Below are 115,343 nucleotides of genomic sequence, written 5' to 3'. Positions count from 1 at the left end.
TACAGCGAACAATCGCATCGTGGTCGATGCGTTGATGCAGTCCGATCTCGGCGTCGCCAATCCGGCGACGGCGCCGAATCGGATCATGATCGATTTCTCCGCGCGCTACGTGACGACGCCCGTTGCGGTGACGAACACGGCCTTGGCTTGCTGGGATGCGCACAACAGCACGACGAACGTCACGGCCTGCCAGCAGACGGTGCAGGGCAGTGCGCAGTACACGCCGTCGGCGCCGCCAACGCCGCCCGTACCGGCGCCGATGGACTCGCGCTGGATGCTCTGGCTGATGATGGTCATGCTCGCGTATCCGGCAATACGCGGGCTGCGGCGGAAGTAAGGAGACAAGTCGTCGGAGATAAGTGAAGCATCGACGGGGCGAACTACCGAACGGACAGTTCGCATTCGATTTCCGGCACGGCACAGAAAGATTTCTGCGCCGTGTTGCGATTCGTCGATCCGACTCGAACGGCCATTACGGAAAGGAATGCCGATTCCGACGCGGAGTTCGCGACGTTCATCCGGTCGCGTGGTTTACGCCGCTTAGTTGTTTACCTTCGAAGTCCTCGATTGACGCCGTTTGTGGACGCAGTGTTTTCGCCTAGGCTTGCCACAAGGCTCGCGCTTCGGCAGCGATCAGATCGGGATTCTCTTCCGGGAAGAAAAGCTGCGCGTCATCGACGAAGCGAATGCCGCGCGAGCCCGGAAACGTCTGGTCGAGCCAATGCGCCCAGCGGTCCGGGAACAGTTCGTTGTTGCGCGCCCAGACAATGCGTACCGGCTTGCCGAACTGGCGCAGGCGCGGTTCGATCGCCGGCAGCGGATTGGGCAGCATCGCCAGGCCGTACTGCTGTCCCTGTTGCCGGCGCTTCGGCGAACTCACCAGCGGCCGGAAATAGTTTTCGATAATGTCATGGGTCAGCGCGCGTTCGGGCGCGTGGTAGGCGTTGCCGATGCCATCGCGCGAGCGGGCGAAGTCGTTGTCGGTCAGATGCTGCTCGAACCAGGCCTGCGCTTCGTTACGCCGGCACTTTTCGAGGAACGGCGCCAAGGTTTCGGGCGGACTGTTCGTGTGCACGTCGCCGTTCGTCGCGAGCAAGCTGCGCACACGCTCGGGATGCTCGGCGATGATCAGTTGGGCAATGCCGGTCGAGCTGTCGTTCGCAACGAAGTCCGCCTGTCCGATGCCGAGTTTGTCCATAAAGGCGAGCACCATGGCCATCTGAGCGCGTGGGGAGAGATCGGCGTCGCCGGGCGCATCGGTGTAGCCGAGGCCGAGAAGGTCGGGAGCGACGCAGCGGCGCAACGTCGCCAGCCGAGCCATGATGCCGCGCCACTGAAAGCCGTTGAGCGGATAGCCGTGCAAAAAAAGCGCGGTATCGCCGGCGCCTTGTTCGACGTAGGCGACCTTGCTTGCGCCGATTTGAACGAAGCGCCGCGCGGCATGAAAATCGGCGACGCTGAATTCTTTCGTGTGTAGATGGTCGCTGCTCGCGGCCGCGAATGCGCGCAGCGGTTGAAGCGTGGCGGCAATCGACAGCAGGGTGGATTGAAGCAGAAAATCGCGTCTCGACATACGTTTCTCCTGGGGACGAATTGGGCGTCCGCAGCGTACGAGGTAGGAAATGCGGGCATCAATGACGTGCGAGGTCATATGCTGTGGTCGAGACAGCGGTGATCCGAAGCGGAGTTTCCCATGCTGAAAAACGCAGCGTCGTCGATAAGCGAGCTTTCCCAGCCTGCCGTCGGAGGATTGCTGCGCGAGTGGCGCGCCGCGCGCAGGATGAGCCAGCTCGACCTCGCGCTCGAAGCGGGGATATCCGCGCGGCATCTGAGCTACATCGAAACGGGAAAGTCCGGACCGAGCCGGGAAACCGTGCATCGCCTCGCAAATGCCTTGCGCATGCCGCTGCGCGAGCGCAACCGGCTCATGCGCGCGGCGGGTTTCGTTCCGGAATTTTCCGAGAGCCCGTTGCCGACGCCGGCGCTGGAGCGAATGCGCGAAGCGATCGAGCTGATCCTGCGGCACCAAGAGCCGTATCCCGCCTTCGTCGTCAACCGTCACTGGGAAATCGTCCTGGCGAACGAGGCGGCGAAGCGGATGAATGCGTTTCTTATGGGCGGCAAGGCGCTGCGTCACGCCAATATGCTGCATCAGGTATTTGACCCGGACGATTTCCGTCCCGTGATCGTCAACTGGAGCGACGTTGCCGGGCGTTTCGTCCGTCTGCTGCACGAGGAGATCGCGGCTGCGCCGTCCGACGCCGTTTCGCGTCGGTTGTTGGACGAGATCCTCACGTATCCGGATGTACCCGGCGGCTGGCGCTATCGCGACGTCGAAGAGGAAGTGCCGCCGATCCTCAACCTGGTGTTCCGCAGTCCGATCGGGGAAATCCGTTTCTTCGAGACGATAACCACGTTTGCCGGCGCGCAGGACGTGACGCTCGACGAACTGAGGATTGAATGCTCGTTCCCCGGTGACGAAAAAACCGCGGCGCTCTGCGCACGTCTTCGTGATGAGGACGCCGCGAGCGGTATCCATTCATCCGTCGCGGTTTAGTCATCCCTTCGATAAGAAGCTGGCCGATTCGCTTCCGGGCCCGATTTGGCGTCCGCGAAAAGAAAAACCCCGCTTGCGGCGGGGTCTTTGAAGTCTTCAAGTTGTCTTGAAACTTAGGTATTTGGTGGAGTGGAGGAGGATCGAACTCCCGACCTTCGCATTGCGAACGCGACGCTCTCCCAGCTGAGCTACCACCCCAAATTTTCTTGAGCGTAGGGCCTGATGCAGAGCGCATTACAGAGCCTACCGTACAGCGAGCCGCGCATTTTACAGGGTCGTCGCGTTTATCGTCAAACGCCGCGAAGCACCGCCCTGAACGCGGCGTAGTCGTTGGCGAGCGGGTCGGCGTGGGCGGGCCGTTCGAGCAGGGCGGCAAGGCTGGCCGGCACAGGCACCGGCGCGCCGATCAAGGGTTCGACAACGCTGTCGAACTTGGCCGGGTGTGCGGTGGCGGCCACGGCCCAGTGTCCGCCGACGCCCTGCGTGCGCAGGCCTTCGAGCAGATGCACGGCGGTCGCGGTGTGCGGGCAGAACACTTCGCCGTATTGCCGGTGGCGTGCGCGGATCGTCGCGCGGATGGTGTCGTCATCGATCGAGGCTGAGGCGAATTCGCGGCGCAGCGCGGCGGCATCGGGATACAGCCAAGTCAGGCGCTCGAAGTTGCTCGGGGCGCCGACGTCCATCGCGTTGGCGATGGTCGCCACGCTCGGCTGCGCCGCGTAGTCGGCACCGGCGAAAAAATCGGGCAGCACTTTATTCGCGTTAGTGGCGAGCGCGATGCGGCCGATCGGCAGACCGCACGCACGCGCGAGCGCGCAGGCGACGGCGTTGCCGAGGTTGCCGGTCGGCACGACGAAATTCAGCGGTACTCCGGTCGCGCGATAGCTGCGCAAAGACGAATCGGCGTAATAGGCCATCTGCGGCAGCAGGCGGCCAAGGCTGATGCTGTTGGCCGAGCTGAGTGGCGCGGCTTGGCGCAATTCGTTGTCGCTGAGCGCCTGCTTGGCCATGCGCTGACAGTCGTCGAACGCGCCGTCGACGCGAAGTGCACGCACGTTGCCGCCGAAGCAGCCGAGCTGGTGTGCCTGACGCGGCGAGACGCGGCCGTCGGGATAGAGAATAGCGACCTTGAAGCCGGGCAGCCCGGCGAATGCCGCACCGACCGCGGCTCCGGTGTCGCCCGACGTGGCGACGACGATGGTCAGGTCGTGATTCGATTCGTGCGGAAGCCGCTGCATGCACGCGGCGAGGAAGCGCGCGCCGAAGTCCTTGAACGCCGCGGTCGGGCCGTGGAACAGTTCGAGGACGTGATCGTCCGGCGTTGCGAGCGCGTGCAGCGGTGCCGCGAAGGTAAAGGCCTGGCGGCAGATCGCCGGCAGTTCCGCGGCGAGTGCGTCGTCGGCGAAGAACGGCGCGAGCAGGCGTGCGGCGACACTTGGCAGATCTTCGCAGCCGTCGAAATCGGAGATGGCGAACGTCGGTAGCAATTGCGGCACGTACAGGCCGCCGTCCGGTGCGAGGCCAGCGGCGATCGCAGCGGACAGGTTCAGCGCGGGAGCGTTTCCGCGGGTGCTGGCGTATTTCATGCGAGGACTCGCGCTGCGGGCCCGTTGACGGGCGAAATAAAGGCTTCACTGGCGATGCCGGCTGCGGCAAAGCCGGACTGCATCGCCGGCGCGGCGGCCTCGGCCTCCGCGCGCGATTCGAACCAGGCGAAGACGGAAGGTCCGGCGCCGGAAATGCTTGCGCCCATGGCGCGATGGTCGAGCGCGGCCTGTTTGACCCGATCGAAACCCGCGATCAGCGGGGCGCGGCGCGGTTCGACGAGTACGTCGCTGAGGCCCGCGCGCACCAGACTCGCATCGCCGCGCTGGCAGCCGGCCAGGACCAGGGAGAGGTTCGCGCTTTGCGCGACGAAATCGCCGATCGCATAGGCACCCTTGAGCGCCTCGCGTGCGCGCCGCGTTTCGAGTACGGCGTCGGGATGCACGAGCACGCTGTGCCACGCGTCCGGCACGGCAATCTTGACCAGATGCTGCAGTGTGGCGAGCACGACGCCGCCGAGCAGCATCGGGCCGACGTTGTCGCCGTGGAGGCCGCCGCTCGCGACGGCTTCGCCGGCGAGTGCGTACGGGTACAACTGGTCCGCATCGAGCGGCGCGTCGAGCAGCGCGTTGGCCGCAACCAGGGCGGCGACGCACGATGCGGCCGAGCCGCCCATGCCCGAGCCGAACGGGATGCCTTTGTCGAGTTCGATCTCGAAACCGAACGGCAGGCCGAGACCTTCGCGCAGCGCGATCAGCGCGGCGCCCGCGGTGTTTTTCTCCGCATCGAGCGGCAGCGCGACCGGGGCGTTGCGGATCGCTGCGATCTGTACTTTGCCGCTTTGTATACGCCGCACGGTGGCGCGGTCGCCCGCGCCCTCGAAGCTCTGGCCGAGGATGTCGAAGCCGATACCGAGATTGCCGATGCTGGCGGGCGAAAAGGCGCTGGCTTCCATCCTCATACGCGCGCACCGAGCGAGGCGGAGACGCGCAGCAAGTCGGCGAAGACGCCGGCCGCGGTGACTTCCGGCCCCGCGCCGGGGCCCTGGATGACCATCGGATTGCTGTTGTAGCGCTTGGTCGAGAACTGCACGACGTTGTCGGTCAACTGCAGGTTGGCGAAGGTGTGCGAACTTGGCAGCTCGACGAGCCCGACGCTGGCTTTGCCGTCTTTTCCGAGTTGGGCGACGTAGCGCAGCACGCAGTTCTTCGCCTTCGCGTCGGCGTAGCGCTGTGCGATCGGCGCGTCGAGTTCCGCGAGACGCGACATGAATTCTTCGCGCCCCGCGCCCTGTAGCGATGCAGGCACAAGATTCTCGACCGCGACGTCGGCCAGCGACAGTTCGCGTCCCGCTTCGCGCGCGAGGATCACGAGCTTGCGCGCGACGTCGATGCCGGAAAGATCGTCACGCGGGTCCGGTTCGGTATAGCCGAGCTGATGCGCTTCGCGGATCAGTTCCGAGAAGGCGATGCTGCCGTCGTAACGGTTGAACAGCCACGCCAGCGTGCCGGAGAAGATGCCGGCGACCGCGGTGAGTTCGTCGCCCGTGTCGATCAGGTCGCGCAGGGTCTGGATCACCGGCAGGCCGGCGCCGACTGTGGCTTCGTAGCGGAAGCGGCCGCCGCCCTGCGCCGCGGCTGCGCGGATTGCGCGGTAGCGCTCCAGCGGTCCCGCGCCGGCCTGTTTGTTCGGCGTGATGACGTGGATGCCCGTGGCGAGCCACTGCGCATATTTCGCCGCGACCTCGTTGCTGCCGGAGCAGTCGAGGATCACCGTATGCGGCAGATGCGCCGCGATCAGATGGCGCATGAAGCCGTCGATGTCATTGCTGACGAAGTCGGCGTCGCGGTCGCGCCAGTTTGCACCGAGATCGCGCTCGTCGGCGAGCAGGTACTTGGTCGAGAGGATTGCGCGCAGGCGCAGGTCGAGGCCGGATTCGCGGCGCAGGCGCGGTGCCGCGGCGGAAATCTGGTCGAGCAGGGCGGCACCGACCTTGCCCGGTCCGATCAGGCCGACCGAGATCGTCTGCGGCGACAGCCAGAACGCGGCATGCGCGGCGCGCAGCGCGAGCGTGGCCTGGTCGTTGGCGATGGCGACGGAGATGTTGCGCTCGGATGCGCCCTGGGCGATCGCGCGGATGTTGACCCGCGAACGCGCGAGCGCGTCGAACAGGCGCGCAGCGACGCCGGGCACGCCGGCCATGCGGTCGCCGACCACGGCGAGCACGCTGATGTCGCGCGCGACTTGCACGCCGCTGATCTGGCCGCCGTGCAGCTCGCGCGCGAACGCGCCTTCGATCGCGGCGCGCGCGGTGTCGGCTTCGACGAGCTTGACCACGCAGCAGATCGAATGCTCGCTCGAACCCTGCGAAATCATCACGACCGACACGCGCGCGGCGCGCAGCGCGGCGAAGACTCTTTCCGCCGTGCCCGGCACGCCGATCATGCCGGTACCTTCGACGTTGAGCAGGGCGAGCCCGTGGGCGAGGGTCAGCCCTTTGACCGGGCCGTTTTCGTCGCCGAGCGCGTCGATGCGCGTGCCGGGCACGTCGGGCCGGAAGGTGTTGCGGATCAGGATCGGCAGGCCGCGTGCGATGGCCGGCGCCATGGTCTGCGGATGAATGACTTTGGCGCCGAAATAGGCGAGCTCGCAGGCTTCGTTGTAGCTCATCGCCGACAGAGTCACCGCTTCGGGTTCGATGCGCGGATCGGCGCTGAGCACGCCGTCGACGTCGGTCCAGATATGCAGTTCCTCCGAACCGTACAGCGCGGCGAAAATCGCGCCGGAATAGTCGCTGCCGTTGCGTCCGAGCACGGTGTCGCGGCCTTCTTCGTCGCGCGCCACGTAGCCGGTGACGATCAGGCGCGTCGACGGATGCGTCTCGCGCCATGGTGCGAGCTTGGCCTCGGTGGCTTCCCAGTTCACCGCGACGCCGAGTTCCTCGTGGCGCACGACGAGCACCTCGCGCGCATCGCACCAGGCATAGTCCGCGCCGGTCGATTGCAACAGGGCGTGCAGCAGCCACGAGGACCAGACCTCGCCGTTGCCGCTGATCGCTTCGGCCACGCCCTGGCCGGCGCCGCGCAGCACTGCGATCGCATCGAGCACCTTGGCTAGTTCGTCGAAACGCGCATTGAGCCAGTCGTGTGTCGGCGCGGGCTTCGCCGGAAACAGCTCCGCCGCGGTATCGAGATGGCGCTTGCGCAGCGCCTCGAATTTTTCGCGCCAGGGCTGGTTGGTCGCGGCGGTCTGCACGAGCGAGAGCAGGGCGTCGGTCACGCCGGACATGGCCGAGACGACGACGATCTGCGTGGTTTCCGGCCGCGCGCGCATCAGCTCGGCGACGTGGCGGATGCGTGCCGCGTCGGCCATCGAGGTGCCGCCGAACTTGTGCGCGACGTTGGTCAACGTATTAATGCGTTGTGACGCCGAAGAAACTGCGGCGGCAGGGAGAGGCGGATTTGCGAGCGTACTCATGGAACCTCCGGGGAGGGCCGGGCATTCTACCGGAGGAAGCGGCGCGATCCGCATCCTCTTCGAGGTGCGGGGCCGTTTGCTTTGGGAAACCTATCTGCGCACGACGTACCGCACCACGTGGGTAGTGGTAGTGGTCGTCATAATAATCGTCGTGGCGAACTGCATGGCCGTAGTGGAACCGATACGGCAGCGCCTGTCAACAACGCGGCGGCGGAAGGCCCAAACCATGCCCGGCGCGGGGTTATCGATCTTCGCCGGTCCGCGCAATTGCCGCCCTCCGCGGCTGCAGCGCCCGGCCGGTTCGAGTATTCTCTGCGCGCCTTCCGGGATAGAGCGAAAATGCTGAGCGAGGCGCCGCGCGACGAATTGATTCCGGCAGATTTGCCGAGCTTCGTGTCGCCTGCGATATATGCGGAGCTGAAAGTCCTGGCGCGTCTGCGCATCCGCGATTCGGGCTCGGCCCGGCTCATCGACACGACGGCCCTGGTGCACGAGTCCTGGCTCAAGCTGTCCGCGGTCGAGCACCTCAGCATGGATCATCGCGGTCAGTTCTTTGCTTATGTCGGCAAAGTGATGCGCTCGGTCATCGTCGATATCGCCAAGGCGCGCGGCCGGCAGAAGCGCGGTGGCGGTGCGGGCGACGTGACGCTCGAGCTTTCAACCGGCCCCGATGCGGCGCTGGCGACGAGCGAGCCGGTGCGCCTGGACGAAGCCTTGCGTGAACTCGAAGCCCGCGTGCCACGCCTCGGCCAAGTGGTCGAAATGCGTTACTTCGCCGGGCTGAGCGAGAACGAGATCGCCGAAGCGCTCGGCGTCAACGAACGCACGGTACGCCGCGACTGGGACAAGGCGCGCCTGCTGCTGCGCGAAATTCTGTCGGAATAACCGATCGCCGCCAGACTGGCGGTCGCGTTCCTGCGTTCGAGGCGGAATCTGGCCGTATGGCCGTCTTTCCGTCCGTTTGTCGTTTGGAGTTTTGACCCGAATAAGCGAAACGTACGACGATGACCTCTGCTTCCTGCCCGCCCGAGCTGTTGCCGGAATTGTCGCGCCTCCTCGACGAGGCGCTCGACCTCGCGCCGGCCGCGCGCGCCGCCTGGATCGGGAATCTGCCGGTCGAGTACGCCGCCGCGGTGCCATGGCTGCGGCGCATGCTGATCGAACGCGAGTCGCTCGATGACAGGTTCCTCGACGCGCCCCGCGTCGCCGCACAGGCGGACGGCGATAGCGCGACGGGGACGGTCGTCGGCCCGTACCGGCTTCTGCACCCACTCGGCCGCGGCGGCATGGGCGAAGTCTATTGCGCGGAGCGCATCGGCGGCGTCACCGGGCATAAGGTGGCGCTGAAGATCGTCAAGCGCGGCATGGATACCGACGAGATCCTGCGCCGCTTCGGCCGCGAGCGCGAGATTCTCGCCCAACTGCGGCATCCGCATATCACGCGGCTGATCGACGGCGGCGCGACCGAATCGGGCCGCGCCTGGCTGGCCATGGAAATCGTCGATGGCGTGCCGATCACCGAGTGGTGCGATGCGCGGCGGGCCACGCTGGCCCAGCGCATCGAGCTGTTCGTGACGGTATGCGGTGCCGTACAGCACGCGCATCGCAACCTCGTCGTGCATCGGGACTTGAAGCCGTCCAACATCCTCGTCGACGCGGAGGGGCAGGTGAAGCTGCTCGACTTCGGCATTGCCAAGCTGCTCGGCGACGGCGCCGAAGCGAAGACGCAGTCGCAACTCAAGTTCTTCACTCCCGATTACGCTGCGCCGGAACAGCGCGATGGCGGCCCGGTCACGACCGCTACCGACGTCTATCAGCTCGGTGCCGTGCTCTACGAATTGCTATGCGGGCAGCGTGCGAGACCGGCGCAGAATCATCACACGCTGCGCTTCGACGTCGATCCGGCGGCGTCGGCGATAGCCGCGGCGCGCCAATCGACGCCAGGTTCGCTGCGCCGCGCGCTGCGCGGCGATCTGGAGAAGATCACCCAGCAGGCGCTGGCCGCGGAGGCGTCGCGCCGCTACGAGAGCGCCGGCGCGCTGGCCGACGATCTCGTGCGCTATCTGCACGGCAGGCCGGTGCGCGCGGTCGGCGAATCGCCGCGTTATCGGATCGGCAAATTTCTGCGCCGGCATGCGCTGGCCGTCACCCTCGCCGCGGTCTGCATAGTCGGCCTCTGCGCAGCCACCGCTTTCGCCCTCATCGCGATGCGCCACGAGCGCGCGTTGCGCGTACAGGCAGAAGCGACCAAGAATTTTCTGATCGGACTGTTCAAGGCGAGCGATCCACGCGCCAATGCGGACCGCTCGCACGGCCAGATCACGGCGCGTGATTTGCTGAATCGCGCGAGCGGGGAAATCGAAAGCCGGTTCCCCGACCATCCCGAGATCAGGATTGAACTGCTCGGCATCGTTTCCGACATTTATCTGCAACTCGGCGAGACCGCATTGTTCGCGGACATGAACCGGCGCGTCGTCGAAACCGCGGAGCGTACTTTGGGGCCGTACAGCGTCGCCGCCGCCGAAGGCGCGCTGAAGACCGCCTCGCTCGCATGCCGCAGACGCGACGTGCCGGCCTGCGAAGCCGCGCTCACACGAACGCAGGATCTGTTCGATCACCTCGGCTCGAAACCGGGTTTGTTGGTGGCGGTCGAGAAGCTTCTGCAAGAGCGCCTGCTCGGCGCGCGCTTTGCCGAAGAAAAATCGAGGCGTGAACTGCTGCGGTCCGCGCTGGAACATGTGCGCGGCGCGGATCGCGACGAGCGTGGGCTTTCTCTGCTGGTCGGCGAGCTGACGTCCTACTCGAGCGATCTGCTGCTTCTCGCCGATGCGGATATCTACGCCGAAGCTGTGCGCCTGGTCCAGGACAAACCCGATCGCTATGCGGAAGAATTGCAGACGCTCTACGAACGATTGGCGGTGGCGCAGCAGTTGAGCGGAGATGCGGTGGCGTCGGAGTCGGCCTTCGAAAAATCCGACGAGGTGTCCAGGCGCTGGGGCGCCGGCAATGCCGGCGCCGGCTCGATGCGCGCCAATAACGCGGGGCTCATCTTCGATATGGGCGCGCGTGCGCAGGCCATCGATTTGTTCGAGCGCGCGATGAAGCGGCTGCCGCCCGGCGACGCCGACGAAACGACGGTGTCCGCACGCGAACTCTACGGCAAATCCTTGGCCGCGGAAGGACGTCCGGACCTGGCTTTGGCCTGGATCGAGCCGGCCGTCGCCTACTGGGAGAAGAAACCCGAGCACAAGGCCGACTTGCGCCGCGCGCAAGCGCGCCTCGCCGACGCGTACGACCGGCTCGGCCGGTTCGAGCAGGCGCGAACCTTGTTTCAAACCGCGCTTGCGGAAAGCACCGAGACGACGCCGAGCGAAATGATGATGATGCTGACCGCGCGCGAGCGCTATGCGCGCTTTCTGCTCGATCGCGGCGACGCGGCCGAGGCGGAAATTCAACTCGCCAAGGTCCTGCAGTTCTACAAGAGTCCGGGACACGGCGGCTCCGAGCGCAACGCCGCCGCACACGGAGGCATGGCGCGTCTCGCTCTGATGCATAGAGATGTGCCGGCGGCACTGAGCGAAAGCGCCAGCGCGCTCGATCTGTGGAAGGGACGCACGGCTTTTTTCGACATCCGCCGCGAGCCTTATCTGCAGAGAATCCGTGCCGATGCGCTCGCCGCCGCAGGCGACTTCGACGAGGCGCAGCAGTGGGAGGATCGCGCGTGGCAGGCGAGCACGGTCTACGATGCGGAGGGAAGCCCCTCGCGTGAGCACCGCGATATGCGCCGGAGTCAGACGGCGCTGCGCTAGCAAGCCGGATCGTTCATCGCGCGGGCAGGCCCGTGAGCCTGCCCGCGTGACGATCTGCTACACACCGCGTGGACGGCGCTTTCTCGCCGCCTGCCAGGCCGTGCCGACGAGGCCGCCGAGCAACAGCAGGCGACCGAGCAGGCCGAGGCCTGGCGCGGGAATCGGCCCACCTTGGCTGACGGCGAGGAACCAGTTGATGAGATTGCCGCCGTCCACCGAGGAATACGACGCGGGCGAGCCCGGCGCAATCGACGCCGCGGTTGCCGCATTGTCGCGCGCCGCGACATAGGCGATGGTCTGCGCCGCGCCCGTAGCGACGGCGAGATTCGCGCGCTGGCCCGGCGCCGTGCTCTGCACCTGCAGCAGATTGCCCGCGCTGCCGGTGAGGCTCAGCGCGCCGGCCACGCTCTGTGTCGTGTTCGCCGGCAGTTGCAGCTGTTTTCCGGTACTGGTGCTGGCCGCGAAGCGAAAGAAATTCGTCGCTCCAGAAAGTTGACTGGTGCCGCTGCCGCACGCATCGACGATGCCGACTGCGCCGCCGCCGGCATTGAATGCGCCGCCGTTGACGAAGTTGCCGCCGAGGGTGATCTGACCGTTGCCCGCGCTGAAACCGCCACCCGGCGCGACGCTGAAATTGCGCAGGCCGGTCAGCGAGCCTGCCGCAGCGCCGGCTTGCCCGGCGATGGACAGGTCCGAGCAGCCGAAGTTGATCGTGGCGTCGCCGAACTGCACGGCCGAGCCCGCGCCGATACTGATCTGGGCGAAGGCGGGCACCGCAAGCGAGCAGGCGAGGAGGGCGGAACCGCGGAGAAGGCTGCGCATGGCGGTTCTCAGTGTGCCCAGACCAGCATCTGGATGCTGCCGTCGGCGGCGTCGAAGTTCTCCAGCGCCTTGCCGATCACCGCGCCGGTGCGCTCGAAATCGCCGCCGCGCATGGCGTGTCCGGGTGTCGACGAAGCGACGAGCAGGTCGCCGATATGGATGGCGCCGTTGGCATTGGTCACCTTGACCGGCACGCGCCCTGCGAGTGCGAGCGCCGGGCCGTGGCCCGCGGCAACGGCGCCGGTCTTCGCATTCATGGTCACGCCCGGGTCGGTCGAGATCACGCCGGCGACGAGCGCCGAATGCGCTGCGCTGGAAAGACGGAAACTATTGGAGTGGTCCGGGTCGATTTCGACGACGTCGCCGGGCTGCGGCTCGGTGCCTTCGACGGGAATGAACTCGGCGAGGTCGGCGCCTCCGGTCTGTGTGCCGCCGTTGAAGAAACCGCGGCCGGTGCGGTCGATGCGCGCCTTGTTGAAACCGCCGGTCTGGAAGATGGCCAAATCGCCCGAGGTGCCTTCGTGATCCACGACCATGACGGTGCCCAGATCGTTGCTGATGGCCTGCAAGGTGATGCCGAAGCCGGTCTTGTCGGTGTGCTCGAAATAGCCGGCGTAGCCGCCGGTGCCCGAAGCGACTCCGTACACGCCGGCGGCGCCGTTGTTGCCGAAGATCGTGTTGACTTCGCCGCGCACGCCGGCGCCCACGCTGGTGGTGTTGTTGACGAAGAAATTGCCGGCATTGCCCTGGCTGTGGTCGGCGATGACGCCCGGCCCGCTGGTGACCACGTTGACGATATTCGAGGTATTGGCATTGTTGGTGGCGTAGACGTTCAAACCGGTTCCCGTGCCGGCCTGGGCGATCTCGACGGTGGACTGCGCGTTGGCGGTGGCGGTGGTCTCGAAATGGGCTGTCACGCCGAGGCCTGCGTTGGTGGTGAACAGCGCGAGTCCGAAACCCGATGCATTGCTGTGCTCGAAATAGCCGCCGTAGCCGCCGGTGCCGGACGCGGTACCGTAGACGCCGGCCGTGCCGTTGTTGCCGAAAATGCTGTTGACCTCGCCGCGCACGCCGGCACCGACCCCGTTGGTGTTGTTGACGAAGAAATTGCCCGCATTGCCCTGGGTGTGGTCGGCGATAACGCCGGGGCCGTTCGTGGTGACTTGCAGCGTATTGGCGGTGTTTGCGTTGTTCGTATTGGTCAGTTGCGCCACGCTGCCGAGGCCGGCGGTCACCGCGTAGATCGTGGCCTGGGCATTCGTGGGCAGCACGGTCTCGAAGCGTGCTGCCATGCCGAGACCGGCTTGCAGCACTTCGAGCGCGAGTCCGAAACCCGATGCATTGCTGTGCTCGAAGTAGCCGCCGTAACCGCCGGTGCCGGAAGCGACGCCGTAGACGCCGGCCGTGCCGTTGTTGCCGAAGATGCTGTTGACCTCTCCGCGTACGCCCGCACCGACACCATTGGTATTGTTGACGAAGAAATTACCGGCGTTGCCCTGGGTGTGATCGGCGATGACGCCGGGCCCGTTGGTCACGACCTCCAAAGTATTCGACGTGTTGGAGGCATTGATGTTTTCGAAGCGTCCCGCGCGCCCGGTGCTCGAAGCCGCGCCGACCTGGCCGAATACGGCGATGCCGTTGCCGCTCGTGTCGGTGTCGACGAGGCCCTGCACGCCGTAGCCGGGCCCGGTATTGCGCCCGATCACGCCGGCCGTATTCGCCAGCGCAGCGATGCCGCGCACGCCGAAGGCGCCGCTGCTCGATCCGACGATGGCGTCTCCGCTGCCGGAGTTGGTCAGGGAGAACAAGGCGCCGGCCGCCGATTGCACGGCGGAATACGGCAGGGTGAAGGAGCCGCCGCCGCCCGGCGGGCCGGCAGGGCCGGTCGGACCGGTGGCGCCGGCCGGGCCAGCGGGGCCGGTTGCGCCTGCGGGACCGGCGGGGCCGGTAGGACCGACGCCCATAGCACCGGGCGCGCACGGGCCGATCACACCGCCGGCTCCCGAGCAAACCGGCGTGTTCTGCTGCGGGCCGCCGGCGAGCACCGGAATCCAGACTTGACCGCTCTCGCTGACGCGCACGCGGTCGAGGGTATTGCTCGAATCCTTGACGACGAAGGCACTGCCGCTGCTCGGCGTGACCACGACGTCGGCGGCAAAGACAGAAGATCCCGCCGTGGCTGCGGCGAGCGGCACGAAGACGCGCAAGGCCGCGGGAAAAAGCGCCGCGGCGATAGCGGAGCGGGTCGGTTTTGCAATCGAACTACGAAGGCACGAAACGCGCACAAATCTCTCCTGTCTGGAAAATCTGTGCAGGCCAACGACATTGCACGGCGAAAACGGACATGCCGTTTTCGCGTGCCGCAATGGAAGTTTTGATCAAACTCGCCGCGGTACGCCGGGCGGTAAAAAGCGTTCTAAGGACACAGAGCCTGCAGCCGCTCGAATAGCAGCGGCTTGCGCCAGCCTTCGAGCGCTGCGGGCCACGCGCGATCGGTGATGAAGGCTTCGAGATGGCGGCGAGGGCAGAGCAGGCCTTCGGGCAGGTCGAGTTCCTGCGCGACCGCAGCGACCGCGTCTTTCATCGCGGCGACTGCGCGCTTCTCGTTGCTGTTCATCGGCGGCGGCACGGCCACGGTCGCATCGTCGTCCGCATCGGCCGGCGCCTGCAGGCGTTCGAGCACTTCCGTGCGCTGCGCGCTGCGCAACGCACGCAGGCCCTTGGTGCGCTCGAACAGCGCGTTGGCGTCGAGCGGCGGGCGCTGGGCGAGGTCGAGCGCGTGCGCGTCATCGAGCAGCCACGAACGCGGCTTGTCGTAGCGGCGCGCGGCGGATTCGCGCCAGCGCAGCAGGCGGCGCAGCAGGATCTGGTTTTCGCGCGGCCATTCGGCGGCGCTGCGAAACGCGCGCTGCGGCTGCGAGTCGGGTGCGGCGGTGCGCACGCGTTCGATCATGCGCCGGCAGTCTTCGGCGAGCCACGCGCTGCGACCGAGCGATTCGAGCGTGTCGGCAAGACGCGCGTGGATCTGCGGCAGCCAGACGACGTCCTGCGCGGCGTAGTCGAGCTGCGCGGCGCTCAGCGGGCGCTGCAGCCAGTCCGAACGCGTTTCCGATTTCGGCAACTCGACGCCGAACAGATGGGCGACGAGCTTCTGGTAAGACAGGCCGAAACCGAGGCCGGCCATCGCCGCGGCGATTTGGGTGTCGAACAGCACGGCGGGGCCTGCGGGCACGATGCCGGCCAGGGCTTCGAGATCTTCGCTTGCGCTGTGCATCACGCAAACATGCGACGGATCGGCGAGGCTCGCGGCGAGCGCGGCATGCTCGCCGAGCTGCGGCGAATCGAGCAGCGCGACCTCGTCGCCGATCTTCACCTGCACCAGGGCGAGGATCGGCGCGAACGTGCTCACGCGCATGAATTCAGTGTCGAGCGCGACCACGGTGGCGGCCGCGTGCTTGCCCATCCATGCGCCGAGTGCGGCGGTACTGTCGATCCACTGGTGCATGGGGAAACCTTGTTTTTGAGGGCGCGAGCCGAACCGGGGCGTGAATGGGCTTGTACCGCGGGTACTTGCCCGGTTGCGGTCGAAGGGCGCATAGCCTAAGGTTCGGACGCAAGAATGTCAGCCGATTTTTCCAGTCGAACCCGCAATGCCCGGTAGTGACGTCGTCAATAAGCAGACCACGCTCGGCGGTGCCGCGGGAATCGCCTTGCTGTTGTTCGCGCTGCTCTACCGCTTCTTTCCGGGCCTGCCGCAGTCGGGATCGCCGCTGTCGCCGAGCGTAGACGACTACAAGGCCGGCCTGCCAAATTTGACCGCGCAGGCGCAGAAAGGCGGCGAAAGCGCCAAGGTCGCGCCGTCCGCGCGCGAAGAAGCGGTGCAGTGGGGGCCGCCGGTCAGCCTTGCGCCGCCACCGCCGCCGCCGCCGAAAGCGATCGCCGCGCTGTTGAAGAAGGCCGACGACGCGCTGGCCAAGGGCCGGCTGCTCGAGCCGAAGGACGGCGCGCTGGCCTTCTATCGCCAGGTGCTCGATACCGACAAGCGCAGCGCGGCGGCGAAGGCCGGCGTCGAGAAAGTGCGCGATGCGATCCTGCAGCGCACCGATGAGGCGCTCGATCGCGGCGATGAAGACGAATCCGCGCGCCTGATCGCCGTGCTCAGCGACCAGGCGCTCGACGACGAGCATATCGATGAGTTGCAGTCGCGGCTGAAAAAATTGCGCCAGACCACGCCGCTGTTGACGCGTGCCGCGGAGACCTTGCATCGCGAGGCCAAGGACGATGCCGAGGCAGCGAAGAATCGCAACGAGGCGCTTGCCGTGTACCGGCAGGTCATGAAGATCGATGCGGACAACAAGCTCGCCGACCAGGGTCTCGCCCAGATCGAGCGCACTTATCTCGACCGTGCGCTCGCCGCCTCCGCCCAGGACGACTACGCGGGCGCCGAGGAGGCATTGCGCGGCGCCTCTTCGATCCGGCCGGGCTCGCAGCAGTTGCTCGACACGCGCAGCCAGATCCAGGGCATCCGCGAGCAGCGTGCGACGGCGGTCATGGCCCAGGCCAATTCCGCGCTCGACGCGGGCAATGCCGATCTCGCTCAGTTGCTCGCCCAGCGCGCGCTCGGCCTCAGTCCCGACGTCGGCGGCGTCGATGCGTTCAACGAGCGCCTGCGCAATGCGCGGCTGTACGCGAGCTACAAGCCGGGGCAGGTGATTGCCGACGCATTCGTCGACCGCAACGGCAAAGCGCCGCAGCTCGTGATCATGCCGATTGGCAGTTTCACGATGGGCTCGCCGGCGCAGGAAACCGGCCATCGCAGCACCGAGGAGCCGCAGCACGAAGTGAAGATCGCGCTCGGCTTCGCCCTCGGCCAGGACGAAGTCAGCGTCGCCGAGTTCCGCGCCTTCGTCGACGACACGAAGTATCAGACCGATGCGGAGAAGCTCGGCTCGTCGACGGTCTACGACGAAGACTCCGGACGCACCATCGACCGCCGCGGCATCACCTGGCGCAACGACTACAGCGGCGCCGGCGCGGCCGACAATCTGCCGGTCATCCACGTTTCCTGGAACGACGCAAAGGCCTATGCGCAGTGGCTGTCGGCGCGCACCGGCAAGCGCTACCGCCTGCCGAGCGAGGCCGAGTACGAGTACGCGCTGCGTGCCGGCACGACGACGCGCTACTGGTGGGGCGACGGAAATCCGACGTCGAAGATCGCGAACCTGACCGGCGACGGCGACAAGTCGCCGACGCAGCGGCGTTGGACGAACGCGTTTCCGAAGTACAGCGACGGCTACTGGGGACCGGCGCCGATCGGCAAGTTTCCGCCGAACCCGTTCGGCCTGCGCGACATCGACGGCAACGTCGCCGACTGGGTCGAGGACTGCTGGCACGACAACTATCTGCGCGCGCCCGCCGACGGCCGCGCCTGGGTCAATCCGGGTTGCGAACGGCGCGTCGTGCGCGGCGCTTCCTGGGGCAGTGCGCCGGATCAGGCGCGCTCGGCGTTCCGTACCAGTCTCGCCGCCGACGCGCGCAACGCGCAGGTTGGCATCCGCGTCGCGCGCGATCTGTAGCGTTTTTGCGACGTCGTATACATTTTGCTTTTTGCAATACCGCGGAATGCCGCCCAGCGTATGATGCAAGTGCATCGCTAGGTGCATCCACCTTGTAGCGCTGCCGGTCGTCTCCGTCAGCGACGAGGATTTTTTGCGTTGGCATCGATTTGCCGGCGCCTGCTCGGTGAGAAATTCGGAGTCGCCCGCCGGGCTGTCCATTTCTGATTCCGAGGAGAAGTTTATGAATATTCGTTTTGAGCGTTCCGGCCCGATCGATCGGTTGAGCAGCTATCCGTCGTGGGCGCAGGACATGGTCGGCGCATGCGAAGGCGCCAAGCGCGAGGTCGTGCGTCACGAGTTGTTTGCGATGATGCGCGAGACGCGGCTCAGCATTGAGTCCACCACGAACTTCATGGTGGGCATCTGGCCGGTGATCGAGCGCTTCCCGGGCTACATGGCGGCGAGCCTGATGAAGACCCGCTACGGGCGCAGCGAAGGGGACAACATGGCCCGGCGCTGGCTCGTGCGCAATATCCGCGTCGAGCAGAACCACGCGGAATATTGGCTCGACTGGGCCGAGGGTGCCGGCGTGGCACGCGAAAAGGTGCTCAACGACTGGGTGCCGGCCGATGCGATGGCGCTGGCCAACTGGTGCGAGGAGGTCAGCACGCACGACACGCTGGCCGCCGGCATCGCCGCGACGAACTACGCGGTCGAAGGCGCGACGGGAGAGTGGTCGCAGCTCGTCTACGACAGCGAAACCTATCGGCGCAGTATGCCGAACACGCCGAGCCTGCGCTGGCTCAAGCTGCACGCGGCCTACGACGATGAGCATCCGTGGGAAGCGCTGGAAATCGTCTGCACCCTGATCGGCACCAACCCGGTGACGCATCAGGTAGGGCATCTGCGGGAGTGCATCCGCAGGAGCTATGCGGGCATGCGCATCCTCGCCGACCGCTGCATCGCGGCCTCGCGGTTCGTCGTCGACGTTCCGAGCGAAGCTGCGGCATAGCAGACATTTCTCTGCATAGTATCGGCGTATTATGCCGGCCATGCAGGGTAGACGGGTGGCATCCGAGCGAGCGTTGACCCAGAGACTCATGCCGTTGGCGTGGGGGCTGGTCGGGCTCGTCGGTCTGCTGCTGGTTCTGATGTGGGGGGCGCTGCAAGTGCAACTTGCGCTTGCGGCGTTTCTCAACGGCGAGAGCATCTGGTCGAAGGCGCAGAAGCAGATCGTCGTCGATCTGCAGGCCTACGCCGTCCACGGCGATGCCGATTCCCTGGCGAACTTCGACCGCAATTTCGCCTTGCTCGGCTACGATCGTTTCGCCCGCGACGAGTCGGTCAAACCGGACTACGACCGCGCGGCGGTCGTGGAAGCGCTGCATCACGACAACGCCATGCGCGAGGCGATACCGGTCGTCATCTTCATTTTTCGCTATCTGCCGAATGCGCCGTTCGTCAGCGGCGCGCTGGCGGCCTGGCGTTCGACCGACGAGGCGATCGGCGAACTCGGTGCGATCGCCGCAGAATTGCGCCGCGACCGCCATTCGCCGTCGTGGAACGACGCGCGTCTCGCGCGCGAGATCGGGCGCATTTCGGTGCTCAACGGGTATATCCAGCCGCGCGCCGAGCTGTTCTCGAGCACGATCGCCGACGGCACCATCTGGATCGCGCGTCTGCTGTTCTGCGGCGTGTTCGCGGTGGCGAGCATTGCCTCGCTGATCTGGCTGCGTACCGCGCGGCGCACCGTGGCCAAGATCCGCGGCACGGAGGAGCGCTATCGCGTTCTGTTCGACAGCGCGCCCGACGCGATCGTCATGGTCGATGAGAACAGCGGCCTCGTTCTCGATGCGAACCTCACCGCGGCGACCTGGGTCGGAGAGGACTCGGAGACGCTCGTCGGTCGGCGCTATTCCGATCTGGTCGAGGGCGTGGAGTCGCGCGAAGCCGGCGCCACCGACGAGCTGCGTACGGCGGACGGTTCGATGCGGCCTGTCGAGACTCAGTGGAGCGTGGCGGACTGGGGTGAAAAGCGCGTGCGCCAAGCGATCATCCGCGATATTTCCGAACGCGTGGCGCTGGAACAGGAGCGCCGCATTGCCGCCGAAGCGCTCGGCGCGGTCGCCGAAGGCGTGATCATTGCCGACTCGAACCGACGCGTGATCGCGGTCAATTCCGCGCATACCGCGCTGACCGGCTTCACCGCCGGGGAACTTACCGGGCGGCGCATCGACGATATGCGCGTGCTGCCGCACGGCGGCCTGCTGCCGCCGTCGATCTGGGTGCAGATCGCGGCGACGGGCACCTGGCTGGGCGAGGTACGCGCGCGGCGTCGTGACGGCAGCATGTACGACGAGCGTCTCAGCGTTAGCGTGATCCGCGATGCGCACGGGCGCGTACAGCGCTACGTCGCGGTGATCGCCGACATCACCGCGTCGAAGTCCGACCGGCTGCAGCTCGAATACCTGGCGCGGCACGATCCGCTGACCGGCCTGGCCAACCGCGTGCAGTTCGAGGAGCACTGCACGCGCGCGATTGCCGCAGCCGAGCAGGCACGCGAGGCGGTGGCGATGCTGTTCATCGACCTCGATGCGTTCAAGATCGTCAACGACAGTTTCAGCCACGCGGTCGGCGACCGCCTGCTCGCGGTGGCCGCGGCGCGCATCGCCAAGCAGCTTTCTCCGCTCGATGTCGCCGGGCGCATCGGCGGCGACGAATTCACCGTGCTGATGACCGGCCTCGGCCTGCGCGAAGACGCGATGGGTCTGGCCAATCGTCTGCTCGCGGCGTTGTCCGAGCCCTACCGCATCGACGATCACGAGATCGCGATCAGCGCGAGCATCGGCATCGCCGGTTATCCGCTCGATGCGGTCGACGCGCCGACCATGATCGCCAACGCGGACGCGGCGATGTACGCGGCGAAGGTCGAAGAACGCAACTGTGTGCGCTTCTACACACCGATCATGCACGCGAAGGCGCGCTCGCGCCTGCAAATGGCTGCGGAACTGCGCCAAGCGCTCGCACGCGACGAACTGCGCATCTACTTCCAGCCGAGCGTGGAACTGCGCAGCGGGCGCATCGTCGCGGTCGAGGCGCTGCTGCGCTGGCAGCATCCGCTGCGCGGCATGATCGCGCCGTCCGAGTTCGTGCCGATCGCGGAGAATCTCGGCGTGGTGCGCCAGATCGACCAGTGGGTCATGCATACGGTGCTGAACAAACTGGTCGAATGGGAACGCATGGGCATGCCGCCGATCCGCGTGGCCTTGAACGTGTCGGCCAACTGGTTCGGCCATCAGGCCTTCGTCGAGTCGCTGAGCCGCGCGCTGACGGAAACGGGCGTGGCGCCGTCGCGCATCGTGCTCGAAATCACCGAGAGTTCGGTTCTGCGTCTCGGCGAGGATACCGACCGGATCATGCACCGCCTGCACGAAATCGGCGTCAGCGTCGCCATCGACGATTTCGGCACGGGCTATTCCTCACTGGTCTATCTCAAACTGCCCGCGATCACCTGGCTCAAGATCGACCGCCTCTTCGTCACCGGTCTGCCGAGCAACGCGAACGACGCGGCGATCATCCAGGCGATGCTCGCGATCGGCAAGAGTCTCGGCCTGCGCACGATCGCCGAAGGTATCGAGACCGAAGCACAGCACGATTTCCTGCTGCGCGCGGGTTGTATGGAAGGGCAGGGATTCCTCTACGCGCAGCCGCTCGAGGCGACCGAGATCGAGCGGTTGCTGATGCCGAACGCCGCGAAGCGGATCAAGACGCGGTTGCAGCTGGTGTCGCCGGACCGCTCCTGAAACGCGGCGTTCGCGCGTGCACGCCAGCGGCGCGCACGGCTCCCGATTTAAAGAGGATTTCCGCCGCCAGCCGAGGCAAGCGGCGAAGGATGCCTTAGGCCGCAGCCTTGGGCGCAGCCGGTGGGTCGCGCAGTTCGCGGCGCAGGATCTTGCCGACGTTGGTCTTCGGCAGCGACTCGCGGAATTCGATCACCTTCGGCAGCTTGTAGCCGGTCAAATTGTGCCGGCAGTATTCCTTGACGATTTCCGCAGTGAGGTTCGGGTCTTTCTTGACGATGACGACCTTGACCGCCTCGCCCGACTTCTCGTCGGGAATGCCGATCGCCGCGCATTCGAGCACGCCGGGGCAGGCGGCGACGACGTCTTCGATCTCGTTCGGATACACATTGAAGCCCGAGACGAGGATCATGTCCTTCTTGCGGTCGACAATGTAGAAGTAGCCGTTCGCATCCATCTTGGCGATGTCGCCGGTGTGCAGCCAGCCGTCGGGCGTGATCACCTTTGCGGTCTCTTCCGGACGCTGCCAGTAGCCGCGCATGACCTGCGGGCCCTTGATGCAGAGTTCGCCGACTTCGCCGACGCCGAGCAGCTTGCCGTCGTCGTTCTGGATGCACGCCTGCGTCGACGGAATCGGCATGCCGATCGAGCCGTTGTACTCGGCGAGATCGAGCGGATTGATGCAGGCCGCCGGCGCGGTTTCAGTCAGGCCATAGGCCTCGACCAGGGTGCACTGGGTCGCCTTCTTCCAGCGGTCGGCGACGGTGCGCTGCACGGCCATGCCGCCACCGAGGGTCAGGCGCATGTTGGAGAAATCGAGGCGGTCGAATCCCGGCGTATTGAGCAGGCCGTTGAACAGCGTGTTGACGCCGGTGATCACGCTGAACTTGACCTTGGAGAGTTCCTTGACGAAGCCGGGCATGTCGCGCGGATTGGTGATCAGCACGCTGACGCCGCCGATCAGGGTGAAAACCAGGCAGTTCGCGGTCAGGGCGAAGATGTGGTACAGCGGAATCGCGGTGATGACGACTTCCTGGGCTTCGCGCAGATTGGTGCCGAGCCAGGAGGACGCCTGCAGCATGTTGGCGACCATGTTCTTGTGGGTCAGCATCGCGCCCTTGGCGACGCCCGTCGTACCGCCGGTGTACTGCAGGAAGGCGATGTCTTCGTGGCCGACCTCGATCTTCGGCAGCGTGCCCATGCCGCCGAGCGTGAGTGCGTCGTTGAAGCGCACTTCGTGGTCGATGCGGTACTTCGGCACCATCTTCTTGACGTGGCGCACGACGAGATTGGTGATCAGCGATTTCGGGAAGCCGAGCATGTCGCCGATCGCGGTGGTGACGACGTGCTTGAGCGAAGGCGCCTGCGGCAGCACTTCGGCCAGGGTCGCGGCGAAATTGTCGAGCACGACGATGGCGCTCGCGCCCGAGTCGTTCAACTGGTGCTTCAGCTCGCGCGCGGTATAGAGCGGATTGACGTTCACCACGGTAAGGCCGGCGCGCAGGATGCCGAATGCGGCGATCGGATACTGCAGCACGTTCGGCAGCATGATGGCGACGCGCTCGCCTTTCTTGAGCTTGAGGTCGTTGACCAGGTAGGACGCGAACTGCAGGCTCAGCTTGTCGACTTCGTCGTAGCTCAGCGCCTTGCCCATATTCATATAGGCCGGCTTGTGGCGGTATTTCTCGCAGGAGGCTTCGAGCACTTCGGGGATCGACTGATACTTGTTCACGTCGATCTGCGCGGGGATTCCGGCCGGATAGTGCGCCAGCCAAGGACTGTCGTTGCTCGTCGTCATTTTCCCTCCTGCTTCTAGTGGCTGTGTGTCCGCGTACCCCACGCAAACACTCGTTTGAGCCGATTTGAGCATGCTGCGGCGAGGTCGGCAAGCGGCGGCGCAGCGGATGTGCATGAGGTGCACCGATCGCACAGAAAGTATCGATTTGGCAGCGAGCCCGGGTGACCGCGGCGGTGGCGGCTTCCGGAAGGCGTATCGCGGTCGGATTACATAGGTAAGCCGATCGCCACATTCCGCTTACGTTCGCTGGCAAGTATTACAACTTGACTGCACATTCGCAGGCGAAGGTTGTGGCGGGGTTCGGGTCGCAGTGCAGCAATATGAAACGCATTTTTGTCGTCGGTTGTCCGCGGTCCGGCACTACCATTGTGCAGGCCTTGCTCGCCCGCTATCCGGGCGTGCACACGTTTCCCGAGACCGGATTCTTCGAGGCGCTATTCGGCGGCATCGAACGACGCTGGCAGGACCCGGACGCACGCCGCGATCCCTGGTATCGGCGCCACGGCTTTGCGCGCTCGCACGGACGCCGTTGCCTGCGGTGCCTTGAATCCAAGCTGCTCGGCCAGACGCGCCGGTCGCCGGTGTCGATCAAACCCTGCGTGCGCCGCTACGTCACCTTGCTCGACCGCGTTGCGCAGGGGCAGGGCTGCGATGTCTGGGTCGAAAAGACTCCGAGCCATTTGATGTACGTCGACGAGATCACGCGCTACGTGGACGATGCGTTCTTCATCCATGTGTTGCGCAATGGCGAGGATGTCGTCGCCTCGATCGTCGACGCCGATCTGGCGCATCCGACGCGCGCGTTCCGCGGCGGGGTGAAGCGCTGGGTGCGGCGCTGGAATCGCGTCGTCGACCTGCAGCTCACGCACCTCGGTACGGCCCGCCACCATGCGGTCTGTCTCGAGGATCTGGTCGAGCGCTACGAGCCGGAATGGGCGAGGCTGTGCGAATTCCTCGATTTCGACGCGGCGCGGCCGCTCGCGGCGGCGCCCGGCGGCAAGATCGCCGACCTCGCCGCCGAGCCGTGGAAGCGCGCGGCACTCTCCGGCGTCGTCGAGCCGCCTTCGCGCAAGAGCGAAAGCCTGTTCGGCCCGCGTACGATCGAATGGATGCGCGCGAGCCTGCTCTCCTATGACGATGTTCGCGCCCGCGTCGCGCGCGTCGAATAGCGGGCACCGAGATTGCAATACTCACAAAAACGAACGCCCGGACAAAGCCGGGCGTTCGCGGTGTTTCTTCGTCGTTCGCATACGCGGACGACGACAGCCAAGATCAGGCGGCCTTGGCGCCTCCGGCAAGCTGACGCAGGACGAACGGCAGGATGCCGCCGTGGCGGTAATACTCAACTTCCTTCGGCGTCAGCAGCAGCACCTTGACCTTGAACTGCTTCTCGCCGGCGCTGCCCTTAGCGACGACGGTGATTTCCTTGGCCGCGCCGTCGTTGAGCCCGGCGATCTCGAACACTTCGTCGCCCTTGAGGCCCAACGTCTGCGCGTTCTGTCCGTCGGCGAACTGCAGCGGCAGCACGCCCATGCCGACGAGGTTGGAGCGGTGAATGCGCTCGAAGCTCTCCGCGATCACGGCCTTGACGCCGAGCAGGACGGTGCCCTTCGCCGCCCAGTCGCGCGACGAGCCGGTGCCGTATTCCTTGCCGGCGAGCACGACGAGCGGGGTGTTCTCCTTCTTGTACAGCATCGCAGCGTCGTAGATCGGCAGCTTTTCGCCGCCCGGATAGTGCAGGGTGTTGCCGCCTTCTTCGCCGCCGAGCATCAGGTTCTTGATGCGGATGTTGGCGAAGGTGCCGCGCACCATCACGTCGTCGTTGCCGCGGCGCGAGCCGTAGGAGTTGAAGTCCGCCTTGACCACGCCGTGCGCCTGCAGGAACTGGCCCGCGGGCGAAGTCGCCTTGATGTCGCCGGCCGGAGAGATATGGTCGGTCGTGATCGAATCGCCGAAGATGCCGAGCACGCGTGCGCCCGAGACGTCGTTGATCTTGCCGACCTGCATGCGCATGCCGTCGAAGTAGGGCGGGTTCTTGATGTAGGTCGATTTCTCGTCCCAGCCGTAGCGCTCGCCCTTCGGCGCGTCGATCGCGTTCCAACGCGAGTCGCCCTTGAACACGTCGGCGTAGTTCTGCTTGAACAATTCCGGACCGAGGGTTGCGGCGATGACGTCGCCGATTTCCTTGTTGGTCGGCCAGATGTCCTTGAGGTAGACGTCCTTGCCGTCGCTGCCCTTGCCGAGCGGCTGCGCGGTCAGGTCGATATCGACCGTGCCGGCGAGCGCGTAGGCGACGACGAGTGGCGGCGAGGCGAGGTAGTTCATCTTGACCTCGGGGTGCACGCGGCCCTCGAAGTTGCGGTTGCCCGAGAGCACCGAAGCGACGACCAGGTCGCCGTCGGCGATGCCCTTGGAAATTTCCGCCGGCAGCGGGCCCGAGTTGCCGATGCAGGTGGTGCAGCCGTAGCCGACCACGAAGAAGCCGAGCTTTTCGAGGTCGCCGAGCACGCCGGCCTTCTTCAAATAATCGGTGACGACGAGCGAGCCCGGGCCGAGCGAGGTCTTGACCCAGGGCTGAGCCTTGAGGCCTTTCTTCACCGCATTGCGCGCGAGCAGGCCCGCGCCGAGCATTACCGCCGGGTTCGAGGTGTTCGTGCACGACGTGATCGCGGCGATCACGACCGCGCCGTCCTTGAGCTTGAAATCGACGCCGTTGCGCGTGACCGACTGGCCCGGGCCGTTGACGCTGGCGTCATGGCCGACCGCCGTGTCCCCGCCTTCGTTGGCGAAGCGCGCTTCCGCGCCGTTCTTCGGCTTGCGGTTCGCGGCAAGGGTCTTCACCGAATCCGCGGCGCTCTTGGCGACGTCGCTCAGCAGCACGCGGTCCTGCGGGCGCTTCGGGCCGGCCAGCGACGGCTTCACGTCGGCGAGGTTCAGCTCCAGCGTCGACGAGAATTCCGCTTCCGGCGTCTTGGCGTCATGCCACAGGCCCTGGGCCTTGGCGTAGGCCTCGACCAGCGCGATCAGGCTTTCGTCGCGGCCGGACAGACGCAGATAGTTGAGCGCTTCGTTGTCGATCGGGAAGATGCCGCAGGTCGCGCCGTATTCGGGTGCCATGTTGGCGATCGTCGCGCGATCGGCCAGCGGCAGGTGCTGCAGGCCGTCGCCGTAGAACTCGACGAACTTGCCGACGACGCCGTGCTTGCGCAGCATCTGGGTCACGGTGAGCACGAGGTCCGTCGCGGTCGTGCCCTCGGGCAGCTTGCCGGTCAGCTTGAAGCCGACGACCTGCGGGATCAGCATCGACGAGGGCTGGCCGAGCATCGCTGCCTCGGCTTCGATACCGCCGACGCCCCAGCCGAGCACGCCGATACCGTTGATCATCGTCGTATGCGAGTCGGTGCCGAACACCGTGTCGGGGAAGGCCCAAGCCGAGCCATCCTTGTCCGCCGTGGCGACGACGCGGGCGAGATATTCGAGGTTGACCTGGTGCACGATGCCGGTGCGCGGCGGCACGACCTTGAAGTTGTTGAACGCGCTCTGGCCCCAACGCAGGAAGCCGTAGCGCTCCTTGTTGCGGTCGAATTCGATCTTGACGTTGAGGTCGAGCGCGTCGGCTTCGCCGAACACGTCCACCTGCACGGAGTGGTCGATGACGAGTTCGGACGGAATCAGCGGATTGATCTTCTTCGCGTCGCCCCCGAGATTGACGATGGCGTCGCGCATCGCGGCGAGGTCGACCACGCAGGGGACGCCGGTGAAGTCCTGGAGGACGACGCGCGCCGGCATGAAGGCGATTTCGGTGTCAGGCTCCTTCTTCGGCTCCCACTTTGCGACCGCTTCGATCTCCTTCGCGGTGACGTTGACGCCGTCCTCGTGGCGCAGCAGGTTTTCGAGCAGGATCTTCATCGAATACGGCAGACGCTGGATGTCGAACTTCTGCCCGAGCTTGGCGAGACTCGCGATCGTGTACTTCTTGCCGCCGACGTCGAGAGTGTCGCGAGTGGCGAAGGAATCGGTCATGGGAAGCTCCTGGCGTGTCGAGTGAGGGCGGGGAAGTTAGCCTCCTATTATCGCGCAGTCTGCTGCATTGCGGAAGCAATGGTCTGGCGGCTTCCGCTGCGGCGGAGCTCATCCGGCGCATTCGGCCAAGGCGCGGCGGTGGCGCAGGCCGAACGCGACAAAAAAAGAGGGCGCGTCATGCGCGCCCTCGAATAAGTCGTTGCCTGGCTTTGGTTTATGGGCCGATGGCGACCGATGCTCCAATCACGACGGTATTGAGCAGCGAGAGCCCCGATGCGGTGGCGGTAACGACGATCAGTCCGCTGTCGCCCGCATTGACCGTGGCCGTTCCACCCGAAGCCGAACAGGTTTGCACGGCGCCGAGCGTGATGATGCCGGTGATCGTGGCCGAGCAGTTCAGTGGCGTCGCTACGAGGTTCGTCGGAGAGCTGCCGGTGTAGAGAGTCGCCGTCAGTGTCACCGTGGAGCCGACGAGGCTCAGGGCGGCCGTTTCCATGAAGGTGGCTCTCAGCGAGGTGAACTGGCCACTCTGCGGGAACGTCTGCACCTGGGTCAGCAGCGTCGTGTTGGTGGACACGTTGAGCGCACCGCCAAGCAGGGTGATGCTGGGTGGAGTCGCCAATTCCGCACCGGAAACCGGTAGGACCGCAATCGTTCCGACCAGTCCACCAAGGACCGTCGTCACCGTTCCCGCGCCCATGCTCGACGTGAACGCCATGCCCGGACCCGTAGCACCGGTCGCACCTGCTGTGCCGGTCGCGCCCGCGGCGCCTGTGGCACCCGTCGCGCCGGCGGTACCCGCTGCCCCGGTCGGGCCGGCCACGCCTGCCGGGCCGGTGGGGCCGATTAGGCCGTTCGCGCCCGCCGGTCCGGTTGCGCCCGCAGGGCCAGCCACACCGGCCGGACCTGTAGCACCGGCAACGCCGTTCGCACCCGTGGCACCGGTTGCACCTGCGGGGCCCGCGACTCCGGTGGCGCCGGTGGCACCGGTCGTGCCTGCGCCGGTAGCGCCCGTGGCGCCCGTTGGACCTGCGGCGCCAGTGGCTCCCGTAACGCCTGCGGCACCGGTCGTGCCTGCTCCGGTGGCGCCCGTTGCACCCGTGGCGCCAGTCGGACCCGTTGCACCCGTGGCGCCGGTCGCTCCGGTTGGACCCGTGGCGCCTGTCGCACCGCTGCTATTGCCGGTCGGAGCGCGGAAGAAGCCGTAAACATCGATGATGATATTGGCTTCATTTTGAGTAAATACGTTGAAATTGCCGTTGGTCGGATTAATCGTGGCGATACCTTCATTGGCCACAGTCGAGTCGCCGGCCAAATTGAGCCAGCTCGAAAGCGGGTAATTGAGGCCGGCCGGATAAACCGCAACGAATCCGTATTGGCCCGGCGTTCCGAAGCCGTGAGTATCGGCCGTCACATTGAGCGTAAGGGCTGCCGGAATTGCGCCCGTATAACCCGAGCAATTGCCGCCGCCCTGTGCCGAACCGCCCACGCCCGCGAAAGTGCGGTTGGTCAGCGCCTGAATCGGACCGCCGGCGCCATTGACGCGCGTATCGACAATTCGACACGGAACAATGGGTGTATAGACTAAATCGTCGGTGGTGTCGCCGATGGCATTAGGTGTGGCGACGTCGTTGCTGTTTTGCTGTCCGGTAACGGTAATCGCGGTATTAGCGCGACGCGTGGCACCCGCATTGGCGGCGGCCATGGCCTGGCTCAGACTGGTTGCCGTGGTCGCTTCGCTCATTCCGCGCGCGTCGCCGCGCAGCAGGTTATTGATCAGTTGCACGCGATTAGGATCGGGCGATCCGTTCGGGCCCGGAGTGAAATCTGCAGAGAATCGGTTTGCAATCGACATGGCCGAGGAGATCTTGCTCTGTGCATGAGCGACCTGCTCCGCGCTGGCCGAGCCGTCCGACGAGACGGAACGGACATCCGTTTGCTGCGCTGCAATAGCCGAATTTATCGCTAAAGTAAGCGAGGACAAAGCAAAAAAGCCAACTCGCAATGTGTTGGTCCCGAGCATTTTCATATGCGGCACTCCTGTAGTTGCGTGATGTAAAACACAGGCAACGGGTACTGCGATACATGTGGCAAGAAATGCTCGCGCATATGTCGCTGCCCCCTGCAACTACGCTTTTAACGTCGAATATAATTTTTATATGTGGCGCAGCGCACAGTTTTCAAAAATAGTCAGAATATTGCGATAAAAGAGTGAATTGACGCACCGTATGCCAATCACTTCGTGAGGTGGATCGCGTATTGAGTTAGGTAATTGCGCAATATACCTTTACATTTATATACACATCTAAAATATTTTAGACCGATTTAAATTATTAATTCAAAAATTGCGATATGCATCACAAAACATCGTTTTTCACGAGATAAGATGGCGTGTTTATCCACCGGTCTCCTGTTTCCAACGGACCGGTGCTCGGGGGAGAGGCGGAAACGCGGGCTTTTTATGCGCCGCCGAGCGTGCACTGCGCGAGCAGGCCACGCGCCATCATCGAATATTGTTTACGGCGGAAGATTAGCCGCCATTGCGAGCCGCCCAATTGGCGCCAAAGCACCGCCGCGCGGATTGCCGAAAGCAGCAAGGCGCGAATCTGCGCGACCTGGGTTTCCTGACGCAGAAACTGCGGGTTGCCTTCGACGACGATACGCGGCTGCAAGGTCGAGATGGTGTCGACGTAAAGCCGGGCTAGACGTGCCGCGACGATAGGGCTGGTCGGTTCCTCGCCGGCTGTCTGCTGGGCGATGGTTTCAATGCCTTCGCGGAGCTTGCCGAGCATGTCGGTGCGCCGCCACAGCTTTCCTTCCACGCGCATGACGGAAATCGCGATACGGGTGATTCCGAGGTCGCGCTTACTGTCGTCGAGCTGTGCGATCAGCGTTTCCAGGCCCGGACGCAGGTTGTTGAGACCGCCGAACACGTCAGCAGGGCTGTCGGCGTTGATCTTGAAGATGCTCGACAGGCTTGGCTGCATCGCGAACGTGTCGGCGCCACCGCGCGTGGCGATGGCACGTACGAGAATGACCGCCTGGAACAGGCCGGCGAGGGCGATGACGCGTTCTTCTCTCACGAGCGAGCCTCATAGTTCGCAGGCCGAAATTCGGCGAGGCCGCCGAACGGCGCATCGGTGGCTTCAATAATGCCGCCGCCAAGGCACTCCTCGTCGCGATAGAAGACGATCGACTGGCCCGGCGTGACGGCGCGCTGCGGCTGGTCGAATTCGACCTCGCCGCGGCTGCCGGCTATATGCACGCGGCAGGCTTGGTCGGCTTGCCGGTAGCGCGTCTTCGCCGTGCAGGCGAACTCGACAGCCGGAGCGTGGCCGGCCGTCCAGCTCAAGTCGGAGACGCTGAGGCGCTGCGACTGCAGCCATTGATTCTCCCCGCCCTGGGCGACGTAGAGGACGTTTTTCGCCACGTCCTTGCCGACCACGTACCACGCCCCAGTTCCCGCGTCGCGACGGCCGCCGATGCCGAGGCCGTTGCGCTGACCGAGCGTGTAGTACATCACCCCGTCGTGTTCGCCGATGCGGCGTTCGTCGGGTGTGCGCAGTTCGCCGCGCTGGGCGGGAATGTATTGGCCGAGGAATTCGCGGAAATCGCGCTCGCCGATGAAGCAGATGCCGGTCGAATCCTTTTTGTCGTGCGTCGGCAGTTCCGCTGCGCGCGCCAGGGCGCGCACCTCCGGTTTGGGCAGATCGCCGATCGGAAACAGGGTCGAGGCGAGCTGCTCCTGTCCGAGCGCGTAGAGGAAATAACTCTGATCCTTATTGGCGTCGCGCCCGCGTAGCAGTCGATGGCGGCCGTCGACGCAGTCGGTGCGCGCATAGTGGCCGGTGGCGATCTTGTCCGCGCCGAGGGTGCGCGCGTGTTCGAGAAAGGTCTTGAACTTGATTTCGCGGTTGCACAACACGTCCGGATTCGGCGTACGCCCGGCACGATACTCGGAAAGAAAATTCTCGAAAACCTGGTCCCAATATTCGGCAGCAAAATTGCGCGCGTGAAAAGCGATGCCGAGCTTGCCGCAGATACGCAGCGCATCCGCGCGGTCACGGTCGGCCTGACATTCGCCGAAGCGTTCGTCTTCCTCCCAGTTCTGCATGAACAGGCCGGCAATTTTAGCGCCTTCGCGCGCGAGCAGCAGAGCGGCGACTGAGGAGTCGACGCCGCCCGACATGCCGACCATGATGCGTCCCGTCTCGTTCATCAGGCAGGTTGCGCCGTGGGCAGCAGTGATTGCAGTACGTGCAAGGGAAAGCGCTTGCCGGCCAGCCAGTCGTCGACATTGCCGAGCACCATCGGATTGCGGTGCCGCGCCGATTGGGCGGCGACTTCTTCGCGCGTCAGCCAGAGCGCACGGATAATGCCTTCGTCGAGAAGGCGCTTCGGGTCGTGCCGAACGGGCCGCGCGGCGAAAGTGAAGCGCAGATATTCGGCGCTCGCGTCCGGAGTGTTCCACTGATACACGCCGATGAAATCGGTCAATTCGACGGTCCAGCCCGTTTCCTCGAGCGTTTCGCGCAGGGCGGCGTCGAACAAGGTTTCGTTCTGCTCCAGATGCCCGGCCGGCTGGTTGAGGACGATCTCGTCGCGGATGTTTTCTTCGACCAACAGGAAACGGCCGCCATCCGCCACGACCGTGGCAACAGTGACGCGAGGGCGCCAGACGGCGTCGACGGAGGTGGCAAAGCGTTCGAACATCGAAGCAGAAAATCCATTTGGGAACACAGGATTTTACCTGAGGTCGGATGAATGCGGCGCCGTTGAAACGCCGCGCGGCAGCACCATCTCCGCTACCGGCGCGGGTGCTTGAATTGCCGCAGCGCTATACTTGGATTGCAAGACGCACAGGGTTTATCGATGACGCAAACGCCGGACAAACTGCACGAACCTCAGCGCGGCGCCGTGGTGGAAGAGGCGCGTCCTGAGGTCGCGCGCCCGCCGCTTTACCAAGTGCTGCTGCTCAACGACGATTTCACGCCGATGGACTTCGTCGTGGTGGTGCTGGAAACGTTTTTCAACATGGATCGCGAACGCGCGACCCAGGTGATGCTCCACGTACATACGCGCGGCCGCGGCGTATGCGGGGTGTTCACGCGCGAAGTGGCCGAGACCAAGGTCACCCAGGTAAACGAATTCTCCCGTTCGCACCAGCATCCGTTACTTTGTACTCTGGAAAAAGCCTAGGCTTGCCACATATCGTGTGCTGGTAAATTGCTCTTTTGAGAAGTGCGGTCGGGACGGCCGCTATAGTCTTCGCGAGCAGGGACGATCGCATAGCGGAACTACTGCCCATGTTCAGTAAAGACCTCGAGCTCACCATCGGCCAGTGCTACAAGGACGCACGCGAGCAGCGCCACGAATTCATGACAGTCGAGCATCTCCTGCTCGCTCTGCTCGAGAATCCGTCGGCCGCCGCCGTGTTGCGCGCTTGCAACGCCGACCTGGTCAGACTCAGCAAAGATTTGAAGACCATCATCGTCGAAACCGTTCCGGTACTGCCGAGCGGCGATGAGCGAGATACGCAGCCGACCCTGGGTTTCCAGCGCGTGCTGCAGCGCGCGGTCTACCACGTGCAGTCCTCGGGACGTAAAGAAGTCACCGGCGCGAACGTGCTCGTGGCGATCTTCGGCGAAAAGGATTCGCACGCGGTGTACTTCCTCAATCAGCAGGAAGTCGCGCGGCTCGACGTGGTCAACTATATTTCGCACGGCGTGGCCAAGATCGGCCAGGAGTCCGCGCAGCCGGCGAGTGAGCCAGGCAAGGAAGGCGAGGGCGCCGAGGAGCCACGCGGCAATCCGCTGACCGAGTTCGCGAGCAACCTCAACGAGCAGGCGCGCGAAGGCAAGATCGACCCCCTGATCGGCCGCATCGAGGAAGTCGAGCGCACGATCCAGGTGCTCTGCCGCCGGCGCAAGAACAATCCGCTCTACGTCGGCGAAGCCGGCGTCGGCAAGACCGCGCTGGCCGAAGGCCTCGCCAAGCGCATCGTCGAAGGCGAAGTGCCTGACGTGCTCCGGGAATGCACGATCTACGCGCTTGATCTCGGCGCGCTGGTGGCTGGGACCAAGTACCGCGGCGACTTCGAGAAGCGCCTCAAGGCCGTGCTCGCGCAGCTCAAGAAGGAGCCGAACGCGATCCTGTTCATCGACGAGATCCACACCATCATCGGCGCTGGCTCGGCATCGGGCGGCACCATGGATGCGTCGAATCTGATCAAGCCTGTGCTCGCCTCGGGCGAGTTGCGCTGCATCGGCTCGACCACGTTCCAGGAGTACCGCGGCGTGTTCGAGAAGGACCGCGCGCTTGCGCGACGCTTCCAGAAGATCGACGTCGTCGAGCCTTCGGTGGCCGAAAGCGTGGAAATTCTGAAAGGCCTGAAGTCGCGTTTCGAGGAGCACCACAAGATCGAATACACGAACGAGGCGCTCAAGGCGGCGGTCGATCTCTCGGTGAAGCATATCGGCGACCGTCTGTTGCCGGACAAGGCGATCGACGTGATCGACGAGGCCGGCGCGCGCCAGCGCCTGCTGCCCGAGGCCGACCGCAAGACCGTCGTCGACGTGCCGGAAATCGAATTCATCGTTGCGCGTATGGCGCGGATTCCGCCCAAGCAGGTATCGACCTCGGACCGCGACGTGCTGAGGAATCTCGAACGCAACCTCAAGATGGTCGTGTTTGGCCAGGATCTGGCGATCGAGGCGTTGGCCGCTTCGATCAAGATGGCGCGCTCGGGTTTGGGCAATGCGAACAAGCCGATCGGCAACTTCCTCCTAGCCGGCCCGACCGGGGTCGGCAAGACCGAGGTCACGCGCCAGCTCGCCATGCAGCTCGGTATCGAACTGATCCGCTTCGACATGAGCGAGTACATGGAGTCGCACTCGGTTTCGCGCCTGATCGGTGCGCCGCCGGGCTATGTCGGCTTCGACCAGGGCGGCCTGCTCACCGAGCAGATCACCAAGCATCCGCACTGCGTGCTCCTCCTCGACGAAATCGAAAAGGCGCATCCGGACGTCTACAACATCCTGTTGCAGATCATGGACCACGGCAAGCTCACCGACACAAACGGACGCGAAGCGAATTTCCGCAACGTGATCCTCGTGATGACGACGAACGCAGGGGCTTCACAGGCAGCTCGCCGCTCGATCGGCTTCGTCGAGCAGAGCCATGCGACCGACGCGATGGAAACGATCCGCCGCGCGTTCACCCCCGAGTTCCGCAACCGTCTCGATGCGATCATCCAGTTCGCCTCGCTCGACTTTGACCACATCCTGCGTGTGGTGGACAAGTTCCTGATCGAACTCGAAGCGCAGTTGCAAGAGAAGCACGTTGCCTTGAGTGTCGACGCGGAGGCGCGCCGTTGGCTGGCCGAACACGGTTTCGACAAGCAGATGGGCGCGCGGCCGATGGCGCGCGTGATCCAGGAAAACGTCAAGCGGCCGCTCGCCGACGAACTGCTGTTTGGCAAGCTTGCCGAAGGCGGCAAGGTCCATCTCGGCGTCAAGGATGGCAAGCTCGACGTGCGCGTGGAAGCTGACGAAAAGCTGCCGGTCACCGTTGAATAAGACCTGGTGCCGGGGCGCTGCAATTCGCCCCGGCGCTGCAACGACGAGCGTCGAGGTTTGCCTGACTGACCGGTTCGTGTTGCGCGTTTCGGGTCAGTTGCAGTGTTCGCGGATATCGCTTTCCAGCGCCGCAATCCGGCGCGCGTAATCTTCTTGCTCGGATGGCGGAATTCGTTCGGATGATTCGCCGTTGAGGCGCCTGCGTCCCGCTTCGAAGCCGCGCCGCTTTTCCGCACATTCGAATTGCAGGCGCTCGGCCTTGCGCGCCTCAGCCTCTGCCGCATTGAGGGCCTGCTGCTTTTCGGCTTCTTCTTGTTGCAGGCGCTGCACATCGGGGTCCGACGCAACGGCTGCGGACTGTTCCTCGATTTGCCGGTCGAGCTGCTCGATCTTGCTCTGTGCCGCCTTGCGGCGTTCCGGCGACAGCGGCGCTTCTTTGGCAGAATGCGCTTGGGTTTCGGACAGATCTTTCGCGCTGCCGGCCGGCGGCGTCGCGCTGAAGTGCTTGACCCCTTGCGCGTCGGTCCAGGTGTAGATTTTTTGTTCGGCCAGGGCGGGGCTGGCATGGATGAGTGCGGCGAGCGGAACAAGAAGCATTGCTACGCGCACGAGAGGTATCCGCCTATTTCATGCGATAAGTGATGCGGCCCTTGGTCAAATCATAGGGCGTCATCTCGACCTTGACCTTATCGCCGGTCAGGATGCGGATGTAGTTCTTGCGCATACGACCCGAGATGTGGGCGGTCACGACATGACCGTTCTCAAGCTGCACGCGGAACATGGTATTCGGCAGGGTATCGAGTACCGTACCGTCCATTTCTATTTGATCGTCTTTTGCCATATCGGAAGTGCGGTCAAAAACGGCCGCTTGGGATCTCCGCGTTCGCGAATGAACGCTTTGTGGTTCGGGGGCGGTGGAGGGGCATTTCCTCCGGGGCGCGCGATTCTGCCACGTTCAGCGCGGCGCGGGAAGCAAAATCGGCGCTCAGACTAGGGTGTGCGCACCGAATTCACCGACCCGGTTCGCCCACGAATGGGGGAAACCGGGCTGTTTGGCTTGGATTTCGATCAGGCGAGCGAATTGGGCGCGGGGTATTTCCACGGCGCCCAAGGAAACCAGGTGTTCGGAGCGTACTTGGGCGTCGATCAACGGAAAGCCCCATTCGTGAAGCGTGCGGCATAACGCAATCAGAGCGACTTTCGAGCCGCCGCTGCTCGCGCTGAACATCGATTCGCCGAAGAACATCCCGCCGACGGCGACGCCGTAGATGCCGCCGACAAGTTCCTCGCCGGAGTAGACCTCGAAGGAATGCGCATGGCCGAGCTCATGTAGTCGACAATAGGCCGCATGCATTTCCGGCGTGATCCAGGTCGTCGGCTGCTTTGGCCGCGGCGCGGCGCAGGCCTGCATGACCGCGTCGAAGGCGCGATCCGCTCGAATCGTCCAGTCGCTGGCGCGCAGGAAGCGGCGCAGTTTGCTGGAGACATGGATGCGGTCCGTGTGGAACACCATGCGCGGATCGGGCGACCACCACAGGATCGGCTCGTCGTGCGAATACCACGGAAAAATCCCGTGCCGGTAGGCCTCGAGCAGACGCACGGGAGACAGGTCGCCGCCTGCGGCGAGCAATCCGTTCGGTTCGGCCAAGGCCGCGGCAATGTCGGGAAATGCCTCGTTCGAGCCCGAGCGCAGGATGGGAATGCGGATCATACCGGCGGTGCCGGAAGCTGTGCATAGGGCGAATGAGTCATCAGTTCCGCCCGATAGTCGTCCAGCGCTGCGGTTTCGCGGGCTAGCGCATCGCGCACGGCGGCGCGGAAGCGTGGCTCGGCGATGTAGTGGTACGAACTTGTTCGGGTCGGCAGAAAGCCGCGCGCGATTTTGTGTTCGCCCTGCGCTCCCGGCTCGAACGTGGTCAGTCCTTCGCGCAGGCAGTATTCGATGCCCTGGTAGTAGCAGGCCTCGAAATGCAGGCCGGGTGCTTCGATCTCGCTGCCCCAATAGCGGCCGTATAGCGTCGTCGAGGAACGCAGCATAAGGGCCATAGCGACGATGCGGCCGTCGAGCCGGCACAGCACGGCGACGATCTGCTCCGGCATCTCGGCGCCAAGATGGCAAAAGAATTCCTCGGTCAATGCGGGATGGTTGCCGCGTTCCTCGAAGGTGCGCAGATAGAGCTGGTGGATCGCGTGCCATTCGCCTGCATCGAGTTCGCCGCCATGGCGCAGCTGGCAAACGATTCCAGCACGTGCGACTTGCGCACGCTCGGCGCGAATGTTCTTGCGCTTCTTGTGATTGAGCGCGGCGAGGAAATCATCGAATGTCTTCCAGCCGCCGGCGTCGGTCGCGTGATTCTTCCAATGGAATTGCCAGTCGAAGCGGGCAAGCCAGCCTGCCTCGCGGAGTGCCTCTGCTTCGTCTTCTGCGATGAAATTGATATGGGCCGAGGACAGGCCGTAGCGGTTGACCTCGCCGGCGATCGCATCGATCAGCGACGCGCGTAGCGCGGCTGCATCGACGCCGAATTTCGTTAGCAGACGCGCGCCCGTAACGGGGGAGTAGGGGATGGCGCCGAGCAGTTTGGGGTAGTAGCGCAGGCCTGCGCGCTCATAGGCATCGGCCCAGCCCCAGTCGAACACGAACTCGCCGTGCGAATTGCCTTTCAGATACAGAGGAGCAGCGGCCACGAGTTCGCCGTTTTCGTACAGGCCAAGATGATGGGCACGCCACCCGTAGTCGGCAAGCAGGCTGCCGCTCGTTTCCAGCCCGGAAAGAAAAGCATGAGCAAGAAACGGATTGTCGTCGCGCCGGAGTCGGTCCCAGGACGCGGCATCGATATCGGAAAGACGGGAGTGAAAGCGGGCTTGGAGGGACATGAGTTCAAATATCGGCGCGTACGCGTTGTCGCTTGCGCCATGTCTCGATCGAGGCGCGGTAGCCCGTCGGCAGCGCCTCGGGTAGATCGACGCAAGGGAAGACGCCAAACCGTCGATGCTCAGCGCTTATGCTCGGGATGAAATCGCCGGTCAAGCAACAGCCGTAGGTGGTGATGAAAACGTGCTTGCCCGGAATCACCTCGAACAAATAGCTGTCGAGCAACGAGTCGACTTTCACGTCGAGCTGCAATTCTTCGTGGATTTCCCGTGCGACACATTGCTCCGGCGTTTCACCGACTTCCAGGTGGCCGCCCGGAAGCTCCCATTGATCGCGTTCGTTGAGCAGAAGCACGACATGATCGGTCGAAGGAAACAGCACGCCCTTGATCGACACGGGGAACACGCTGCGATCAGCCGGCCAGCCCCAGCTTGTCGAGGTATTTCTCCGCATCGAGCGCGGCCATGCAGCCGAAGCCGGCCGAGGTCACCGCCTGGCGATACACCTGGTCGGCCACGTCGCCCGCGGCGAACACGCCGGGCACGCTCGTCGAGGTGGCGCCGCCTTCGATGCCGGTCTTGATTGCGATGTAGCCATTCTTCATGTCTAGCTGGCCGGCGAAAATCTCGGTATTCGGCGCATGGCCGATCGCGACGAACATGCCGTGCACGTTCAGATCGCGCGTCGATCCGCTGCCGACGTCCTTGATGCGCACGCCGGTCACGCCCTTATCGTCGCCGAGTACTTCGTCGACGGCGTGGTTCCAGACGATATCCACCTTGCCGGCCTGCTGCTTGGCGAACAGCTTGTCCTGCAGGATCTTTTCGCCGCGAAATTTGTCGCGGCGATGCACGACGGTGACCTTCTTGGCGATGTTCGACAGATACAGCGCTTCTTCGACCGCGGTATTGCCGCCGCCGATCACGGCGACCTCCTGGTCGCGGTAGAAGAAGCCGTCGCAGGTGGCACAGGCAGAGACGCCCTGGCCTTTGAATTTCTCTTCGGAGTCGATGCCCAGATACTTCGCCGTCGCGCCCGTGGCGATGATCAGCGCGTCGCAAGTGTATTCGCCGCTGTCGCCGATCAGGCGGAACGGTGTGGATTTCAGATCGGCCGTATGGATATGGTCGAACACGATTTCGGTATCGAAGCGTTCGGCATGCTTCTGCATGCGTTCCATAAGCCCCGGGCCTTGTAAGCCCTCGACGTCGCCGGGCCAGTTGTCGACGTCGGTGGTCGTCATAAGCTGGCCGCCCTGGGCGAGGCCGGTGATCAGCACGGGCTTCAGGTTCGCGCGCGCGGCGTAGACTGCGGCGGTGTAGCCGGCGGGGCCGGAGCCGAGGATGATCAGGCGGCTATGCTTCGAGGTCGTCATGTATAATTCTCGTGTCTCGGCAAGTGGAACAATGCGTCTTCGGATCGCGAAGAATGGGGGGCGCGGGCGGTCGAATCAAGTCTGAATTCCGCGTTCGCGCCGTGACGTTCACACGCATCGGCGTCTTTGTCACGGCAATGCCGATAATGCCGGGCGCCGACGCGGAATCCGCTTGCCCGAGCCGCAGGAATCGTTGCCGCGGCATTCTTCACGTTGAATGCGCCGGAGTCATCTCCGTAAGCGATTGGCGTGCGGAAATTTTTCTAAAAACAATTCGTTAACGGATTAACTTAAGGTAGACTCACGCGGTGGCGCGCGAATCCAGAAATACTTCGAACAAAACGGCCAACGTCGCGACGCCCGTCGTGCAGCGCGTCGTGCGCGAAGTCGCGATCATCGCCCTGCTGACCGTCGTCGTGTATCTGCTTGCCTGCCTGGCCAGCTACAGCCCGCAGGATCCGGCCTGGTCGCATGCGACCTCCGATCCGGCCAAGTTGCACAATATCGGCGGCAAAGTCGGCGCCTATCTCGCTGACGTGACTTTCTGGTTCTTCGGTTATCTCGCCTATGCGTTCCCACTGCTGCTGCTCGGGGTCGGCTGGGCGCTGTTCCGCGATCGCCAGCAGGAATCCGAATCCGCGCTCGAACCCGCCTTGCGCCTGATCGGCGGCGTGGCGTTCTTCATTGGCGGGACCGGGCTCGCCTACCTGCATTTCAGCGGCCCCTCCGAACTGCCTGCCGGAGCGGGCGGCATCCTCGGCATGGGCATCGCCAGCCCGCTAATGCGCGGCTTTTCGTTTCCTGGGGCGACGCTGCTTCTGCTTGCCCTGTTTCTAATCGCGATCACGCTCGCGACCGGGCTGTCGTGGTTCAAACTCATGGACACGATCGGCCGTGGCATCTTCAGCGCGCTCGACTGGCTCGGCACGAGCGCGAAGAAAGTCGAAGACGTGCGCGTGGCGCGCGCCGCGCGCGTCGAGCGCGAGGAGGTGCGCAAGATCGAGACGGTCAAGCAGACCAAGCGCGAGCCGGTCAAAATTGAAGCGCGCGATCCGGCGCCGATCGAGCGCAGCAAGCGCGCCGAGGCGGAAGCGCAGATACCGCTGTTCGCGGGCGGCGCCAATCAGGAACTGCCGCCGATGTCCCTGCTCGATCTGCCCAAGCAGCAGGTGAAAGGCTATTCGGAGGAGACGCTTGAAGCGCTGTCGCGCCAGGTCGAGTTCAAGCTCAAGGATTTCCGCATCGATGCACAGGTGGTCGGCGTTTACCCCGGCCCGGTCATCACGCGTTTCGAGCTGCAGCCGGCGCCGGGCATCAAGGGCAGCCAGATCTCGAACCTCGACAAGGACATTGCGCGCGGCCTGTCGGTGATCAGCGTGCGCGTGGTCGACGTGATTCCGGGCAAGTCGGTGATCGGACTCGAGATACCGAACGTCGCCAAGGAAATCGTCTATCTCTCCGAAATCCTGAGTTCCGAGCGCTACGACTCGGTGAAGTCGCCGCTCGCGCTTGCGCTTGGCAAGGACATCGGCGGCAAGCCCGTCGTCACCGATCTCGCCAAGATGCCGCATCTGCTCGTGGCCGGCACCACCGGCTCGGGTAAGTCGGTCGCGGTCAACGCGATGGTCCTGAGCCTGCTCTACAAGGCCACGGCCAAGGAAGTGCGCATGCTCATGGTCGACCCGAAGATGCTGGAATTGTCCGTGTATCAGGGCATTCCACACCTTTTGACGCCCGTGATCACCGACATGAAAGACGCCGCGAACGGCCTGCGCTGGTGCGTGGCCGAGATGGAGCGGCGCTACAAGCTCATGTCCGCGGTCGGCGTGCGCAATCTTGCTGGTTTCAACAAGAAGGTGAAGGATGCGGCCGATGCTGGGCAGCCTTTGCTCGATCCGCTGTTCGTGCCGAAGCCGGACCTGATGCCGAACGCGGTCGCGCAGCCGCTTGAGCCGCTGCCGTTCATCGTCATCATCATCGACGAATTCGCCGACATGATGATGATCGTCGGCAAGAAGGTCGAGGAACTGATCGCGCGCTTGGCGCAGAAGGCGCGCGCGGCGGGCGTGCACCTGATTCTTGCTACGCAGCGTCCGTCGGTCGACGTGATCACCGGCTTGATCAAGGCGAACATCCCGACGCGCATCGCGTTTCAGGTGTCGAGCAAGATCGATTCGCGCACGATCCTCGACCAGTCCGGCGCCGAGGCCCTGCTCGGTCACGGCGACATGCTCTATCTGCCGCCCGGTACGGCGCAGCCCGAGCGCGTACACGGCGCTTTCGTCAGCGACGAAGAAGTACACCGCGTCGTCGAGCATCTGCGCGCGCAGGGCAAACCCGAGTACATCGACGGCGTGGTCAACGAAGTGCAGTCGCTCGGCGACGGCAAGATCATCGGCGAATCGGGCCTGCCCGAAGACGCGGAAGACGGCGAAGAGGGCGACTCCGACGAGCTTTACGACAAGGCCGTGGCGATCGTCACCGAAAGCCGGCGCGCGTCCATCTCGGGCGTGCAGCGTCGCCTCAAGATCGGCTACAACCGCGCCGCGCGCCTGATCGAGATGATGGAAGCACAAGGCATCGTCAGCGCGCCGCAGCACAACGGCAACCGCGAAGTACTCGCGCCGCCGCCGCCGGAGCTTTGAACCGCGCCGTGTTTTTGGCGTTCAGCCAGACACCCGGATAATTTTCGCATTCAACTTCAAGTTGCCGATCATGCGCGTCCTCGTCACTACGTTCCTATTGTTTTCCGCCGTCACCGCCTCCGCGGCCGACACCGCGCGCTCGCGACTCGATGCTTTTTCCAAAGGATTGAACTCGGTTTCGGCCAACTTCGAGCAGCAGTTGAACGACAGCCACAGCGGCAAAAGCAAGACCAGTCACGGCACGCTCTCGCTGAAGGCGCCGCGGCAGTTCCGCTGGGATACCACCGCGCCGTACAAACAGTTGATCGTCGCCGACGGCGAGAAGGTCTGGATCTACGACCCCGATCTCGAACAGGTCACCGTGCGCGCGCAGGGCACCGAGGAAGCGCACAGCCCACTGACCGTGCTGACCGACCTGTCCCAACTCGATCGCGATTTCACCACGAGCGAGCAGGGCGAACACGATGGCCTGGTCTGGCTGCGCCTGAAGTCCAAGGACAAGGAACCGCAATTCGAGTACGCCGACCTCGGTTTCGGGCCGGCGGGGCTAGCGAACATGACGTTCAAGGACAGCTTCGGTAACACGACGCAGATACGCTTTGCCGACTGGCAGCGCAATGCCAAACTCGCCGCCGACCAGTTCAGGTTCACTCCGCCGAAGGGCGTGGACGTGGTCGGCGATGCTGCGCCGGCGGCGCAGGCGTATCCGATCAAAAACTGAGTTCAATTCACCCGCACCGCCGCCAGATAGTGGCGGTGCGGGCTTGCTGCCGCAACGCTTACGGCGCAGTCGGAAACCAGCCTACGACGTCTGCGATTACGTCCGTTGCGCCGCTGCTGTTGAAGATCGAGATCTGGCCGTTCGCGCCGACTTTGGCAATCACGAGATTCGGCACGGTCTTGCCCGGAACGAAATTGATGTTTGAAGAATTGGGCAGACGAGTGCCAGTGGGCCAAACCGTGAGATAACCGTTCGTTGTTGGATTGGCGACCGTTACGTTCAGCACGACAGCGCCAACTCCGACTGCAGGAATGCCTCCGCGTCCCCAAACCTGCATATTGAGAGTCGTTCCGCCAGAGCGAGGGCCTGACCCTGCAAATTGTCCGTCGATGGTTTGTTGATACCAGCGCGTGTCGAGAATACGTGCCGGGATAAGCGGCCTGAATTCCTCCGAGTTGGAGAAATAGCCGACGGCGTCCGCAACCACGTCGGTGGAGGTGCTGCCGTTAAATATCGAAACTTTGCCGTTGCTGCCGACTTGTGCAAGCACGAGATTGGGTATGGTTTCGTATGGAGCAAAGTTGAGATTGGAAGCGAGCGGCAAAGGAGTCGCCGAGGGCCAAACAGTGAGGTATCCCGCGGCGGTTGGACCGGTCACGGTGACGTTCAGAACAACGGTGGAGACGCCGCTCGCAGGAATTCCCGCGCGGCCGGTCACGTTGAGATCGAGAGTGGAAACGGCGCCAAGCGCTCCAATACCGGCAAAGCTCCCGTCACTTGTGGTGCCGATCGCGCGCGTGTCGAGAAGGCGCCGCGGGTTGAACGTGGTCAAATCGGATGCGGAGGTGAAATAGCCCACTACGTCGGCAATCAAATCTGTCGTGCCGTCGCTATTGAACAGGGAGATTTTGCCGTCCACGCCTACCTTGGTGATGACCATGTTGGCAATCGTTTTCCCCGCAACGAAATTCAAATTCGAAGAGGGCGGTATGCTGCTGCCGGCAGGCCATACACGGATGTGACCGGGCTGCGTTGGATTGGCCACCGTCACGTTCAGCGCGACGGCAGTAACGCCGCTGGCAGGCACACCGCCACGGCCGAGCACGGTGAGGTCTAAGGAGTGTCCGCCCGCTACAGCGCCAGCGCCGAGATATTGCCCATCGACCGTGAACTGATAGGGTCCTGGGCGGGTATCGAGCAAACGAGAAGGCGACAAGGGCACAAATCCCGATTCTTTGCACGTCGGGCAGTCCATCATGACTGTTTGCGGGGAACCGAAGTACCCCATCAGCCCGGTACCCAGTTGGCCTTTATTGTTGTTACCCCAGCACCATACATTGCCGCCGGTCTGCAAAGCGCAAGCATAGTCGTAGCCCAGAGCGAGGGCTGAAATATTGGATAGGCTGCCGACTAAAGTTGGCGCGTATACGTCAGACGAGCCAGCGTTTCCATTTCCAATCTGGCCGAACGTATTTCCACCCCAGCAAAAAGCCTGGCTTCCCGTCAACGCGCAGGCGAAATAGCCACCCACTGCGATTGAACTTACATTCGTCAAACCGGCGATGGAGAAAGGCAACGTGCTACTGGGGCCAAGCGGTCCAATGGAGCCCCAGCACGAAACCGTGTGATCACCGAGCAAGGCACACGTGCCGTAGCCTCCTGCTGCAACGGCGATTGCGTTCGTGATCCCATTCACCGCTACCGGAGTAGAGCTGTTCGTGTACGTTCCATTCCCGAGCTGCCCGTTGCCGTTAAATCCCCAGCAATTGATCGAACCAGTATTCATCACTGCGCAGGTATGTATACCCGTTGACGAAATGTCGACGGCCCCCGTAAGCCCTTGCACCGCGGTCGGAGTGGCACTGTTAGTGGTGCTTCCGTTACCCAGTTCTCCGTAATAGTTCGCTCCCCAGCAATAAACTGCCCCGCCGGTGACCAGTGCACAGGTATGCGCAGCGCTGGAAGCGATCATTGTTGCACTGGGAATTCCGCTGACCTGAAGAGGTACTGTACTCGGCCCGTAGAACGCTTTGCCGAGTTGTCCGTTTGAGTTATCGCCCCAGCAATAGACGATTCCGCCGGCTGCCAATGCACAGGTATGCGCGGCGCCGGCGGAAATCGCGGTGACTACCGGCAAACCGGCAACCACACCAGGAATGCCACTGTCTTGTGTGTTTCCATTCCCCAATGCACCGGCTCGGTTTGCTCCCCAGCAAGATACGACTCCTGCATCCGAAAGCGCACAACTGTGATCTTGACCGGACGAGATAGTTGTCCAGCGACTGCTTATAACTGTGCTGACAGGGGTGGCGCTGTATCCGGCTACTCCGTTTCCAAGTTGCCCCCACGAGTCGCTACCCCAGCATGAAACTGAGCCGGTATTCAAAAGAGCGCAAGTAGAGTCTTCTCCTGCAGCCAGGATTGCCACACTCACAAGTCCCTTTACGGAAACTGGAACATAACTGGTAACTGTCTGGCCGTTGCCAAGCTCCCCCGAATCGTTCTCTCCCCAACAAACTGCTCGATTGTTCGTCAGCCGCGCGCAGGTATGGTTGCCGCCTGCACTGATCGAAGTTGCTCCTGAGAGACCTTTAACGATCACCGGAATCGAGCTATCCGCATAGTTGCCCGTCCCGAGTTGCCCGGCAACATTCCAACCCCAGCATTTCACTCCACCGTCGTTCAACATAGCGCAGGAGTGGAGGCCACCCGCAGTAATCTTTGTAGCACTGGAAAGACCGCTAACATCTACCGGAACGCTGCTGTTAGTCGTGCTTCCGTTGCCGAGCTGGCCGGTGGAATTCAATCCCCAACACTTTGCCGATCCGTTTGCCAGCAGCGCGCAAGCATGATTATGACCAATGGCGATAGCCTGAGCGCTGGTTATGCCATTGACCGAAGTCGGAGTGCTGCTATTGTTCAAGCCCAAGCCAGTTCCCCAGCAAGATACAGAGCCTGAACTCAGCAGCGCACAGGTATAGTAACCACCTGTCGCTATTGCGGTGACACTGGAAAGACCTCCAACATCGACAGGAAGGCTGCTCGACGAAGAAGAAGGCGTGCCCAACTGATAATTCGAGTTGTCGCCCCAGCACTTGACAGTTCCGCCGGCTATCAGAGCGCAAGTATGGACGCTACCCGCGATGACTTGCACTACACCACTCAATCCAGATACGGCAACCGGGGTCAGGCTATTTTTTTGCGTCCCATTGCCGAGTTGACCTTTTGTGTTCGCACCCCAGCATCGTACTGAGGTATCGCTTAGCACGGCACAAGAGTGCCTATCTATGACAATTCCGCCGGTAGCGATGCCGGTGACGTTGCTGAGAGGGATCGCCACTGCAATAGCAGTTGATGTGTTGATAAGCAGAAATACGGCTGCGAGCAACCGTTTAAAGACAGATAGCGCAGCAGCGCTGTGCTGATTACCAAGCAAGTACTTGGCAAACCCTAAGCGGACGAACATTGGGAACCCCTGTGCGTGTAAATCTCATCGATATCTGCCGGACCCGTTAGGCAGGTATCACCCGGTGGAAATTCTAGCTTAAGGAGCGTCCCCAAAGGAATTCCGAGCAGTGAGCTTTAGAACTTAGATAAAGAATTGTCCTCGGTCATTGGTAATCAATTTGAAAGATTTACGGGAAATTTTTTGTAAGGCATAACTGCATCTTGTTGTGCATGAAGCTGCTACAGCTTTGCGTGGATGCAAGATGAAAATCATCCTGTTGCCGTAGCGTTATCGGTGATCGACGGACCGCCGTTGCGCACTAAAGTCACGTCAGGCCAAGGCATCGCTTGTATTCGGTGCTTTCAATTTTCATGATGCGGGAATCCGTTTTTTATTTGGCGGCCCTGTCCGAGCGGCGAAAAGCGCGAGCAGTAAACCAAGAACTGAATTCCAGCGCTCTCGGAAGCGGCGATTCGTGCGCATCGCGTATCATGCCGGTATGGCAAAGCGTCGAACTGAAACCAGTACGCAACTGTTCGCCGAACCCGCGGGCCTGAAGCCGCTCGCCGAGCGCATGCGTCCGCGCATGCTCGACGAAATCGTCGGGCAGGCGCGCCTGCTCGGTGCGGGCACCGCACTCCGCCGTTCGATCGAGGCGGGGCATGTGCATTCGATGGTGCTGTGGGGGCCGCCCGGTTGCGGCAAGACCACGCTGGCGCTGTTGCTTGCGAAGTATGCGAACGCGCGGTTCAAGGCGATCTCGGCTGTGCTTTCGGGGCTTGCCGACGTACGCGCCGCGCTTGCGGAAGCCGAAGTCGCGTTCGCGCAGGGCGAGCGCAGCGTGCTGTTCGTCGACGAGGTCCACCGTTTCAACAAGGCACAGCAGGATGCGTTCCTGCCGCATATCGAAAAAGGCGTGATCCTGTTTGTCGGCGCGACGACGGAGAATCCTTCATTCGAGTTGAATTCCGCGTTGCTCTCGCGCTGCCGCGTACACGTGATGGATGCGGTGTCGACGGATGCGATCGTCGAGGCTTTGCAGCGCGCGCTGCGCGATGAGGAGCGCGGTCTCGGTCAGATGCATCTCCAAATCGCCGACGCGTCGCTGCAATTGATTGCGCAGGCCGCCGACGGCGATGTGCGCCGTGCCTTGACCCTGCTCGAAATCGCGGCCGATGTCGCGCACGAAGGCGTGATCGACGAAGCGACCCTGAGCCAGATTCTCGCCGATCGCACGCGCCGATTCGACAAGGGCGGCGAGCAGTTTTACGATCAGATCTCGGCGCTGCACAAATCCGTGCGTTCAAGCGACGCGGACGCGGCCCTGTACTGGTGCACGCGCATGCTCGACGGCGGCGTCGATCCGGCTTATCTCGCGCGCCGGCTCACGCGCATGGCGATCGAGGATGTCGGTCTCGCCGATCCGCGCGCGCTGACATTGGCGCTCGAAGCCTGGGACACCTACGACCGACTTGGTTCGCCGGAGGGCGAACTCGCCCTGGCCGAAACCGCGATCTATCTCGCGATTGCGGCGAAGAGCAATGCGGCCTATGCCGCGTATGGCGAAGTGCGCGGCCTGATCGGCGAGACCGGCACGCTCGACGTGCCGATGCATCTGCGCAATGCGCCGACCAAGTTGATGAAGGGGCTCGGCTACGGCAGCGGTTATCAATACGATCCCGATGTCGAAGGCGGTATCGCTTTCGATCAGCAATGCCTGCCCGACGCGCTGGTCGGGCGCGAGTTCTACCGCCCGAGCGAGCGCGGCCTCGAAGCCAGGATCCGCGAAAAGCTTGATGCCGTGCGCACTGCGCGCAGCGCGGCTCTCGGCAAACGCCGCGGCGGTTAGTTTCTCGCTGCGCGGCAGTATTCCCGCCGCGAATACTTGCGGCTGGCATTTCTATTATCCGCACGCTGCCGCGACGCCTAGACTGGCCGGAGAGTCCTTCCCGCGGAAGATGTCGTGCCGTCCACTCCCTCGCTGCTGCGCCACTATATCGACGGTGAATTCGTTGCGAGCGCGAAGACCTTCGCGAACGTCTCGCCCGTCGATGGGCGCACCCTCGGGCAAGTTTGCGAGGCCGGCAGCGAGGAAGTGAATCGTGCCGTCGCCGCCGGGAAGGCGGCGCAAGCGGGCACTTGGGGGCGAACGAGCGCGAGTGAGCGTGCTGACGTGCTGCTGCGCATCGCCAGTGGCATCGAACGCCGTTTTGAGGATTTCGTCGCCGCCGAGGTCGCCGACACGGGGCGCTCGCTGCAGCAGGCGCGCACGCTCGACGTTGCGAGAGGCGTGCAGAATTTCCGCACTTTCGCCGAACTGGTCCGTCAGGCCGGCGGCGAGTTTTACGAAATGCGTGCGATGGACGGCAACGACGTCTTCAGCTACACGCTGCGCAAGCCACACGGTGTCGTCGCCGTGATTTCGCCGTGGAATCTGCCGCTGCTATTGTTGACCTGGAAAGTGGCGCCGGCACTGGCCTGTGGCAATTCGATCATCGCCAAGCCTTCGGAGGAAACGCCGTCGAGCGCGACTCTGCTGGCTGAAGTGATCGACGAAGCCGGGCTGCCGAAGGGCGCGTTCAATCTGGTCCACGGCTTCGGTCCCGATTCCGCCGGCGAGTTTCTGACCCGCCATGCCGACGTCGATGCGATCACCTTCACCGGCGAATCGCGCACCGGCGAAGCGATCATGAAGGCCGCCGCCGAAGGCGTGCGTGACGTGTCGTTCGAACTTGGCGGCAAGAATGCGGCCGTGGTGTTCGCCGATGCGGATTTCGACAAGGCCGTCGCGGGCGTGCTGCGTTCGAGTTTCACCAATTCGGGCCAGGTCTGCCTGTGTTCGGAGCGCGTGTACGTTGAGCGGCCGATCTACGAACGCTTCGTCGCGGCGATGAAGGCCGGCGCCGAGAATCTCAAGATCGGCTATCCCGACGAGGACGGCGTCAATATGGGACCGCTGATATCGCACGCGCATCGCGACAAGGTGCTGGCCTATTTCGACCTCGCGCGCGCGGAAGGCGCGACCGTGGTCAGCGGTGGCGGCGTGCCGCGCTTCGGTGATGCGCGCGACGGTGGCGCCTATGTGCAACCGACGATCTGGACCGGGCTTGCCGACGACGCGCGTTGCGTACGCGAGGAAGTGTTCGGCCCGGTCTGCCATATCGCCCCGTTCGATTCCGAAGACGAGGTTCTGCGTCGCGTGAACGATTCGGACTACGGCCTCTGCGCGGCGTTGTGGACGCGCGATCTGAAGCGCGCGCACGCGCTTTCGCGTCGTTTCCGCGTCGGTATGGTCTGGGTCAACACCTGGTTCCTGCGCGACCTGCGCACGCCGTTCGGCGGCGTCGGCCTGTCGGGCATCGGCCGCGAAGGCGGGCGGCACTCGCTCGATTTCTATTCCGAACTGACGACGGTCTGCGTGAATCCCTGAGGCGAAAATGACTGAAACCCGATCCACCGTCGTCGAAGGGAAGGCCACGCCGCGCGGCCGTTTCCCGCATATCAAGCGAGCCGGCGATTTTCTGTTCGTCTCGGGTACGAGTTCGCGCCGCGCGGACAACAGCATCGCTGGCGCGGAGGTCGATGCGATGGGCACGACGCGGCTCGATATTCGCGAGCAGACGCGCGCGGTGATCGAAAACATCCGCGACATCCTCGCCAGCGAGAACGCGATGCTCGACGACGTCGTTGAGATTTCGACGTTCCTCGTTGATATGAACGATTTCGGCGGTTACAACGAAGTCTATGCGCAGTATTTCGACCAGAACGGCCCGACGCGCACGACGGTAGCGGTGCATCAGTTGCCGCATCCGCATCTGCGTATCGAAATCAAAGCTGTTGCCTACGCTCCGGTGCCGCGATGAAGATCGACATGCACTCGCATTTCTTCCCGCGCATCGACCGCGACGAGGCCGCGCGCCTGTGCCCGCAGCGCGCGCCGTGGCTGCATACCGAGGGCCGCAGCGGACAGATCATGGTCGGCGAGAAAGCGTTCCGGCCGGTCGACGACGTGCTCTGGGATACCGCGCATCGGGTCGACTATCTCGACGAGCAGGGCCTCGACGTGCAGGTGATGTGCGCGACGCCGGTGATGTTCGGCTACGAGCAGCCGATCGCGCGCGCTCTGCCGTGGGCGCAGCGCATGAACGACCGTGCGATCGAGATGACCGCCGCAGCGCCGAAGCGGCTCAAAGTGCTGGCTCAAGTGCCGCTACAGGATCTCGACGCGGCCTGTCGCGAGGCGAGCCGCGCCAAGGCTTGCGGGCATGTCGGCGTGCAGATCGGCAATCATGTCGGCAATCTCGATCTCGACCACGAGGATCTGATCGCCTTCCTCACGCATTGCGCGCATGAAGACATTGCCGTGCTCGTGCATCCCTGGGACATGATGGGCCGCGAGCGCATGAAGAAGTGGATGCTGCCGTGGCTCGTCGCGATGCCGGCGGAAACGCAGCTCGGCATTCTGTCGCTGATTCTGTCCGGCGCGTTCGAGCGCCTGCCGGCAAGTCTGCGCATCTGTTTCGCGCACGGCGGCGGCGGTTTCGCCTTCCTGCTAGGCCGCGTCGACAATGCCTGGCGGCATCGCGACATCGTGCGCGAAGATTGCCCGCAGTTGCCGTCGAGCTACGTCAAGCGCTTCTACGTCGATTCGGCGGTGTTCGATCCGCGCGCGCTGCAACTGCTCGTCGACGTTATGGGTGCGGATCGGGTGATGCTCGGTTCCGATGCGCCTTTCCCGCTCGGCGAGCAGGATATCGGTTCAGGCGTGCTCGGTCATGCGGCGCTGGCCGATGCGGATAAGCAGAAAATCTGTGCCGACAACGCGCGTGCGTTCTTCGGGATTTAGGCTTCCCTTCTCCCCTCGGGAGAAGGTGGCGCGCAGCGCCGTATGAGGGCAAAGCCTTGCAGTTCTCAACGAGGTGAATTTGTGGACGGCTTTTCCCTCATCCGCCCCTTCGGGGCACCTTCTCCCGCGGGGAGAAGGGAAGAAAATTGCACGTGCTCGCGGCTCGCGGCGCGCAGGCATTCACGCAGCATCAGCGCAGCCGGCGTCGGCTCGCGCGTAGCCGAATAGAAGCAGCCGATATCGCCGAATTGCAGCGCGCCGCCGAGGTCGAATTCCTTGAGCAGGCCGGCTTCGGCGAAATTGCGGATCGCCTCGCGCGGCATCAATGCAATCGTGCGCTGGTCCTGCATCAGGGTGATATTGGTCAGGATCGACAGCGATTCGACCACGTTGTCGGGTATCGGCAGGCCGGCTTCGGCGAACAAGGCGTCGGCAGTGCGGCGCAGGAACGAATCGCGCGTTGGCAGCACCCACGGATAGGCGTGCAGATCGACGAACTTGGTGCGCTTCTTGTGCATCGGATGGCGCGCACCGGCGACGACGCTGAGCGATTCGCGATAGAGCGGCTCGACCTTGAGCAATGGTGATTCGTTGCGCCGACTCCAGTCATGCACATCCCAATCGTCGGGCACCCGGCTGACGACGAGATCGAGTTCGCCGTCGGCAAGCGCCGGGAACAACTGATCCATCTGGCCGATGCGCAGCGACAGCAGCACCTTCGGCGCCTTCTCCTTGAGCAGCTGCGTGGCGCGCGGCAGCAGCCAGGCCGACGCAGAAATCAACGTGCCGACGATCACGTGCCCGGCGCTGCCTTCGAGATAAGCGTTGACCTCATCGGTCAACAGGCGCAGGTCGGAGATGAACGACTTCGAGCGTTGCAGCACGCGTTCGCCGAGCGGCGTCGCGCTGACGCCGCGATTGCCGCGCACGAGCAGGGGCGCGCCAAAGTAGGATTCCAGTTCGTGGATAACCTTGGTGACCGAAGGCTGGGTCAGGTTCAGTGCCTGCGCCGCGCGCAGGATCGAACCGCTCTCGAGCACCTGCGCATAAACGATAAGCTGGTAGAACTTCAGCTTGCGGGCGATCGAGAGCGTGGTGAATTTCATTCAGTGTCGCTCAACGGAGTCAGATGCGCCGCGACGTCGGCGTCGACAGCGGCCCAATCGACCTGTTCGATCGACGCTGTGTTCGCGGTGGCGCGCCGCAGTATCCCCTGCTGGATCTCGCTGCGCTCGAGCGCGACGGAATAGGGCACGCGCATAAAGCTGACCATCGCGTAGTGCGGCACGAAGACGCCCGGATGGCGTTCCTGCAGGCGCAGCTCCAGTTCGCGTTGCAGGCGGTAGTCGGCGTCGTCGACGCGATCGCGCATCTCCAGGTAATTTTCCAGCGCCATCTGCTGGATCGCGCGCGCGTTCGGCTTGCGTTCGGCCTCGAACGCGGCGAAGGCGTCGGCGAAATCGGCATGCGCGTCGAGATGCTCGGCGAGCGCGGCGCAGTCTTCGAACGCACAGTTCATGCCCTGGCCGTGGAACGGCACCATCGCGTGCGCGGCATCGCCGATCAGCAGGGCGCGGCCGTCGAGATGCCAGCGTTCAAGATGCAGGGTGGCGAGCGTGCTCGCCGGGTTCTTCGCCCAATCGTGTTCGAGTTCGGGGATCAGCGGCACGGCGTCGGGAAAATCGCGCTCGAAGAAGCGGCGCGCTTCGAGCGGCGTCTTGATCGTGGCGAAACTTGGATCTTCGGTGGTGCTGTTGCCTTCGTTCGCCATGAACAGGGTGACGGTGAAGCTCTTTGCGTCGTTCGGCAACGCGATGCACATGTAGCTGCCGCGCGGCCAGATATGTAGCGCGTTCGGTTCGATGCGGAAGCCGCCGTCGGCCGCGGGCGGAATTTCGAGCTCCTTGTAGCCGTGACCGAGAAACTCGGTGCGCTCGCCGAGTTCCGTCACTTGGCTCATCGCGCCGCGCAGGGCCGAACCGGCGCCGTCACTCCCGATCAGTGCGCGGAACGGGACGGCGAAACTGTGTTGGTTTCGGTCGTCGATAAAGTGGGCGATGCGGTCATCGAAATCGACTCGGTCGAGACGACGGTCGAAATGCAGTCTGGCGCCGGCCTGCTCGGCGAGATTCAGCAGGGTGATGTTGAGTTCGCCGCGATGCACCGACCAGATCACTTCGGAATCGTCACGGCCGTAACGCTGCAAGTTCACCTCGCCGTGCAGAGGATGCACCATGCGTCCGCGCATCATCACAGTCTTGGCCATCACCTGCGCTTCGGCTTCGGCGAGGCGCAGCGGATGGCGGCCGCGTTCGGCGAGGGCGAGGTTGATCGACCGGCCGCCTTGATAGCCGGCGATGCGCGGATCGCCGCGTCGCTCGTACACGTCGACCTGCCAGCCGCGCAGCGCGAGCAGGCGGGCGAGCAGGGCGCCGGCAAGGCCCGCGCCGATCAGGGTGATGCTGCGCTCAGCGGCCATCGCGCCATGCCTCCACGGCTTCGACGAAACCAACCACGTCGTTGTAAGTGTTGTACGAAGGCGTCGGCGAGATGCGGATCACGTCGGGCTCGCGCCAGTCGCCGGTGACGCCGTGTGCGGACAGGTAATCGAACAGCTCTCGACCGCGCGCACGACCGCCTTGCACGCGCAGCGAGAGCTGGCAGCCGCGGCGCTCCGCTTGCGCGGGTGTCGCGATCGAAAGCACATCGCCGAGGCGTTCGCGGATCAGCGTTTCGAGCCAGCCGGTCAGGCTCAGCGATTTCTCGCGCAGCGCCGGCATGCCGACGGCGTCGAACAGTTCCAGCGACGCGCGCAGCGGGGCCAAGCCGAGGATCGGCGGATTGCTGAGCTGCCAGCCGTCCGCACCGACGGTCGGCACGAATTGCGGGCCCATGCGGAAGCGCGTTTCTTTCTCGTGGCCCCACCAGCCGGCGAAACGTGGGCGTTCGCTGCGCGCATGGCGCTCGTGGACGAACGCGCCGGCGACCGCGCCCGGTCCCGAGTTCATGTATTTGTAGTGGCACCAGACGGCGAAGTCGGCGCCGATGTCGTGCAAGCGCAGCGGCAGATTGCCGACCGCGTGGGCGAGATCGAAACCGGCGATGGCGCCTTGCGCATGGGCGAGCCGGGCGATCTCGGCAAGGTCGAAGGCCTGGCCGGTGCGATATTGCACGCCGGGCCAGAGCACGAGGGCGAGGCGCGGGCCGTGGCGTTCGATCGCGCTGGCGATGGCCGCCATCGAGAACGTGCCGTCGGCCTCGTCGGGTTCGAGTTCGATCAGGTCGGTCGCCGGGTCGAAGCCGTGAAAGCGCACCTGCGATTCGAGCGCGTAGCGGTCGGACGGGAAGGCACCGGCTTCCATGAGAATCGCCGGCCGTTCGCGCGTCGGTCGATAGAAACTCACCATGAGAAAGTGCAGGTTCGCGGTCAGCGAATTCATCGCAACGACTTCGCTCGGCTGCGCGCCGACCACGCGCGCGAGCGGATCGCGCACGAGTTCGTGGTAGGGCATCCACTGCGCCTGCCCGGTGAAATGACCTTCGACTGCCTGCTGCGCCCACTTGTCGAGCACTTCCTCGACGTGCGCGCGCGCGCCGGCCGGCTGCAGGCCGAGCGAGTTGCCGCAGAAGTAGAGCTGGTCGCGGTCGCCGTGGCGGGGAATCAGGAATTTCGCGCGCAGCGCGCGCAATGGATCGGCGGAATCGAGGGCGAGAGCGTGGTGGCGGGCATCCTGATTTTGCATCGCGAAAATCGTTCTACGAATGGAGGCGCAATGATAATGTCAGCGCCCCTCTTTGATTCGACGGAATTCGGTGACGAAGTATTCCATTCGGGAATAGCGCTCGGTTTCGCCATGGTTTCGTCCGCGCCGCGCCCGAATGCTGCGCAGCGGCTTGCGACGGCAGCGGCCGCGGCGTAGCGTCGCGGCTCCATTCGCGAGGGGAGATGTGCCATGCGTTACGTGATCGCGGCGCTGCTCGGCGCCATCGTCGTTTTCCTCTGGGGCTTCGTTGCGCACATGCTGTTGCCGATCGGCGAGATGGGCATGCGCAAACCGGTCAACGAGGACGTGGTGCTGCAGTCGGTTTCGGCCGGTCTGCCGCAGCAGGGCATCTATCTGCTGCCGCACATCGATCCGGAGAAAATGGGCGACGAGGCGGCAAAGAAAGCGTGGTCGGACAAGATGGCGCAGACCCAGTTCACCTTCGTCGCAGTCGGGCCGAAGATCGCGAATCCGGCCGACATGAGCGGCAACCTGGTCAAGCAGTTCATCGGCAGCTATCTCGCTGCGCTGATCGTCGCCCTCATGCTCGCGGCGACGAACTGGAGTTTCGGCCAGCGCGTGCTCGGCAGTCTCGGCTTCGGCGTATTTGGCTGGCTGACGAATATCGTGCCGCTGTGGAACTGGTACCGCTTCCCCGACGATTTCAACATCGGCAACCTGATCGAGCAGGGCGTCGGCTGGCTGCTCGCGGGCTTGGTCATTGCTTGGTGGCTCGGCCGGCGCAGATAGCCGTTATCGGATAGTGCATTGCGGCAATATCGGGGGCGCGGGATAATCCGCGCCCTTTTTGTCGTTTGTGAAATCCCTGCCATGCTCGATCCAGCCCTGCTGCGCGGCCAGCTCGATACCGTCGCCGAAAAACTCAAAGCGCGCGGCTACGACCTGCCGAAATCGCAGATCGAAGCGCTCGAAACGCAGCGCAAGGCTGTGCAGGTGCAGACGCAGGAGCTGCAGAACAAGCGCAACACCTTGTCGAAATCGATCGGACAGGCCAAGGCCAAGGGCGAAGACACCGCCGGGCTGATGGCCGACGTCGCCGGCATCGGCGATCAGCTCAAGGCCAACGAGGCCGCGCTGGCCGAGGTGCAGGCTGAACTCGCCAAGATCACGCTCGGCATTCCGAATCTCGCCGATGAGTCCGTGCCGGCCGGCAAGGACGAGAGTGAAAATGTCGAAGTATCCAAATGGGGTACGCCGCGCAGCTTCGATTTCGCGGTGAAGGACCACGTCGATCTCGGCGCCCGCCACGGCTGGCTCGACGGCGACACCGGCGCAAAACTGTCCGGCGCCCGCTTCACCGTGCTGCGCGGCGACCTGGCGCGCCTGCATCGGGCGCTGGCGCAGTTCATGCTCGATCTGCATACGGGCGAGCACGGCTACCTCGAATGCAATGTGCCGCTGCTGGTCAACCCGGAAACGATGCGGGGTACGGGGCAACTACCGAAGTTTGAGGTAGATTTATTTAAAACTATCGTGCAGGAAACGACGCATCGCGATGATGGCTCGTTTAGCTATCCCCGCTCACGTTATCTGATTCCGACCGCGGAAGTGTCGCTGACCAATATCGTTGCCGACACGATCGTCGAAGCAGACGGTCTGCCGCTGCGCATGACCGCGCATTCGCCGTGCTTCCGCGCCGAGGCCGGTTCGCACGGCCGCGACACGCGCGGCTATATCCGCCAGCATCAGTTCGAGAAAGTGGAACTCGTGACGATCGCGGCGCCGGCACAGAGCGCCGAAGAGCACGAACGAATGACGCGCTGCGCCGAAGTCGTGCTGGAAAAACTCGAACTGCCGTACCGCAAAGTGCTGCTGTGCACGGGCGACATGGGTTTCGCCGCGGCCAAGACCTACGATCTCGAAGTCTGGCTGCCGTCGCAGAATACTTACCGCGAAATTTCGTCGTGCTCGAACTGCGGCGACTTCCAGGCGCGGCGCATGCAGGCGCGCTGGCGTAATCCGGCGACCGGCAAGCCCGAACTCGTGCATACGCTGAACGGTTCGGGCGTGGCGGTCGGCCGTGCGCTCGTTGCGGTGATGGAGAACTATCAGAACGCCGACGGTTCGATCGACGTGCCGAAGGCGCTGCAGCCGTACATGCGCGGACTTACGCGTATTTCCTGACTTCGCCTGCGGCCGCGTCGCCCGCGGCCGAATGGAACACCTTGAAGCGTTCGAGGTCGTCCATGAAGCTCTTGTCGCCGAACGACTTTTCGTTCGAGCCGAACGGCATCTGCGCGCGCAGCTTCCACGAGGCCGGAATCTGCCAGCGCGCCGCGACTTCCGCGTCGATCAGCGGGTTGTAGTGCTGCAGGCTGGCGCCGATGTCGGCGTTGGCGAGCGCGGTCCACACGGCGAACTGCGCCATGCCGCTGGCCTGCTCCGACCACACTGGAAAATTGTCGGCATAGAGCGCGAACTTTTCCTGCAGGCCTTTGACCACGTTCTGGTCTTCGTAGAACAGCACGGTGCCGGCACCGGCGGCGAAAGCGTCGAGCTTGGCTTCGGTCGCGGCGAACGCGTCGGCCGGCACGATCTTGCGCAGAGCCTCCTTGGCGATGTTCCACAACTCCAGGCTCTGCTCGCCGAACAGGATCACGGCGCGCGAGCTCTGCGAGTTGAACGAAGACGGGGCGAGGCGGATCGCCTCCTGGATCAGGGTCGAGGTCTGTCCGGGGGAGAGCGGCAGCGCTTTGCCGAGCGCGTACTGGGTGCGGCGCTTCTTGAGGGATTCGATCATCAGGTTGTTCATGGCTTTTCCTTTCGGGTTCGGTGCGGGTGCATCGACCCGGCCGTATTGGTTCCACTTCAGGCCGACCTGGCGATGCGTCGGGCAAAAATGTAATACCGCACGCCGGAGGTGATAAGCTGGCTAAAAGAGGTTAGGGCGTTCCATTTTCAGAACGATGGGGGCGAGCGGTGCAGGATCTCAACGATCTCTACTACTTCTCGATCGTGGTCGAGAAAGGCGGCTTTGCCGCAGCCGGGCGAGCTTTGGACATCCCGAAATCGCGGCTCAGCCGGCGCATCGCGCAGTTGGAGGACCGCCTCGGCGTGCGCCTGCTGCAGCGCTCGACGCGGCGCTTCGCCGTCACCGACGCGGGCCAGCGCTTCTACGGTCATTGCCAGAGCGTGATGGCCGAGGCGCAGGCCGCCGAGGATGCCGTCGCCCAGTTGACCAGCGAGCCGCGCGGCCTCGTGCGCGTGAGCTGCCCGGTGTCGATTACGCAGAACGTGATGACGACGATCCTGCCCGAGTTCTGCGAAAAGTATCCGCAAGTGCGCATCCTGATGATGTCGACGAACCGGCGCATCGATCTGATCAACGAAGGCGTCGACGTCGCGATCCGCGTGCGCTTCAAGCTCGATACCGACGGCGATCTGGTGCTGCGCACGTTCGGCCGTAGTTCCTCCTTCCTCGTCGCGAGCCCGGGCTATCTGCGTGAGCGCGGCCGGCCCGAGCATCCGCAGGAACTGACCAAGTACGACACGATCAGCATTGCCGAACTGGAGAACCAGTCCTGGGAATTCTCCCGGCGCGACGGCGGGACGTATCGACTCGACCATTCTCCGCGCGTGATGTGCGGCGATTTTCCGCTCGTGCTCGCCGCGGCGGCGCGCGGGCTCGGCGTGGCCCTGCTGCCCGAGAGCGTATGCACGCGCGCGGTGGCCGCGGGCGAACTCGAAGTCGTGCTGCCGGAATGGAGTCCGCCCGAAGGCATCGTGCATTGCGTGTTCCCGTCGCGGCGCGGTCTGCTGCCCGCGGTGCGCGCGCTGATCGACTGGCTTGCCGAGAAAATGCCGATTGCGGCCGAGACGCAGGTGCCGGGAATCTAGTCCCGAAAAAATGGGCAGCCCGCTCGATGCGCGTTGGCGAAGAGCGCGAGCGATCTGTCCGAGAACGGCGCGTCAGGGAATTTGCGTATTCTGCCGGCGAATCGAGAGGCGAGGGCGACATGCAGGATCTCAACGATCTGTACTACTTCTCGATCGTGGTCGAGAAAGGCGGCTTCGCCGCGGCCGGGCGCGCGCTCGGCATTCCGAAGTCGCGGCTCAGCCGGCGCATCGCCCAGCTCGAAGAACGTATCGGCGTGCGCCTGCTGCAGCGTTCGACGCGGCGCTTCGCCGTCACCGACGCGGGCCAGCGCTTCTACCGCCATTGCCAAAACGTCGTCGCGGAGGCGCAGGCCGCCGAGGACGTCGTTGCGCAGATGACAGCCGAGCCGCGTGGCGTGGTGCGCATCAGCAGCCCGATCGGACTGACCCAGAACATCCTCACCGGACTTCTGCCCGAGTTCTGCGAGAGATATCCGCAGGTCCGCGTGCTGGTGATATCGACCGACCGCCGCGTCGACATCATCAACGAAGGCGTCGACATCGCGCTGCGTGTGCGCGAGCGGCTCGACACCGACGCCGACCTCGTCGTGCGCCAGTTCGGCCGCGGCAGCATGGTCCTCGCAGCGAGTCCCGACTATCTGCGCGCGCGCGGGCGGCCGCAGCATCCGCAGGATCTCGCCGAGCACGATACGATCAGCTACCTCGAAACCGAACAGCAGGTCTGGGATCTGCACAGCCGCGACGGCGCCCAGTACCGTCTGGAACATCGGCCGCGGGTGATCTGCGGCGATTTTCCTTTCGTGCTCGCGGCGACGTTGCGCGGGCTCGGCATCGCCCTCGTGCCGAGCTTCGTCTGCACCGGGGCGTTGGCCAACGGCGAACTTGAAATGGTGCTGCCGGAGTGGGGCCCGCCCGAAGGCATCGTTCACTGCGTGTTTCCGTCACGCCGCGGCATGCTGCCTGCGGTGCGCGCATTGATCGACTGGCTTGTGGCAAAGATGCCGTTCGCGTTGGAAAGCATGACGTCGTAGCTCGTCCAGCGACGATGCGTCGCGCGGCGCTCAGCGATCGAGTTCGGCGATCGCGAGTTCCATGACGCGCCGTTCGATCGGCCAATCGTCGCCGTCTTCGATGAACCAGGCGGCGGAGAGTCCGCACCACGCGAGAATCCAGCGCAGCAGGCGCCCGCGTTCGAGGCGAGCCTGCGTGCTCACGATGCCGAGCCGGGCGAGGAAACGATTCTGGAGCACGCCGACGGGTGGATTCCGGTTGTCGAGGTCGGGATTGCAGAAGATGTTCGCGTAGTCGAAGCCGCGTTCGCCGAGCAGGCGTTTGGGATCGATCGCGAGCCAGCCGCGTTCGGGGCCGAAGTCGAGCACGTTGTCGTGATGGATATCGCCGTGCAGGGTGACGATGTCCCGCGGATCGGCGAGCAATTCCTGAGACGTCGCGTAGGCGCGCGTCAGCATGCCGCCATGCGCGAGCGCCGTCGGGCCGAGCTGGACGAACCATTCCTGCAGCGGCAGCAGCGCGGCCGGCAGCGGCTTCGTGCGCGGAGCGTGCAAGGTTTCGAGAACGTCGCAGAGGATGCGTGTGGCCTCGTCGTCGCGCCCACCGCGCGCCCACGCCGCGAGCGAGCGCGTACCGGTCGCGCGTTCGAGCAGAAGCGCGTCGTGCGCCTGTTCGAGCACGCGCGCAGCACCGCGGCCGTCCCACCAGCGCATCAGCACATGGCCCAGTTTTTCCTCGGCTTCGGTGCCGATCTTGAGCATCGCTGGCGCGCCGTCATGGCGGCGCACGCGCAGCAGGCGCGCGCCGGGCGTTGTGAACGGCTCGCCGTCGGGGGTGAGGTTCCAGAGGGAAAGGTAGGGGTCGAACATCGTGATGATTCAGTGAGGGTGGAGTTGGTTGGTGGCAAGGAAGGCATGCAGCGATGCTGTTTTCAGTCATCCGAATTCGCCCACGGGCGAATTTGCCGAGCCGGGTGGGTTCGTCGGACGATCCTCGCAATCCGAAACGAGTGGCTGTCCGTTAAAGCTGCTAAGAATGATCGGGGTGGGATTGTTCGGCTCATCCTGAGCCTCACCCCTCCGCGCTGCGCGCTACGGGTCCAGCCTGCGGCTGTCCAAATTCGCACCTGGCGAATTTGTCGAACCGAGTGGGTTCGTCCACCGATCCTCACCATCAGAAATGAAAAACGGCTCACGAGGACTGCCGAGGATGATGAGGTGGGATTGTTCGGCTCATCCTGAGCCTCACCCCTCACCCCTCCGCGCTGCGCGCTACGGGGCCAGCCTGCGGCTGTCCAAATTCGCTCCCGGCGAATTTGTCGAACCGGGTGGGTTCGTCCACCGACCCTGCACCGTCAGAAACGAAAAACGGCCCACTGGGGGCCGTTTTTCGTTTCTGGCGGAGAGGGTGGGATTCGAACCCACGGTGGACTTGCATCCACGGCAGTTTTCAAGACTGCTGCCTTAAACCGCTCGGCCACCTCTCCGAAGCGTGCGGGCGCGAAGTATAAGTCATCGGTCTGCGCTTCTGCGATGTGGCTGTGCCGGTGGGCGGCGCGGTGTTATCGTCCGAGTCTTTGACGGGACGCGAGCGGCATGACTGCAGGACAGCCTCACGACGACAATCTGATCTGGATCGATCTGGAGATGACCGGCCTCGATACGGATCGAGACTCAATACTCGAAATCGCCACAATAGTCACCGACAAGTCGTTGAATATTCTGGCGGAAGGGCCGGAATTCGCCATTGGTCATCCGTTGGCGAGCTTGCAGGCGATGGACGACTGGAACCGCGGCCAGCACAGCAAGACGGGGCTCTGGCAGCGCGTGCTCGACTCCGAGGTCGATGCGCCAACCGCGGAAGCGTTGACCATGGATTTCCTTACGCGTTGGCTGCCGTCCGGCAAGTCGCCGATGTGCGGTAATTCGATCTGCCAGGACCGCCGTTTTCTGCATCGTCTGATGCCGCGGCTTGAGCGGTTTTTCCACTACCGCAATCTTGACGTATCGACGATCAAGGAGCTGGCGCGGCGTTGGGCTCCTGAGGTGCACAAGGGGTTCAACAAGGACTCCAAGCATACGGCGTTGTCGGATATTCGCGATTCGATCGAGGAGTTGCGGTATTACCGAAAATTTATGGGGGTACTTGGGGGAGAGCAGGGCTGATTTGCCGGCCCCCTTTTGGCTGAGCAAGAACAAGAGCGATGCGAAAACGCGTGGGGTGGGATTGTTCGGCTCATCCTGAGCCTCACCTCTCCGTGCTGCGCGCTACGGGGCCAGCCTGCGGCTGTCCAAATTCGCTCCCGGCGAATTTGTCGAACCGGGTGGGTTCGTCCACCGACCCCACACCATCAGAAACGAAAAACGGCGCGCTGGTGGTGATGGGGTGGGATTGTTCGGCTCATCCTGAGCCTCACCCCTCCGCGCTGTGCGCTACGGGGCCAGCCTGCGGCTGTGCAAATTCGCTCCCGGCGAATTTGTCGAACCGAGTGGGTTCGTTCACCGATCCTCACCATCAGAAACGAAAAACGGCGCGTTGCGGATGATGGGGTGGGATTGTTCGGCTCATCCTGAGCCTCCCCCTCCGCGCTGCGCGCTACGGGGCCAGCCTGCGGCTGTCCAAATTCGCTCCCGGCGAATTTGTCGAACCGGGTGGGTTCGTCCACCGACCCTGCACCATCAGAAACGAAAAACGGCCCACTGGGGGCCGTTTTTCGTTTCTGGCGGAGAGGGTGGGATTCGAACCCACGGTGCGCTATGAACGCACGCCTGATTTCGAGTCAGGTACAATCGACCACTCTGCCACCTCTCCTATGAAAGTGCGCGTGAATCGAAGGGCGCGGATGATACGTGGCTTGGCGAATAGTTACAACCCATTTGCGATTTTCGCCATCATTCTTCTTTCTTGAACGAAACCGACAGGCATGACCGAACTTTCCACTCCCATTTCGATCGGCGAGCTGATCGACAAGATCACCATTCTCGAAATCAAGTCCGCGCAGATCCGCGATGCGGGCAAACTCGCCAACGTGCGCACCGAACTCGATCTGCTCAACGCCATATGGGCTGCGAGCCCGGCGTCGAAGACGGACATCTCGACGGAGCGCGCGCAGTTGAAGGCGGTCAATGAGGCGCTGTGGGACATCGAAGACCGCATCCGCCTCAAGGAAAAGGCGCAGGCCTTCGATGCCGAGTTTATCGAACTGGCGCGCGCCGTCTACATCCGCAACGACGAGCGCGCGGCGGTGAAGAAGACGATCAATATCAAGCTCGGCTCGAAGCTGGTCGAAGAAAAGTCGTACCAGGACTACAGCGCGAAAGCCTAGCGCAAGGCGGTGCCGGCATCGGTTCGATCTTTTTCGAGCGCGGATCGTTGTTGGAGCGGGTCGGAAAAGCCCTGGCGGGAATGGATTCGATCGCTTTCGCACGAGGCGCGGGAATGCCGCGTATCTACGGCACAGGTGCCTTAGATCGGAACATCGCAAACGCATCGAAGCGATCGATTGCCGCTTCGGTTTCGATCAACTCCATCACGCCGGGATATTCGATCTTCGTACCCCAGGGCAGGTCCGTCGCGGGCTTGCCCTTGTACTTGCGCGCGGCGGCATCGTAGCGGTCGACGCACCAGCGCCGGTCGGAGTACGGGCCGGAACGATGCGGATTGCTCGCCGCGTGCAGGCCGAGCACCTTGGTGCCGACGGCGTTGGCCATATGCATCGGGCCGGAGTCCGGAGTCATCACGAGATCGGCGCGCCGGCATAGCGCGAGGAATTGTTTGAGCGTGTCCTTGCCGATCAGGTCGAGCGGCTTGCTGCGGCACTTCGCCGCGATCGCGTCGCCGATCTCGCGTTCGAGCGAACTGGGGCCGCCGCAGAGCGCGACGCGCCAGCCTTGCGCGGCGGCGTGATCCATCACGGTCGCATAGCGCTCGGGCAGCCAGTTGCGTACGACGTGGCTGGAACAGGGGCTGACGAGCAGGGTGTTCGCCTCGCCGGGCAGATGCCGCTCGGCGAATTCGAGTGCTGAATCTGGTATCGGCAGATCCCAGCGCACCTCGGTCTGCTTCAGGCCGAGCGGTTCGAGAAAACTCGCCATCGCATCGAGCACGTGCTCGCCGCGGCGCGCCGCGATGCGGCGGTTGACGAACAGTCCGTGCAGATCTTTCGAGCGCGCGGCGTCGTAGCCGATGCGCAGCGGCGAGCGGACGAAGGCGCTGATCGCATTCGCGCGCAACGCAACCTGCATGTGCAGCAGCGCGTCGAAGCGGCGAGCGGCGAGTTGCGTGCGCAGTTCGTGGAATGCGCGCCAACCCTTGTTCTTGTCGAAAATGAGGAACTCGACGCCGGGCAGATCGCCGATCAGTTTGTGCTCGAGTTTGCCGACGATCCAGGTCAGTTTCGCATCGGGCACCTGCGCCAGCAGCGTACGCACGATCGGCACCACATGCGTGACGTCGCCGAGTGCCGAAGTGCGCAGCAGGCAGATCGATTGCGGGACGCGAGGCGTCGAAAGGGCGATATCGGACATCAGGCTTGCTAGACTTGGAGGACGAGGTCGCAGCGAGGAACGAGTCGGACAGCCATGACAGGGGCGGATGCAAGCGGTGTGAGCGAGCAGGAGACTGCAGACGGCGCGATTCTGTTCGATGCCGGAGCGCTTGCGCAAGGCGAGTTCGATCCGCGCTGGTTCGATGCCGGGTTCTGGAGCGCGCAGAACCGCGCCACGGCGGCGCCGGGCGGACGCGGCGGCATCGTCTTCGCGCATACGCCGCGCGGAGACTGGGCTCTGCGTCACTATCGTCGCGGCGGCCTGGTCGCGCGCCTGCTTGGCGATCGCTATTTGTGGAACGGCGCGGAACACACGCGCAGCTTCGCCGAATTCCGCCTGTTGCATGGTCTGGTCGCGCGCGGTTTCGACGTGTCGCGTCCGATCGCGGCGCGCTTTCGGCGCCACGGCGCGCACTATCGTGCCGACCTGATCACCCAGTTCATCCCCGATGCGCAGACGCTGACCTGGCGCTCGCAGCACGGCGGCCTCGACGCCGGCGTCGCGCACCGCGCCGGCGCGGCGATCGCGCGCCTGCATGCGGCCGGCGTCTATCATGCGGACTTGAATGCGCATAACGTCCTCGTCGACACCGACAAAGTCTGGTTGATCGATTTCGACCGCGGTGAACTACGCGTGCCGCAGAGCGCGTGGCAGCTCGCCAATCTGTCGCGGCTGAAGCGTTCGCTGATCAAGATCGGCGCCGCGCAGGACGGCGATGCGGCGTTCGAGCGGACAATCTGGCAGCCGCTGATGGCCGCTTACGAACAAGGCCTCGAATCGGCCGCGAAGGATGTGAATCGATGAATCTGTCTCTGCGTTTTCTCGGCGTCGGCGCGGCGCAGGCCGTGGAACTCGGCTCGTCGGGCGCCGTGCTCGAACGTGACGGCGAGCCGCTGCTGCTGATCGACTGCGGGCCGGAGACGCTGACGACTTACGAGAAGGTCTACGGCAGCTTGCCGCGTGCCGTCTACATTACTCACACGCATATGGATCATGTCGGCGGCCTCGAGCGGCTGTTCTATCGCGCCTACTTCGATCCTGCGCTGCGCGGCCGCGTGCGGCTCTACGCCCATGCCGCGCTGATCACCCATCTGCAGAGCCGCGTCGCCGACTATCCCGACGTCGTCGCCGAAGGCGGCGCGAATTTCTGGGACGGCTACCAGCTCGTGCCGTGCTCGCGCGGCTTCTGGCACGAAGACATCTGGTTCGACGTGTTCCCGACCCGGCACCATATGCCGATGACCTCGTTCGCCGTCGCCTTGCGCGGCAGCTTCGTCTGGACCGGCGACACGCGGCCGATCCCCGAGATGCTCGCGCAATACGCCGCGCAGGGCGAAACTGTCGCCCACGACTGCGGTCTGGTCGGCAATCCTTCGCACACTGGCGTTGACGATCTCGAACGCGAATATCCGGCGGAATTGCGTTCGCGCTTCGCGCTCTATCATTACGGCAGTGAAGCCGACGGCGCGGCGCTGGCGGCGCGCGGATATCGCGTGGCGCGGGGGGGCGAGTGGCTTGCATTGGCGCAGCCGCATCCCGATGTCATGATCAGGACTTGACCGAGCGGCACGAGGCAATGGGCAGAAGCATACCGGTCGAGCTGGTTTCGACTGCCGGCGCCAGTGCGCCGCGGGATGCCTTTGCGCGGCCGTTGCGCGATCTGCGCATCTCGGTGATCGATCGCTGCAACTTCCGCTGCCCGTACTGCATGCCCGAGGAGCAGTACGCGCACGATTACCAATTCCTCAGCAAGGACCAGCGCCTGCGCTTCGAGGAGATCGAGCGTCTGGCCCGCGCCTTCGTCGCGCTCGGCGTGCGCAAGCTGCGCCTGACCGGCGGTGAGCCGCTGCTGCGCCGCGACTTGCCGCATTTGGTCGAACAGCTCGCGCGCATTCCGCAGATCGAAGATATTGCGATGACGACCAACGGCGTGCTGCTGCCGAAGTTCGCACAGGCGCTGCGCGACGCCGGCTTGCATCGTCTGACCGTATCGCTCGATACGCTCGATGCGCAGACGTTCCGCCGGCTCTCGGGCGGGCGCGGCGACGTCGGCGAAGTGCTGGCCGGCATCGAGGCGGCCGAGCGCGCCGGGTTCAGCGGAATCAAATTCAACTGCGTCGTGATGCGCGGCATCAACGACGGTCACGCGCTCGATCTTGTCGAACGATTTCGCGGCAGCGGGCATATTGTGCGGTTCATCGAATACATGGACGTCGGCACGGTCAACGGCTGGCGCGGCGACGCCGTCGTGCCGAGCGCCGATTTGATCGAACGCATCGCCGCGCGCTGGCCGCTCGAACCGATGCGGCCGAACTATCGTGGCGAAGTCGCCGAACGCTATCGGTTCAAGGATGGCGCGGGCGAGGTCGGTTTCATCAGTTCGGTATCGCAGCCGTTTTGCGGCCACTGCTCGCGCGCGCGCCTGTCCGCGGACGGAAAGCTCTACACCTGTCTGTTTGCGCGCACGGGCTACGATCTGCGCGCACCGCTGCGTGACGGCGCAAGCGACGAAGAGCTTGCCGCTGTGATTGCCGCGCGCTGGACGCAGCGCGCGGATCGTTACAGTGAGCAGCGTGCCGAACTGCGCGCGCACGGCGAGCAGAAACATGTCGAGATGTTTGCGGTGGGTGGTTGAGCGCTTGCGCTACGTGTCGGCGAAGCGCGTCAGGGCGTCCGAATAGCTCATGGGTAGGAAAACGGGATCGTCGGCGCGCGCCGATGGCTGCACAAGGTACAAATTTGGAATTGCTTATGGCGAAGCCGAAGAACGAGCTGACGCATCTCGATAAAGACAACCGCCCGCGCATGGTCGACGTCGGCGCAAAGCCGGTCACCGCGCGCACGGCAGCAGCGTGCGCCGTGGTGCGCTTTCCGCTCGCGGTGGCGCGTAGCCTGCGCGAAGGTGGCATGCGCGCAAAGAAGGGGCCGGTGATCGACACGGCGATCATTGCCGGCACTCTCGCCGCCAAGCGTACCCACGAGTTGATTCCGTTCTGCCATCCGCTCGCGATCGAGCGCTGCGATTTCGAGATCGGCTTCGTCTCCGAGACCGATCTGGAAATCCGCTGCCGCGTCGCGATTTCGCACAAGACCGGCGTTGAAATGGAAGCGTTGACCGGTGCAAGTGTCGCCGCGCTGACCGTCTACGATATGTGCAAGGCGCTGTCGCACGAGATCGTGATTGCCGATCTGCGGCTGCTGGAAAAGGCCGGTGGCAAGCGCCGGGTTCTTGCCGGAAAAGTAGAAGGTGCGGCACAGGGCGCGAGCGTCGGCGGGCCGCGTAAGACGCGGAGAGCCGGCTCGTGACGTATCGCGTACTCTACTTTGCCACGCTGCGCGACCAGGCCGGACGCGACGAAGAATCCATCGTCTCCGACGCGGCCGACGTGTCGGCGTTCTACGAAGAATTGCGCGGCAGGCATGGATTTTCGATGCCGCGCGAAAAACTGCGCGTTGCGGTCAACGGCGAGTTCGCCGGCTGGGATCGCGCGCTGCGCGACGGCGACGAGGTGGTGTTTATCCCGCCGGTCTCCGGCGGCTAGCTCGCGGCGGCGCTCGTGTCTGCCAAACTCCTCGGCGTGGGCAAGCGCAATTGACGCAATAAACGGGCATAACTCGACGTGACCAATTTTCATATCAGCGGCGAAGCGATCGATGTCTCGGCGTTGGCGCGCCGGCTTGCCGATGCGCGCGCCGGCGCGTGCGCAACCTTCGAGGGTTGGGTGCGCGATCACAACGAAGGCCGCGGCGTGAAGCGGCTCGACTATCAAGCCTATGTGCCGCTCGCGCAGGCCGAAGGCGAGCGCATCCTCGCCGAGGCGCGCGCTCGTTACGCGATCGTCGGCGCGTTGTGCGTGCATCGCACCGGCGCGCTGGCGATCGGCGATCTCGCCGTCTGGGTCGGGGTCAGCGCAGCGCACCGCGGCGCCGCGTTCGACGCCTGCCGCTACATCATTGACGAAGTGAAGAAGCGCGTGCCGATCTGGAAGAACGAGCACTACGCCGACGGCGAATCGGGATGGCTGCATCCCAACAACACGCCGGTGGAATAGCCACCAAGGCGAGGCAAATCGGCTGCCTTAAAAGAATCCGCGCAGAAACGCTGCAGTCGCGGCCGAGATGCCGACGATCTTGTTCGTCGATTGACGATAGAGCTTGAAATTCAGTTCGGTCTCGGGTCGCTCGTCGTTCCAGTTCGAGAAACGCTTCAGCTCGTCCCGGCCGAGACGCCGCAGCGCGAGCGCGGTGCGTTTGACGCGGATGCTGACGCGCGGCGTCTGCCGGGCGAGTCCAGGCTGCTTCGGCGTCGCCTCGACCGCCGTGACGATGCCGCGGGCGATCAGGCCCGAGCCGCCTTGCGTCTCGCTGGCGAAAAGAAAGATTTCGTCGTTCTCGGCAATGCGCTTGCCTGCGTACATGGTCTTCTGTTCGCGGAAGCGGAAGGTCTCCGCGTCCGAGTCCGTGATGTGCGCTTTGATCGCATACATATGTCTGCGCTCCGCTTTCGGCCGCCAGGCGCCGTTGCCGGCGGAACTTTAGCGAAAAGCATGGCCGCACACGAGTGCCGCTCGCTGGCTAGCGACCGAGCAAGCAAGGACATGAAAAAGGAGGTGGCAGTCCCGCCAGCCGCATCCCGGCACCCGAATCATTCACTACCGTTGCTGCCTTCCGGCCCTGGCGGGATTTGCAAACTATCGTCGCGAGAGAACCAACGGGACCGCCATTGAACTCGGCGGCGATGCCGGCTCGATCCGGCATCGATTACTAAAACTGGCGGAGCGGGCGGGATTCGAACCCGCGAAGCGGGTATAAGCCGCTTACACACTTTCCAGGCGTGCTCCTTCAACCGCTCGGACACCGCTCCGCGCCTGCAGAACATTGTACCGACTACTGCAGGGCGCGCGAGGATACAGGAGGCGCGGCCGCGGTACAAGGACGAAAGCGCTTGGTCTCGCCGCCGCAACTTGAGACAATCGGCGCTTGTCGAACGCGATATCGGGCGCATCTCTCAACGCATGTCCTATCAAGTCCTCGCACGCAAGTGGCGACCGAAGAAGTTCTCCGAACTGGTCGGGCAGGAGCACGTCGTGCGCGCGCTCAGCAACGCGCTCGATTCCGGGCGCATGCACCACGCGTTCCTGTTCACCGGCACGCGCGGCGTCGGCAAGACCACGATCGCGCGCATCTTCGCCAAGTCGCTCAACTGCGAGCGCGGCCAATCGTCGAATCCGTGCGGCGAATGCGCGGCCTGCGTCGACATCGATGCCGGACGCTTTATCGATCTGCTCGAGATCGACGCGGCGTCACGCACCAAGGTGGACGACACGCGCGAGCTGCTCGACAACGTGATCTACGCGCCGACGCGCGGACGCTGCAAGGTCTACCTGATCGACGAAGTGCACATGCTTTCGGGACACAGCTTCAACGCGCTGCTGAAGACGCTCGAAGAGCCGCCGCCGCACGTCAAGTTCCTGCTGGCGACGACCGATCCGCAGAAATTGCCGGTCACGGTGCTGTCGCGCTGCCTCAAGTTCAATCTCAAGCGCCTGCTGCCCGAGCAGATCTCGGGGCAGATGTGGCGCATCCTCGACGCCGAGCAGATTGCGTTCGAGCCCGAAGCGATTGCCGAACTTGCGCGCGGCGCCGACGGCTCCCTGCGTGACGGTCTCTCGTTGCTCGATCAGGCGATCGCCTACGGCGCGGGCGCGGTGCACGCCAACGAGGTGCGCGCGATGCTCGGCACGATCGAGCGCGGCCAGGTGCATGCACTGATCGGACACGTGCATGCCGGCGACGGCGCGGCCCTGATGGCCGAGGTCGATCGCCTTGCCGAGTTCTCTCCGGATTTCGCCCAGGTGCTCGACGAAATCGCCGCGACCTTGCATCGCGTGCAGCTGAAACAGCTCGTGCGCGACTACGCGGCGTCCGAAGAGGGTGACGAAGCGGGTATCACCACGCTCGCGGCGGCGCTGTCTCCTGAAGAAACGCAGTTGTACTACCAGTTGGCCGTGGTCGGCCGACGCGATCTGCCGCTCGCGCCGACCGCGCGCGCGGGATTCGAAATGACCTTGCTGCGCATGCTCGCGTTCCGGCCGGCCGAGGCCGGCGGGCAGATCGCAGCAGCACCTGCGCGGACCGTTTCGTCGCCATCGCCGAGTCCGCTGCGCTCCGCAGCGCCGGCGCCGGCTGTTCTCGACACGCCGACCCCGGTGCCGTCACCGGCGTCGGCCGCATCCCGCGATGAAGTACCGCGCAGAGCGATCGGCGTTGCCGAACCCAAGCCGCCGGTTTATGGCGATGAAGCGGGCGGCGCTGCGCCGGTTCGTGTCGCGGACAAACCGCTTGCGGCCCCCGCATCTCAGCCCGTGGCCGTCGACACGGCGGATTGGCTCGGATTGATCGAAACCGCGGGCTTGAAGGGCCCGATCGGCGCGCTGGCGCAGCATTGCACCTTGATCGCGGTCGAGCAGCAGGTCGTGCGTCTTGCGATCAAACCCGAGCACGAATATTTCAGCGCGCCGCCGCTGGTCGCGACGATGGAAGAAAAATTGAGTCAGGCTCTCGGCCGCGCCGTCAAAGTGCGTTTCGAGAAAAGCACCGGCGCACAGCAGACGGAAACGCCCGCCGAGGCGGCCGGTCGCGTGCGCGACGCGCGCCAGCAGGCCGCCGAGCGCGCGATGCAGGACGACCCGATCGTGCAGGCGCTGATGCGCGATCTCGACGCGCGCCTGATCCCCGAATCGATAAAGCCGGTCGGCTGACGCCCGGTTTTGCATCCACTCAGCAAGAAAGAGGAATGACCATGCGCGGACAGATGGCGCAATTGATGCAGCAGGCGCAACGCATGCAGGACGACTTGAAGCGCGCGCAGGAAGAGATCGCCAAGCTCGAAGTGACCGGCCAGGCCGGCGGCGGCATGGTCAGTGTGACGATGAACGGGCGTCACGAAGTCCGGCGCGTAGCGATCGACCGCAAGATTCTTGCCGACGATCCTGAGATGACTGAAGACCTGCTCGCGGCCGCGTTCAACGACGCGGTCAACAAGGTGGCCGAGGAAAGCAAGCAGCGTCTCGGCGATGTGGCGGGTGGCATGGGACTGCCGCCGGGATTCAAGTTGCCGTTCTAGGAGCAGCGCCGCTGGCGAAGCGTTGAAGGAGCAGTTTTGCGGCTCCCGATTTGCGCTATCGCCAGCGGTCCGAGCGCATGTCCTCGCCCTTACTCAACGATCTGATCGACGCGCTGCGCTGCCTGCCGGGCGTCGGTGCGAAAACCGCGCAGCGCATGGCCTTCCATGTGCTTGAGCGCGACCGCACGGGCGCGAGAAAGCTGTCTGACAAGCTCGCCGCCGCGGTCGAGCGCATCGGCAATTGCACGCGCTGCCGCACGTTCAGCGAAGACACGATTTGCGCCACTTGCGCGAGTCCTCAGCGCGACGCGAGCCTGCTCTGCGTCGTCGAGATGCCGGTCGACCAGCTCGCGGTCGAGCAGGCTACCGGTTATCGCGGGCGCTATTTCGTCCTACTCGGGCGCCTGTCGCCGCTCGACGGCATGGGACCGAAGGAACTCGGCATCGACCTGCTCGCCGCGCGCCTTGCCGAAGACGAGGTGCGCGAGCTGATCATCGCGACGAATCCGACCGTCGAGGGCGAAGCGACTGCGCACTTGCTCGGCCAGATCGCGCGCGCGGCGAACGTGCGCGCCACGCGCTTGGCCCATGGCGTGCCGCTCGGCGGCGAACTCGAATTCATCGACCGCGGTACGCTTGCGCACGCGTTCGGCAGCAGGCAGAACATCGAGAACTGACGGAGAGAAAAATGGGCGACACCTTGTTCGGAAAGATCATCCGCCGCGAAATCCCCGCCGACATCGTCTACGAGGACGACGACGTGCTCGCGTTTCGCGACATCAATCCGCAGGCGCCCGTGCACGTGCTGTTCATTCCGAAGAAGCCCCTGGCGACTTTGAACGACGTGACCGCGGATGAAGCGGTCGTCATCGGCAAACTGTTTGTTGCCGCGGCCGCCTGGGCGAAGACGCAGGGCTTTGCCGACAACGGCTACCGCTGCGTCGTCAATTGCAACAAGGACGGCGGGCAGACGGTCTATCACATCCACCTGCACTTGCTTGCCGGGCGGCAGATGCACTGGCCGCCGGGCTGAGGGCGCGATCGTCGGGCCTGATCAGGACTGGGGAGGCGCTTGCAGTCTCGAGTCGGGAATGCCGTAACTGCTCGGCGGTTCTTTCCAGACATGAATCTGGGAAATTTTCAGAACCGGCAAAGAGACGGCGCATATGCCATCGGAAATCAGGTGGACGGTCCCTGCATAGTCCGGAAGGTTTTGTCTGCGAACATCTCCTTCGCAGCTCGCAAGAGCGGCCTCGATCGACAGGGGAGTTTCCAAATGACCCGTGACGGTGACCACGCCGCCCGAATAGAACTCAGACCGGTCGCGAATCTCGTTGCCGCATGCGAGAAAACGCGACGGGGATCGACGATACAGGTACTTCAGGTCGGTCGCGTGATAGTACCCGTCGGGGAGACCTCGTGGCCGCAGCGTCCATCGATCGAGAGGAAATACGGCGACCTCGACGCACGTGTCTGTGTCCGTTGCGCGCGCGCCGGTGATGATGCCGCCCCAGCGCACGGGCGTGCCCGAGAACTTTCCCGTCGATGCATTGACTGGGTCGAGATCGACGTATTCGCCGCGTAGTCGGGCCGGCGTCGCACAGGCAGAAAGCAGCAGGGCCACGCCGAGACCCGTCAAGATCCGCATCGAACCGCGCATAAGAACTCCTTCTCGTCTGTCACTTGCTCGGGAGCTAGGACGATGGCGCGGCGCAAATCGTCGCTACGGACTCGCTAGTGCGATTTCGGCGGCGGCGGGTTCGGCCGCACGATGATCAGCGGCGGGCCGCCGCCCCAGTAGCCGCCGTAGCCCCAACGGTTGCAGCCGCCGTACCAGCCCGGGCCGCCCCAGAACGGGTCGCCCCAGCACGGGCCCCAGAATGGATCGTAGTAGCCGGGCGGGTATTCGGCGCGTTTCGGCCACAAATAGACTTCGTTCGCGTCGACCTTGGCGAAGGTATAGTCGAATTCGCCGACCTTGTGCCGCTCGGTGCCGTTGACCGAGCCGACCACGGTGACGTCGCGGCCCTTGGGGTAGAGCTCCGGATCGTAGAATCCCTGCTTGCAGGCGATGAAGCGGCCGTCGCTCTTGTCGCGGCGATTCGGGCGCGCATCGGCGTAGAGTTCGCGCGAGAGGATTTCAAAGCAGGTCTGGTCGCTGCGCGGCTCGACCTTGATGATTTCGCCGCCCCAGCGCACGCGCTGGCCGGTCGCGCTGCTCGCGACGACCTGCTGCGGCGTGGTGACGACGAAATCGTTGCCGGCGAGCGGCGCGGGGATCGTTGCGCAGCCGGCGAGCAGCGCGACCGCGCCGATCGCAATGGCCGATGCCGATGTTTTCAGGGCGTGACGCATAAGGCACCTCGTTGTGGATGGGCGCGGCGATCGCTGCGGACCGCTCGTGCGGATGAAACTACTTTTTCGCCGTCGTTGCCAAGACGTTTGTCAGGGCGGTTTCGTTGCATTCTAAGCGGACCTCGGTGGATGAGGTTGTAAACATTTGCAAGCGATGCGGAGCCCGTTCAAGTGCGTGTTTCGATGCTCAGGCGACGCACGCTGCGCGCGAATTCCGCAATGTCCTGCGCAGTCGAAAACGCGCGAGCGTAGCGCAGGCCGACATAGTCGCCGAACAATCGCTGAACTTCGCCTGCGCAGCGGTCGGACAAGGTCTGAGCCGTGCGCAATCTTGCCGCGTAGTCGCGCGGCCCTTCGCCGGCGCCGCGCGGCCCGACGATCCGCGAGAGCTTGCGGCACAGCGCATCGTAAGCGGCATCGAGCGGCGCGGCGCGGCGGCGCGTGGTGCGCATCGCCCAGAGCGTGGCGGCCGCGAGCAGCAGGCTGCTCGTGCCGATCAGCAGCCAGACCAGGGTAGTCGGATCGATCCGGTCGATGCCGAACGGGTTGAGCAGATTCTGCTGACGGCGCCCGTTGAACTGCACGATGAGATTGTTCCAGCCGCGATTGACCAGGTCGATCTGATTGCGCAGGGTCAGTAGCCAATCGCTCTGGTACCAGGCGCGCTCGCCGAACGCGACAGCCTGCGCGCCGAGTTCGATGCGCTGCGGGCTCACCGCCGCGGTCGGGTCGACGCGCACCCAGCCGCGCCCGGTCAGCCAGACTTCGGCCCAGGCGTGCGCGTCGGACTGGCGCACGAGCAGATAGTTGCCGGCGCGATGGAAATAGCCGCCCTGATAGCCGGTGACGACGCGCGCCGGGATGCCGGCGGCGCGCATCAGCACGACGAAGGCGCCGGCATAGTGCTCGCAGAACCCGCGCTTGGTGTCGAACAGGAAGTCGTCGACCGAGTCGCGGCCGAGCGGCGGTGGCGACAAGGTGTAGAAGAACGAAGCGTGGAAAAGTGCGAGCGCTGCGTCGATGATGGCCTGGTCGTCGTGCAGTTCGCTGCGCCAGGTCTTGCCTTGCGCGACGCTGCGTGGATTGAAGTCGTCGGGCAGAGCGAGCGCGGCTCGGCGCAAGTCGGATGGAAGCACGCTATCGAAGCGATAGCTCAATGCGGATTTCACCCGATAGCGGAACAACTCGGTCACCGGCCGGCGCCGTATCACGCTCATATCGTTGCCGCGCTGCATTTCCAACGGAATGTCGACCGGCAGATCGAGGGCGAACAGCCAGGTCTTGTCGGTCGGTTCGAGCGTCACTTCGTAGCCGATGGATGGGCCATTGGCGTTTACCGCGCGCGCGTCGGGTTCGGCGAAGCCGCTCTCGCGGCGGGTCCAGGTTTCGCCGTCGTAGTTGGTCAGCACCGGGCCGCGCCAATAGAGCTGCGCGCGCGCCGGCGGCGGACCGTCGAAGCCGACGCGGAAGGCCGCGCTGTCGTCGAGCAGCAGACTCTGTACCGAGCCGGGCGACATCGTATCGCTGATTCCGGTGCGCCCGCCCGCATCGCCCGGCGTGCGCCAGAGCGGCGAGTCGAGGCGCGGAACGAAAAGGAATCCGCACAGGGCGAGCGGCACGGCGAGACCGAGCGCGGCGAAGCCCGCGCGCAGCGGCGGCCAGTACGAACGCAGGTTCGGTACGATCGCCGACGCGGCGGGGCGCGGTTCGAGTTCGCGCAGCGCGGCAAGCAACAGGGCGAGGCCGGCGAAGGTCGCCAGGGCAAAGCCCAGGCTCGTATCGAACAGCAGGGCGCTCATCAAGGTGAAGCTGGCGAAGCAGATCGCGGCGAACGCGTCGCGGCGAATCCGCGTTTCGAGCAGCTTCAGTGCGAGCATCGCGCAGGCGAGCGCGCTGCCCGGTTCGCGGCCGATCACGTTGCCGTACTCTGCGGTGAGGATCAGCAGAAACGCGGCGATCAGGGCGAGTTTGACCCAGCCCGGCAGCGCCGCGTCGGTGCGGCGGTAGCGCGCCCAACTTATCGCGACCATCGCGAGAATGAAGGCCGAGATCGCCAACGGCAGATGCGGCGCGTGCGCAAGCGTCGCGGCGAGCACGGCCGCGCCGACGAAGCTGAATTGACGGATCGTCAACGTGGGTGCGCGCGTCTTGCTCATGTTGCGTGTCCCGGCATCAAGGCCAGTTCGCGCAGACAGGCGTGCCGGTGCGCCGGGCCTAGGGCCGGGCCGAGACGTATCTGCGGCAGTTGCAGCAGGTAGGGCGTCTGCAGGGTTTCGGCGCGCTCGATCCATGCGGCCAGCCGTGAGATGCGCGCCTCGTCGTCGAGGCCGTCGAGGCGGTGCCAATCGAGCATGATTTCCCGACTGTGCTGCGACTCGAATTCCTTGACCAGCAGATGATCCTGGCGCGCGCTGGCCTTCCAGGCGATGAGCCGGCACGGATCGCCTGCGCGATACTCGCGCAGCAGGCCGAATTCGTCGCCGTTGCGCCGCGCGGTCTGCGCCTGCGCCTCACCGCCGTTCTGCGGCAGCGCCGGCGCGTTGGTTTCGAGGCGCGGATAGACCAGGGCGCGCTGGTCGGGATGCAGCCAGCTCCAGACATGGAACAGACCGTATGGGTACTCGGTCCAGACGCGCACGCGGCCGATCGGCAGCCAGCCGCGGCGCGGCGCGGGCAGCGTCGTTTCGACCGCCTGGGAATCGTCGCCGGGAAGGTCGAAGACGATCGGCGTGGTTTCCGCGTTCGCGTTCGCAGCGTTCTCCATGCGCAGGCGCAAACTGCGTTTCGGCGCGGCCGCGGCGGACGCGAACAGCAGCGACAAGCGCAAATTGTCGCCCGCATGGCAGGGCTGGGTCCGGATCGAGCGCAGTTCGACGCGATTGAGTGTGCGGAAGCCGGCGAACACGCTTTGATACGCCGCGGCACCGAGCAGGCAGGTCAGCAGCAGACCGGGATTGTTGGCGTAGTTCAGCGCGCCGATCAGCATCACGAGCAGCATGAACGAATAGATCAGGCCGAAGCGCGACGGCACGACATAGATACGTCGCCGATGCAGCAGGATCGGCAATGACTCCGTGCGCTTCAGACGCGTCAGCGCCGGCAGCCGGCGTTCGGCCATCTGCAACAGGGTCGATTTGCGCGCGGTGAGAGTGCTGCTCATGGTGGAATCTTCAATGCGGGTCCGGGCGAGTGGATTGGATTGACCCGATCGAGCGGACGGGAATTCAATGCGCTTTGTTCTATCCGCTTAGAAGTGTTCTGGTCCGTCGGTGATTACGCCGGACGTTTTCAGCGTACGGCCACCTGATCGAGCAGCCTCCGCGCCAGTTCGTCGCGCGACGCGGCGCTTGCGGCGGCCGGAATGAGCCGGTGCGCGGCAACCGCGGCGAACACGGCCTGCACGTCTTCCGGTAGGCAATAGCCGCGGCCGTCGAGCAAGGCACGCGCGCGCGCCGCCTGAAGCAGCGCCAGCCCCGCGCGTGGCGACAGGCCGACGCGCAGTTCGACGTGACTGCGGCTCGCCGCGAGCAAAGCCTGCACATAGTCGATCAGCGCCGGACTGGCGAGAACGCGCGCCACCGCGCCGCGCAGTTCGAGCACCTGATTCGCGTCGAGGCACGGCGAAAGCTGCGCAATCAACTCGCGGCGGTCGCTCGCGGCGAGCAGGGCGCGCTCGGCGTCGCGATCGGGATAGTTGAGGCCGATGCGCAGCATAAAGCGGTCGAGCTGCGAGTCGGGCAGGGCAAACGTGCCGGCGAGGTCGAGCGGGTTCTGCGTGGCGACGACGAAGAACGGCTCCGGCAGCGCGTGCGTCGTGCCGTCGGCGGTGACCTGATGCTCGGCCATCGCTTCGAGCAGGGCGCTCTGCGCCTTCGGCGTCGCGCGGTTGATCTCGTCGGCAAGCACGAGCTGGGCGAACAGCGGCCCCGGATGGAACTTGAAGGCGGAATCGGCGCGTTCGTAGATGCCGACGCCGACAATGTCCGACGGCAGCAGGTCCGAGGTGAACTGGATGCGCGCGAAGCTCAAATTGAGCGTCGCCGCGAGCGCATGTGCGAGGGTGGTCTTGCCGACGCCGGGCAGATCTTCGATCAGGAGGTGGCCGCCGGCGAGAAAGCAGGCGAAGGCCAGTTTGATCTGCCGCGCCTTGCCGAGCACGACGCCGTTGACCTGGGCGAGCGCCGCGTCGAGCGCGCGGGCCAGGATAGGATCGAGCGGCGAGGGGACAGCAGGCGAGACTAGCGATACGGACATGCGGCGCGAACTCCGGAATATGTTCCGGAGTATAGGCATTTCGGTTAAACGCAAGTTCCGCGGCCGGCGCAATCTGCCAACGGCTGCGCCGATTCGCTCAGATCACGCCGACGCCGGCCTCGCGCAGCAGCCTGCAGAGCAGAATCATCGGCAGGCCGATCAGGGCGCTCGGATCCTGCGATTCGATGCGCTCGAACAGAGCGATGCCCAATCCCTCGGACTTGAAGCTGCCGGCGCAGTCGAACGGCAGCTCGCGTGCCAAATAGGTCTCGATCTCTTCGTTGGAGAGGCTGCGGAACACCACCGTCGTGGTGTCGATGGCCGCGAACTCACGTCCCGTCTCTGTACGTGTGTCGATCAGGCAGACGGCAGTATGGAAGACGACGCGGCGACCGCTGCTCGCGCGCAGCTGCTGCCGCGCACGATCGAGGTCGCCGGGCTTGCCGAGCACCTGCCCATCGCAGTCGGCGACCTGGTCCGAGCCGATCACGAGCGCATTCGGGTTGCCGGCGGCAACTGCGTGCGCTTTGGCCGCGGCAAGGCGCACGGCCAGCCGTTCGGGTGTTTCGCCGGGCAGGGCGGTTTCGTCGGTTTGCGGCGACTGCTGGCGGAACGGCGCGCCTAGCCGCGCCAGCAGCTCACGGCGGTAGATAGAAGTGGAAGCGAGGACGAGATCGAGGTTGGCAAGTGCGGTCATGTAGGTATTTTCGCCTGAAACCGGCCGCGGCCGGTACCGCGCCGGTCGAGACCTAAAATGCGGAAAAGATTGACTTTACCCACCGTCGAACCTACCATCGCGCACCCGTGAATCACACCTTGCCCGAGCTGGTCGATCCGTGGCGCATGGTGAGTGCGAGGCGCACGTTCGCCGGCCGCCTGCCTTTGGCGGCGATGAAGCGCCTGGCGAGCGGTCTGGCCGATGCCACAGGGGAAGTCGAATACGAGCTCGATTTCGACAAGGACGAAGCCGGCGTGTCCGGCGTCCGCGTGCGGGCGAAAACGGCGTTGCCGCTGATCTGTCAGCGCACGCTGGAACGGTTTGAGCAACCGGTCGAGATCGACGCGAAGCTCGGCTTTATCGTCGACGAGGAAGACGAGGCGGCCCTCCCGGCCGGCTACGAGCCTTTGCTGCTGGACGCAGCGGGTTTGCACCCTCGCGATATGATCGAGGACGAATTGATCCTGGCGTTGCCGGTGTTTCCGGTAAAGCCCGGAACGCAGGAAATGCAGCGCGAATGGAAGGAGGCGGGCGAAGTCGAGCCGGCCAAGCCGAATCCGTTCGCTGTGCTGAAGAACGTAAAACTATAGTTTTATATTTTTGGAGAAGTATCATGGCCGTAGCCAAAAGCCGTAAGTCCCCGTCCCGCCGCGGCATGCGCCGTGCGCACAACGCGCTGAGCGCCAAGCAGCTCGGTACCGACCCGACCTCGGGCGAGACCCATCTGCGCCACAACGTCACCAAGGACGGCTACTACCGTGGCCGCAAGGTGATCGACAGCAAGACCCCGGTGCACGAAGAAGATTGATTCGCCGGACTGGCGAGTCGCAAGCCGTGATTGCCGTTTCGGCGCCGATGACAACCGCAGAATGTTCCGCCGCCACCGCCGCATCGTGGCGCGCGGGCGTGTGCGGGTCGTGCGCCTGAACTTCGCACAGGGGAGAACATGACTTACGCACGCATTGCGGGCACCGGCAGCGCATTGCCGGAGCGCGTCGTCAGCAACGCCGAACTTGCGGCCAAAGTCGATACCTCGGACGAGTGGATCGCCGAGCGCACCGGCATCCGCCAGCGGCACATCGCCGCCGAAGGCCAGACCACGGGCGACCTCGCCTACGCCGCCGCCGTCGCCGCGCTGAGCGCGGCCGGCGTCGACGCGAAAGAGATCGACCTGATCGTGCTCGGCACGACCACGCCGGATCTGGTCTTTCCCTCGACCGCCTGCCTGCTCCAGCACCGCCTCGGCGCGAACGGCTGCGCGGCGTTCGACGTCAACGCGGCCTGCTCGGGCTTCATCTACGCGCTGACCGTCGCCAATCAATTCATCCGCACTGGCATGACGAAAACCGCCCTGGTCGTCGGCGCGGAAACGCTTTCCCGCTTTCTCGACTGGTCCGACCGCGGCACCTGCGTGCTGTTCGGCGACGGCGCCGGCGCCGTCGTGCTCAAGGCGGGGGATGAGCCGGGCATCCTGTCCAGCCATATCCATGCCGACGGTGGCTACAAAGAGCTGCTGTGGAATCCGGTCGGCGTTTCCGCCGGCTTCACCGACGAGAAGAACCACGGCCTGCGCGTGCTGATGCAGGGCCGCGAGGTGTTCAAGGTCGCGGTCAAGACGCTCGACCGCGTGGTCGAAGAGACGCTCGAAGCGAACAAGCTCGACCGCCATCAGCTCGACTGGCTGATTCCGCACCAGGCCAACCTGCGCATCATCGAAGCGACCGCCAAGCGGCTCGATATGCCGATGGACCGCGTCATCGTCACCGTCGACAAGCATGCCAACACCTCGGCGGCCTCGGTGCCGCTCGCGCTCGATTACGCGGTGCGTTCGGGCAAGGTGCAGCGCGGCCAGTTGCTGCTGCTCGAAGCCTTCGGCGGCGGTTTCACCTGGGGTTCGGCGCTGCTGCGCTACTGAAAACAAAGATTTCGGGATTGGAGATCGAGGAGTCGCCGGATGCGATTTGCCGCTGGCTCTCGATTCCAATCGGATTTGTATTTGTATAGAAGTCCACAAATTTCATGAACGAACAACTCGGTTCAACGGCGGCAGCGGATTCTTCCGAATCCCGAATCGCGAATTCCGGATCTCCCAAGCTCGCTTTCGTTTTTCCGGGGCAGGGCTCGCAGTCGTTGAACATGCTGTCCGATCTCGCCGGCGAGTTCTCTGTCGTCGAGGAGACGTTCAAGGAAGCCTCCGACAGTGTCGGTATCGACCTGTGGAAGCTCGCGCAGGAAGGCCCCGAGGATGCACTCAACCGCACCGAGAACACTCAGCCGGCCCTGCTGGCCGCAGGCGTCGCCGTGTGGCGCGTATGGCAGCAGCTCGGCGGCGCGCGCCCCGAGGTGCTTGCCGGCCATAGCCTCGGCGAATACAGCGCGCTGGTCTGCGCCGAAACGCTTTCGCTCGCCGATGCGGCGGCGCTCGTGGCCGAACGCGGCCGCCTGATGCAGGCCGCGGTGCCGGCCGGCGTCGGTGCGATGGCCGCCGTGCTCGGCGGCGACGACGCACAGATCGCCCAGGTCTGCGCCGAGGTCGCACAGGGCCAGGTCGTCGCGCCGGCCAATTACAACGCGCCGGGGCAGCTCGTCATCGCCGGCAACACCGAGGCGGTCGATCGCGCGCTTGCGCGGCTGGCCGAACTCGGCGTGAAGAAAGCAGTGAAGCTCGCGGTCAGCGTGCCTTCGCATTGCGCCTTGATGCGCGGCGCGGCGGACAAGCTCGCCGAGCGCTTCGAGACGATCGCCTGGCAGGCGCCGAAGATCGCCGTCGTGCAGAACGCCGACGCGAAATCGTTCGACACCTTGGCCGACATCCGCGCCGCACTCGCGCGCCAGCTTTATCAGCCCGTGCGCTGGACCGAAAGCGTGCAGGCGCTCGCCGCGGCCGGCGTCAAGCGCGTCGCCGAATGCGGTCCGGGCAAGGTGCTCGCCGGTCTGCTCAAGCGCATCGACCGCACTCTCGACGGCCGCGCGATCGGTGCGCCGGCGGATCTGCAGCAGGCGATTGCCGACTGGAAAGCCTGAGCGCTTTTGCCCGTCACTCGTAGCTCTCGACACGGCGGCAATCCGATTTTTGCGTTCCGCGCTTTAGAATCTGCAATGAGTCCGCCCGTCCGCTTGTGCCGGAACGGCGGGCTTCCGTCAATTTCCTGGGTTGAGGATTACCGATGAATTCCACGCTCCAAGGCGAAATCGCCCTCGTCACCGGCGCCAGCCGCGGCATCGGCGCCGCGATCGCTGATACCCTCGCCGCGCAGGGCGCAAAAGTGATCGGCACGGCGACGACCGAAGCCGGCGCTGCCGCGATCGGCGAGCGCCTCGCCGCGCACGGCAGCATCGGCCGCATGCTGAACGTCACCGACGGCGCCGCGGTCGAGAAGCTCGTCGACGACATCGCCAAGGAATTCGGCGGCGTGTCGATCCTCGTCAACAACGCCGGCATCACGCGCGACCAGCTCCTGATGCGCATGAAGGACGAAGACTGGCAGGCGATCCTCGACACCAACCTCAGCTCGGTCTACCGCACGAGCAAGGCGGTGATGCGCGGCATGATGAAGGCGCGCAAGGGCCGCATCGTCAGCATCGCCTCGGTGGTCGGCGTGACCGGCAATCCGGGCCAGGCTAACTATGCGGCGGCGAAGGCCGGCATCATCGCGTTCTCGAAGTCGCTTGCGCGCGAGATCGGTTCGCGCGGCATCACCGTCAACGTCGTCGCGCCGGGTTTCATCGACACCGACATGACCCGTGCGCTGAGCGAGGACCAGCGCAGTGCGCTGCTCGGCCAGATCGCGCTCGGCCGCCTCGGCGCCGCGCAGGACATCGCCAACGCGGTCGCCTTCCTTACGTCGCCCGCCGCGGCCTACATTACGGGCGAAACTTTGCACGTCAACGGCGGCATGTACATGCCCTGATACGGCGCGGGGGCGCGCTGGTGCGATCGCCGCGTATGCCCTACAATCCGCCCGGTTCGGGGTTAACCCTTTACGTAACTTTTCTGCCTACCTTGTGAGGTAAGTGTCACCATGAGCACCATCGAAGAACGCGTCAAGAAGATCGTCGTCGAACAACTGGGAGTCAAGGAAGATGAAGTGACGCCGAACGCGTCCTTCGTGGACGACCTGGGCGCCGACTCCCTCGACACCGTCGAGCTCGTCATGGCGCTCGAAGAGGAATTCGAATGCGAAATTCCGGACGAAGAAGCCGAGAAGATCACCACCGTGCAGCAGGCGGTGGACTACATCAAGGCGCACGTCAAAGCCTGATCGCGTCTTCAACCGACGGTACGAACTGCGCCCACGTGGCGCAGTTTGCATTTCTGCTTCCGCGGAACGAGCGTTTGAAAAAGCCTGGTTCGCTGGCGGATTTTCATTGAATAGTGCGGCCATGCACGGCCGCTTCTCGACTCCCGCGATCAGGGACGAGCGCAAAGGTAAACCTTATGAGCAAACGGCGAGTAGTGATCACCGGCATGGGCATCCTCAGTCCGGTCGGCAACGATCTGGCGACGGCGTGGAAGAACATCCGCGAAGGCGTGAGCGGCATCGGTCCGGTCACCAATTACGACGCGAGCGCGTTTCCGACGCGGATCGCAGGTGAAGTGCGCAATTTCGATCCGGCCGCCTTCATTGCGCCGAAAGACGTGAAGAAGATGGACCCGTTCATCCACTACGGCATCGCCGCCTCGGTGCAGGCGCTCAACGATGCCGGCCTGTCCACGCATGAGCACGACGCCGAGCGCATCGGCGTCGCCGTCGGCGCGGGCATCGGCGGCATCCATACGATCGAGAAAACCGCGATCACCTACCACGAGCACGGCCCGCGCAAGATCTCGCCGTTCTTCGTGCCGAGCTCGATCATCAACATGGCCTCGGGCAACCTGTCGATCATGCTCGGCCTCAAGGGCCCAAACATCGCCTGCGTCACCGCGTGTACGACGGCGACGCACAACATCGGTCTGGCGATGCGCATGATCCAGTACGGCGATGCCGACGCGATGGTCGCCGGCGGCGCCGAGTATTCGACCTGCGGCACCGCGATGGGCGGCTTCTGCTCGGCGCGCGCGATGTCGACGCGTAACGACGAGCCGACCAAGGCGAGCCGGCCGTGGGACAAGGACCGCGACGGCTTCGTCCTGTCCGACGGCGCCGGCGTGCTCGTGCTCGAAGAATACGAGCATGCGAAGAAGCGCGGCGCGCGCATTTACGCGGAGATCGTCGGCTTCGGCATGTCCGGCGACGCTTATCACATGACCAGCCCGCCCGATGACGGTGACGGCGCACGCCGCTCGATGGCGATCGCGCTCAAGGACGCCGCGCTCGCGCCCGAAGCGGTCGGCTACATCAATGCGCATGCAACCTCGACCGGCGCGGGCGACATCGCCGAAGTCAACGCGATCAAGGGCTGCTTCGGCGATGCGGCGAAGAAGATTCCGGTCAGCTCGACCAAGTCGATGACCGGGCATCTGCTCGGCGCGGCCGGCGGCGTCGAAGCGATCTTCTCGATCCTCGCGCTGCGTGACGGCGTGCTGCCGCCGACGATCAATCTCGACGAGCCCGGCGAAGGCTGCGATCTCGACTTCGTGCCGAACGTCGCGCGCGACGCCAAGATCGACATCGCCGTGTCGAACTCGTTCGGCTTCGGCGGAACGAACGGCTCGCTGGTGTTCCGGCGCATTTGATCGCCGCTCGCGGGTCCCGCGTGTTTTTCGCGGGACCTTTTCGGCAGCCGCGAGCCGGCCGTCGAGCGGCAGCGAAACGAGCGCGATCCATCGCGCTCGTTTTCCGGACCGGTCAATCATCTCTCCGCTGCGGCCGATGCAGCCCGAAAAACGAAGCGGCCGCCACGCACGGCGTAATTCCTTCTTGATCCGATGAATTTCATTACGCGCGAGTTGTCCGGAGCACGCGATCTGCTGGCGTTGGCGGCGCGTTGGCCGCGGCGCTATCCGGGCTTGCTCGAGAGCGCGGCGCAAGGCGGAATCTCGGCGCGATTCGATATTTTGTTTGCCGCGGGTGACGAAGGCCTGGTGCTCGCTGCTGACGGACGCGTGCGCGATCTGCGCGGCGCGGATCGCGGCGAATCGTTCCTCGCCGCGCTCGATGCACAGTGGGCGGCGCAGCGCCTGGCGCAGGAAGACCTTGCCGATGCACACGAGACGCAGCCGTTGTTCCGCGGCGGCTGGCTGCTCTACCTTGCTTACGAGATGGCTGCGGAGATCGAGCCGCGATTGCGCCTGCAGCGCATTGCCAGCGGCGCGGCTCCGGTCGCGCTGGCCTTGCGTTGTCCGGCCGCGGTGATCGTCGATCGGCTCATCGGCAAAACCGTGCTCGTCGCCGAGACCGATCAAGCGCATTACCTCGATGCGATGGCCGACGATCTTGCCGTGGCCGCCGACTATGTCCCGCAGGCATTGCCCGAGGCGCGCATCGAAGAGGACGATCCACAAGGCTTTCTCGATGGCGTCGAACGCATCCACGAGTACCTCCGCGCGGGCGACACGTTCCAGACCAATCTGTCGCGCGAATGGCGCGCGCATTTCGAGCGGGCGCCGGTGGCGGCCGACCTCTATGCGCACCTGCGCCGCGCGAATCCGGCGCCGTTCGCGGGACTGCTGCAGTGGGGCGATTGGGCGATCGCGAGCTCTTCTCCCGAGCGGCTGGTGGAGACCCGCGGCGACCTCGCGCAGACGCGCCCGATCGCGGGCACGCGCCCGCGCCGGCCCGGCGACGATGAAGCCGCGCGCATCGCCGAGTTGATCGGCCACGCCAAGGAGCGCGCCGAGCATGTGATGCTGATCGACCTCGAGCGCAACGATCTCGGCCGCATCTGCGTGCCCGGTTCGGTCGTTGTGGACGAGCTGATGACGGTGGAGAGCTATGCTCACGTGCACCACATCGTCTCGAACGTGCGCGGCCGCCTGCGGCCCGGCACTACGCCCGCCGAGACGATCCGCGCCGTGTTCCCGGGCGGCACGATCACCGGCGCGCCGAAGGTGCGCACGATGGAAATCATCGCCGAACTCGAACGCTGCGCGCGCGGCGCTTACACGGGCGCGCTCGGCTATCTCAATCGCGACGGCGACATGGACTTGAACATCCTGATCCGCACAATGGAATTGCACGGTAGCGAGGCGCATTTCCGCGCGGGCGCGGGCATCGTCACCGACTCCGTGGCCGAACGCGAGCTGACCGAGACGCGGCACAAGGCGCGCGGGTTGCTGCGCGCGCTCGGCGCGGCGGACTAGGGCACAATAGGCGTTCGTGAGCGCCGTCTGCGGGGAGTCCCCGGACGGCGCTGCCTTTGGATGTCGAAAGAGAGCCGGATGAAGTCAACTTCGGATAAGCGCAAAGGTTTCAGCTTCAAGCGCGTGCTGGTCAATGTGGTCGCGATTTTCCTGCTCGGCGCGCTGGCATTGGCCGGCTATCTGTATCTGCAGTACAAGCGTTTCGCCGATGCGCCGATCGCCGGTCTGGTTCAGGCCACGCAAGTCGACGTACCGATCGGCACGCATCTGCCCGGCATCGTCGGCTTGCTCGAAGAGCGCGGCCTGCAGCCGGGCAATGCGTATTTCTGGCGTCTGCTCGCGCGCGAACTCGACGTCGCCGGGAAGCTGCACGCGGGCGAGTACGCGCTCGATGCGGGCATGACCCCGCGCGCCTTGCTGAAGAAGATGGCGGCGGGCGAGGTGATCCAGCATCGTTTCACCATTGTCGAAGGCTGGACCTACGCACAACTGCGCGCGGCATTGGCGCAGGATTCGACGCTGCAGCAGACCTTGACCGGCGTCGATGACGCTGCGCTGATGCGCCGCCTCGGCGACGCCGATCTGCCGCCCGAGGGCGCGTTCCTTCCCGAGACGTACAGCTACGTCAAGGGCATGGGCGATTTCGACATCCTGCGCCGTGCGCGCGAGGCGATGAAGAAGACGCTCGACAAACTCTGGGCCGAGCACGCGGCCGACACACCGCTGAAGTCGCCGTACGAGGCACTGACGCTGGCCTCGATCGTCGAGAAGGAGACCGGCCGTGCCGACGAACGCCCGCAGATCGCGCGCGTGTTCCTCTCGCGGCTCAAGCTCGGCATGAAGCTGCAGACCGACCCGACCGTCATCTACGGCATGGGCACGAACTACGATGGCAATATCCGCCGCCGCGACCTCGACACCGACACGCCGTACAACACCTACACGCGCAGCGGCCTGCCGCCGACGCCGATCGCGCTGCCGGGCAAGGCCGCGCTCGCCGCGGCGATCCACCCCGCGGAAACCGAAGCCCTGTATTTCGTCGCGCGCGGCAACGGCAGCCACGAGTTTTCCGCCACGCTCGAGGCGCATAATCGCGCCGTGGCCAAATACCAGTTGCACAAGCAATGAGCGCGGCGCCGGGCAAGTTCATCACGCTCGAAGGCGGCGAAGGCGCCGGCAAGAGTACGGTGCTCAACGCGGTGCGCGAGCTGCTCGACGCACACGGGCTCGACGTCGCCGTCACGCGCGAGCCCGGCGGCACTCCGGCGGGCGAGGCGATCCGCGGCGTCCTGCTCGATCCGGCCCTGCACGGCGGCATCGCGCCGGAAACCGAGCTGCTGCTGATGTTCGGCGCGCGCGCCCAGCACGTGCGTGAGACGATCGCTCCGGCGCTCGCCGCCGGACGCTGGGTTCTCAGCGACCGCTACGTCGATGCGAGCTATGCCTATCAGGGCGGCGGCCGCGGCCAGCCGGTCGAGCGCATCGCCGAACTCGAACACTGGGTCACGATGGGCTTGCAGCCGGACCTGACCCTGCTGCTCGACCTGCCGGTCGGCGTCGGCCTCGCGCGCGTGCGCGGCCGCGGCCCGGCCGACCGCATCGAACTCGAGGCACACGATTTCTTCGAACGCGTGCGCGCCGCGTATCGCGAGCGTGCCGCCGCGCAGCCGCAGCGTTTTCGCGTCATCGATGCGGGCCAGCCGCTCGACGCCGTGCTCGAACAGGTGCGCGCCGCAGTGACCGATTTCGTGCGCGCGAACGCGACCGGAGAAAAGCAGTGACGCTTGCGCCGTGGAACGCCGAGGCGTGGAGCAATCTCAGCGAGCGCCGCCGTCGCGGCGCGCTGCCGCACGCGATCCTACTTGCCGGGCCGGCCGGGCTCGGCAAGCGCGATTTTGCCGCCGCGTTCGCATCGGCGATGTTGTGCCAGACGCCGCGCGACGACGGCCATGCCTGCGGCGCCTGCCGCGCGTGCAAGCTCGTCGCAGCGGGGACGCACCCCGACCTGGTCCAGGTGAACTTGGAACTGCGCGACGACGGCAAGTCGCGTACCGAGCTGACCGTCGATCAGATGCGCGGCCTCAGTGAACGCCTGTCCCTGACTGCGCAATTCGGCGGCGCCCAGCTCGCCCTGATCGATCCGGCCGACGCCATGAATCACGCGGCGAGCAACGCGCTGTTGAAGACCCTCGAAGAGCCGACGCCGAATACCATCATCGTGCTCGTCGCCGACGCGCCTTCGCGTCTTTCCGCGACCATCCGCAGCCGCTGCCAGCGCATCGAATTCCGCGTGCCCGAAGCCAGGCTCGCCCAGCAATGGCTGGCCGCGCACGACGTCGGCGGCAAGCAGGCGGCGGACGCGCTCAACGCGAGCGACGGCAACCCCGGTCTGGCGCTGATCTGGGCGCGCGGCGATGCGATGAAGCTGCGCAGTGAGACGGCCAAGGATCTGCGCGAATTGAATGCCGGCGTCGCCGCGGCGTTCGACGTCGCCCAGCGCTGGGCGCGCGACGAGGCAGATCTACGCCTGCGTTTCGCCGCGTCGCTCGTGCAGCAGCAGGGCAGGGCGCAGGCGCAGGGTGGACAGGCGCTCAGCGCCGGCGGGCCGCTCGCCTTGACCCAGACAATCGATTTGGTCAATCTTTCGGCTTGGTTCGACCGCGCCAACCGCACACGCGACTTGCTGCGCGGGCCGATACGACCGGAGCTGGCGATGCTTGAGCTGCTCGGCACGTGGACGGCGGCCGCCGCGACGAACCGCAACGCACAGCGAGGGAGTTGACACATGGTTGCAGGTTCCGGCACCGGCGCACCGCTGCAGGGCATTTTGTCCCTGTCGATCAAGGACAAGAACGCGCTCTACAACGCCTACATGCCGTTTGTGCGCGGCGGCGGCATTTTCGTGCCGACGGCGAAGCGCTACGGTCTTGGCGACGATGTATTCATCCTGCTTTCGCTCATGGCCGAGGCCGAACGCATGCCGATCGCCGGCAAGGTCGTCTGGATCACGCCGCCGGGCGCGCAGGGCAACCGCGTCGCCGGCATCGGCGTGCAGTTCAACGATTCGCAGGAGAGCGAATCGGCGCGCGTCAAGATTGAGGCCATGCTCGCCGAGACGCAGGGCTCGGAAAAACCGACGAACACGATGTGATCGGTACGGCCTCATGAAAAAGGACTATTTCGGCACGGACGGCATCCGCGGCCGCGTCGGCGAAGCGCCGATCACCGCCGAATTCATGCTGCGTCTGGGACAGGCGCTCGGCCATGTGCTCAATGCCGGCCACGCGGCGAAAGATCGCCGCCCCGCAGTCGTGATCGGCAAGGATACGCGCGTGTCCGGCTATATGTTCGAGTCGGCGCTCGAAGCCGGGCTCGTCTCCGCCGGCACCAACGTACAAATGCTCGGGCCGATGTCGACGCCGGCCGTGGCTTGGCTCGTGCGCGAGCTCGGTGCGAGCGCGGGCTTGGTGATCAGCGCCTCGCACAATCCGTACTACGACAACGGCATCAAGTTCTTCAACGCGGCCGGCGAAAAGCTGTCCGACGAAGTCGAGCTTGCGATCGAAGAGGCGCTGCGCCTGCCGCTCGGCACCTTGCCGTCGGAACAGCTCGGCAAGGCGGTGCGCGTCGACAATGCGCCGGCGCGCTATCTCGACTACTGCGCGGCGAGCGTGCCGGGCCTGTCGCTGTACGGCAAGCGCATCGTGCTCGACTGTGCGCACGGCGCCACGTATCACGTCGCGCCGCGCCTGTTCGCCGATCTCGGCGCCGACGTGGCGACGATCGGCGTACGCCCGGACGGATTCAATATCAACGACGGTTGCGGCTCGACCCATCTCGAAGCGCTCGAACGCACGGTGCGCGACCACCGCGCCGATCTCGGTATCGCCTTCGACGGCGACGGCGACCGCGTGCTCATGATCGATGCGCAGGGCGGCGTGATCGACGGCGACGACATCGTCTATTTGCTCGCCAAGGATTTGATCGCGCAAGGCCAATTGCGCGGCCCGGTGGTCGGCACACTGATGACCAACTACGGCGTCGAGCTCGCGCTGCGCAAACTCGGCGCGCCGTTCCTGCGCGCCAACGTCGGCGACCGCTACGTGCTGCAGATGCTGCGCGAGCATGGCGGCGTGCTCGGTGGCGAAGCCTCCGGCCATGTTCTGCAACTTGATCGCAGCGGCACGGGGGACGGCATTCTCAACGCGTTGTTCGTGCTCGACGCGTTGCAGCGCATGAATACGACCCTGGCCGATATCCGCGCCGAGCTGCACCGCTTTCCGCAGGTGCTGCTCAATGTGCGCGCGGCCGGCGGCGCGGCGCTCGTCGCGCACCCCGAGGTGCAGCAAGCCTGCGCCGAGGTCGAGCGGGTCCTGCACGGCCGCGGCCGCGTGGTGCTGCGGCCTTCGGGCACCGAGCCGCTCGTGCGCGTGACCGTCGAAGGCGAGAACGCGGATGAAGTGCGGCGATTGGCGCAAGGCTTGGCCGACGCCGTAAAATCGGCGAGCACGGCTTCCTGAGCAAGCATCCGGCGCTGGCCGGAATCGAAACGCGGCGATCCCGGGCCGCATTATTCAAAGAACATCTGGTCGGATCACACGTATGGCTAATCAAGTTCCCACCCTCGATATCCGCCGCTACGAAACAGATCGCGTGGCCTTCGTCGCCGAACTCGGCGCGGCTTATCGCGAATACGGTTTCTGCGGCATTTCCGGGCACGGCATTGCGCAGGAACTGATCGACAAGTCCTACGACGTGTTCCAGCAGTTCTTCGCCCTGCCGAACGAAGTGAAGATGAAGTACCACGTGCCCGGCACCGGCGGTGCGCGCGGCTATACGCCGTTCGGCATCGAGACGGCCAAGGACTCGAAGTACTTCGACCTCAAGGAGTTCTGGCACGTCGGCCGTGAGCTGCCGGCGGGATCGAAGTACGCCGACTACATGGCGCCGAATCTGTGGCCGAGCGAAGTGGCGGGCTTCAAAGAGTACGGCTACGGTCTCTACAGCGCGCTCGATGCGCTCGGCACGCGGGTGCTGCGCGCGCTGGCTCTGCATATCGATCTGCCGGAAAACTATTTCGACGACAAGACCAATTTCGGCAACTCTATCCTGCGGCCGATTCATTATCCGCCGATCACGCAGGAGGAAATCCCGAACGTCCGCGCCGGTGCGCACGAAGACATCAATTTCATCACCTTGCTCGTCGGCGCGAGTGCGGAAGGACTGCAGCTTCTGCAGCGCAACGGCGAATGGCTGCCGATCACCACGCAGGGCGACACGATCGTGGTCAACATCGGCGACATGCTGCAACGCTTGACCAATCACGTTTATCCGTCGACGACGCATCGCGTGATCAATCCGCCGGGCGAAAAGGCGCGTCAGCCGCGCTACTCGGTGCCGTTCTTCCTGCATCCGAATCCCGACGTCGTGCTGGATCCGCTGGCGCAGACGATCACCGCCGACAACCCGCGCCGCTACGACACGTCGATCACCTCGCATGAATACCTGCAGCAGCGGTTGCGCGAGATCAAGTTGATCAAGTGATGCCTTTAAGCCCTCCCCTTCAAGGGGAGGGTTGGGTGGGGATGGTGTTAATCTCGGCGTCACGTTGTGCCCACACCATCCCTATCCCGGCCTTCCCCTTGAAGGGGAAGGAGAAGTGCCGTTCCACTCCAAGCCGAAAAACATGCAAATCGAAAGCAAACTGCCCAAAGTCGGCACCACCATCTTCACCGTGATGTCACAGCTCGCGGTTCAGCATCAGGCGGTCAATCTCGGTCAGGGTTTTCCCGATTTCGACGGCCCACAGTCGCTGCGCGATGCGCTCGCCGCGGCGATGAACTCGCACAAGAATCAGTACTCGCCGATGACCGGCGTGCCGGCCCTGCGCCAGCAAATCGCGCTGAAGACCGAGCGGCTCTACGGCGCCAAGGTCAATGCCGACACCGAAGTGACGGTGACCAGCGGCGCGACCGAAGCGCTGTTCGCGGCGATCGCCGCGGTCGTGCATCCGGGCGACGAAGTGATCGTGCTCGATCCGTGCTACGACAGCTACGAACCCGCGATCGAGCTTGCCGGCGGCCGTGCCGTACACGTGCCGCTAAGCCTGCCCGATTTTTCGGTCGACTGGCAGCGGGTCAAGGACGCGATCACGCCGAAGACGCGACTGATCATGATCAATTCGCCGCACAATCCGACCGGCGCCGTGCTGTCGTCGGCCGATCTCGATGCGCTCGCCGCCATCGTGCGCGACACGAATATCCTGGTTCTTTCCGACGAAGTCTACGAACACATCGTCTTCGACGGAGAGTTGCACCAGAGTGTGCTGCGCCATGCCGAACTCGCTGCGCGCAGCTTTGTCGTTTCTTCGTTCGGCAAGACCTACCACTGCACTGGCTGGAAGGTCGGCTACTGCATCGCACCGCAGCCGCTCAGCGCAGAATTCCGTAAGGTGCACCAATACCTGACCTTCTCGACCTTCACGCCGGCGCAGTGGGCGTTCGCCGAAGTGCTCGAAACCGATCCGCAGCACTATCTCGACCTGCCGGCGTTTTATCAGGCTAAGCGCGACCGCTTTCGCGAGCTGATCGCCGGCTCGAAGTTCAAACTGCTGCCGGTACGCGGCGCGTACTTCCAGGTGGTCGACTATTCGGCAATCAGCGACAAGGACGATTTGAACTTCTGCGAGTGGCTGATCCACAACGCGGGCGTGGCTGCGATTCCGGTGTCGGCGTTCTACGAGACGCCGCCCGATACACGCCTGGTGCGTTTCTGCTTCGCTAAGAGCGACGAAACATTGGTGGCCGCGGCGGAAAGGCTGTGCAAGCTCTAAGTCGTCATTGCGGCGAAAGCCAGGCTGCACAGGCAGGAATGCCGGAGCGAATATTTGCGCAGGGAATGGCCTGCATGGCGCGCGGCATGATCGTCGCGTGTGATCCAGCTTTTTCTTTTCATACTTCGGCCGCAAGGGCTGGATTCCAGCTTTCGCTGGAATGACGATCAAAAGAAACTCCCGATGAAGTCACTGAAAATTTCTTTAGTCCAAGCCGTCACGCGCTGGCACGATGCTGCGGCGAACCGCGAGTACTATGGCGCGCTCGTGCGCTCGTTGCAGGGGCAGAGCGATCTCATTGTGTTGCCCGAGACGTTCACGAGCGGCTTCACCAACGAGACCTTGCACCAGGCCGAGACGATGCAGGGCGAGAGTTTCGCCTGGTTCAAATCGCTCGCGCAGGAAGTCGGCAGCGTGATCACCGGCAGCATGGTCATTCGCGAAGGCGAGCGCTGCGTGAACCGCCTCGTCTGGATGCGGCCAGACGGGGCGTTCGAGCTCTACGACAAGCGGCATTTGTTCCGCATGGCGAAGGAGCACGAGCGCTATGCCGGCGGCGATAAACGCTTGATCGTCGAATTGAACGGCTGGCGCATCTGCCCGCAGGTCTGCTACGACCTGCGCTTTCCGGTCTGGCTGCGCAACCGCTACGACAAGGCGGCGCTGCGCTTCGATTACGACCTGCTGATCTTCGTCGCCAACTGGCCGACGCCGCGGCGCGAGCCGTGGCGCACCTTGCTGCGCGCGCGCGCGATCGAGAATCTTTCCTACGTCGTCGGCGTCAACCGCGTCGGCGTCGACGGCAACAATCTGCATTATTCCGGCGACAGCGCCGCGCTCGATTTCGTCGGCGCTCCGCTGGTCGAACTCGGCGCGCAGGAGCAGACCGTGACGGTGACGCTCGCTGCCGATGCGCTCGCCGCGCACCGCGAGCGTTTTCCCGCCTGGATGGACGCGGACGACTTCGATCTGAAGGTGTGATGCGATGAACAACACCATGACGCGCTTCGCCGCGATGCTCGCCTTGTTCGCTCTGGCGCTGGCAAGCCCGTTCGCGGCCGCGCAACTGCAAACCGGTTCGGCGATCTGGGAGCCGGACATTCGCAAGTTCGAGGAGAGCGACCGCGCGCAGCCGCCCAAGGCCGGCACGATCGTGTTCATCGGCTCGTCGTCGATCCAGAAGTGGCAGGACGTCGCCGCCGATTTCCCCGCCAAGCGCGTGCTCAACCGCGGTTTCGGCGGTTCCCGTATTGCCGATTCGACTTACTACGCCGGCCGCGTCGTCGTGCCGTACAAGCCGGCAATGGTTCTGCTTTACGCGGGCGACAACGACATCAACGACGGCCACACGGCGCAGCAAGTGCTGGACGACTACGTCGCTTTCGTCACGCGCGTGCGCAAAGAACTGCCGGCCGTGCCGATCGCCTTCATTTCGATCAAGCCGAGTCCTTCACGCGTCAAATTGCTACCGGTGATGCGCGAGGCGAACGAGAAGATTCGCGCCTACGCCGCAGCGCATCCGCATCTGCTTTACATCGACGTCGCGAGCAAGATGCTCGATGCGAAAGGCCAGCCGCGCGAAGACCTGTTCATCGAAGACCGCCTGCACATGAACCGCGCTGGCTACGATTTGTGGCGAGGAATCATCGCACCTTATCTACCGTGACACGGCGGATTTAGACGTCCATTCGCCTGCCGATCAAGCGCGCGGCAGGCTCTGTCGCATCGCCGCGCGATTGCCGCGCAGCCATTCGCGATGCGGTGCCTCATGACGAGTGCAGAGTGCAAACCCGATACGGTCTCAATCGATTGCCACTGCCGCGCCGCAGCATGATAATGGCAGATTCCAGCCGGGAGTCCCCATGAGTCGTGGATACAATTTCGCCGCCGGCCCTGCCGCGGTGCCGGAAGCCGTGTTGCGCCAGGCGCAAGCCGAACTGCTCGAATGGGGGCAGGCGCGCGCGTCGGTGATGGAGATCAGCCATCGCGGCAAATTGTTCGCCGAACTGGCGGCCGAGTCCGAGCGCGATCTGCGCTATCTGCTCGACATTCCCGACAATTACAAAGTCCTGTTCCTGCAGGGCGGCGCGACACAGCATTTCGCCCAGATCCCGATGAACTTCGCGCGCCGCGACCAGATTGCCGACTACGTCGTCACCGGCCACTGGGGCGAGAAAGCGGTGCGCGAAGCGAAGTCGCTAGCCGATGTGCGCATCGCCGCGAACAGCGAAGCCAGCCATCACACCGCGATTCCCGCGCGCGACACCTGGGCGCTGCACGAGGACGCTGCCTACGTGCACTACACGCCGAACGAGACGATCCACGGCGTCGAGTTCCAGCACGTACCCGATGTCGGCGCGCTGCCGCTGATCGCCGACATGTCCTCGGACATCCTTTCGCGCCCGCTCGACGTGCGCAAGTTCGGCCTGATCTATGCCGGCGCGCAGAAGAACATCGGCGCTTCCGGCCTTGTCGTCATGATCGTGCGCGAAGACTTGCTCGAGCGCTGTCCCAAGGACATGCCGAAGATCTTCAACTACGCCGAGCATGCCGCACAGGATTCAATGCTCAATACGCCGAACACGTTCGGCTGGTATCTCGCAAGCCTGGTGTTCAAGTGGCTGTTGCGCGAGGGCGGGCTGGTCGCGATCGGCGAACGCAACCGCGCCAAGGCCGCGCACCTCTATGCGTGCATCGACAGCTCGGGCGGCTTCTATCGCAATCCGGTGGAGAAGGGCTCGCGTTCGTGGATGAACGTGCCGTTCACCCTCGCCGACGAGGAACTGAACGCGCCGTTCCTCAAAGAGTCCGAAGCCGCCGGCTTGCTTGCACTCAAGGGCCACAAGGCCGTCGGCGGCATGCGCGCCTCGCTCTACAACGCGGTGACGCTCGAAGCCGTGCACGCGCTGGCCGATTTCATGCGCGACTTTGCGCGGCGCCACGGCTGACGTGTCGGCACTCGAATGACGATGGAGTAGAAAGACTTATGCCCGCCAAGAAAACATCCAAACCGAAGGCCGCCGCGGCGAAATCGCCGCCGCTCGATCTCGCCGACGTGCGATCGCGCATCGACGGCATCGACCGGCAGATTCAGGAGCTGATCGCCGAGCGCGCCGGCTGGGCGCAGCAGGTCGGCAAGGCCAAGGGCAAGCTCGCCGCGGCGGTCGACTACTACCGGCCCGAGCGCGAGGCGCAGGTGCTGCGCATGGTCGTCGACCGCAATCACGGGCCGCTCGCCGACGAAGTGCTCGTGCACGTGTTCCGCGAAGTCATGTCGGCCTGTCTTGCCCAGCAGGAGCCGCTCAAGATCGGCTATCTCGGTCCCGAAGGCACGTTCAGCGAGCAGGCGATGCGCAAGCATTTCGGCGGCTCGGCGCACGGCCTGCCGCTCGCGAGCATCGAGGAAGTGTTCCAGGAAGTCGAGGCGGGCCACGCCGATTTCGGCGTCGTGCCGGTCGAGAACTCGGGGCAGGGCACGATCCAAGTCACGCTCGACATGTTCCTGACTTCGAACCTGAAAATTTGCGGCGAAGTGGAGCTGCGCGTGCGTCAGTTCCTGCTGTCGCGCTCGGGGCATATCGAAGACATCGAACGCGTCTACTCGCATCCGCAGTCGTTCGCGCAAACCAAGGCGTGGCTGCGTGCGAATCTGCCGAAGGCCGAGAAGATTCCGGTGTCGAGCAACGCCGAGGCCGCGCGCCGCGCGCGCAATGCCGATGATGCCGCGGCGATCGCGGGCGAGGCGGCGGGGCACGTCTACGGATTGAAGAAGGTTGTCGTCAGCCCGATCCAGGACCGTGACGACAACACCACGCGCTTCCTCGTGCTCGGCCGCCAGTTTTTCCCGTCGAGCGGCCACGACCGCACCTCGGTGCTCGTGTCGATCAAGGACCAACCCGGTGCGCTATTCAACGTGCTGAGCCCGTTCGCGCGCCACGGCGTATCGATGAGCCGCATCGAATCGCGTCCCTCGCATCATGCGAAGTGGGAATACGCGTTCTTCATCGATCTCGCCGGCCATATCGAAGACGCGCCGATGAAATCCGCGCTTGCCGAACTCGAGAAGCACGCGGCGCAGATCAAAGTTCTCGGCTCGTATCCGGTGGCGGTGCTTTGATGACGCAGACAGCAAAGCCGGTGAATTGGACCAGTTCGCCAGCCGCCGCACTGCGCGGCGAAATCCGCGTGCCTGGCGACAAATCGATTTCGCATCGCGCGGTGATGTTCGCTTCGCTTGCCGACGGCGTCTCGCGCATCACGGGTTTCCTCGAAGGCGAGGACACGCGCGCGACCGCACGCGCATTCGCTCAGATGGGCGTGCGCATCGACACCCCGAACGCGAGCGAGCGCATCGTCCACGGTGTCGGTATCGATGGATTGAAGCCGCCGGCTGAGGCGATCGATTGCGGTAATGCCGGGACCGGCATGCGCCTGCTCGCTGGCTTGCTCGCAGGACAATCCTTCGACACAGTCCTGATCGGCGACGAATCGCTGTCGAGACGGCCGATGCGCCGCGTGATCGATCCGCTCGCGAAGATGGGGGCGAAGATCGAGGCGAACGAAGGCGGTCTGCCGCCGCTGCGCGTTTCCGGCGGTCAACCCTTGAAGGGGATCGACTACGCATTGCCTGTTGCGAGTGCGCAGGTGAAGTCGGCCTTGCTGCTCGCCGGACTGTACGCGCGCGGCGAAACTCAGGTGCACGAGCCGCATCCGACGCGCGACTACACAGAACGCATGCTGCACGCGTTCGGCTATCCGATCGAATTCTCGGAAGGCCATGCTAAGTTGAGCGGCGGCCATCGATTGCGCGCGACCGATGTCACTGTGCCGGCAGACTTTTCCTCGGCCGCGTTCTTTCTCGTCGCGGCGAGCATCGTGCCGGGTTCGGAATTGACGCTGCGCGACGTCGGCATGAATCCGCGGCGCACCGGCCTGCTGCAGGCGCTGCGCCTAATGGGCGCCGATATTCGCGAGACCAATGTGCGTGCAGCGGGCGGCGAAGCGATCGCCGACCTGACCGTTCGCCATGCGCCCTTGCACGGCATCGACGTGCCGGTCGAACTCGTGCCCGACATGATCGACGAGTTTCCCGCATTGTTCGTCGCCGCGGCCGTGGCCGAAGGCACGACGCGCGTGATCGGCGCCGCCGAACTGCGCGTCAAGGAGTCGGACCGCATCGCGGTGATGGCCAAGGGGCTGCGCGCGCTCGGTGCGCGCATCGAGGAAACGCCGGACGGCGCAATCATCACGGGCGGCACGCTGCAGGCCGGCGAGGCCGACAGTGCCGGCGATCACCGCTGCGCAATGAGCTTCTGCGTCGCCGGTCTCGTCGCCAAGGGCGCGGTCGGCGTGCTCGATTGCGCCAACGTGGCGACTTCGTTCCCTGGGTTCTTCAATCTGGCCAACGACTGCGGATTTGCGCTGGTCTGAGCGACAAGCGAAAAGAGGCGAGGGCCGCTCGGCAGCTCGCCTGCATCGCCATTGGATTGCCACGGCGTGCTATTCAGCGATCGCACCGCCAAAGTAGCGGTCTTGTGATGATCTGACCATTGCCTTGTTTCATCTCGGCAGGAAGCCGCTTATATCGGCATTTAGCGGGAAATGCCGACCGATTCCGATCTGCCTGGGCTGGAACGTGCCAGAATTCAACGCAACTTAGGCAAATCGACGAAAAGCGTGCGCTAAATCCGTGCCTTAAGACGATTTGTAAAAAAGAATCTTGTATGTAAAATGGGGTGGACGGAAGTACCTTGGTAGTCGGGCTAGCGGGGGAAGGGGCGCATGATCCGTATCGTAATGATGGACGACCACGCTTTGGTGCGGATGGGCGTGCGCTTGATTCTGGAGAAACAACCCGACATGGAAGTGGTCGGCGAAGCCGAGGACGGCGACGTCGGCCTGCAGCAGATTCGCAAATTCAAACCCGATCTCGCCCTCGTCGATCTGCATATGCCGAACGTCAACGGCATCGAAGTGACCGAACGCGTGCGGCGCAGCAAGCTCTCCACACGCATCGTCATCCTGACGATGGCGAGCGACGCGCCGTTTCCCCGACGCCTGCTCGAAGCGGGTGCGAGCGGTTATCTGACCAAAGGGTGTCCTGCCGACGAGCTGATCAAGGCGATTCGGCAGGTTGCGGACGGACGCCGCTATCTCAGCGCCGACGTGGCTCAACAACTTGCGTTGGGCAATGCGTTCGGCAGCGGCAAATCGCCGTTCGACGAGCTTTCCACGCGCGAGCTCGAAGTCGCCATGATGCTGGCGCAGGGCATGGCCGCGAAGCAGATCGGCGATCGCTTGAAGCTCAGCGAGAAGACTGTGGCGACCTACAAATACCGCCTGTTCGACAAGCTCGCGATCGACAATGTGGTGACATTGGCGCACTTGGCGACGGCGCATGGCCTGATGGACCGGCCGGCGCGTAGCGCGTTCTGACGCACGTCGTCGCAAGCGCGCGGCATTCGCGCGCTTGCCGAGTTAGCGCTTGCCGATCAACTTCAGCGTGTAGTCGAGCACTGCATCTTCACCGGTCGAGATGCTTTCGCGTGATGCGGCGAACGGGTAGTCCGGCTGGATGCCGTGGTAGTAGCTTTGCTCGCAGGCCATGTGAATTTCCGAAAAGGAAACCTCGAAACTCAGCCCCGAGTTGGGCATCGTGAACGGCACGGCGTCGGCGACAAAATTGGTTGCCTGCCCCGGTTCTTCGCCGACGACTTTGCCGAGGCCATTGCACTTGACGTAGGCCGCGAACATCGCCGCCGCCGAGAAGGTGTTGTTTGCGGTCAGCAGGTAGACCTTGCCGCGATACACATGATCGCGATGCGGCGGCGTGACGACGACGGGACCGGTGCCTTTGAGCCCGTCGATGAGCGTTCCGGCGGGATTGGCCATGACGATTTTGCGAGTGTCCTCGTCGGTGTGCGTCGTGCCCTTCGTGTACAGCGCCTTGAGATCGTCGGTCACCTTGACGTAGAACGCGCCGATCAATTTGTACGGTTGGTCGGTCAGATAGCTGACGACCTGCTGCGCGAGCCGTCCGGAGCCACCGCCGTTTCTGCGCATGTCGATGATCAGTGCGGGAGTGTGCTGCGCGCTCAGAGCGGCAAAAGTCTGTTCGAGAAATGCATCGAAGTCTGCGGACGGGGCAAAGCTGTTGATGGTCAGCAAACCTGCGTTGCCGTCCGGCAGCATTTTGAAGAAATAGGCACTTCCCGGCGGCAGGTAGCTGTGAAATTCGTTTTCCGCGAATACATGTGCGGGAACGTCCGCGCCCCCGGTGCTGCCGTCCGCGCTTCGATATCCGATCGAGAAACGCGGCGCAGCACCGTAGCGCAGCCAGAACATCTCGCGGAACAGTCGGGCATACACGTCGTAGATGGGATGCACGTCGTTGATCAGGCCGCGATAGGCCTCGACGATTTCCGCGACGTCGACGCCGTTGATCGAGAGAATTTCCGTGCCTGCCTTGAGACGTTCGTCGCCGCTCGCGTTCGCGCCGACATAAAGGCGCGGGCCGATAAAGACGGCTTCGAGCGGAAGGACGCCGTGATCCTTGGCGAACTCGGCGAAGCTATCTAGGCGCAGATCGACCAGGGTATGGCCGTCCTTCAACGACGCGGCGAGGCGCGCGGCACGGCGATAGAACTCCGCCTTGTCCAGCGGCCGATCGAGGCCGCGATACAGATCGCGGTAGAGACGTTCGAACTCTTCGGCGCGCGTATACAAAAACGGATTGGAGTGCTGCTCGAGAATCTTGCCGCGCAGATAGGCAAGATCGCTGCGCATCGGCCCAGGAGCGAGCAACGGCTCTCTAGGTGCTTGGGCGGAGGACGAGGCCGGTGGCGCCTTCGCGACACCGGCTTCGGCGATGCCAAGAAAAGCGAGCGTCAAGATCAGGACCGGAACCGCGCCATGCTTGGTAATCACGCGTCCGCCCGCTGGGTGTAGGAGAGGGATTCCAGCAATTCTAGATCGTTGGCGCGAGGCGATCTTCCAATTAGGTCGTTTTGCACTCTCGCATTGGGTGTGCAAATGAAAACGCCCTGCTGGGCAGGGCGTTTTCGTGGTCCGTCTTAGGCAGCGGTTGGCGGTTCCGCGGCAGGTTTTGCATCCTCACCGGCCTCTGCCGGCTTGGATTGTTCAGTAGCAGGTTTTGCCGGCGTGTCGCGCAGTTCGGCCAGCGCGCGCTCGATATGCATATGCAGCGGCATTACGGGCGGCGGCGCCAGGATAGTGTCGAGGCGCTGCTGGATCGGCTGTGTCGTTGGCGCAGGTGCCGCCGCAGCGAGCTTTTCTTCGACGGCGGCGAAAGGCAGCTCATTGTTGACCGGCGCTGCGGCTGGAACCGGGGCCGGCGCCGGTTCGGCGGGCGCGGGCTTCTCGACTTCCACGACTTTTTCCGCCTGCGGCGCAGCGGCCTGCTCTACGACCGGGGCAGGATCTATCGGCAGGGTCTGCTGAGTCTGCTCGACGGATCGAACGGGGGGCGGAACCGGAACCGGCGCCGGAGCTGCTTCCTGTTGCGGCTCGACCTTCACGGGCTCACTTGCCTTGGACGCTTCCACCGCCGTTACCGGCGCAGGTGCAGCGACGTGGGCATCGCGCGCGGGCGCGGCCGGGGCGGATTCGGCGGCAGGTTTGGGCTGCGGAACGGCGGTCGGCGTATCGTCTTCGTCGTCGAAGTCGAGCACGATGTCGCTGCTGGCGACAGCGGCGGCCGTTGCGGCGGTTTCGCCTTCGCTGCGGCGACGGCGACGGCCACCACGGCGGCCGCGGCGGCGCGAACGCGTGGCTTCGCCTTCGGCTGCGGTCTGCTGAACATCCGTCTCAGCGGGCCTTTGCAGCGCAACCGTGGTTTCCACGGCGGCGGCCGGCAGGGTCGTTTTTTCGATCGAGGTATCGATGGCTTGAGCCGCTACCGCGGTGGCGGCAACGCGCGCTTCGCGCTCCGGTGCCGGAACTGCCGCTGTCGAAGCTGCAGGGGCCGACGGCGCATTGCGCGAAGGCGGCGGCGGAGTGGGGCGGTCCGGCCTGCGGTTCTGCTGCTGGTTCTGATTCTGTTGCGGACGCGCTTCGTTGCGTGGGCGACCGTCCTGCTGGCGCTGGTCACGACGCCCCTCGTTGCGGCCGCGTTGCTGATTCTGCTGGCCTTGTTGCTGACCGCGCGGCGATTCGTTGCGGCCGCGCTGCGGGCGCGAATCGTTGCCGCGCTGGTCACGCGAGCGCTGCTGATTCGGCTTGCGCTCTGCCGCCGCCGGAGCGGCGGCCGGAGCAGGTGATGACGCGAACCAACTTGCGATGCGGGCGAACAGGCCTTTGCTTTCGCGGGCGGCTGCAGCAGGAGCGGGCGCCGCTGCGGGCGGCGCTTCGACTTCGGGCTTCACCGGAGCGGGGTTGGCCGGCACGATGCCCGACACGGCGGGCTTTTCCGGCTCGTCACCCGGCTTGGCGACCTGCGGCGGCGGCGCGGAGACCACCGGGGTCAGGCGTTCGTAGCTCGGCTTGTTGTCGCCGCCGAGTTCGCTGCCCTTGATGCGGGTGATCTCGAAATGCGGAGTCTCGAGCTTGTCGTCGGCGACCACGATGATCGGCACGTCGTGGCGCGCTTCGATCTCGAACAGGCTCTTGCGCTTTTCGTTGAGCAGGAAGTTCGCGATCGAGTGCGGCGCCTGCACGAGCACCTGGCCGGTCTTCTCCTTCATCGCCTGTTCTTCGACGAGACGCAGTACTGACAGCGACAGCGATTCGACGCCGCGGATACGGCCGTGGCCTTCGCAGCGCGGGCAGACCGTCTGCGTGGACTCGCCGAGCGACGGGCGCAGACGCTGGCGCGACATTTCGAGCAGGCCGAAGCGCGAGATGCGGCCGACCTGGACGCGCGCGCGGTCGAAGCGCAGGGCGTCCTTCAGTTTCTCTTCGACGTCGCGCTGATGGCGCGGGTTTTCCATGTCGATGAAATCGATCACGATCAGGCCGCCGGCGTCGCGCAGGCGCAACTGGCGCGCGACTTCGACCGCGGCTTCGAGATTGGTGTTGAACGCGGTGTCTTCGATGTCCGAACCCTTGGTCGCCTTCGACGAGTTCACGTCGATCGCGGTCAGGGCTTCGGTCTGGTCGACGACAATCGAGCCGCCGGACGGCAGGCGCACGTTACGCTCGAACGCGTTTTCGATCTGTGTTTCGATCTGGTAGCGCGAGAACAGCGGCACCGTTTCCTGGTACAGCTTGAGCTTGCGCAGATTGTTCGGCATCACCTGCTGGACGAACTCGCGCGCGTCGTTGTACAGCTCGGGGCTGTCGATCAGGATTTCGCCGATGTCGTTGCGCAGGTAGTCGCGCAGCGCGCGGATGATGAGTTTGGATTCCTGGTAGATCAGGAACGGGGCGGGGCGGCTCACGGCCGCGTCGGAAATCGCCTTCCACACCTGCAGCAGATAATCCAAATCCCATTGCAGCTCTTCGGCATCGCGGCCGACGCCGGCGGTGCGGATGATCAGGCCCATTTCCTCGGGCAGGTTGAGCTTGTCGAGTTCTTCCTTGAGATTGGCGCGGTCGTCGCCTTCGATGCGCCGCGAAACGCCACCGGCGCGCGGGTTGTTCGGCATCAGGACGAGGTAGCGGCCGGCAAGCGAGATGAACGTGGTCAGCGCCGCACCCTTGTTGCCGCGCTCTTCCTTCTCGACCTGAACGAGGACTTCCTGGCCTTCCTTGAGCAGTTCGCGGATGCCCGCGCGGTTGTGGTCGACGCCGGGCTGGAAATACTCGCGCGAGATTTCCTTCATCGGCAGGAAACCGTGGCGTTCCGCGCCGTATTCGATGAAACAGGCTTCGAGAGACGGTTCGACCCGGGTGATGCGGCCTTTGTAGATATTGGCCTTTTTCTGCTCTTTGGAGGGGATCTCGATGTCGAGATCGTAGAGCGACTGGCCATCGACGATAGCCACACGCAACTCTTCACGCTGAGTTGCGTTGATCAGCATACGCTTCATTTTTTACATCCTTAACGCGCTCTACCGCTTTCGCGTCGCCACGCCTGCGCGCCAAACGTTGTTGATGGCAGCGACGGCGTCGCGTCGACCGTGGGCTTGGGTACGCGTCCACGGGAGCGCTTGGTGCCGGCGCGTTTTCGAATCGCGCCTGGCGTTTAACATAGCCCTTCTCGTATCACCGAAAACCCCCGACCGTCGTGCAGACTTTCGGGCAATTCTCGACTCGACCGGTTACGATTCCCGCGTGCGCCAAGATGGGCTCCACTGGAGGCCCGCATCTGTCGCGCGAGGGCGTTGCTGAACGAGTGCATCATTGCGGCCGGCATAGCCGACCCAGGACGCGCGGTACGTCCCGATTGTATCAATGAACGGCAAAAAATCCAATTCGGACGCGAACTTCAATGAATCTTGCAAGGCCCGATCGAGCAAAATCCGCCCCTGAAAACGAAGCCGAGGAGGGCGCAGGAACGAGCTCCGGCGTGCGTTTCGTTCAGGTTTCCGACGACCGCGACGGCCAGCGCATCGACAATTTCCTCAACGGCCAGCTCAAGGGTGTGCCGAAAAGCCTGATCTACCGGATCCTGCGCACCGGCCAGGTACGGGTGAACGGCAAGCGCGCCCAGCCGAGTACGCGGCTCGCGGCGGGCGACCAAGTGCGCATCCCACCGGTGCGCACGGCCGAACCGGGCGGAGGCGCGATGCCGCCTAACGCCATGATCGAGCAGATTCAGCAGGCGATCGTGTTCGAGGATCGCGATTTTCTCGTGATCGACAAGCCGTCGGGCGTCGCCAGCCACGGCGGCAGCGGTGTCACCTTTGGCGCGATCGAAATTCTGCGTGCTGCGCGGCCGGACGAAACGCTCGAACTCGCGCATCGCCTCGATCGCGATACCAGCGGCGTGCTGGTTTTTGCCAAAAAGCGCTCGGCGCTGACCGGTCTGCAGGCGCTGATCCGCGAGAACCAGACGACTAAGCAGTATCTCGCCCTGCTCAAAGGTCATACGCACAAGGCGCGCTTCGACGTCAATGCGGCCTTGCGCAAGTCGATCCTGCAGGGCGGCGAGCGCATGGTCCGCGTCGCCGACGACGGCAAGCCTTCGCTCACGCGTTTCCACGTCGTCGATATTTATGCCGACGCCAGTCTGGCCGAGGTGACCCTGTTTACGGGCAGGACCCACCAGATCCGCGTCCATGCCCAACACATCGAGCATCCGCTCGCGGGCGACGAGAAGTATGGCGAGAAGGGCTTCAATCAGAACATGCGCGGGGTCGGCTTGAAACGCCTGTTCCTGCACGCTGCGCGATTTGAGTTCGAGCTCGACGGCAAGAGCTACAGCTTTTCCGCGCCGCTGGCGCCCGATCTTGCCGCAGTGCTCGACGCGCTGCCGCGGGGAGTGTCGAGGAAAGGCAAGCTGCGGTAGCCGGTCAGCCCCGCAGAAATCCTTTCTGCGGCCGGCGCGGGCTCAAGGCTCATAGCCAGCCGGATTCGGCGCGATGAAATCCGACGCTATGAGCTGTGCAATGTCTCGGTTTTCGCCGCACAAACGAAATCGTTGCGCGACAGGCCGCCGACGTCGTGCGTGGAGAAACGCACGAGGACGCGCCCCCAGCCAAGCTCCAGATCGGGGTGATGGTTTTCGCGCTCGGCGACATAGCCGAGCGCGTTGACGAAGGCGAGTGCGCGGACGAAATCGGGAAAGCGGAATTCCTTGCGGATGTCCGCGCCATCGGGTCCGAGGTGCCACTCGGGCAAAGCAGCGAGCCACGCTTGCGCCTGCTCGGGCGTAGCGGCGTTTTCGCGGCCTTTGAGGGGAACGCATTTTTCGGCGGCAAGTTCGGCGAGGAGGGTTTTGGCAGTAGACATGATTAAGAGGGGCGGATCGACTGTTTGAGATTGCACCACCAACGGCGCGGATTTGCCACAACGAATATCGCGGTTTTCGCAGCATGAACGAATGAGGACTATAATGGTACTGGTTAACGCTCAGCGACCACGACACCACACATGATCCGCATTTCCGACAGCGCCAGAAATTACTTCCGTCATCTGCTCGCACAGCAGGACATCGATGGGCTCAGCATACGCATGAAGGCGGTCAACGCGGGTACGCCGAAGGCGGACTGCGTGCTCGAATACGCCGAAGCGGTCGATCTGGCCGGCGACGAAGTGCGCCTCGACTGCGACGGATTCGATGTCTACGTCGAGGCGGCGAGTGCGGCGTGGCTGACCGAAGCCGAGGTCGATTATCAGGTCAATGCGACCGGCGGCCAATTGACCATCCGTGCGCCGCATATCAAGGGCACGGTGCCCGCGGACGATGCCCCGCTCGGCGACCGGGTGCAGTACGTGCTCGACAGCGAAATCAATCCGCAAATCGCCGCACACGGCGGCCGCGTACGGCTCGTCGATGCCGATGCCGACGGCGTCGTGCTATTGCAGTTTGGCGGCGGGTGTCATGGCTGCGGCATGGCCGACGTGACCTTGAAGCAGGGCATCGAAAAGACCCTGCGCAGCCATTTCCCCGAGATCACCGCGGTGCGCGATGCGACCGATCACGCGAGCGGCAACAATCCGTATTTCCGCGGACAGAGCGGAGCCAGCGCTGTAGGCTGAGTTCTCCCGCCGTTATTCCCGCCCTTGCGCGGGAATGACGAGAGCATGCAGCCTAGGTGGCGATCAGTTGCCCTGTTCGTGCTTGGACAGATCGTCCAGCTTGCCCGGCATCGAAGCGAAGTAACGCGCGAGCGCGTCGATTTCGGCGTCGCTGAGCGGCGCGGCCATGCCGGCCATGATCGGGTTCTTGCGCTCGCCCGACTTGTACTCGTGCAGCGCGCGTGCGAGGTAGTCGTGGTACTGGCCGGCCAGGCGCGGATACTGGCTCTGCGCAGGCGTGTCGGAATTGCCGTCGGCACCGTGACAGGCGGCACAAGTGGCTGCCTTTTCCTTGACCTTTTCCGGCGGAATCTTTTCCGCGTGAGCAACGTTGAGCACGAGACCGCAGACGACGAGGAGGGCAGAGGCGAATTTCATGGCGTGTCGATGTCCCGGTCCGTTCACTTGGCGATGCTCGAAAGATAGGTAGCGATGTTCTTGATGTCCTCGTCGGACAGGCTTTCACCCTGAGCGCGCATGGTCGGATGATTGCGCTGGCCGGTCTTGTATGCGGTCAAAGCGGCGACGAGATAGTCGTAGTTCTGCCCGCCAATGCGCGGCACATGGTAGTTCGGATAAGCGTTCATGTAACCGGTGACGCCGTGGCAGCCGCCGCAGGTGTACACCAGCTCTTTGCCGGCCTTGGCATCGCCCTTCGATGCGGCGTCGGCGGCAAATGCGGACGTGGCGGACGTCGCGGCGAATATCGTCAGGGCAGCACAGGCAAGCAGCGGTCTGGTCATGAGTACGAGGCTGATATGTTGTAGAGAAATGAGAAAAAACTCGTGAAAGTATATCAGCGCGTCCGCATCGGTAACTAGAGTCTGAACATCGCACCCCGATTGCGCGCCTCGGCGCGCTTCCGCACGCGCGCGATGCAGTGATTGGTCGTCGACTCGACGAGGTCGCCACGATCCGCGCTGAATCCGCTGCGCTGATCGGATTCCCCAATCCCCGCTGAATGGTTTTCCGCACCGGCAAGTCGCCGCATGAAATCCATTACTACTGGCGCTTACGCATGCAACTTTTTGTCGGGAAACTGCATCCATGATCAAGCTAGGGAGGCTTGGAGCATATCGCCGGGATTTTTGCCGCACGATTGGGTCCGATCGGATGCGGCAACGGTAGCGTCCGAATCCGACGACAGAGATCCTGGCTACTCGCAGCCATTAACTCATCAACCCTGGGGAATCGTCCGACGAAAGACTCTTCGGACCATGACTTCTGGGGGATTGTTAAAAACTTAGTGATGTAGTTAAGTATAACACCATAGCAATCCCTGTTTTTTCATCCTTGTCCCGTTCTTCACATCCCTATGAAAATAAAGAAAAATCTGCTTAGCATGGCGTTGGCTCTTGGCGGAGCCGGCCTGCTTTCCCTGTCGCTTTCAGGTTGCGGCAGCAGCAATTCGGCGCAGGCCAAGGACACCAAGGACGCGAAGCCCGAGGTCGTCAATGCGGTGCCGGTCGAGACGGCCAAGGCGAGCCGCGGCCAGATTGCGGCGAGCTACAACGGCACCGCGACGCTGACCGCCGACCACGAAGCGCAGGTCGCGGCGAAAACCTCGGGTGTGCTGATCAAATTGTTCGTCGAGGAAGGGCAGGCGGTCAAAGCGGGACAGGTGCTCGCCCAGCTCGAACAGGACACGGCGCGGGCGAAACTGGCGCAGGCCGCGGCGCAGATGCGCAAGGCCGATGCGAGCTTCACGTACAACGAGAAGGCGATCCAGAAACAGCTGATCGCGCAAAAGGATTTCGACCAGGCCAAGTACGACATGCAGAACCTGCGTGCGGCGTACGAGGAAGCGCGTCTGAACCTGCAGTTCACCACGATCACCGCGCCGGTCGACGGCGTCATCGCCGAGCGTTCGGTCAAGCTCGGTAACTTGATCCAGGTCAATCAGAATCTGTTCCGCATCGTCGGTATGGACCCGCTGCAGGCCGTGCTCAACGTGCCTGAGCGTCAGCTCGGCATCCTGAAATCCGGTCAGCCGGTCACGCTCGAAGCCGATGCACTGCCGGGGCAGAAATTCACCGGCGACATCCTGCGCATCGCGCCGGTGGTTGATTCGGCGAGCGGCACGTTCCGCGTGACCAGCGAATTCCACGACAAGACCGGCACGCTCAAGCCCGGCATGTTCGGCCGCGTCAGCATCGTCTACGACCAGCGCGCCGATGCGCTCACCGTGCCGCGCTCCGCGCTCGTCGAAGAAGACGGCGAGACCGCAGTGTTTGTCGTCGAGAAAGGCGTGGACAAACCGGCCGATGCGAAGAAAGACGGCGACAAGAAGGACGATGCGAAGAAGTCCGACGCCAAGGTCGCCGATGCGGGCAAGGGCGACGACAAGAAGCCGGCCGCGCCGGGTCTCGTCGCTCACCGCAAGCTGGTCAAGATCGGCTACAGCGACGGCGACAAGGTCGAGATCCGCTCCGGCATCGACGAGGGCACGCAGGTCATCACGGTCGGCCGCAACGCAGTGCGTGACGGCACGGCGGTGCAGGTGCTCAATGCCGAGAAGGACAAGCAGATCGCGCAGACGAAGACCGACGGAGCCAAAGGGTGAATATCGTCGAGATCGCGACGCGCCGACGCGTAACCGTCGGCATGGTCACGCTGACCTTTGTTTTATTCGGCCTCATCGCGCTGCTCGGCCTCAAGGTCAATCTGCTGCCGGATCTGACCTACCCGACGCTGACGGTGCGCACCGAATATGAAGGCGCGGCGCCGCTGGAAATCGAGAACCTGATTTCGCAGCCGGTCGAGGAAGCGATCGGCGTGGTCAAGAACCTGCGCAAGATCCACTCGGTCTCGCGCACGGGCCAGTCCGACGTGATCCTCGAGTTCGCCTGGGGCACGAATATGGACCAGGCCGGCCTCGACGTGCGCGACAAGCTCGACACGCTGCAGTTGCCGCTCGATGCGAAGAAGCCGGTGCTGCTGCGCTTCAATCCGTCGACCGATCCGATCATGCGCCTGTCGCTCAGCATGGGCGGCGACAGCAAGGGCGACATCAACGAAGCGCAGTTGAAGCAGTTGCGCCGCTTCGCCGACGACGAGTTGAAGAAGCGCCTCGAACCGACTGCCGGCGTCGCCGCGGTCAAGGTCGGCGGCGGTCTCGAAGACCAGGTCGACGTCGACATCGATCAGCAGAAGCTGCGTCAGCTCAATCTCAATATCGCCGACGTGACCAAGCGTCTGACCGACGAGAACGTAAACGTTTCCGGCGGCCGCATCGAAAACGGCTCGCAGCGCTACCTCGTGCGCACAGTCAATCAGTTCACCAATCTCGACGAGATGCGCAACCTGCTCATCAAAGTCGACGGCGGCGTGCCGGTGCGACTCAAGGATATCGCTGAGGTGCGCCAGGGCTTCAAGGAACGCGAAGGCATCGTGCGCGTCGACGGCCACGAGGCGATCGAACTCGCGATCTACAAGGAAGGCGACGGCAATACGGTCAGCGTCGCCGCCGCGGTGAAGAAGCAGCTTGCCAAGTTCAAAGACATCCTGCCGCCGAGCGCCAAGCTCGATACGATCGACGATCAGTCGATCTTCATCCAGTCCTCGCTCGACGACGTGCGCAACGACGCGATCATCGGCGGCGTGCTCGCGATCCTGATCATCTTCTTCTTCCTCGCCGATTCGTGGAGCACGTTCATCATTTCGTTGAGCCTGCCGATCTCGCTCATCACGACCTTCTTCTTCATGGGCCAGGCGGGCGTGAGTCTCAACGTGATGTCGCTCGGCGGCCTCGCGCTCGCCACCGGCATGGTCGTCGACGACTCGATCGTCGTGCTCGAAAACATCGCGCGCATGCGCGAACACGGCGCCAGCATTCTCGAAGCCTCGGTGAAGGGCGCCAAGGAAGTGTCGATGGCGGTCATCGCTTCGACCCTGACCACGGTCGCCGTGTTCTTCCCGCTGGTCTTTGTGCAAGGCGTCGGCGGTCAGTTGTTTCGCGACCAGGCGTTGACGGTCACGTTTGCGATGCTGATTTCGCTGATCGTGGCGATGACTCTGATCCCGATGCTGGCCTCGCTCAAGGGCCGCGCGCCGCTTGCCTACAAGGACGAGCCGCCGTCTCCGGGCTGGCAGCCGACGAGCGGCTTCGGCCGCGGCGTGAAGCGCATCATCTCGCCGATTTCGACCCTGTTCTTCCAGTGGCTACCGCGTATCTTCGCCCTGATTGGATTTGCGATCTTCGGCGTCGTCGGCAAGATCGTCGGCACGGTGCTGCGCGCCGTTGGACGCGTTGTCATGATGCCGTACAACGCCGCCGCGCACGCCTATCACGCGTTCCTGCCCAAAGCGCTGGCGTATCCGTTCGCCGTGCTCGGTTTCGCCACGGCCGCTTTCGTCGCCAGTCTGCTCGTGATTCCGACGCTCGGCATGGACCTGATTCCGCAGCTTGCTCAGGGCCGTTTCGAGATGACGGTGAAGCTGCCGCCGGGCACCGCGCTCATCGACACCGACGCGCTGGTCAAGGAACTCGAAACGGCGAACGCGAAAGATCCGAATATCGAACTGATCTACGGCGTCAGCGGCACCGGCACGCGTCTCGATGCGACGCCGACCGAATCGGGCGAGAACATCGCGCGCCTGCTGGTCGTGCTCAAATCGGGCGTCGGTGAACGAGGCGAACGCGCCGCGACCGACGCGCTGCGTGCAAGCATGAAGACGCATCCCGGTTCCGAAGTGAAGTTCTCGCGGCCGCAGCTCTTCAGCTTCGCGACGCCGCTCGAAATCGAATTGCGCGGCTACGATCTCGTGTCGCTCGAAAAGGCCGGCAAGAAACTGACGAGCCTGATGAACGCGTCGTCGCGTTTTGCCGACGTGAAGTCGACCGTCGAGGGCGGCTATCCGGAAATCCAGATCCGTTTCGATCAGGACCGCGCCGCTGCGCTCGGCCTGACGACGAAACAGGTTGCCGACCAGGTCGTCAACAAGGTCAAGGGTTCGGTGGCGACGCGCTACAGCTTCCGCGACCGCAAGATCGACGTGCTCGTTCGCGCCCAGGAAAATCAGCGCGGCTCGGTCGACGACATCCGCAACCTGATCGTGGGTTACGCGCAATGCAATGCGGCGAACTCGAACAGTGCGAACGGTTCTTCGTCCGCATCGGGCGGCAGTTCGACGACGTCCTCCGCTTCGACGGGCTCGTCCGCTCAGACGAGCGGCACCGGGACCAGCGGCAATACGTCGTCGAGCGGCAGTTCGAACTCGTCGACGAATACCTGCGCGCCGATCCGTCTCTCTTCGGTGGCCGAGGTGGTCTCGACCGTCGGCCCGAGCGAAATCCATCGCATCAGCCAGGAGCGCGTCGCCATCGTTTCGGCGAACCTGCACTACGGCGATCTCGGCACGGCGGTGAACGAAGTGCGCCAGCTCATCCGCGACAACCCGCTTGCGGCCGGCGTGACTACGCATATCGGCGGCCAGAGCGAGGAACTTGACGCTTCGGTGTCGTCGCTGGTCTTCGCGCTCGGCCTCGCGATCTTCCTCGTCTATCTGGTGATGGCGTCGCAGTTCGAGTCGCTGCTGCACCCGTTCGTCATCATGTTCTCGATTCCGCTCGCCTTGGTCGGCGCGGTGCTGGCGCTCAAGCTCACGTTCACGCCGCTCAGTGTGGTCGTGTTCATCGGCTTGATCATGCTCGCGGGCATCGTGGTGAAGAACGCGATCGTGCTGATCGACCGCGTCAACCAGTTGCGCGAAGAGGGTGTCGCCAAGCTCGATGCGATCGCACAGGCGGCCGAGTCGCGCCTGCGTCCGATCACGATGACCACGCTGTGTACGCTGATCGGCTTCCTGCCGCTCGCGATAGGTCTCGGCGACGGTTCCGAAGTACGCGCGCCGATGGCGATCACCGTGATCGGTGGCCTGGCGATATCGACCTTGCTGACCCTGGTCGTGATTCCGGTCGTCTACAACTTGCTCGACCGCCGCAGCGACGCGGCCTACCGCGAGCGCGGCGAGCGCAAGACGAAGGCGGTACTCGAGGAAGCGCCGATTGCACCGCATGGGGCGACATTGTGATCGCGCAAAGAACAAAAGCATTTGCCACGGATGGACACGGATCAAGAGCGATAAACACGGATGGAGCAAAGCCAGGTATTTGCTTTGTCTCTGTCGGCGCGCCTAGAAATTCGCGCCGATCCGCGTCGAATGTTCTTTATGTCGGCTCGGGACCGAACGTATGACGCTTGCCGAAATGAGCCTGAAGCGCCCGGTCACGGCGATCATGCTGTTCGTGTCGATGACCGTGATCGGCCTGATCGCCGCGTTCCGTCTGCCGCTCGAAGCGGAACCCGACGTGCAGTTCCCGTTCATGGCCGTGGACATCCCTTATCCGGGCTCGACGCCGGGTGAGATCGAACGCACGATCACGCGTCCGGTTGAGGAAGCGCTGTCGACGCTGACCGGTGTGCAGCGCATGCGCTCGGTCACGCGTGCGGATGGCGCCGACATCTTCATCCAGTTCAAGTGGGGTCACGACATCGCGGTCAAGGCGGTCGAGGCGCGCGCGAAGATCGACGCGATCCGCAAGGACCTGCCGAGCGATCTGCAGCGTTACTTCGTGCAGAAATTCTCAAGCTCCGACCGGCCTGTACTCGGCCTGCGAGTTTCCTCGAACCGCGATATGAGCAATTCCTACGAATTGCTCGACCGCAAGGTGAAGCGGCCGCTCGAGCATCTGCCGGGCGTCGCGCGTGTGGAGATCCAGGGCGTATCGCCGAACGAAGTGCAGATCGAGATTTCGTCCGACCGCCTCACCGCGGCCGGCGTCGGTCTCAACGATCTTTACCAGCGCCTGTCGAACGCGAACTTCTCGGCGGCCGGCGGTCTGATCCGCGACGACACGCTGCGCTATCGCGTGCAGCCGGTCGGCGAATGGCACAACATCGGCGAAGTGCGCGATCTCGCGATCAACGACAAAGGCCTGAAGCTCTCCGACATCGCCGACGTGACACTCAAGCCGAAGCGCCTCGACTATGCGCGCCATCTCGATCACCGCCCGGCGATCGCGATCGACATATTCAAAGAGCGCAGCGCGAATCTGGTCGAAGTCGGTCGCTCGGTCAACAAGGAGATGGAGCGCATCAGCCAGGACCCGGAGATGAGCGGTATCCAGCTCTACTTCATCCAGAACCAGGCCGAGGGCGTGACCGACAGCCTGTCGCAGCTGACCAAGGCCGGCATCGAGGGCACGCTGCTTTCGATCATCGTGCTGTTCTTCTTCCTGCGCGACTGGCCGTCCACGCTGATGGTCTCGCTCGCGATCCCGATTTGTTTCATCATCACTCTTGGCTGCATGCAGATGCTCGGGATGACGCTCAACATCCTGTCGATGATGGGCCTTCTGCTCGCGGTCGGCATGCTCGTCGACAACGCGGTCGTCGTCGTCGAAAGCATCTACCAGTACCGCGAAAAATATCCCGACAAGCCGTGGTATTGCGCGGTGCAAGGCACCCAGGTCGTCGGCATTGCGATCGCGGCGGGCACGCTGTCGAGCATCATCGTGTTCCTGCCGATGGTGCTCGGCGAGAAGAGCGGCGTCACCATTTATCTGACCCAGGTCGCGGTGGCGATGGCGATCGCGCATCTGGCCTCGTGGCTGGTCGCGGTCAGCCTTGTGCCGATGCTGTCGGCGAAGCTGCCGCCGCCGAAGTTCATCGGCAAGCTCGGCTTGATTCACTCGATGCAGGATGCCTATGCGCGCACGATCGCAGCGACCCTGCGCCATCGCCGCTGGACCGTATTCGGTCTGCTCGGCTTGCTGCTCGTCAGCTTCATTCCGGCGTTCAATACCAAGTTCGACATGTTTCCGTCGAACGATTCCAAGCAATTGCATCTGGAGTACCAGCTCAACGCTCTGTACACCTTGCCCGAATTGAAGAAGTCGATCGAGACGGTCGAGGCGTACTTCGAGGAACACCGTAAAGAGTTCAAGATCAAGAACATCTACAGCTTCTACAACGAACAGGGCAATGCGATGACCAACATCCTGTTCGACGAGAAGCAGGAGCGCGATCCCAATCTTACGGAAACGATCCGCAAGGGTTTGCCGAAGGTGCCGATCGGCGAGGTGACGCTCGGCTTCAACGGCGGCAACGGCAACAGCGATCCGTCGATCCAGCTTTCGCTCAACGGCGATTCGAGTACGGTGCTGCGCGACCTTTCGGCGACGGTGATTCCGATCCTGCAGAGCGTGCCCGGCCTGCGCGACGTGCGCTCGACCGAAGACAGCGGCAATCGCGAGCTGGCCGTGCGTGTCGATCGCGAAAAAGCAAAGTCGTACGGATTCAGTGCGAGCGACGTGGCTCAGTTCGTCGCGATTGCGCTGCGCGGCATGCAGTTGAAGGACTTCCACGGCGGCGACACGCCGATCCCGGTCTGGCTGCGCTTCCAGGGCAGCGACGCGCAAAGCCTGGATTCGTTGTCCGACTACAAGCTGCGCCGCCCCGACGGCACACAGATTCCGCTGATGTCGATGGTCGACGTGCAGACGCGCAACGCAGCGTCCGTGGTCGAGCGCGACAGCCGTCAGACCTCGTTCGGAATCAAGGCCAATCTCGCCCCCGGTGCCACGCTCGACGAAGTGCGCAAGGGCGTCGATGCGGTGATGAAGAACGTGCAGATGCCGCCCGGCTACCGCTGGAGCTACGGCGAAAACTTCGACCGCGATGACGAAGCGGGCAACACGATGATGATCAACACGCTCGTCGCGCTGGTGCTCGTCTACGTGGTCATGTGCGCGATGTTCGAGTCGCTGATCTATCCGGCGGCGATCCTGACCACGTTCGCGTTCTCGGTCTTCGGCGTGTTCTGGACGTTCTGGCTTACCGGTACGACGTTCTCGATCATGGCCTCGATCGGCGTGCTGATTCTCATGGGGGTGATCGTCAACAACGGCATTGTGATGATCGTGCACATCAATCAGCTGCGCCACGACGGCATGGATCGACGCGAGGCCTTGATCCAAGGCGCGCGCGATCGTCTGCGTCCGATCCTGATGACGATGGGCACAGCGATCCTCGGCATGGTGCCGCTGTGCTTCGGCCGCACCGGTATCGGCGGCGACGGGCCGCCGTACTATCCGATGGCGCGCGCAATCGCCGGC

The 115,343-nt window shown here is 64.2% G+C and carries 95 protein-coding genes, 4 tRNA genes, 1 other RNA gene and 2 pseudogenes (2 of these 102 only partly in view); 59 read left to right on the top strand and 43 right to left on the bottom strand.

Annotation, left to right across the window (positions count from 1 at the left end):
- Positions 1-337 carry the 3' end of a DUF11 domain-containing protein gene (locus FFS30_RS09645; protein WP_171014544.1) on the top strand. 11,165 nt of this gene lie to the left of the window's left edge, so the window shows 337 of its 11,502 coding nt (coding positions 11,166-11,502); its start codon lies beyond the left edge, outside the window; the stop codon is at positions 335-337.
- Positions 338-598: 261 nt separating this feature from the next.
- On the opposite strand, the gene FFS30_RS09640 is transcribed toward FFS30_RS09645, so the two are convergent.
- Positions 599-1,573, bottom strand: coding sequence for an alpha/beta fold hydrolase (locus FFS30_RS09640; RefSeq protein WP_171014543.1), 975 nt, complete (start codon positions 1,571-1,573; stop codon positions 599-601).
- Positions 1,574-1,693: 120 nt separating this feature from the next.
- Here FFS30_RS09640 and FFS30_RS09635 point away from each other — a divergent pair, with 120 nt between their 5' ends.
- Entirely contained in the window at positions 1,694-2,557 is an 864-nt protein-coding gene (locus FFS30_RS09635; protein WP_137912927.1) for a helix-turn-helix transcriptional regulator, read from the top strand.
- A gap of 122 nt (positions 2,558-2,679) precedes the next feature.
- On the opposite strand, the gene FFS30_RS09630 is transcribed toward FFS30_RS09635, so the two are convergent.
- From FFS30_RS09630 to thrA, 4 genes are all read right to left on the bottom strand, one after another.
- A tRNA-Ala gene (locus FFS30_RS09630) sits at positions 2,680-2,755 on the bottom strand.
- 92 nt (positions 2,756-2,847) lie between these two features.
- Positions 2,848-4,143, bottom strand: coding sequence for a threonine synthase (thrC, locus tag FFS30_RS09625; protein ID WP_137912926.1), 1,296 nt, complete (start codon positions 4,141-4,143; stop codon positions 2,848-2,850).
- A complete protein-coding gene (locus FFS30_RS09620) occupies positions 4,140-5,057 on the bottom strand; it encodes a homoserine kinase (protein WP_137912925.1) in 918 nt (305 codons plus the stop codon). Before FFS30_RS09620 ends, thrC begins: the two co-directional genes overlap by 4 nt.
- A 2-nt stretch (positions 5,058-5,059) precedes the next feature.
- Positions 5,060-7,579: a bifunctional aspartate kinase/homoserine dehydrogenase I gene (gene thrA, locus FFS30_RS09615; RefSeq protein WP_171014542.1), complete on the bottom strand. Its 2,520-nt coding sequence runs from the start codon at positions 7,577-7,579 to the stop codon at positions 5,060-5,062.
- Between the two features lie 339 nt (positions 7,580-7,918).
- On the opposite strand from thrA, the gene FFS30_RS09610 reads away from it, so the two are divergent.
- Both FFS30_RS09610 and FFS30_RS09605 read left to right on the top strand, forming a co-directional pair.
- Positions 7,919-8,464, top strand: a complete 546-nt coding sequence (locus tag FFS30_RS09610; RefSeq protein ID WP_137912924.1) for an ECF-type sigma factor — start codon at positions 7,919-7,921, stop codon at positions 8,462-8,464.
- A gap of 119 nt (positions 8,465-8,583) precedes the next feature.
- Positions 8,584-11,388 carry a serine/threonine-protein kinase gene (locus FFS30_RS09605; protein ID WP_137912923.1) on the top strand — a complete coding sequence of 935 codons (2,805 nt, stop codon included), beginning with the start codon at positions 8,584-8,586 and terminating at the stop codon, positions 11,386-11,388.
- A gap of 57 nt (positions 11,389-11,445) precedes the next feature.
- Here FFS30_RS09605 and FFS30_RS09600 read toward each other — a convergent pair whose 3' ends face one another.
- The 3 genes from FFS30_RS09600 to FFS30_RS09585 all read right to left on the bottom strand — a co-directional run bounded on the left by FFS30_RS09600 (position 11,446) and on the right by FFS30_RS09585 (position 15,715).
- Complete coding sequence (locus tag FFS30_RS09600) at positions 11,446-12,210, bottom strand: hypothetical protein (protein ID WP_137912922.1); 765 nt, start codon at positions 12,208-12,210, stop codon at positions 11,446-11,448.
- 8 nt (positions 12,211-12,218) lie between these two features.
- Positions 12,219-14,495: a hypothetical protein gene (locus FFS30_RS09595; protein ID WP_171014541.1), complete on the bottom strand. Its 2,277-nt coding sequence runs from the start codon at positions 14,493-14,495 to the stop codon at positions 12,219-12,221.
- 131 nt (positions 14,496-14,626) lie between these two features.
- Positions 14,627-15,715 carry a ribonuclease D gene (locus FFS30_RS09585; RefSeq protein ID WP_137912919.1) on the bottom strand — a complete coding sequence of 363 codons (1,089 nt, stop codon included), beginning with the start codon at positions 15,713-15,715 and terminating at the stop codon, positions 14,627-14,629.
- Positions 15,716-15,860: 145 nt separating this feature from the next.
- Between FFS30_RS09585 and FFS30_RS09580 the strand changes: the two genes are divergently transcribed.
- The 3 genes from FFS30_RS09580 (at position 15,861) to FFS30_RS09570 (ending at position 21,571) form a co-directional block, all read left to right on the top strand.
- The gene (locus FFS30_RS09580; protein WP_137912918.1) at positions 15,861-17,786 is read left to right on the top strand and encodes a formylglycine-generating enzyme family protein; all 1,926 of its coding nucleotides are present in this window, start codon (positions 15,861-15,863) and stop codon (positions 17,784-17,786) included.
- A gap of 223 nt (positions 17,787-18,009) precedes the next feature.
- Entirely contained in the window at positions 18,010-18,780 is a 771-nt protein-coding gene (locus FFS30_RS09575) for an iron-containing redox enzyme family protein (protein ID WP_137912917.1), read from the top strand.
- A gap of 55 nt (positions 18,781-18,835) precedes the next feature.
- Positions 18,836-21,571, top strand: a complete 2,736-nt coding sequence (locus tag FFS30_RS09570) for an EAL domain-containing protein (protein ID WP_343182325.1) — start codon at positions 18,836-18,838, stop codon at positions 21,569-21,571.
- A gap of 94 nt (positions 21,572-21,665) precedes the next feature.
- Here the strand turns inward: FFS30_RS09570 and FFS30_RS09565 are convergent, their stop codons facing one another.
- Positions 21,666-23,366 (bottom strand): AMP-binding protein, encoded by a 1,701-nt coding sequence (locus FFS30_RS09565; protein ID WP_137912916.1) that lies wholly within the window; start codon positions 23,364-23,366, stop codon positions 21,666-21,668.
- Positions 23,367-23,686: 320 nt separating this feature from the next.
- On the opposite strand from FFS30_RS09565, the gene FFS30_RS09560 reads away from it, so the two are divergent.
- The gene (locus FFS30_RS09560) at positions 23,687-24,535 is read left to right on the top strand and encodes a sulfotransferase (RefSeq protein WP_137912915.1); all 849 of its coding nucleotides are present in this window, start codon (positions 23,687-23,689) and stop codon (positions 24,533-24,535) included.
- Positions 24,536-24,638: 103 nt separating this feature from the next.
- Here FFS30_RS09560 and acnA read toward each other — a convergent pair whose 3' ends face one another.
- The 5 genes from acnA to FFS30_RS09535 form a co-directional block, all read right to left on the bottom strand.
- Entirely contained in the window at positions 24,639-27,389 is a 2,751-nt protein-coding gene (gene acnA / locus FFS30_RS09555; protein WP_137912914.1) for an aconitate hydratase AcnA, read from the bottom strand.
- 214 nt (positions 27,390-27,603) lie between these two features.
- Entirely contained in the window at positions 27,604-29,175 is a 1,572-nt protein-coding gene (locus FFS30_RS09550; protein WP_212742449.1) for a hypothetical protein, read from the bottom strand.
- Positions 29,176-29,848: 673 nt separating this feature from the next.
- Positions 29,849-30,472, bottom strand: a complete 624-nt coding sequence (gene hflD / locus FFS30_RS09545; protein ID WP_137912912.1) for a high frequency lysogenization protein HflD — start codon at positions 30,470-30,472, stop codon at positions 29,849-29,851.
- Positions 30,469-31,608, bottom strand: coding sequence for a tRNA 2-thiouridine(34) synthase MnmA (gene mnmA / locus FFS30_RS09540; protein WP_249352346.1), 1,140 nt, complete (start codon positions 31,606-31,608; stop codon positions 30,469-30,471). Before mnmA ends, hflD begins: the two co-directional genes overlap by 4 nt.
- Positions 31,608-32,102 (bottom strand): NUDIX hydrolase, encoded by a 495-nt coding sequence (locus tag FFS30_RS09535; protein WP_137912911.1) that lies wholly within the window; start codon positions 32,100-32,102, stop codon positions 31,608-31,610. Before FFS30_RS09535 ends, mnmA begins: the two co-directional genes overlap by 1 nt.
- A 159-nt stretch (positions 32,103-32,261) precedes the next feature.
- On the opposite strand from FFS30_RS09535, the gene clpS reads away from it, so the two are divergent.
- Complete coding sequence (gene clpS, locus FFS30_RS09530) at positions 32,262-32,588, top strand: ATP-dependent Clp protease adapter ClpS (protein ID WP_137912910.1); 327 nt, start codon at positions 32,262-32,264, stop codon at positions 32,586-32,588.
- Between the two features lie 107 nt (positions 32,589-32,695).
- Positions 32,696-34,966, top strand: coding sequence for an ATP-dependent Clp protease ATP-binding subunit ClpA (clpA, locus tag FFS30_RS09525; RefSeq protein ID WP_137912909.1), 2,271 nt, complete (start codon positions 32,696-32,698; stop codon positions 34,964-34,966).
- A 93-nt stretch (positions 34,967-35,059) separates the two neighbouring features.
- On the opposite strand, the gene FFS30_RS09520 is transcribed toward clpA, so the two are convergent.
- The 6 genes from FFS30_RS09520 to trxB all read right to left on the bottom strand — a co-directional run bounded on the left by FFS30_RS09520 (position 35,060) and on the right by trxB (position 39,216).
- Positions 35,060-35,575 carry a DUF4124 domain-containing protein gene (locus FFS30_RS09520; protein WP_137912908.1) on the bottom strand — a complete coding sequence of 172 codons (516 nt, stop codon included), beginning with the start codon at positions 35,573-35,575 and terminating at the stop codon, positions 35,060-35,062.
- 13 nt (positions 35,576-35,588) lie between these two features.
- Positions 35,589-35,807 (bottom strand): translation initiation factor IF-1, encoded by a 219-nt coding sequence (infA, locus tag FFS30_RS09515; RefSeq protein WP_137912907.1) that lies wholly within the window; start codon positions 35,805-35,807, stop codon positions 35,589-35,591.
- Positions 35,808-35,951: 144 nt separating this feature from the next.
- Positions 35,952-36,677 carry a leucyl/phenylalanyl-tRNA--protein transferase gene (gene aat, locus FFS30_RS09510; protein WP_137912906.1) on the bottom strand — a complete coding sequence of 242 codons (726 nt, stop codon included), beginning with the start codon at positions 36,675-36,677 and terminating at the stop codon, positions 35,952-35,954.
- Positions 36,674-37,843, bottom strand: a complete 1,170-nt coding sequence (locus tag FFS30_RS09505; protein WP_137912905.1) for a GNAT family N-acetyltransferase — start codon at positions 37,841-37,843, stop codon at positions 36,674-36,676. Before FFS30_RS09505 ends, aat begins: the two co-directional genes overlap by 4 nt.
- A gap of 4 nt (positions 37,844-37,847) precedes the next feature.
- Positions 37,848-38,237, bottom strand: a complete 390-nt coding sequence (locus tag FFS30_RS09500) for an NUDIX domain-containing protein (RefSeq protein WP_212742448.1) — start codon at positions 38,235-38,237, stop codon at positions 37,848-37,850.
- 16 nt (positions 38,238-38,253) lie between these two features.
- Positions 38,254-39,216 (bottom strand): thioredoxin-disulfide reductase, encoded by a 963-nt coding sequence (trxB, locus tag FFS30_RS09495; RefSeq protein ID WP_137912903.1) that lies wholly within the window; start codon positions 39,214-39,216, stop codon positions 38,254-38,256.
- A 308-nt stretch (positions 39,217-39,524) separates the two neighbouring features.
- On the opposite strand from trxB, the gene FFS30_RS09490 reads away from it, so the two are divergent.
- Both FFS30_RS09490 and lolA read left to right on the top strand, forming a co-directional pair.
- The gene (locus FFS30_RS09490; RefSeq protein ID WP_249352344.1) at positions 39,525-41,861 is read left to right on the top strand and encodes a DNA translocase FtsK; all 2,337 of its coding nucleotides are present in this window, start codon (positions 39,525-39,527) and stop codon (positions 41,859-41,861) included.
- Positions 41,862-41,931: 70 nt separating this feature from the next.
- Positions 41,932-42,582, top strand: a complete 651-nt coding sequence (gene lolA / locus FFS30_RS09485) for an outer membrane lipoprotein chaperone LolA (RefSeq protein ID WP_137912902.1) — start codon at positions 41,932-41,934, stop codon at positions 42,580-42,582.
- Positions 42,583-42,640: 58 nt separating this feature from the next.
- On the opposite strand, the gene FFS30_RS09480 is transcribed toward lolA, so the two are convergent.
- The gene (locus FFS30_RS09480; protein WP_137912901.1) at positions 42,641-46,048 is read right to left on the bottom strand and encodes a hypothetical protein; all 3,408 of its coding nucleotides are present in this window, start codon (positions 46,046-46,048) and stop codon (positions 42,641-42,643) included.
- Positions 46,049-46,529: 481 nt separating this feature from the next.
- On the opposite strand from FFS30_RS09480, the gene FFS30_RS09475 reads away from it, so the two are divergent.
- From FFS30_RS09475 to FFS30_RS09460, 4 genes are all read left to right on the top strand, one after another.
- A complete protein-coding gene (locus FFS30_RS09475; protein WP_137912900.1) occupies positions 46,530-47,879 on the top strand; it encodes a replication-associated recombination protein A in 1,350 nt (449 codons plus the stop codon).
- Between the two features lie 114 nt (positions 47,880-47,993).
- Positions 47,994-49,460, top strand: coding sequence for a 2-hydroxymuconic semialdehyde dehydrogenase (locus FFS30_RS09470; RefSeq protein WP_137912899.1), 1,467 nt, complete (start codon positions 47,994-47,996; stop codon positions 49,458-49,460).
- Between the two features lie 7 nt (positions 49,461-49,467).
- Positions 49,468-49,893: a RidA family protein gene (locus FFS30_RS09465; protein ID WP_137912898.1), complete on the top strand. Its 426-nt coding sequence runs from the start codon at positions 49,468-49,470 to the stop codon at positions 49,891-49,893.
- A complete protein-coding gene (locus tag FFS30_RS09460; protein ID WP_137912897.1) occupies positions 49,890-50,876 on the top strand; it encodes an amidohydrolase family protein in 987 nt (328 codons plus the stop codon). Before FFS30_RS09465 ends, FFS30_RS09460 begins: the two co-directional genes overlap by 4 nt.
- A 65-nt stretch (positions 50,877-50,941) precedes the next feature.
- On the opposite strand, the gene FFS30_RS09455 is transcribed toward FFS30_RS09460, so the two are convergent.
- From FFS30_RS09455 to kynU, 3 genes are read right to left on the bottom strand one after another with little or no spacing between them, the layout of a single operon-like run.
- Entirely contained in the window at positions 50,942-51,982 is a 1,041-nt protein-coding gene (locus tag FFS30_RS09455) for a LysR substrate-binding domain-containing protein (RefSeq protein WP_249352343.1), read from the bottom strand.
- Positions 51,979-53,355, bottom strand: a complete 1,377-nt coding sequence (locus tag FFS30_RS09450) for an FAD-dependent monooxygenase (RefSeq protein WP_137912896.1) — start codon at positions 53,353-53,355, stop codon at positions 51,979-51,981. The genes FFS30_RS09455 and FFS30_RS09450 overlap by 4 nt, the downstream gene beginning before the upstream one ends.
- Positions 53,345-54,619 carry a kynureninase gene (kynU, locus tag FFS30_RS09445; RefSeq protein WP_137912895.1) on the bottom strand — a complete coding sequence of 425 codons (1,275 nt, stop codon included), beginning with the start codon at positions 54,617-54,619 and terminating at the stop codon, positions 53,345-53,347. Before kynU ends, FFS30_RS09450 begins: the two co-directional genes overlap by 11 nt.
- A 210-nt stretch (positions 54,620-54,829) precedes the next feature.
- On the opposite strand from kynU, the gene FFS30_RS09440 reads away from it, so the two are divergent.
- Both FFS30_RS09440 and serS read left to right on the top strand, forming a co-directional pair.
- A complete protein-coding gene (locus FFS30_RS09440; RefSeq protein WP_137912894.1) occupies positions 54,830-55,390 on the top strand; it encodes a hypothetical protein in 561 nt (186 codons plus the stop codon).
- A gap of 81 nt (positions 55,391-55,471) precedes the next feature.
- Entirely contained in the window at positions 55,472-56,785 is a 1,314-nt protein-coding gene (serS, locus tag FFS30_RS09435; protein ID WP_137912893.1) for a serine--tRNA ligase, read from the top strand.
- Here serS and FFS30_RS09430 read toward each other — a convergent pair.
- Entirely contained in the window at positions 56,769-57,413 is a 645-nt protein-coding gene (locus FFS30_RS09430; protein WP_137912892.1) for a nitroreductase family protein, read from the bottom strand. The genes serS and FFS30_RS09430 overlap by 17 nt on opposite strands.
- 167 nt (positions 57,414-57,580) lie before the next feature.
- Between FFS30_RS09430 and FFS30_RS09425 the strand changes: the two genes are divergently transcribed.
- Both FFS30_RS09425 and FFS30_RS09420 read left to right on the top strand, forming a co-directional pair.
- Entirely contained in the window at positions 57,581-58,498 is a 918-nt protein-coding gene (locus tag FFS30_RS09425; protein ID WP_137912891.1) for a LysR substrate-binding domain-containing protein, read from the top strand.
- Positions 58,499-58,617: 119 nt separating this feature from the next.
- Complete coding sequence (locus tag FFS30_RS09420) at positions 58,618-59,529, top strand: LysR substrate-binding domain-containing protein (RefSeq protein WP_137912890.1); 912 nt, start codon at positions 58,618-58,620, stop codon at positions 59,527-59,529.
- Between the two features lie 30 nt (positions 59,530-59,559).
- Here the strand turns inward: FFS30_RS09420 and FFS30_RS09415 are convergent, their stop codons facing one another.
- Both FFS30_RS09415 and FFS30_RS09410 read right to left on the bottom strand, forming a co-directional pair.
- Entirely contained in the window at positions 59,560-60,378 is an 819-nt protein-coding gene (locus tag FFS30_RS09415) for an aminoglycoside phosphotransferase family protein (protein WP_137912889.1), read from the bottom strand.
- A 527-nt stretch (positions 60,379-60,905) separates the two neighbouring features.
- A tRNA-Ser gene (locus tag FFS30_RS09410) sits at positions 60,906-60,995 on the bottom strand.
- Between the two features lie 109 nt (positions 60,996-61,104).
- Here FFS30_RS09410 and orn point away from each other — a divergent pair.
- Positions 61,105-61,674: an oligoribonuclease gene (gene orn / locus FFS30_RS09405; RefSeq protein WP_137912888.1), complete on the top strand. Its 570-nt coding sequence runs from the start codon at positions 61,105-61,107 to the stop codon at positions 61,672-61,674.
- Positions 61,675-62,229: 555 nt separating this feature from the next.
- Here the strand turns inward: orn and FFS30_RS09400 are convergent.
- Positions 62,230-62,320, bottom strand: a tRNA-Ser gene (locus FFS30_RS09400).
- A 112-nt stretch (positions 62,321-62,432) separates the two neighbouring features.
- Between FFS30_RS09400 and FFS30_RS09395 the strand changes: the two genes are divergently transcribed.
- Positions 62,433-62,834 carry a DUF6165 family protein gene (locus tag FFS30_RS09395; protein WP_137912887.1) on the top strand — a complete coding sequence of 134 codons (402 nt, stop codon included), beginning with the start codon at positions 62,433-62,435 and terminating at the stop codon, positions 62,832-62,834.
- 124 nt (positions 62,835-62,958) lie between these two features.
- On the opposite strand, the gene FFS30_RS09390 is transcribed toward FFS30_RS09395, so the two are convergent.
- Entirely contained in the window at positions 62,959-64,035 is a 1,077-nt protein-coding gene (locus FFS30_RS09390) for a glycosyltransferase family 9 protein (RefSeq protein WP_137912886.1), read from the bottom strand.
- Between the two features lie 54 nt (positions 64,036-64,089).
- Between FFS30_RS09390 and FFS30_RS09385 the strand changes: the two genes are divergently transcribed.
- The 6 genes from FFS30_RS09385 (at position 64,090) to FFS30_RS09360 (ending at position 68,108) form a co-directional block, all read left to right on the top strand.
- The gene (locus FFS30_RS09385) at positions 64,090-64,860 is read left to right on the top strand and encodes a 3-deoxy-D-manno-octulosonic acid kinase (RefSeq protein ID WP_137912885.1); all 771 of its coding nucleotides are present in this window, start codon (positions 64,090-64,092) and stop codon (positions 64,858-64,860) included.
- Positions 64,857-65,615 (top strand): MBL fold metallo-hydrolase, encoded by a 759-nt coding sequence (locus FFS30_RS09380; RefSeq protein ID WP_137912884.1) that lies wholly within the window; start codon positions 64,857-64,859, stop codon positions 65,613-65,615. Before FFS30_RS09385 ends, FFS30_RS09380 begins: the two co-directional genes overlap by 4 nt.
- Before the next feature lie 17 nt (positions 65,616-65,632).
- Entirely contained in the window at positions 65,633-66,691 is a 1,059-nt protein-coding gene (gene moaA / locus FFS30_RS09375; RefSeq protein ID WP_137912883.1) for a GTP 3',8-cyclase MoaA, read from the top strand.
- A 116-nt stretch (positions 66,692-66,807) separates the two neighbouring features.
- Positions 66,808-67,362: a cyclic pyranopterin monophosphate synthase MoaC gene (gene moaC / locus FFS30_RS09370; RefSeq protein ID WP_137912882.1), complete on the top strand. Its 555-nt coding sequence runs from the start codon at positions 66,808-66,810 to the stop codon at positions 67,360-67,362.
- On the top strand, positions 67,359-67,598 hold the full coding sequence (gene moaD, locus FFS30_RS09365) for a molybdopterin converting factor subunit 1 (RefSeq protein ID WP_137912881.1): 240 nt from the start codon (positions 67,359-67,361) through the stop codon (positions 67,596-67,598). The genes moaC and moaD overlap by 4 nt, the downstream gene beginning before the upstream one ends.
- Positions 67,599-67,691: 93 nt before the next feature.
- Positions 67,692-68,108, top strand: a complete 417-nt coding sequence (locus tag FFS30_RS09360) for a molybdenum cofactor biosynthesis protein MoaE (protein ID WP_249352420.1) — start codon at positions 67,692-67,694, stop codon at positions 68,106-68,108.
- A gap of 27 nt (positions 68,109-68,135) precedes the next feature.
- On the opposite strand, the gene FFS30_RS09355 is transcribed toward FFS30_RS09360, so the two are convergent.
- From FFS30_RS09355 to FFS30_RS09345, 3 genes are all read right to left on the bottom strand, one after another.
- Complete coding sequence (locus FFS30_RS09355; RefSeq protein ID WP_137912879.1) at positions 68,136-68,543, bottom strand: hypothetical protein; 408 nt, start codon at positions 68,541-68,543, stop codon at positions 68,136-68,138.
- 130 nt (positions 68,544-68,673) lie between these two features.
- An RNA gene (gene ffs / locus FFS30_RS09350) (signal recognition particle sRNA small type) lies at positions 68,674-68,770 on the bottom strand.
- Positions 68,771-68,827: 57 nt separating this feature from the next.
- Positions 68,828-68,920, bottom strand: a tRNA-Ser gene (locus tag FFS30_RS09345).
- Positions 68,921-69,071: 151 nt separating this feature from the next.
- On the opposite strand from FFS30_RS09345, the gene dnaX reads away from it, so the two are divergent.
- From dnaX to FFS30_RS09325, 4 genes are all read left to right on the top strand, one after another.
- Positions 69,072-70,817, top strand: a complete 1,746-nt coding sequence (dnaX, locus tag FFS30_RS09340) for a DNA polymerase III subunit gamma/tau (RefSeq protein ID WP_137912878.1) — start codon at positions 69,072-69,074, stop codon at positions 70,815-70,817.
- Positions 70,818-70,858: 41 nt separating this feature from the next.
- Entirely contained in the window at positions 70,859-71,182 is a 324-nt protein-coding gene (locus tag FFS30_RS09335; RefSeq protein WP_137912877.1) for a YbaB/EbfC family nucleoid-associated protein, read from the top strand.
- 77 nt (positions 71,183-71,259) lie between these two features.
- Complete coding sequence (gene recR / locus FFS30_RS09330) at positions 71,260-71,859, top strand: recombination mediator RecR (protein ID WP_137912876.1); 600 nt, start codon at positions 71,260-71,262, stop codon at positions 71,857-71,859.
- Positions 71,860-71,870: 11 nt separating this feature from the next.
- Positions 71,871-72,215, top strand: coding sequence for a histidine triad nucleotide-binding protein (locus FFS30_RS09325; RefSeq protein WP_137912875.1), 345 nt, complete (start codon positions 71,871-71,873; stop codon positions 72,213-72,215).
- 21 nt (positions 72,216-72,236) lie between these two features.
- On the opposite strand, the gene FFS30_RS09320 is transcribed toward FFS30_RS09325, so the two are convergent.
- The 6 genes from FFS30_RS09320 to FFS30_RS09295 form a co-directional block, all read right to left on the bottom strand.
- The gene (locus FFS30_RS09320) at positions 72,237-72,842 is read right to left on the bottom strand and encodes a Slp family lipoprotein (RefSeq protein WP_137912874.1); all 606 of its coding nucleotides are present in this window, start codon (positions 72,840-72,842) and stop codon (positions 72,237-72,239) included.
- Positions 72,843-72,916: 74 nt separating this feature from the next.
- A complete protein-coding gene (locus tag FFS30_RS09315; RefSeq protein WP_137912873.1) occupies positions 72,917-73,537 on the bottom strand; it encodes a Slp family lipoprotein in 621 nt (206 codons plus the stop codon).
- Positions 73,538-73,704: 167 nt separating this feature from the next.
- Entirely contained in the window at positions 73,705-75,693 is a 1,989-nt protein-coding gene (locus tag FFS30_RS09310) for a DUF3488 and transglutaminase-like domain-containing protein (RefSeq protein ID WP_171014540.1), read from the bottom strand.
- A complete protein-coding gene (locus FFS30_RS09305) occupies positions 75,690-76,697 on the bottom strand; it encodes a DUF58 domain-containing protein (protein ID WP_137912871.1) in 1,008 nt (335 codons plus the stop codon). Before FFS30_RS09305 ends, FFS30_RS09310 begins: the two co-directional genes overlap by 4 nt.
- Before the next feature lie 128 nt (positions 76,698-76,825).
- Positions 76,826-77,791, bottom strand: a complete 966-nt coding sequence (locus FFS30_RS09300) for an AAA family ATPase (RefSeq protein ID WP_137912870.1) — start codon at positions 77,789-77,791, stop codon at positions 76,826-76,828.
- 97 nt (positions 77,792-77,888) lie between these two features.
- Positions 77,889-78,488: a Maf family nucleotide pyrophosphatase gene (locus tag FFS30_RS09295; RefSeq protein WP_137912869.1), complete on the bottom strand. Its 600-nt coding sequence runs from the start codon at positions 78,486-78,488 to the stop codon at positions 77,889-77,891.
- A 119-nt stretch (positions 78,489-78,607) separates the two neighbouring features.
- On the opposite strand from FFS30_RS09295, the gene FFS30_RS09290 reads away from it, so the two are divergent.
- The 21 genes from FFS30_RS09290 (at position 78,608) to FFS30_RS09190 (ending at position 99,019) form a co-directional block, all read left to right on the top strand.
- Positions 78,608-79,099 carry a YceD family protein gene (locus tag FFS30_RS09290; protein WP_249352341.1) on the top strand — a complete coding sequence of 164 codons (492 nt, stop codon included), beginning with the start codon at positions 78,608-78,610 and terminating at the stop codon, positions 79,097-79,099.
- Between the two features lie 23 nt (positions 79,100-79,122).
- On the top strand, positions 79,123-79,317 hold the full coding sequence (gene rpmF / locus FFS30_RS09285) for a 50S ribosomal protein L32 (protein WP_026293495.1): 195 nt from the start codon (positions 79,123-79,125) through the stop codon (positions 79,315-79,317).
- A gap of 138 nt (positions 79,318-79,455) precedes the next feature.
- On the top strand, positions 79,456-80,424 hold the full coding sequence (locus FFS30_RS09280; RefSeq protein ID WP_137912867.1) for a beta-ketoacyl-ACP synthase III: 969 nt from the start codon (positions 79,456-79,458) through the stop codon (positions 80,422-80,424).
- Between the two features lie 104 nt (positions 80,425-80,528).
- Entirely contained in the window at positions 80,529-81,533 is a 1,005-nt protein-coding gene (fabD, locus tag FFS30_RS09275) for an ACP S-malonyltransferase (protein ID WP_137912866.1), read from the top strand.
- A gap of 143 nt (positions 81,534-81,676) precedes the next feature.
- On the top strand, positions 81,677-82,420 hold the full coding sequence (gene fabG / locus FFS30_RS09270) for a 3-oxoacyl-ACP reductase FabG (RefSeq protein ID WP_137912865.1): 744 nt from the start codon (positions 81,677-81,679) through the stop codon (positions 82,418-82,420).
- A 111-nt stretch (positions 82,421-82,531) separates the two neighbouring features.
- The gene (gene acpP, locus FFS30_RS09265) at positions 82,532-82,771 is read left to right on the top strand and encodes an acyl carrier protein (protein WP_137912864.1); all 240 of its coding nucleotides are present in this window, start codon (positions 82,532-82,534) and stop codon (positions 82,769-82,771) included.
- A 176-nt stretch (positions 82,772-82,947) separates the two neighbouring features.
- On the top strand, positions 82,948-84,186 hold the full coding sequence (gene fabF / locus FFS30_RS09260; RefSeq protein WP_137912863.1) for a beta-ketoacyl-ACP synthase II: 1,239 nt from the start codon (positions 82,948-82,950) through the stop codon (positions 84,184-84,186).
- A 192-nt stretch (positions 84,187-84,378) separates the two neighbouring features.
- The gene (locus FFS30_RS09255) at positions 84,379-85,752 is read left to right on the top strand and encodes an aminodeoxychorismate synthase component I (protein WP_137912862.1); all 1,374 of its coding nucleotides are present in this window, start codon (positions 84,379-84,381) and stop codon (positions 85,750-85,752) included.
- A gap of 78 nt (positions 85,753-85,830) precedes the next feature.
- Complete coding sequence (gene mltG, locus FFS30_RS09250) at positions 85,831-86,880, top strand: endolytic transglycosylase MltG (RefSeq protein ID WP_137912861.1); 1,050 nt, start codon at positions 85,831-85,833, stop codon at positions 86,878-86,880.
- A complete protein-coding gene (gene tmk, locus FFS30_RS09245; RefSeq protein WP_137912860.1) occupies positions 86,877-87,533 on the top strand; it encodes a dTMP kinase in 657 nt (218 codons plus the stop codon). The genes mltG and tmk overlap by 4 nt, the downstream gene beginning before the upstream one ends.
- Positions 87,530-88,534 carry a DNA polymerase III subunit delta' gene (gene holB, locus FFS30_RS09240; RefSeq protein ID WP_137912859.1) on the top strand — a complete coding sequence of 335 codons (1,005 nt, stop codon included), beginning with the start codon at positions 87,530-87,532 and terminating at the stop codon, positions 88,532-88,534. The genes tmk and holB overlap by 4 nt, the downstream gene beginning before the upstream one ends.
- 3 nt (positions 88,535-88,537) lie before the next feature.
- Positions 88,538-88,903 (top strand): PilZ domain-containing protein, encoded by a 366-nt coding sequence (locus FFS30_RS09235; protein WP_137912858.1) that lies wholly within the window; start codon positions 88,538-88,540, stop codon positions 88,901-88,903.
- 13 nt (positions 88,904-88,916) lie between these two features.
- Positions 88,917-90,272 carry a phosphoglucosamine mutase gene (gene glmM / locus FFS30_RS09230; protein WP_137912857.1) on the top strand — a complete coding sequence of 452 codons (1,356 nt, stop codon included), beginning with the start codon at positions 88,917-88,919 and terminating at the stop codon, positions 90,270-90,272.
- 82 nt (positions 90,273-90,354) lie between these two features.
- Positions 90,355-91,296, top strand: coding sequence for a 2-oxoglutarate and iron-dependent oxygenase domain-containing protein (locus FFS30_RS09225; RefSeq protein WP_137912856.1), 942 nt, complete (start codon positions 90,355-90,357; stop codon positions 91,294-91,296).
- Positions 91,297-91,438: 142 nt separating this feature from the next.
- Positions 91,439-92,584, top strand: a complete 1,146-nt coding sequence (locus tag FFS30_RS09220) for a pyridoxal phosphate-dependent aminotransferase (RefSeq protein WP_137912855.1) — start codon at positions 91,439-91,441, stop codon at positions 92,582-92,584.
- Positions 92,585-92,767: 183 nt separating this feature from the next.
- Positions 92,768-93,565 carry an amidohydrolase gene (locus tag FFS30_RS09215; RefSeq protein ID WP_137912854.1) on the top strand — a complete coding sequence of 266 codons (798 nt, stop codon included), beginning with the start codon at positions 92,768-92,770 and terminating at the stop codon, positions 93,563-93,565.
- A gap of 4 nt (positions 93,566-93,569) precedes the next feature.
- Positions 93,570-94,250 carry an SGNH/GDSL hydrolase family protein gene (locus FFS30_RS09210; protein WP_137912853.1) on the top strand — a complete coding sequence of 227 codons (681 nt, stop codon included), beginning with the start codon at positions 93,570-93,572 and terminating at the stop codon, positions 94,248-94,250.
- Positions 94,251-94,446: 196 nt separating this feature from the next.
- The gene (gene serC, locus FFS30_RS09205) at positions 94,447-95,532 is read left to right on the top strand and encodes a 3-phosphoserine/phosphohydroxythreonine transaminase (RefSeq protein WP_137912852.1); all 1,086 of its coding nucleotides are present in this window, start codon (positions 94,447-94,449) and stop codon (positions 95,530-95,532) included.
- A 38-nt stretch (positions 95,533-95,570) separates the two neighbouring features.
- Positions 95,571-96,701, top strand: coding sequence for a prephenate dehydratase (gene pheA, locus FFS30_RS09200; protein WP_137912851.1), 1,131 nt, complete (start codon positions 95,571-95,573; stop codon positions 96,699-96,701).
- Complete coding sequence (aroA, locus tag FFS30_RS09195; RefSeq protein ID WP_137912850.1) at positions 96,701-98,014, top strand: 3-phosphoshikimate 1-carboxyvinyltransferase; 1,314 nt, start codon at positions 96,701-96,703, stop codon at positions 98,012-98,014. Before pheA ends, aroA begins: the two co-directional genes overlap by 1 nt.
- A gap of 351 nt (positions 98,015-98,365) precedes the next feature.
- Entirely contained in the window at positions 98,366-99,019 is a 654-nt protein-coding gene (locus FFS30_RS09190; RefSeq protein WP_137912849.1) for a response regulator transcription factor, read from the top strand.
- Between the two features lie 42 nt (positions 99,020-99,061).
- Here FFS30_RS09190 and FFS30_RS09185 read toward each other — a convergent pair whose 3' ends face one another.
- A complete protein-coding gene (locus tag FFS30_RS09185) occupies positions 99,062-100,510 on the bottom strand; it encodes a S41 family peptidase (protein WP_137912848.1) in 1,449 nt (482 codons plus the stop codon).
- A gap of 146 nt (positions 100,511-100,656) precedes the next feature.
- On the bottom strand, positions 100,657-103,572 hold the full coding sequence (rne, locus tag FFS30_RS09180; RefSeq protein WP_137912847.1) for a ribonuclease E: 2,916 nt from the start codon (positions 103,570-103,572) through the stop codon (positions 100,657-100,659).
- 479 nt (positions 103,573-104,051) lie between these two features.
- Between rne and FFS30_RS09175 the strand changes: the two genes are divergently transcribed.
- Positions 104,052-104,993 (top strand): RluA family pseudouridine synthase, encoded by a 942-nt coding sequence (locus tag FFS30_RS09175; protein WP_137912846.1) that lies wholly within the window; start codon positions 104,052-104,054, stop codon positions 104,991-104,993.
- 86 nt (positions 104,994-105,079) lie between these two features.
- On the opposite strand, the gene FFS30_RS09170 is transcribed toward FFS30_RS09175, so the two are convergent.
- Entirely contained in the window at positions 105,080-105,436 is a 357-nt protein-coding gene (locus tag FFS30_RS09170) for a 4a-hydroxytetrahydrobiopterin dehydratase (RefSeq protein WP_137912845.1), read from the bottom strand.
- A gap of 141 nt (positions 105,437-105,577) precedes the next feature.
- On the opposite strand from FFS30_RS09170, the gene FFS30_RS09165 reads away from it, so the two are divergent.
- Positions 105,578-106,186, top strand: a complete 609-nt coding sequence (locus tag FFS30_RS09165) for an NfuA family Fe-S biogenesis protein (protein ID WP_137912844.1) — start codon at positions 105,578-105,580, stop codon at positions 106,184-106,186.
- A 63-nt stretch (positions 106,187-106,249) separates the two neighbouring features.
- Here FFS30_RS09165 and FFS30_RS09160 read toward each other — a convergent pair whose 3' ends face one another.
- Together FFS30_RS09160 and FFS30_RS09155 are read right to left on the bottom strand one after the other, a co-directional pair.
- A complete protein-coding gene (locus FFS30_RS09160) occupies positions 106,250-106,603 on the bottom strand; it encodes a cytochrome c (RefSeq protein WP_137912843.1) in 354 nt (117 codons plus the stop codon).
- A 23-nt stretch (positions 106,604-106,626) separates the two neighbouring features.
- Entirely contained in the window at positions 106,627-106,968 is a 342-nt protein-coding gene (locus FFS30_RS09155) for a cytochrome c (RefSeq protein WP_137912842.1), read from the bottom strand.
- A 572-nt stretch (positions 106,969-107,540) separates the two neighbouring features.
- Here FFS30_RS09155 and FFS30_RS09150 point away from each other — a divergent pair.
- The 4 genes and pseudogenes from FFS30_RS09150 to FFS30_RS09140 form a co-directional block, all read left to right on the top strand.
- Positions 107,541-108,788: an efflux RND transporter periplasmic adaptor subunit gene (locus FFS30_RS09150; RefSeq protein ID WP_137912841.1), complete on the top strand. Its 1,248-nt coding sequence runs from the start codon at positions 107,541-107,543 to the stop codon at positions 108,786-108,788.
- Positions 108,785-111,283: pseudogene (locus FFS30_RS09145) on the top strand (efflux RND transporter permease subunit); the annotation flags it as partial. The gene FFS30_RS09150 and the pseudogene FFS30_RS09145, both read left to right, overlap by 4 nt.
- 180 nt (positions 111,284-111,463) lie before the next feature.
- Positions 111,464-112,258, top strand: a pseudogene (locus FFS30_RS24500) (efflux RND transporter permease subunit); the annotation flags it as partial.
- Positions 112,259-112,418: 160 nt separating this feature from the next.
- Positions 112,419-115,343, top strand: partial view of an efflux RND transporter permease subunit gene (locus FFS30_RS09140; protein WP_137912839.1) — the 5' portion only. It continues 138 nt past the right edge of the window; the window shows 2,925 of its 3,063 coding nt (coding positions 1-2,925); the start codon lies at positions 112,419-112,421; the stop codon falls past the right edge of the window.

Origin of the sequence: Rudaea sp. 3F27F6 (assembly GCF_005503555.1) — a bacterium.
In the GTDB taxonomy this organism is placed as follows: domain Bacteria; phylum Pseudomonadota; class Gammaproteobacteria; order Xanthomonadales; family Rhodanobacteraceae; genus Rudaea.
This window is presented reverse-complemented; position numbering and strand designations above follow the sequence as displayed.

Coding starts and splice junctions, on each gene's coding strand:
- FFS30_RS09635 (WP_137912927.1), top strand. CDS start 1,694: ATGCTGAAAAACGCAGCGTCGTCGATAAGCGAGCTTTCCCAGCCTGCC.
- FFS30_RS09455 (WP_249352343.1), bottom strand. CDS start 51,982: ATGAAATTCACCACGCTCTCGATCGCCCGCAAGCTGAAGTTCTACCAG.
- clpS (WP_137912910.1), top strand. CDS start 32,262: ATGACGCAAACGCCGGACAAACTGCACGAACCTCAGCGCGGCGCCGTG.
- orn (WP_137912888.1), top strand. CDS start 61,105: ATGACTGCAGGACAGCCTCACGACGACAATCTGATCTGGATCGATCTG.
- FFS30_RS09560 (WP_137912915.1), top strand. CDS start 23,687: ATGAAACGCATTTTTGTCGTCGGTTGTCCGCGGTCCGGCACTACCATT.
- lolA (WP_137912902.1), top strand. CDS start 41,932: ATGCGCGTCCTCGTCACTACGTTCCTATTGTTTTCCGCCGTCACCGCC.
- FFS30_RS09170 (WP_137912845.1), bottom strand. CDS start 105,436: ATGTCTACTGCCAAAACCCTCCTCGCCGAACTTGCCGCCGAAAAATGC.
- rpmF (WP_026293495.1), top strand. CDS start 79,123: ATGGCCGTAGCCAAAAGCCGTAAGTCCCCGTCCCGCCGCGGCATGCGC.
- fabG (WP_137912865.1), top strand. CDS start 81,677: ATGAATTCCACGCTCCAAGGCGAAATCGCCCTCGTCACCGGCGCCAGC.
- FFS30_RS09580 (WP_137912918.1), top strand. CDS start 15,861: ATGCCCGGTAGTGACGTCGTCAATAAGCAGACCACGCTCGGCGGTGCC.
- infA (WP_137912907.1), bottom strand. CDS start 35,807: ATGGCAAAAGACGATCAAATAGAAATGGACGGTACGGTACTCGATACC.
- acnA (WP_137912914.1), bottom strand. CDS start 27,389: ATGACCGATTCCTTCGCCACTCGCGACACTCTCGACGTCGGCGGCAAG.
- FFS30_RS09465 (WP_137912898.1), top strand. CDS start 49,468: ATGACTGAAACCCGATCCACCGTCGTCGAAGGGAAGGCCACGCCGCGC.
- FFS30_RS09480 (WP_137912901.1), bottom strand. CDS start 46,048: ATGTTCGTCCGCTTAGGGTTTGCCAAGTACTTGCTTGGTAATCAGCAC.
- FFS30_RS09430 (WP_137912892.1), bottom strand. CDS start 57,413: ATGAACAACCTGATGATCGAATCCCTCAAGAAGCGCCGCACCCAGTAC.
- FFS30_RS09355 (WP_137912879.1), bottom strand. CDS start 68,543: ATGTATGCGATCAAAGCGCACATCACGGACTCGGACGCGGAGACCTTC.
- FFS30_RS09385 (WP_137912885.1), top strand. CDS start 64,090: ATGACAGGGGCGGATGCAAGCGGTGTGAGCGAGCAGGAGACTGCAGAC.
- aroA (WP_137912850.1), top strand. CDS start 96,701: ATGACGCAGACAGCAAAGCCGGTGAATTGGACCAGTTCGCCAGCCGCC.
- FFS30_RS09585 (WP_137912919.1), bottom strand. CDS start 15,715: ATGCACCAGTGGATCGACAGTACCGCCGCACTCGGCGCATGGATGGGC.
- serC (WP_137912852.1), top strand. CDS start 94,447: ATGAGTCGTGGATACAATTTCGCCGCCGGCCCTGCCGCGGTGCCGGAA.
- moaA (WP_137912883.1), top strand. CDS start 65,633: ATGGGCAGAAGCATACCGGTCGAGCTGGTTTCGACTGCCGGCGCCAGT.
- kynU (WP_137912895.1), bottom strand. CDS start 54,619: ATGCAAAATCAGGATGCCCGCCACCACGCTCTCGCCCTCGATTCCGCC.
- FFS30_RS09335 (WP_137912877.1), top strand. CDS start 70,859: ATGCGCGGACAGATGGCGCAATTGATGCAGCAGGCGCAACGCATGCAG.
- mltG (WP_137912861.1), top strand. CDS start 85,831: ATGAAGTCAACTTCGGATAAGCGCAAAGGTTTCAGCTTCAAGCGCGTG.
- FFS30_RS09415 (WP_137912889.1), bottom strand. CDS start 60,378: ATGTTCGACCCCTACCTTTCCCTCTGGAACCTCACCCCCGACGGCGAG.
- pheA (WP_137912851.1), top strand. CDS start 95,571: ATGCCCGCCAAGAAAACATCCAAACCGAAGGCCGCCGCGGCGAAATCG.
- FFS30_RS09160 (WP_137912843.1), bottom strand. CDS start 106,603: ATGAAATTCGCCTCTGCCCTCCTCGTCGTCTGCGGTCTCGTGCTCAAC.
- FFS30_RS09605 (WP_137912923.1), top strand. CDS start 8,584: ATGACCTCTGCTTCCTGCCCGCCCGAGCTGTTGCCGGAATTGTCGCGC.
- FFS30_RS09420 (WP_137912890.1), top strand. CDS start 58,618: ATGCAGGATCTCAACGATCTGTACTACTTCTCGATCGTGGTCGAGAAA.
- FFS30_RS09610 (WP_137912924.1), top strand. CDS start 7,919: ATGCTGAGCGAGGCGCCGCGCGACGAATTGATTCCGGCAGATTTGCCG.
- dnaX (WP_137912878.1), top strand. CDS start 69,072: ATGTCCTATCAAGTCCTCGCACGCAAGTGGCGACCGAAGAAGTTCTCC.
- FFS30_RS09305 (WP_137912871.1), bottom strand. CDS start 76,697: ATGAGCAGCACTCTCACCGCGCGCAAATCGACCCTGTTGCAGATGGCC.
- FFS30_RS09215 (WP_137912854.1), top strand. CDS start 92,768: ATGAAGTCACTGAAAATTTCTTTAGTCCAAGCCGTCACGCGCTGGCAC.
- FFS30_RS09440 (WP_137912894.1), top strand. CDS start 54,830: ATGCGTTACGTGATCGCGGCGCTGCTCGGCGCCATCGTCGTTTTCCTC.
- recR (WP_137912876.1), top strand. CDS start 71,260: ATGTCCTCGCCCTTACTCAACGATCTGATCGACGCGCTGCGCTGCCTG.
- FFS30_RS09295 (WP_137912869.1), bottom strand. CDS start 78,488: ATGACCGCACTTGCCAACCTCGATCTCGTCCTCGCTTCCACTTCTATC.
- FFS30_RS09640 (WP_171014543.1), bottom strand. CDS start 1,573: ATGTCGAGACGCGATTTTCTGCTTCAATCCACCCTGCTGTCGATTGCC.
- clpA (WP_137912909.1), top strand. CDS start 32,696: ATGTTCAGTAAAGACCTCGAGCTCACCATCGGCCAGTGCTACAAGGAC.
- FFS30_RS09165 (WP_137912844.1), top strand. CDS start 105,578: ATGATCCGCATTTCCGACAGCGCCAGAAATTACTTCCGTCATCTGCTC.
- thrC (WP_137912926.1), bottom strand. CDS start 4,143: ATGAAATACGCCAGCACCCGCGGAAACGCTCCCGCGCTGAACCTGTCC.
- FFS30_RS09225 (WP_137912856.1), top strand. CDS start 90,355: ATGGCTAATCAAGTTCCCACCCTCGATATCCGCCGCTACGAAACAGAT.
- aat (WP_137912906.1), bottom strand. CDS start 36,677: ATGATCCGCATTCCCATCCTGCGCTCGGGCTCGAACGAGGCATTTCCC.
- glmM (WP_137912857.1), top strand. CDS start 88,917: ATGAAAAAGGACTATTTCGGCACGGACGGCATCCGCGGCCGCGTCGGC.
- FFS30_RS09300 (WP_137912870.1), bottom strand. CDS start 77,791: ATGTCCGTATCGCTAGTCTCGCCTGCTGTCCCCTCGCCGCTCGATCCT.
- FFS30_RS09280 (WP_137912867.1), top strand. CDS start 79,456: ATGACTTACGCACGCATTGCGGGCACCGGCAGCGCATTGCCGGAGCGC.
- FFS30_RS09320 (WP_137912874.1), bottom strand. CDS start 72,842: ATGCGCGGTTCGATGCGGATCTTGACGGGTCTCGGCGTGGCCCTGCTG.
- FFS30_RS09235 (WP_137912858.1), top strand. CDS start 88,538: ATGGTTGCAGGTTCCGGCACCGGCGCACCGCTGCAGGGCATTTTGTCC.
- FFS30_RS09190 (WP_137912849.1), top strand. CDS start 98,366: ATGATCCGTATCGTAATGATGGACGACCACGCTTTGGTGCGGATGGGC.
- mnmA (WP_249352346.1), bottom strand. CDS start 31,608: ATGAACGAGACGGGACGCATCATGGTCGGCATGTCGGGCGGCGTCGAC.
- trxB (WP_137912903.1), bottom strand. CDS start 39,216: ATGACGACCTCGAAGCATAGCCGCCTGATCATCCTCGGCTCCGGCCCC.
- FFS30_RS09475 (WP_137912900.1), top strand. CDS start 46,530: ATGGCAAAGCGTCGAACTGAAACCAGTACGCAACTGTTCGCCGAACCC.
- FFS30_RS09450 (WP_137912896.1), bottom strand. CDS start 53,355: ATGGCCGCTGAGCGCAGCATCACCCTGATCGGCGCGGGCCTTGCCGGC.
- fabF (WP_137912863.1), top strand. CDS start 82,948: ATGAGCAAACGGCGAGTAGTGATCACCGGCATGGGCATCCTCAGTCCG.
- thrA (WP_171014542.1), bottom strand. CDS start 7,579: ATGAGTACGCTCGCAAATCCGCCTCTCCCTGCCGCCGCAGTTTCTTCG.
- FFS30_RS09210 (WP_137912853.1), top strand. CDS start 93,570: ATGAACAACACCATGACGCGCTTCGCCGCGATGCTCGCCTTGTTCGCT.
- rne (WP_137912847.1), bottom strand. CDS start 103,572: ATGAAGCGTATGCTGATCAACGCAACTCAGCGTGAAGAGTTGCGTGTG.
- FFS30_RS09380 (WP_137912884.1), top strand. CDS start 64,857: ATGAATCTGTCTCTGCGTTTTCTCGGCGTCGGCGCGGCGCAGGCCGTG.
- tmk (WP_137912860.1), top strand. CDS start 86,877: ATGAGCGCGGCGCCGGGCAAGTTCATCACGCTCGAAGGCGGCGAAGGC.
- FFS30_RS09575 (WP_137912917.1), top strand. CDS start 18,010: ATGAATATTCGTTTTGAGCGTTCCGGCCCGATCGATCGGTTGAGCAGC.
- FFS30_RS09315 (WP_137912873.1), bottom strand. CDS start 73,537: ATGCGTCACGCCCTGAAAACATCGGCATCGGCCATTGCGATCGGCGCG.
- serS (WP_137912893.1), top strand. CDS start 55,472: ATGCTCGATCCAGCCCTGCTGCGCGGCCAGCTCGATACCGTCGCCGAA.
- FFS30_RS09220 (WP_137912855.1), top strand. CDS start 91,439: ATGCAAATCGAAAGCAAACTGCCCAAAGTCGGCACCACCATCTTCACC.
- FFS30_RS09325 (WP_137912875.1), top strand. CDS start 71,871: ATGGGCGACACCTTGTTCGGAAAGATCATCCGCCGCGAAATCCCCGCC.
- FFS30_RS09390 (WP_137912886.1), bottom strand. CDS start 64,035: ATGTCCGATATCGCCCTTTCGACGCCTCGCGTCCCGCAATCGATCTGC.
- FFS30_RS09155 (WP_137912842.1), bottom strand. CDS start 106,968: ATGACCAGACCGCTGCTTGCCTGTGCTGCCCTGACGATATTCGCCGCG.
- FFS30_RS09620 (WP_137912925.1), bottom strand. CDS start 5,057: ATGGAAGCCAGCGCCTTTTCGCCCGCCAGCATCGGCAATCTCGGTATC.
- fabD (WP_137912866.1), top strand. CDS start 80,529: ATGAACGAACAACTCGGTTCAACGGCGGCAGCGGATTCTTCCGAATCC.
- FFS30_RS09255 (WP_137912862.1), top strand. CDS start 84,379: ATGAATTTCATTACGCGCGAGTTGTCCGGAGCACGCGATCTGCTGGCG.
- FFS30_RS09600 (WP_137912922.1), bottom strand. CDS start 12,210: ATGCGCAGCCTTCTCCGCGGTTCCGCCCTCCTCGCCTGCTCGCTTGCG.
- FFS30_RS09150 (WP_137912841.1), top strand. CDS start 107,541: ATGAAAATAAAGAAAAATCTGCTTAGCATGGCGTTGGCTCTTGGCGGA.
- moaC (WP_137912882.1), top strand. CDS start 66,808: ATGGCGAAGCCGAAGAACGAGCTGACGCATCTCGATAAAGACAACCGC.
- FFS30_RS09460 (WP_137912897.1), top strand. CDS start 49,890: ATGAAGATCGACATGCACTCGCATTTCTTCCCGCGCATCGACCGCGAC.
- acpP (WP_137912864.1), top strand. CDS start 82,532: ATGAGCACCATCGAAGAACGCGTCAAGAAGATCGTCGTCGAACAACTG.
- FFS30_RS09395 (WP_137912887.1), top strand. CDS start 62,433: ATGACCGAACTTTCCACTCCCATTTCGATCGGCGAGCTGATCGACAAG.
- FFS30_RS09565 (WP_137912916.1), bottom strand. CDS start 23,366: ATGACGACGAGCAACGACAGTCCTTGGCTGGCGCACTATCCGGCCGGA.
- FFS30_RS09535 (WP_137912911.1), bottom strand. CDS start 32,102: ATGTTCGAACGCTTTGCCACCTCCGTCGACGCCGTCTGGCGCCCTCGC.
- FFS30_RS09505 (WP_137912905.1), bottom strand. CDS start 37,843: ATGTCCCTCCAAGCCCGCTTTCACTCCCGTCTTTCCGATATCGATGCC.
- FFS30_RS09310 (WP_171014540.1), bottom strand. CDS start 75,693: ATGAGCAAGACGCGCGCACCCACGTTGACGATCCGTCAATTCAGCTTC.